The sequence below is a fragment of the Pseudoalteromonas sp. T1lg65 genome, from assembly GCF_051930985.1.
Classification (GTDB): Bacteria; Pseudomonadota; Gammaproteobacteria; order Enterobacterales; family Alteromonadaceae; genus Pseudoalteromonas.
In genome coordinates this window covers 1,326,888-1,442,230 of record NZ_CP196837.1, presented here as the reverse complement: position 1 = coordinate 1,442,230, position 115,343 = coordinate 1,326,888, and the positions used below count along the sequence as shown (strand labels likewise).

Genomic DNA, 115,343 nt, shown 5'->3' with positions numbered 1-115,343 from the left:
CATCGACATGGGAAGCGATGTCTTGCATTTCTACCACCCCCGCTAGTACTTCAGTTTCAGTACTTGCAAGTATATCGGCTAAGGCCTTGGCGGCAGCTTGCTCGTCCATAATGGCGTAGCGAGGCTTATGCTTGAAACACAGTTGCGCCATTTTTTCAACGTTACGCCCTGCTGCTAAAGCGTAAACTTGATATCGAGACGGATTACGTTCAACAACATCTAAGGTCGACAAGCCGATTGAACCGGTCGCGCCAAGTACCACGAGTTGCTGAGCACTCATAACACCACCGTCCATGCGTAACAAAACGCAAAAATGGGTGCTGCGGCAGTCAAACTATCTATTCGATCTAAAATACCACCATGACCGGGCAAACAACGTCCAGAGTCTTTCAGTCCAACTTCACGTTTGAACATACTTTCTAACAGATCTCCGACGGCAGAAAACAACGCAATAATAATGGTCATTGCAGCGTAGATTGGCCACAGGCTTTTCTCCACTTGTGCATAATGACAAAAGATAACAACAAAAATTACAGCTGTGATCACGCCGCCAATTAACCCTTCAATGGTTTTATTCGGGCTTACTTTTGGCATCAGTTTACGTTTACCGAAGTTTTTCCCCGCGAAATAAGCACCAATGTCTGCACTCCATACGATGCCAAGCACCACCATTATGAGGATGGAGCCAATATGCTCGCCTTCGTGGTAACTTGCACTACGCATTACGTTTAAAGCAAGCCAGAGAGGGATCAACGTCAACAAGCCTGCAATTGAGCGCATCATTACGCCTTCACTCCATGCACTAGACATTCGCGGATATTTAAATACCAAAAAGGTAGCTACGAGCCACCATGCAAAAGACAGGGTAAAAACATAATTGGCGTCAGCAACGAGCTTGCCCTGCAGCCACAGGTGCTCAATAGGCCAGTGGCTATTCAACAGCCCAATAATGCCACCCATCACTGCGACAAAACCAAAGCGTTGCATATTGGATTTGAGTCCAGCTAAGGCTGACCATTCCCAAGCACCAAGCAATACAATTAATGCTGCAATTGTACTAAATAGCGCAAGCGGTGTATAAAACACCAAAAGTAAAGCCAGCGGCGCTAACACGACTGACGTTAGAATACGTTGTTTTAACAAATTAGAGCCCTTAACTTGTTGCGTCTTTCTCGGCTAGGAGTTGTTTTATTTGTTCACCCGTACAACCGAACCTTCTCTCTCTTGAGACATAACACGCTATTGCTTCTGAAAAAGCTTGTTCGTCAAAATCAGGCCAGAGTGTTGGTGTAAAATAGAGTTCAGCATAAGCTGCTTGCCATAACAGGAAGTTGCTAATCCGATAATCTCCACCAGTACGAATAAGTAAATCAAGATCCGCTTGTTCTGCCATCGCCATTTGTTCCGACATCAGCTTCTCTGTGATTTCACTTGCTTGTAGTTCTCCACTTGCCACTCGTGCTGCAAGCGTTTGCGCAGCTTGAGTGATATCCCAGCGCCCACCATAGTTCGCAGCTATGTTTAAGTAAAGCCCAGTATTGTCTTTGGTCAATGCTTGGGCTTCATTCACACGTTGTTGCAGGCTATCTGGAAAACGAGAAAGATCACCAATAATAGTTAATTTTACGTTGTTCTTATGTAGTTTTTTGACTTCTTTTGACAGCACGTAGAGAAACAGCTCCATGAGCGTGCTGACTTCATCTTCAGGTCTACGCCAATTTTCACTGCTAAAAGCAAAAAGAGTGAGCGACTCTATGCCCAATTTAGAACAAAACTGGACTGCATTTCGAACTGACTCAACACCTTTTTTATGGCCAAAAGCGCGTGGGCGTTTTCTGGCTTGAGCCCAACGACCGTTACCATCCATAATGATAGCAACATGCTTTGGCAATGATTGCTGTGAAATGACCTCAGCTTCTAAAACCATAATTCCAATTTAAGTGAAAAAAAACGCCGTCCAGTATACCCTAGACGGCGCTTCATACCTAATTAATTTATCTTTGTACCCAACTAGATACGAACTGATTGATTATAAAAAAATCGATATTCGTACATCTACAAATGACATTGGATGATAAATAATCAGTGTTTAAATTTCCATTAACTCTGCTTCTTTCGCGCTTAGTTGTGTATCCATTTCTTTAACGAACTTATCCGTCAACTTTTGGATATCATCTTCCGCCTGACGCGCTTCATCTTCAGATATTTCTTTATCTTTAAGCAGAGACTTAATATCGCCGTTTGCGTCGCGACGAATATTACGCACCGCTACACGGCCTGACTCAACTTCACCACGTACAATCTTGATTAAGTCTTTGCGACGCTCTTCCGTTAACGGAGGAAGTGGAACACGAATCACAGTGCCCGCTGACATTGGGTTCAACCCCAGATCAGATGACATAATCGCTTTTTCTACAGCCTGCGCTAATGATTTATCAAACACACTAATAGCCAGTGTGCGAGAGTCTTCTGTGGTTACATTAGCCACCTGATTTAATGGCGTATCTGCACCATAGTAAGAAACGGTGATGCCATCAAGAAGCGCAGGGTGAGCGCGACCCGTGCGAATTTTAGATAGTTGGCTTGCTAATGCTGCAACACTTTTTTTCATGCGCTCTTGCGCGTCTTTTTTAATATCTTCGATCACAATGCTATCCTAGTCTGTCGTTGTTATGCTTAGTCTGTTTGCGTTGTACTTACTACAATAATAGCAATCAAAACAACGCAACATAATTTACATAATCAGCAAAAATTATTCAGCTACCTGTGAAGAAATCAGAGTACCTTCTTCTTCACCCATGATAACGCGTTTTAGCGCGCCAGGTTTGTTCATGTTAAATACACTAATTGGCATATTATGGTCACGCGCCAAAGTAAATGCCGCTAAGTCCATAACTTTTAATTCTTTTTCAATTACTTCATCATACTTCAAATGACGATACAGTGTTGCATCTGGGTTTTTAACCGGGTCATCACTAAAAACACCGTCAACTTTGGTTGCTTTAATCACTGTGTCTGCTTCAATTTCAATACCGCGTAAGCATGCTGCAGAGTCTGTGGTAAAGAATGGATTACCCGTACCTGCGGCGAAGATAACCACTCTGCCAGATTTCAACAAACTAATCGCTTCAGCCCAATTATACGCGTCACAAACACCATTCAGCGGAATTGCAGACATCAAACGAGCGTTAACAAAAGCACGGTGTAATGCATCACGCATTGCCAAGCCGTTCATCACTGTCGCTAACATTCCCATGTGGTCACCCACTACTCGATTCATACCAGCTTCTGCAAGAGAGCCACCACGTAAGAAGTTACCGCCGCCGATAACTAAACCCACTTCTACGTCGAGTTCTACTAACTCTTTGATTTCTTGCGCCATGCGATCCAACACCTTAGGATCGATACCAAAGCCTTCATCTCCCATTAAAGCTTCACCACTAAGCTTAAGAAGAACGCGTCTAAAAACAGGTTTTCGATTGATAGTCATAATTTCCGGGCCAATTTAAAGTGAGGTAAAAAATAACCGCGCTTATGATTCACATAAATGCGCGGTTATTTTAGAGAATTTTCAGCAGTGACGCAAAAGCAAATATCAGCTTTTGCATCACTAGACGAATCACCTAAGTGATTACTCGCCTTTCGCCGCAGCGATTTGCGCTGCTACTTCAGCTGCAAAGTCTTCTTCTTTCTTCTCGATACCTTCACCTACTTCTAGGCGAACGAATGAAGAAACTGTTGCATTGTTCTCTTTAAGATAGTCACCAACTGACTTCTTAGGCTCCATGATGAACGGTTGACCAGTAAGAGAGATCTCACCAGTGAACTTCTTCATACGACCTACAACCATTTTCTCAGCGATTTCAGCAGGCTTACCTTCGTTCATCGCGATTTCAACTTGTACTGCTTTTTCTTTCTCTACAACTTCAGCAGGTACGTCTTCTGGGTTTAGGTAGTCAGGCTTAGAAGCAGCTACGTGCATAGCTACGTGCTTAAGCGTTTCTTCTTCAGCGTTACCAGCAACAACAACACCGATACGCTCACCGTGACGGTAAGAAACTAGTTTCTCGCCTTGGATGTAAGCAACACGACGGATGTTCATGTTCTCACCAATCTTAGCAACAAGAGCAACACGAGTTTCTTCAAACTTAGCTTGTAATTCTTCGATGCTTAGTTGCTCAGCTACAGCTGCGTCAGCAACTTCGTTAGCAAAACCTAGGAAGCTTCCGTCTTTTGCAACGAAGTCAGTTTGACAGTTAACTTCAACTAGTGCAGCAAAACCTTCGCCTTGCTTGATGATGATAGTACCTTCAGCAGCGATGTTACCTGCTTTTTTCGCAGCTTTAGCAGCACCACTTTTACGCATGTTTTCGATTGCAAGATCGATATCACCGTTAGTTTCAGTTAGTGCTTTTTTACAATCCATCATGCCAGCGCCTGTGCGCTCACGAAGTTCTTTTACTAGGGCAGCAGTTACAGCCATTAGAATATCCTCAAATCTGAATTCAGTTCTTGAAAAACCAACTCGGGGTTGGCTTAGATCCGTTATTTTTCAAGTCGTCCTCGGCAAACAACGGGATAAGCAGTCTATCGCTTATAAAGAATATCAAGTCTTCATCAAAAATTGATGAAGACTTGATGACAGCTAATACCTATCAGGTAATTACTCAGCTTCTACGAAGTCGTCGCTTTCAGCTTGAGCAACGATGTTGCTTTCACGACCTTCAGTGATAGCTGCAGCAACTGCGCCAGTGTAAAGCTGGATAGCGCGGATTGCGTCGTCGTTACCAGGAACGATGAAGTCAACGCCGTCTGGGTTTGAGTTAGTATCAACTACTGATACTACTGGAATACCTAGGTTGTTAGCTTCACGGATAGCGATGTGCTCGTGGTCTGCATCGATAACAAAGATAGCGTCTGGAAGACCGCCCATGTCTTTGATACCGCCAAGGCTTTTCTCAAGCTTTTGCATTTCACGAGTAAGCATTAGTGCTTCTTTCTTAGTAAGCTTCTCAAAAGTACCGTCTTGGCTTTGACTTTCAAGGTCTTTAAGACGCTTGATTGATTGACGAACTGTTTTCCAGTTAGTCAACATACCACCTAACCAACGGTGATTTACGTAGAACTGCTCACTTTGGATAGCCGCTTCTTTAACTGCTTCGCTTGCAGCGCGCTTAGTACCAACGAAAAGGATTTTACCTTTGTTAGAAGCAACGTTCGAAAGGAACTTAAGAGCGTCGTTGAATAAAGGTACTGTCTTTTCTAGGTTGATGATATGAACACGGTTACGAGCGCCGAAGATGTAAGGTTTCATCTTAGGGTTCCAGTAACGAGCTTGGTGACCGAAGTGAACACCAGCTTGAAGCATATCGCGCATTGAAACGTTTGCCATTGTATATTTCCTCTAATAGTTAGGGTTAGGCCTCCACATATCCCATAGCACCAACATGTTGGCGATTATCGCTTTCATGCACCCAAGTGTATGTGTCGATATGTGTGTGTGTTAATATTAATTAAATGTGTGTTGTCCTAAATACAAACATTCCCCACAAGGAAGAATTATTTGTAAAATGACGGCGCGCTTTATACCATATATAAAGAATTAACTCAATCATATGCATAAAAAACGTGCATATTAATTGTTCATCGAAACCGACTTGGAGTCTGAATGAGTGCAGTGATAAAAACCCCTGAAGAAATCGAAAAAATGCGTGTTGCCGGGCGCTTAGCCGCGGAAGTACTAGAAATGATCGAGCCTTATGTGAAGCCAGGGGTCACTACTGACGAATTAAACACGATTTGCCACAATTATATCGTTGATGAGCAAGGAGCGATTCCTGCACCACTGAACTATCACGGCTTTCCTAAATCTATTTGTACTTCGGTAAACCATGTTATTTGTCACGGTATTCCGAATGATAAGCCGCTAAAAGAAGGTGACATCATTAATATTGACGTGACTGTAATTAAAGATGGCTATCACGGCGATACATCCAAGATGTTTTACGTTGGCACGCCAACAATTCAAGGTAAACGCCTAAGTGAAATTACCCAAGAGAGCCTATATCTAGCAATTAAAATGGTAAAACCGGGGGTCCGCTTGGGTGATATCGGCTCAGCCATTCAAAAATTTGCCGAAGGTTTCAATTACTCGATTGTACGCGAATACTGTGGTCACGGTATTGGTAAAGAGTTCCATGAAGAGCCACAAGTGATGCACTACGGTAAGCCGGGCACTGGGGAAGTGTTAAAAGCAGGTATGTGTTTAACTATCGAGCCAATGGTCAACGCAGGTAAGCGTCAATGCAAACTGTTAAAAGACGAATGGACCGTGGTCACTAAAGACAGAAGTTTGTCAGCACAGTGGGAACACACCTTGCTGGTTACTGATAACGGTGTTGAGATCCTTACACTTCGTAGTGATGAAACGATTGATAGAGTGATTGAGCACTAAACACTTCTATCAACTTGAAGTGCCAAACTATTTTGCTTGGCACTTTGAGCAAACTAAAAGTTACTTTCTGTAAGCCAAAATTAACCCCAAGCGTAACAAAGCCAACCTGGGCCAACACCGATATTTTCACAACGGTACGAGGGGTAACGTGATGAACCTGTTTTAGCTTGCCAAGCGGCGATCGCATTTGCCGTGCCATTCGCTTCAGAATACCCATAGGCCTGCACACGTACAACTTCACCGCCACCGTTACTCACTAACGTTCCAGTGCACTGCCAAGGAGCTCCCATAGATAAACGTCTGCAGGTAATTGACACCGCTCTCCCATTAGCCCAGTTTTCCACTGCTTGACGAGCTTCTGCCTCAGTTCCACCATAAGCGCTATAGCCAGTTGCAGCACTTGCTATGGTTGAAAACAACAACGCGCCAGCTAATACAAGTTTACTTTTTATGTTCATTTTTCGTCTCCTTCGTTAAAATCCTGTTTATTATTTGATCACAAAATTTTGTAAGTAAATAAGGGACGGTTGAAAAATATTCAATCGCCTTGGCTTACTGTTCGCTTACTCGTCCTGCTTTAAATTTATTCATTTAAGCCAGTGGTTAGGTCTCGTTACTCGCAATTTTCTCTCACTTCGTGTAAAAATGACCTCTATTGTTTTTGCGCACAAAACAGGAAGCCTAAGTGGCCTTACCCAATAAAGTCAAAACGCTGCTTGATGAAGCATCTGATCTCGCTGAATACAAAGATTGCTTAGCGTACTTTTACAAATGGCTTAAAAATCAATTTACTAAGCAGCCAGTTCGACACTTAATCAATGCGCGTGCTGAATTTATTGATAGGCTGTTAATTAAACTGTTTAATGAAACTGAACTAGCCCTTGATCCAGACCTTGCGCTTATAGCCATTGGCGGATATGGCCGAGGTGAGCTTCACCCCTATTCTGATATTGACTTTTTAGTGCTCACCAAAGAGATCCCTTGCGAGCAAACCACAAAAAACCTAGAACGCTTTGTCACCTTTTTGTGGGACTTAAATTTAGATATTGGACACAGTGTTCAGACTCATGAGCAAGTATTAGAGCAGAAGCAAGATGATGTACATTTCACTACAAGTTTGTTAGAAAGTAGGCTGATCTGTGGTAATCATGTTGGTTATGAGAAACTAAAACACCACATCGTTGAAACCCCAATTTGGCAATCTCGTGACTTTTTCCTCGCCAAAGTGGAGGAGCAACACCAACGGCATAAAAAATGCCATGGCACGGCGTATAACTTAGAGCCAAACGTAAAGGAAAACCCGGGCGGTTTACGTGATATACAGACTATCTTTTGGGTGGCCAAAAAGCACTTTCATGTTGAAACGCTCGAAGAATTAATTAACCATGGTTACCTCACTCACGAAGAGTATCAAGAGTTACTCGAGTGTATCGAAAACCTCTGGAATATTCGATTTGCACTGCATTTAGCTGCGAACCGCAGCGAAAATAGATTATTATTTGACCACCAGCCTCATGCTGCTGAACTTCTTGGTTTTGGGGCCGAAGGCAAAGCCTCTGTCGAACGGATGATGAAGCGGCTATTCAGAATTATGAGCCGGGTGCGTGAAATGAACCAAATGCTGCTTTCATACTTTGAACAAAGTATTGTTCCAGAGCAAAGCGAACAAGAAGCCGTGCCCTTGGATAGAAACTTCGAGCGGATCGGGAAAAAAATTCGCGTAAAAAACCCTTCAGTATTTTTCCGTCGTGAAAATATCTTTGTGTTGTTCGAACATATCGCAGATAACCCTGCAATCACACAGATAGACCCTAGTACTATTCGCAGTATGCGTCAGGTACGTCGTCGCCTGTTAGGTGATTTGCAAGATTATGCTGGCTGTCGAGATGCGTTTCTGCGTCTACTAAAACATCCCAATGGTATGGGCCGTGCTTTCACGTTAATGCACAAACACGGCATCATCGCCGCTTATTTACCACAATGGCGAAATATTTTTGGGCAAATGCAGTTCGATTTATTTCATGCATACACAGTCGATGAACATACCCATAAGCTGATCAATAATATCTACCAGTACTTTAATAAAGAGCGGATCAGTGAGTTCCCTATTTGCTCAGAAATCGTTACTCGCATGGACAAGCCTGAGCTTTTGTATTTAGCCGGGATTTTCCACGACATTGCAAAAGGTCGTGGTGGCGATCACTCAGAACTAGGCGCCGTTGATGCCATGGCATTTACAAAGTTACATGGCTTCACACAGTCCGATGCCAAACTGGTTGCATGGCTGGTACAAAACCATTTGCTCATGTCGGTTACCGCACAACGCAAGGACATTAATGACCCGGACGTGATCGCAGAGTTTGCGCATAAAGTGAAGAACGAACGCCAACTCGACTACTTGTATTGCTTAACTGTGGCTGATATTCGCGCAACCAATGACAACCTTTGGAATGATTGGAAAAACACCCTGCTTCGCGAACTGTATTTGCACACACAAAGAGCATTAAGACTTGGCCTTGAAAACCCAATGGATATGCGTGATCAGATCCGAGATAAAAAGCATCAAGCTAAGCAAAGGCTACTCAATAAAGGTAATGAAGAAAGCTTCATTGACCTTATCTGGTCAAGGTTTAAGGCCAATTACTTTACCGCTTTTAGTGAGCAGCAAATTTCTTGGCACACCGAGCATTTACTAAAATCGGATGACTTAAGTCAGCCAAGTGTTATCGTGTCTGCAAAGCCCATGCATGGTGGCACTCAAGTTTTTGTCTACAGTCCTTATGAAGCCACATTATTTACTAAGTTAGTGAGTGCTATTGGCTCCAAAAAAGCACAAATTCAACATGCGCAAGTCATGACGACAAAAGACGATTACATGGTTTTTAGCTTCGTAATACTTGAAGTAAACGGTGAGCCTCTCAGCACAGGTCGTGCAGGAAGTATTCGCAAAGGACTTGAGTCGATTTTACGAGATCCGAAAAAGAAAATTCGTATCAAGAAAAACCGTTCGCAAAAATTTAAAGATTTTAATATCAAGCCCAAAGTCGTGATCCGTCCACATGCCCGAGACGATAGAAACTTAATTGAAATTCAAGCAATTGATATTCCGGGGTTACTTACTAAGATTGCGGAAGTGTTTCAAGACTATTCACTGCATATTCACGCAGCAAGAATTACAACGGTCGGCGAACGTGCCGAAGACTTTTTCGTGGTATCAGATCAAAATTACAAAGCGCTTGATGAAATGGCCAAAGCCGAGCTTCACCGAGCATTACTTAAAAAATTAAACGCAGAAACAGATTAAGAGGAAAGTATGTCTGATTTAAAAACAATCATTGAAAACGCTTGGGAAAATCGTGATGGGATCAGCCCAAGTTCGGTGTCAGACGAAGTGAAAGGAGCTATCGTACAAGCACTGCATCTGCTAGATACTGGCGCTGCACGTGTAGCAGAAAAACTCAGTGGTGAGTGGGTTGTACATCAGTGGCTTAAAAAGGCCGTATTACTGTCGTTTCGCATCCGTGATAATCAACCAATGAGCGACGGTGTAAACCAGTTCTACGACAAAGTACCACTTAAGTTTTCTGACTATACACCTGAGCAATTTCAGCAACAAGGTATGCGCGTCGTACCTAACGCTGTAGCAAGAAAAGGCAGCTTTGTTGGCAAAAACGTGGTGTTAATGCCCTCTTACGTGAATATTGGCGCCTATGTAGATGAAGGCACTATGGTTGATACATGGGCAACGGTGGGATCATGTGCGCAAATCGGTAAAAATGTACATTTATCTGGCGGTGTTGGCATTGGTGGTGTTTTAGAGCCGTTACAGGCAAATCCAACTATTATCGAGGACAATTGCTTCATTGGTGCGCGCTCAGAAATCGTTGAAGGCGTGATTGTTGAAGAAGGCGCTGTTATCTCAATGGGTGTTTACATTTCACAAAGTACGCGTATCTATGACCGTGAAACTGGTGAAATTCACTACGGACGAGTACCCGCTGGTGCAGTTGTCGTACCAGGATCACTACCAAGTAAAGATGGTTCTCACAGCCTGTACGCAGCCATTATCGTCAAGAAAGTAGATCAGCAAACTCGTGAAAAAGTTGGGATCAATGCCCTACTTCGCTCTTTAGACGACTAGCATCTCGAGCATTAATAAAGTCTATTGACTGTCAGACAAAACGGGTCAAAGCCAATCAAATCTGACAGTCAAATTTTGCCAACGTTTGTATTTACTTGAGTAATATTACGGGACCTTGAGCGTCTGGCTCTATGTGCAAAAAGAGGGGTTGGTCCATCCTAGTCTCTGCCAATAATTTTACTACGCCTTTCCATAAGGATAACATCACGCCAAATACCAGTCATCTTGCCGAGCTTTTCACGAATACCTAATTGACGAAAGCCATTACGACTATGGACTTTAATACTGGCTATATTTTCTGGAAATATAGCAGCTTGTAACATCCAAATATTATTTCGCTCCGACTCTAGTATTAGCTGTGATAATAATTTTTGGCCAATCCTCTTTCCTCGCTCACTAGCTACAACATATACACTCACTTCTGCCACACCAGAATATACGTCGCGGCCTGAGATTGGTGAAATGGCTGCCCACCCCAACACGTTATCATGCTCTACCGCTACCAAACGCGAATGCTCATGCATTGATCCATTCCATTCTTCCCAGCTTTTAGGTGTTAATTGAAATGTAGCGTTTCCTGTATCAATACCTTGCTGATAAATCGCTTTGATAAACGGAAAATCAGTTTGCTCAAAATGTCGAATAAGCACTAGGCTCTCCTTTGGCAAATAACAAATGAAACGAACTTCAACCATCGAAACAGCGCGCTGCAAAACTTTTCTGCTTGACCATTTGTATGTGTTAAACCGATAAACTAGGAGACATCTATTTTCTCGCTATCTTCAAGTTAGTTGCCACACGACTGCTTCTATTTACCGACATAAATAGCTTCTTAGGCTTGCTATCAATAGCAATAACAAATAGACAGAATAAAGTTGTTTTAAACGCTCTTTCCCTGAAATACAAAATTTAAAACGGCGCCGCGTGCGGCACCTAGCTGGACTTGCATCATTTTTTACCGTTGAACTAGACTAAACCAATTTCCTGAATTGTCGACAGCCATAGCTTCGATACCGTAAAGCTGTTCGGTGGGTGGTTGGAAAAACTCCACCCCTTGAGCAACCAGATCTTCATAGGTTTTCTGACAGTTTTCAGTTTCAAAAACCCCTGCGCCAAATGCGCCTTCTGCAATTAAACTACGAATTTTTTCCGCTGAGTCCTTGGTAAACATCGGACCCTCTTTTGGCTCAGCCAATACTAACTGAAGTTGTGGTTTGGATTTTGGATATACAGTTAGCCATCTAAAACCTCCCTCCACTTTCATATCGTCACCGACCTCGAAACCAAGCTTGTTTTTGTAAAAATCAAGCGCTTCGTCTTGATTAAGTACATATATTGTTGCGTGCGCTATAGATGTGATCATTGCTACATTTCCTGTTGTTAACTCATTCTTATTTTATATAAATATTCAAAGTGATATTTCTCCAATATTGCTCACTTGGGTAATTTGCCCAAAAAATGGTAGGCATAACATGCCGGTATTATCTGTGAAGGAAAACGATATGCTTCTGTAGACAAAGCCCACAGCTTACGACGGTATAAAGTTGGAGCCATACCGACTTGCTTTAGAAATAACGACGAAAAGCTACCAAGGCTTGTATAACCGACTTTCTCACAGACTTCTGAAATACTATAATTTTCCGTAATAAGCATTTTTTTCGCTTGCTCGACTCTAAGCCGAATTAAGAACTCGTTGGGTGTTTCTCCGTAAACCTGCTTGAAAACACGCAAAAAGTGATAAGGAGACATATATGAGCTCTTTGCTATATCAGCTAAGCTAAGCGCTGTTTGAAAATTGTCTTTAATATAATCCCTGCTAGCATTCAGTCTTTTAACCTTATAGTTCGTAGCCATAAATCTCCCTTTACCCCCTATAAAACGAATACACATGACTGACTAGTGTGGACTGTTAGCCGTCTTGCCCAAGGGTTATCTCGGCGTTATCGACATGAATACACACCTTCATCATTGAGCTTTAATGTCTTGCTGGCGCTACCTTACTGCATTCTTTACTGTGATTTTTTAAGGAGCAATAAGCTGTCAAACTTTAGCCTAGACAAAACTTTTGGCCAATCAAATTTGAGTGACTGTCAAGTTGTTAGATACTCAGTTAGAGTAGATAGATACTTACTCCGTTAATTCGCGCGACTTGTCGACGTCGCAATGAGTGAGTTGTTACTCGTCAATTCCACAAGTTTGGAATCAATTTCCTTTATTTGATGCTTGTCATTTGTTGACTTTTTAACTTCATTAAGTGCTAATTTATACGCAACATTTAAAGCATGCTCGCGTGAGGCTTCAATATGCGGCTTAACACCAACTGTTTCCCAATTTGTCTTTGTTACTGGATTAATTGACTTGGCTATTGGAATACCAGCTCTAAAATCATTTCCTAATTGATAAAACTGCCAAGGATTTGCACCACCTTTCGTTGTTTCACCCACTAAGGTGGCTCGCTTAAGGTGTTTTAAGTTATAAGCAAATTCTTCTGCCGCTGAAAATGTATCACTGCTCGTTAGTATGTATATGGGTATATCTAACTTGGTTGGAACACTAACATTATCAAAGGTAAGAAATTCACGAGTGGTGTCAGTCGTTCGCCAGTAGATACTATTTAAATGGGTATTAGGTTTTAAAAAATAGCTACTAATGAATTGCACCATTTCAGCACTGCCGCCACCATTTTTACGGAGATCAAATACTAGAGCGTCTGCGTTAGAGACAAATCCCATAACACCTTTTGCTATTTTCTTTGAGCGCTCTGATAATGCATCAAATCCCCAAAAATCGACATAACCTATATTGCCATCAAGTATTTCAATTCGATTAAATCCTGAATTTTTGCGACTTAATTTGGCAAACCAAGGTTCATGATTGGTTTTATTATTTTGACTTTCATGTGGGCTTTGCCATTGCACAGTAAAGTGCTTATCAAACTTTTGTAGTTCTGAGGTTAGTACAGATGCAAATTGTTCTTGTGACTGGCTATTAGTAAATTCAGGACTGGTTTTAAACTTTTCAAGAGCACTTGAGATTTTATCTATCTTGTTTACTTCAACATATCTTTGCTTAATATTGTCTTTAAGAGAGTCCAAAATATTAGTTTTATCAATATCACTGATGTCAGCGTGTACCAATGGGGAAAAAATAACAAAGCCAACAAAAAAAATACCATCCCTAATTTTCATTTTATATCCTCTATTAGCTTGGTAATATCCCACCATATTGGGAGTAATTTTTTAAAATATTATTTCCCAGATTAACTCAAAAACCCTAAGTTTACTATTTACCTTTTGAAGGGTTGCCAGCGTTGAGCCGATACCAATTTTATAGCCTTGCTTCCAAGAATGGCTTTTTCTTTACTCAACTAAAACATGAAAAAAATAAACATAGGTACGTGACTCCGCGCCATGTTCTAAATAGGCTAATAGAAAGAATAAAAGTACAGATAGAAAAACGATTTTTTGACGCTTTATGAATATTTGAGTCTTCCTTACAACATAACGCTTGCCGTAAACGGCAAAAAAAGCGGCTACAATTCGCGACCTAGAAGCACAGACAAACATCCAAATTTGAGTGCCGGTTGGTTAAATTTTGTTTCCTTTAAATTTTTCTTTTTTAATTGTCTGATTAAATGCCTTGTTTAAGCTATATTTCCGCGTACTTGACCGTTGAGTTCTCTTTAAGAAGAAGCAAACAAGTAACCAGATAAAGAGGTACTTGATATATTCACGGCACTCCTATCTTTCAGCCTGCTTACCAAAGTGATCGACTGAAAAACTAAATAGCACCTTAATTAAAAAGAACGCACTAACCATCAGAAACCAGTTTGAAAGCGGCAGGTAGATTAGCAACAATATGCCATAACACATTAAATTCGCAGCAATAAAGCATTGAATCCGAGTCCCTTTCAAAGCATTGACTATAAATGCTGATACTATGGTGAAACCCCAGATAATCATTGCACTATCCAACGGCTCAGATAGCAGCCAAGCTACAGCTAAAATATGCACATGGATAGCAATGAATATAAGACGATTTTTTGGCCGCTGCGAATAGTATTCGTTCGTACCATAGCTGAAATTAGCAATGCACCCTGCCAGTACATCGGCGATGACTAGGAAAGCTAACATTGATTTCCAATTGTCTAGCTCTACGCCAGCAACTAAGTAAATAACCCAACTACCAACTAAGGCAAAAACCAACGTACAACCAACTTCCAATAGTGATTGTTTTTCCCCGAGCACTTCGAAAAGAAACTCAGGAGTTTTAAAATACTTCATTATCTACTCACCATCTACTCACCACTTCCTTGCCCGATAACCTGAGGGATAAATTGCCCCCAAATTCCAGATGAACGCCTTAATAAGTGGCAAATTTTGTTGTACTGTTTTTTGCGAGCGATACGGGTTGGCAAAAAACGGTACGACAAAATTTAACCCATAAATCCATGTGTAAGCTTGTTACAACATACTAATTTTTAGGAGTGAATTCCATTAACCAATTAGTTTCCCAAGTTTCTCCGTTATCTTTGGAAAACGCTTGTTCCCATTTAGGTTTTATGGGGTTAGTTGAATTCCAAAGAAATCTTACTTTAATTGGCGCATCATTGTAGACTTCATCCGCATAGAATTGTCCAATCCCTTCGGAGAATTTACCAACAACTGGTGTATCTAATGCATTCGGGTTTCGACCATCTAGCCACCAGATAGACCACTCTCCAGTTTCAGAATTATACGAACGAATAGCTTTTGCTCTTACTGACAAATCAGGGAAATTAAGTTGGACATCTTCGATATTTCCATAGCCGCCAAGGGTCTTTACGGTTGAAGATAACCCATTAAACTCAATCCATTCTTCACCGCCGTTTAGTATATCTTTTAAGCGACGATGCTTTACATTCCAATCACCAATTATGAAGTCAAAATCTCGTGGCGCATTCGGTTCTAAATCCAGTAACATCTTACTACCTTGTTTATTGTCTTAATTTTAAAACACAATAACACGAAGACTGTGTATTTATACAGCAAAAAAAATCGCTAGTACTTAATCGCTGACACCCACCACTAAATTTGTGACACCCCAAGGTGTCGTCTACTATTTATTTCTGTACTCAAAGGATTGAGGAAATCAAACGATGGCAACTGCTCGCAAAAAGCAAATCAGTTTAACCGACACCAAATACTACCAATGTATCTCTTGCTGTGTAATGCGTGCATTTCTATGCGGCGAAGATAAACTCACTGGAAAATCATACGAACATCGCCGTGATTGGGTTGAAGAAAAGCTCCTGATGATGGAGGCTGTGTTTTGTATCGATGTCTCTGTGCTTATGCTGTGATGAATAATCATACTCACATTTACATAAACTCCAAAGCTGGGCTAAAGCAGAAATAGAAAAAGCTTAGCCCTTTCTATTTCTAACATTTTCTACCATTGGTAATCGACGCTTAATAGCACGTTTCTTGGCTTACCCGGAAAGTATCTATCACCACTAAAACTGGTGTAATCTGCCCTTTCAGCATAGCGCTCATCCAGTAAGTTTTTCACCCTAAAAGTTAGCGCTAACTTCGGATCAAGTTGCCACTTTACATGTGCTGATAACAATGTGTGGCCTGAATATTGGTGTTGATTTTCTGGATCGGTAAAATAGCGACTTAGTGCATGCCAATTAAGCTGGGTTGTAAGTGTACTAGTTGGTTGCCATTTAAGTGCAATGTTCGCGACGTTTCTGGGGGCGGTATCCATGGCATTACCGCGAATATTGATCTGCGATAATACTCGGTCAAAGTCATAGCTATGTTTAGCGTGGCTATAAGCCATCGCGATATGCCAAGCAGCAGTCAATTTATAGTCTAGTTCTAACTCCATCCCTTTGTGTACAGAGCGGCCATCATTAATGTAGAAAAAGTCACTGTCTCTAAGAATAACTTGTTCCTTTTGCATCTGATAAATCGCCCCTTGCAATTGCAGTGAATCGCGTTCGAGCTTAATACCTAATTCAATGTTCTTGGCTTGCTCTTCTTCAAGTTCCGCTTTAGATTGCGCCCTTTGTAACTGGTACAACTCAGAAGTTTGTGGAGCACGATATCCTTGCGAAATATTGCCATAAAAGAGCAAATCTTCATTCCATTGATAGCTAATCGCCACTTTCGGCGAAAAATAGGAGAAACTATCTTTTCCCGACGGTGGACGATGATACCTGCACCCACCCATGCCACAGGCACTACCATCTTCCTTTAAACGACCAGCCAACATCGCGTTGGTATAATCGTACTTCATGGACTCGAAGCGCCCCCCTATTTCTGCATTCCAAGGGCCTGAACGCCAGTTTACAGAAACAAATGGCGCAAGTTGCCAGGCGTTAACTTGATAGTCATAATGTTTACCTTGCGGTATGGTTTGTTGCAAGAATGCTGAGCCTTGGGTCGGGTTAGGCTGATATTGCAGCATTTCACCTTGCGTATATTCACCGTCAAACCCACCACGCACAAGCCAACTGTCAGCAAAGGCATGGCTCATCAGTGACTGAAAGCCCATACCACGTTGGTTATTTTCTTCAATTGGTTGGCCTGGTAAAAAGTGCTTTAAAAAATCCATTTTCTGATATCTAACATACGGTTTTATAAGTACTTTAGTACTATCATCAGCCAACCATGAAACTTCACTCCACGCTCGTAATGAAGTGGCATTGCGATAGGCTTCTGGGTTGTCATTTTGTTTGGCTAAATCGCGGTCTTTATAACTGTCTTTGCCTGTAATATATCCTGCGGTGTGTTGCTCCAAATGGGTAAAGGTTAAACCGTTCGTTATCGTTGCCCATTCATTATCAGCATGATGACGTAGTGATATTTTATGCTGTTTTACGCTCTCATCATTACGATAGCCACGGTCATCTGTGACACTTAATGCTACACCAATCCCGTGAGCTTCACTGCCACTTTGATACTTTGCGCGGCGATATCCGTATGAACCAAGATCGAGTGCTGCCCGCTGTTCATCTGAGATAGTATCAGGGGTGATCACATTTACCACACCATGCACAGCATTAGAGCCATACATTACGCTTCCGGGGCCTTTAAGCACTTCAATTCTCTGCGCAACTTCAAAATGTGACTCGAATAACTCGTTGATATTGCAAAAGCCAGCAGCTCTTAGTGGAATACCATCTTCTGCTGTTAACAGCCCGCCACATGCACCTGCACCTGTTAACACCGGAGAGCGTAACGCTGGTAAGTATTCTTGACCATTTCCATGTTGCACATTAGCGCCTGCAACCAGTCTTAGTGCTTTTTCGATATGTGTGACCCCGATTGCTTCTAGTTGTGCTTCATTCAGCTGGCTAATCGATAAAGGTATCGTTTGATTGGTTTGTGTTATTCGACTCGCTGTGGTTGTGATCACTTCAATCTCTGATTCATTTGCAGACGTGGATAAAGCCACAGGCAAAAACAGCAAAATATAGTTAAGTTTCAAAATAAGATTCCTGATACAAAGAAAGGGCAAATAGCCCTTTTTTTTTACAATAGTTAATTATCCTATCAAGCCTGACGTGCTTCGATCATTAGACGCTTCATATCTCTAACCGCTTTTTCCAAACCATCTATCGCTGCACGGGCAACGATGGCGTGACCGATATTTAGCTCATAGATCTCTGGCATTGCAGCAATTGGCTTAACATTGTGGTAATGCAAACCATGTCCCGCATTGACGATTATTCCTAAGCTGTGGGCATACTTTACACCTTCACGAATGCGCTCAAGTTCTGCTGACATTTCGGCATCATTTTCAGCGTCTGCGTAGGCGCCAGTGTGAATTTCAATGTAAGGGGCACCAGCCTGTTTTGCCGCGTCAATTTGTGCTTTGTCCGCGTCAATAAATAAACTGACCTTTATTCCGGCTGCGGTTAACCTATGCGTGGCAGCCGTAACTTTTTCTAAGTTACCGACTACATCTAACCCACCTTCGGTGGTCAATTCTTCACGTTTTTCTGGCACCAAACAAACGTATTCCGGTTTAACTTCACAAGCGATATCCAACATTTCATCTGTCACTGCAATTTCAAGATTCATACGCGTTTGGATCGTTTTTGCCATCACGTAAACGTCTCTATCTTGAATATGACGTCTATCTTCACGAAGGTGAATGGTAATGCCATCTGCGCCGGCATGTTCAGCAACAGACGCTGCATGGGCCGGATCTGGATAGCTAGTGCCTCGCGCTTGGCGCAAGGTGGCAATATGATCTACGTTTACGCCGAGTAAAATATCTTTCATTGTATATCCCTTGATAAACCGTAACGTAAGTTACTTTTTGGAAATAAATAATTCTCTACTTTTGAGGCCTTGTTTACCAATTAAAGGGCTCATTAGTTTTCTTGTTAATTGTTTCGCAGCTCTTCTCACTGCGATATCCTCATAGACTTGTTGCGCCATGGCAAGCAGCACACTACCATCAAACGTATCAAGCTCCTGTCCAACCGCAACAAAGCCATATTCAGCAATAAATTTATACGCTTTGTTTGGCTTAATCGTTTCACCTTCTGCGTCAAACTCTAGCTCAACACCAAATCCCAGTTCCGTGAGTAGCTGCAGTTCATAACTTCGTAAAATAGGTTCCACATCAATTTCTTTTGCTAAGCGTGCTAGATGATGTCGATACAGTTCATAAACCTGTTCTAGCGGTTCATTAACTGGTACCACTTTCTGAGTAAGTTCATTCAAATACAGACCACAATATAGTTGCGTACCAACTAGATTTACTTGGTCATCGCTCGGTTCAAAACGATTGAGATATTTGAAGTCGTAGCGACCCGCGTATTGTAATAGGAGTTTTGAGAAGGGACGAAGCTGTGCATTGTGTTTTAACGATTGCTTGCCCTTAACTCGGGCAAGCATTTTAATTTGGCCTATTCCTTCAACAAGCACATCCAGTAAAATTTGCGAGTCGCTGTAAGGTCTGCGGTGCAATAGATAGGCTTGTCGAAAGTCGCTATCCAATCAGTCCTCTCCGTATCCTAAGCTACGTAGAGCACGCTCGTCATCGGCCCAGCCAGACTTCACTTTTACCCAACATTCTAGGTAAACCTTATTATCCAGCATATCTTCTAAATCTTTACGCGCTTCGCGGCCAATGACCTTTAGTTTTTCGCCTTTATTTCCAATCACCATGCGTTTTTGTGATTCGCGTTCAACTAAAATGAGCGCATTGATTTGCCAAACGCCATTTTCTTGCCATTTAAACTGTTCGATTTCTACTGTCACTGAATACGGTAACTCATCACCCATAAAGCGCATGAGTTTCTCTCGCACTATTTCAGCGGCTAGAAAACGCATAGAGCGGTCAGTAACGTAATCTTCTGGAAAGTAAAACTCACTTTCAGGAAGGCACTTGCGAACTTCGTCTTTAATAATATCGACGTTTTTACCGCTTTTGGCTGATATAGGCACAATGCCAACAAAGTTACCTTGCTCACTCAACCACTGGATATGTGGCATGATCAGGTCTTTGTCTTTAACTTGGTCAGTTTTGTTCATTACCACTAAAACACGACGACCACTATCTCGCACTTTATTAAGTACCATTTCATCATCTTTGTTCCAGTGTGTACCTTCAACAACGAAAATGACCAGCTCAACATCACCTATCGAACTGGATGCAGCTCTATTCATAAGGCGGTTAATAGCACGTTTTTCTTCAACGTGTAGACCAGGAGTATCAACATAGACAGCTTGATAGTTGTCTTCCGTGTGAATCCCCATGATACGGTGACGCGTTGTTTGCGGTTTACGTGAGGTGATACTCACTTTTTGCTCAACTAATTTATTAAGCAATGTTGATTTACCTACGTTAGGTCTACCAACGATGGCAATCATGCCACAGTGTGTGTTAGGCGTCATTTTTCAACATCTTCAGTGCTTTTTCAGCAGCTTTTTGCTCCGCTTTACGTCGCGAGCTGCCTACTGAAATTATACTTCCCATACCTTCCACAATACATTCTACCGTGAACGTTTGATTATGTGCCTGACCTTTAGTATCGATCACTGTATATCCTGGTAATGGCAACTTACGTGCTTGCAAATATTCTTGCAGCAAGGTTTTAGGGTCTTTTTGATTATGCCCCGGTGATATGGCTGTTAGTCTGCTTTCGTACCAAGACAATACCAAATCTCGACATGTGTCTATATCGGAGTCTAAAAATACAGCACCTATAATCGCTTCAACCGCATCTGCAAGCGTTGATTCTCTGCGAAAACCACCACTTTTAAGCTCACCTGGACCCAATCGCAAATAGTCTCCTAGCGCAAATTCAACACCAAACTCAGCCAATGTCTGGCCTCTTACTAGCGTTGAACGCATGCGGCTTAAATCACCTTCACGCGCTTTCGGAAATTGATGGTACAAAGCATTTGCAATCACAAAGCTTAGAATAGAGTCCCCTAAAAATTCGAGGCGCTCGTTGTGCTGGCCTTTATGACTACGGTGTGTCAAAGCCTGCTCAAGCAGCGCCTTATTGGAGAAGGTATACCCTATTTTACTGTATAGTTCTTCTACGTTTTTTTTCATCTTTACTGAATACTACCTAGGCGTTCAAAACGAACACCAGTTGGAACCCAAGACGGCAAAATGCTATCAGGGCCATTTTCAAAATCGAAGCTCATCCAAATAAATACGGCTTTGCCTACCAAGTTTTCATCAGGAACAAAACCCCACATACGACTATCTTGGCTGTTATTTCTGTTATCACCCATCGCAAAGTAGCTGTTTTCAGGTACTATCCATTCGTCACGACGTGTACCCGGTTGTTGGTAATAACGTTCAGTCAGTTCTAACACTTCTGGGTTAATTAAAATATCATGTTCTACATTTGGTAAATGCTCGGTCAAACGCACTAGCTGCATAGAACCTTGTGTGAATTCATCACGATTAACGATATCCACGTCAATTTTATTATATTCACCACAGGTTAAACCGCCCTGCTCTTTCTCACCCTCTGAGCAGTTTGGCTTAATGTAAAGTTGGCGATTACGGTAAACAATTCTATCGCCAGGCAAACCGACGATGCGTTTTATAAAATCTATACGTTCATCTAGCGGGAATTTAAACACCGCAATATCACCACGCTCTGGACTACCAGTTTCTATGACTTTTGAGCGCACAACAGGGTCTTTAATACCGTAAGCGAACTTTTGCACCAAGATAAAATCACCATCAAGTAACGTCGGCATCATAGAGCCAGATGGGATTTGAAACGGCTCAAAAATAAATGAACGGAAAATGGTAATCGCGGCAATCATCGGGAAGATGGATTTTGCGTTTTCAACAATGGCAGGTTCAGGCGCAATCTGTGCAATCACGTCTTCATCTAAAGGAGCTTGTGAAGCTCCTTGCGCAATTGCCAATCTTTCCTGTCTTTTTGGTGCATATAAAAAGTGATCAATAAGCCAAATAAGACCAGATCCTACTGTTAGCAACACCAATATAATTGAAAAATATCCTGCCATTTGTATTTCCTGTTACTTTCCTACTTTAAGTATTGCTAAGAACGCATCTTGAGGTACCTCTACGTTACCTAATTGCTTCATGCGTTTCTTACCCTCTTTTTGCTTTTGCAGTAGCTTTTTCTTACGACTTACGTCACCACCGTAACACTTGGCGATTACGTTTTTACGCAGCTGCTTCACAGTGCTTCGTGCAATTACATGGTTACCAATTGCAGCTTGAATTGCAATATCAAACATTTGACGTGGAATTAGTTCACGTAATGCTTCGGCTAATTGACGACCGCGGCTTTGTGCGCCATCACGATGCACAATAATCGCTAACGCATCAACTCTGTCGCCATTGATTAGAATATCTACGCGAACCATATCCGAGGCTTCAAAACGTTTGAAGTTATAATCAAGCGAGGCAAAACCACGACTGGTTGACTTCAATTTATCAAAAAAGTCCATAACCACTTCAGACATCGGCAACTCGTAAGTCACCGCAACCTGTTTACCGTGATAATTCATTTTGGTTTGCATACCACGTTTTTCAACGCAAAGTGTGATTACATTACCTAGATATTCTTGTGGCACTAAAATATTTGCTTCAACGATAGGTTCACGGATTTCGATGATATCGTTCACGGGTGGTAAATCTGACGGGTTGTCAATTTTCACTACACCGTGTTTGGTCTCAACTTCATAAACCACTGTCGGAGCAGTAGTGATGAGATCCATGTCATATTCGCGCTCTAGACGTTCTTGGATGATTTCCATGTGTAACATACCCAAGAAGCCACAACGGAAACCAAAGCCCAGTGCTGTCGAGTTCTCAGGTTCGAAGAACAACGATGCATCATTTAGGCTTAGTTTATTCAACGCGTCACGGAAGTTCTCATAATCATCTGAAGAGATTGGGAACATACCTGCATAAACTTGCGGCTTAATCTTTTGGAAACCAGGTAAACGTGCAACAGCAGAACCTTTCGCAAGCGTAATAGTATCACCAACGGGTGCACCATGGATGTCTTTAATGCCGGCGATTACAAACCCTACTTCGCCAGTTCTTAAGATGCCGGTGTCAGTTTGCTTTGGCGTGAAAATACCAACTTTATCGACCTGATGAATTTGCTCAGTCGACATAATTTTAATTTTTTCACCCGCTTTAAGTTCACCATTTTTAATCCTAACCAGTGAAACAACCCCTTGATATGGGTCAAACCATGAATCAATGATCAGAGCTTGCAGCGGCTGTTCAGGTTCACCTTGCGGAGGTGGGATATCTCTGACGATCACTTCCAAGACTTCATCAATACCAACGCCAGTCTTAGCGCTACACTGAACAGCATCTAATGCTTCGATACCAACAATGTCTTCGATTTCTTCGGCGACACGCAAAGGATCAGCCTGTGGTAAGTCAATCTTGTTCAACACTGGAATAACTTCCAGGTCCATTTCTAATGCTGTGTAACAGTTGGCAAGTGTCTGCGCTTCTACCCCTTGGCCCGCGTCTACAACCAGAAGCGCTCCTTCACAAGCGGCTAATGAACGAGAAACTTCATAGGTAAAATCGACGTGCCCTGGGGTATCGATAAAATTAAGTTGGTAGGTTTCACCGTCTTTAGCAGTGTAATTCAAAGTAACACTTTGCGCTTTGATGGTGATACCGCGCTCACGCTCAATATCCATCGAATCCAATACCTGCTGCTGCATTTCGCGGTCAGTCAAACCTCCACAAACTTGGATTAAGCGGTCAGATAACGTCGATTTTCCATGGTCAATGTGGGCGATAATAGAAAAATTACGGATATGCTTCATATACTGGATTCTAAACTTCTGTTAGTCACAAATAGAGATTAAGGTCACGATTTTACAATTTATTTAGTACAATCACCATCTATTTGCGTTATCGATAGGCTAATTGGGTAAATTTTTACCACTTTCACTTGATGTTTCATGGCAGCCCCTTTCATCTTGGCTAAAAAAAAGCCAATTGCAGCTGAGGCAAAAGCAAACAAGATTTGCCACCCTTCCGACAGTTGTAACCACAAAGCAGCGAACATTCCTGCAAAACCAAATAGTAAAGGCAACATATAGATATAAAAGGCATGCTTTACTAAATCTGAGTCGTCCAAAGAAAGCTTTACTTTTTGGCCTACTTGCAGGGGAACTTCAGTTTGTTTAATTGGGAATAGTTTTTTGTGAGTGCCAAAAAGCTTAGCAAAAACTTGTGAGCCGCACTTCCCGTTACAGCCTGCACACGCGGGTTTGGGTTCAGCTTGAAGATATACTGTTGCGCCCTTAACAGACGCAACAGTCAGTGTTTGTTCAATCATAAAGGTCTTTTAACAGACTCTGCTATTGCCTTTGCTGTTGCAGCCGGGATGTTACCAACGACAGAAACGTCATACGCACTAGTGTTGTGAACGTACACTGTCGTCGCCCCAGAAGTTAGCGCTCCACTAGGGCGCTGTCCAGGCAGCGGTCTTTGTACAAAAACAGAAATGTCTACAAGACCATCAGAAAATAAATAGTAGTCTGCTAATTCATTGTTCAAATCTAACTTATGTCTGTCAGATTTTAGCAGTTCAAAGCCTTGAGGTAACCATCCAATTTGCCAATTACTTTGAGCCGACGTTTCACTAGCATTTAAAATCTGTGTGATTGGTTCAGGAAAGTCTCTTTGTAGCAACTCACTTAACTGGCTCACTGGGTTTTCAGAAACCGTTATGTGCGTAAGCTGAAGTTGCTCTAAAAGCTCTCCGTTTTGATTCACATAAGCAGCCTTGAGTAACAACGCCGACTCAGTATCAATCCACAGCCAATAGTTATATTTGTTATCGTCTTTCGCTTCTAACCGAACCAGTTGCGCGGGGCGATTAACAATACGACCTTTACCGCCAAGTACAAAATCATAGTTTGCTTGTAACGATTCGATGTCTTGAAATAACACTTCTGGAATTGGCCCTGATATTGAGGGAGAGTGAATAGTGTATGGTTCTGATTGCGGTTCAAAATAAGTGACTTTATCGTCAACTCTAACGATTTCCAAGCCTGCGCCATTGAGCAAGCTTAGCAACTCCAGTTCTTTGTCGTCTTCAATGCCATGTAACCACCGATATGGTTCCATAGCATTACCTTTCACAACAACAAACGATGCATCAAAATTACGCCGCTCGACCGCACTGGCCATATCTTTAAGTAATTGTTTGGCCGATACGAGTTCATCGGCCCAAACTACAGATGAGAAAAATACACTTAATACGACTAGCAGTGTTCTCATTTACTTAGCTTCGTCCTCTTTGTTTTCACGGTCTTCATCTTTTTGTAGCACAGCTGCCATACGAGATTGGCGCTGATGCTCAAGTACTAATGCACCAATCCTTTGCTGTTGTAGCTCTCGTATGCCTTTGGCCGCAGATTCTAGCGCAGGCTGTTCCGATGAAAAGCTCACCGGAGATACGCCTCCAGCAAAAGGAGTAGACTGAAGTTGAGGAAGCCCGTTTTGCGGCTGCATATTGTTTGACGTTCCTAAGGTGTTTACTCCCATGATTGCGAATAATGACACACTTGCAGCAATCGCCACCTGAGCAAATGGCTTTCGCCAAGCACCAAGCGCAATTACGTTTTGTGCTGGTTTTGCTTCTACATCATCATTTTTAACCATAGTATGTGGTTTTTCGTCGGCTAAAGCCTGCGCAAAACTCGACGTGATATCAATACAAGGGCCCTGCTGTTTCTCGGTACGCATAACATCACCAATCAATGCATATCGAGAGAACTTTTTCTCATCAAACCTGCTTTCTGAGTTTGGGGTCAATGACAAATCATCATCTAAAATACAAGATGTGGTTTGATCTTCTGTCACTTTATACTCAGTTTGTGCCATATTAAGATTCACCTATTAATGGGTTCAAATTGTTATCTATCGCTTCCCTTGCGCGGAAAATTCTTGAGCGAACTGTGCCTACCGGACAGTCCATAATCACAGCGATTTCTTCATAACTCATGCCTTCAACTTCTCTTAGCGTTATCGCTGTTTTTAAGTCATCTGGCAGTTTATCTATGGTATTGAAGATCACTGCTTTTATTTCATCACTCAACAATAAACTTTCTGGAGAAGCATTTGACCTGAGCTGCTCAGCTCCGTCATAAAACTCTGCTTCTTCCGCATCGACATCATTTGCAGGTGGTTTTCTACCTTGCGCCACCAAATAGTTCTTTGAACAGTTAACCGCTATTCTGTACAACCAAGTGTAAAAGGCACTTTCCCCTCTAAAGTTGGGGAGCGCGCGATACGCCTTGATAAAAGTCTCTTGCGCCACATCTGCTACATCACCATGATTTGACACATAACGTGAAATCAGTGCTGCAACCTTATTTTGATATTTGGCAACTAACAGGTTGAAAGCGTTTTTATCTCCCTGCTGAACGCGTTTAACTATATTTAAGTCAAAATCCTGCTCGCTCATTCGAGCCGGTACTCCTCTTTTTATTTTTAATATCGTGCCTTGTTGCCATCATTTACAGCTACTCTGACTGGTCACTAAAGAAAAAGTTCTGTTTTTTTTAATTTTTTTTTAAAATAGCTGAATTAATTAATGCTAGCGTACGTAACTTCAGTTAAATCAGTCATCTTAATATTATTAAAATCACATTTTTGTGATAACGCATCAAGGCACAAGTTTAGATGCTCCCAATGATAGCAGATGTGATATAAATAACAGAGTTCAACGAAAAAAAGTTAAGACTTCCATACCATGAAACAAACAACTCACCATTCAACCGATGTCGTGATAATCGGTAGCGGCGCGGCTGGGCTCTCTTTAGCCCTGTCGCTTGCTAATCATTGCAAAGTGACAGTGATCAGCAAAGGCGCATTGAAAGAAGGTTCAACACTGTACGCGCAAGGTGGGATTGCCGCGGTTTTCGACAAAAAAAATGACAGCATTGAGTCGCATGTCGAAGATACGTTGGCGGCTGGCGCCGGTTTGTGTGATCGCGCAGCCGTGCATTACACGGCTTCAAATGCAAAGGCTTGTCTGAAGTGGCTCATTGAGCAGGGCGTGCCATTTGATATGGAAATTGACAGCAAAGGAAAGGAGCGTTTCCACCTAACTAGAGAAGGCGGACATAGCCATCGTCGTATCCTCCATGCAGCGGATGCAACAGGCAAAGCAGTACAAACAACCCTGATAAGCCAAGTACAAAGCCACAAGAACATTCAACTACTTGAACAGTACAACGCCATCGACCTAATCAAAGGCAAAGACGACTCAGAGCCGCCAATAAAAGGGGTGTATGTCTACAATCGTAAAAATGAGCGTGTCGAGACTATTTCTGCGAAATTTGTCGCACTAGCTACTGGCGGTGCAAGTAAAGTGTACCTTTACACCTCGAACCCTGATGTCTCTTCTGGCGATGGTATCGCGATGGCTTGGCGTGCAGGATGTCGTGTTGCCAATATGGAGTTCAACCAATTTCATCCGACTAGCTTGTATCACCCTGAGTTACAAAACTTTTTAATCACCGAAGCAATGCGTGGTGAAGGTGCACTACTGAAACGCCCTGATGGGACTCGCTTTATGCCTGATTTTGACGAACGAGAAGAATTAGCGCCTCGGGATGTTGTGGCTCGTGCAATTGATTATGAAATGAAGCGTCTAGGTGCGAATTGTGTTTATCTTGATATCTCTCACAAAGAAAAAGAGTTCATTATTGAACACTTCCCTACGATTTACGCCAAATGCTTAAGCGTTGGTTTAGATATTACCAAAGACCCCATTCCTGTCGTACCTGCAGCGCATTACACCTGTGGTGGCGTGATGACCGACTTCAATGGCCGCACTGATATCGACAATTTGTATGCGATTGGAGAAGTCGCCTACACCGGATTACACGGTGCTAACCGTATGGCCAGTAACTCATTGCTTGAATGTATTGTGTTTGCACATGCTGCCGCCAAAGATATCCTGGGTAAGCTGGATGCTATGCCGGCTCCTGGCACGCTACCAGATTGGGACGAAAGCCGTGTCAGTGACTCCGATGAAGAGGTCGTCATCACACATAATTGGCACGAATTGCGACTGTTTATGTGGGACTATGTCGGTATTGTTCGTTCAACCAAACGATTAGAACGTGCCCTTCGTCGCGTTGAATTATTGCAACAAGAAATACATGAGTACTATGCAAACTTTAGAGTCAGCAATAATCTACTTGAGTTAAGAAACCTTGTTCAGGTTGCCGAACTGATTATTCGTAGCGCCTTAGAACGAAAAGAAAGTCGAGGTCTGCATTATACACTTGATTATCCAGAGGCCAGCGACAATCCGACTCCGACAATACTTACACCGATCCGCTAAGTATAAACGTCTATGGTCCATTACTTCGGTAGTGGACCACGCTGTTATTACTGCGTGTTCATTTCTCGTATCAACCTACGCCAATCCGACTCTGTTACGGCATTTTTATTTAACCACATCGCTTGTTTCGTGCGCGACTCGGTTTTTACACGCATCTCGAGTAAACAATTGAACCACAGCGTGCTGTTAATGATTTGCCCACGCAAAACGGTATCACTATGGATCTCGACATAACGATCGCTTAGCACCGCAATGAGTTCGCCTACTATTGGCATTTGTTGATTGATTTTTTTTGTCGTGATATAGCCGCTCAGTGCACACACTAGCAAACTGAACCACCACACTTTTGGGGCTATCAATATGCAAATAAGTAACAATGCAAAAAATAAGACCACAATGGGTTTGTGGTCTAATGTATTGTTTTCAAATCTGATTCTAAACGCGGATACGGCCAAGAATAAACTGCACCATGTTACTCAGCTCTGGGTCCGGGCACTTTTCATGTCCCATAAACCAAGCGAACAAATCTGGATCTTCCACTGTGACTAAACGCTGGAAAACAAACTTATCTTCATCTGACAACGCGTCGTAAGCTTGCTCAACGAAAGGCTCTAAGATCACATCAAGCTCTAACATGCCTCTTCGGCATGCCCATTTAATACGAGCCTTAGGAAGTAGTTCGCGCATAATTTCATATACTCCTGAAAGTTGAATAACAAAATTATATCTTATCTAGACGGTCTTTCGTCAACAGATAAACAGTAAACCGACATTCTGACGACGCTAAGCGATTAATTAAAACGTCTCAGCTGTTGAAGTTACAACGCTATATCCCCATTCAAATATAAGGTAAAATTCAGCAAACTATTTAACAGGGATCATTTTCATGTCGATTGCACGCGCTTTTAAGCTCTCACATCAGGTAGTTAGCCTTACTGGCCAAGAAAAATTAAGTTATTTACACGGCCAAGTAACTCAAGATATTAATCTGATCCACGACGATAATTTCATGTGGAGTGGTCACTGCTCACCTAAGGGAAAACTCTGGAGCGTTGGTCGGATATTCAAATATGCTGACGGCTTTCATCTGTTAGGTAGCAAAAGTGAAATCGAAGCTTCAACCAGAGAGCTAAAGAAATACGGTGTCTTTGCCAAAGTTGAAATTACATTAAGCCAAGCTCAAGTCTTTGGCTTAATTTGTAATGACCTTACAAGCGTCATTGCCGCTTTTGGTGCAAGCCAATCAGAGCCAGGCAATGCCTTTACCTTTAGTGACGGTAAAATATTGGTGCTAGATGACGAACGTGTACTTGCCGTGTTATTCAACGATGTTGCATTACCAGATAGCCTCGCTCTCGAAGTTGACGCCACACCTTTTATCGCAAAGTCCATTTTGGCGGGTGAACCACAGCTAGATGAAAATCATATCGATGAGTTTGTGCCACAAATGGTAAACTTACAGGCGCTTGCTGGTATTAGCTTTAAAAAAGGCTGCTACACAGGCCAAGAAACCGTCGCACGTATGCGCTACTTAGGTAAAAACAAACGCGCGATGTACATCGTGTCAGGCAAAACGACTGAAGCATTAACGGAAACTGATATTGAAGTTCAACTTGGCGATTCTTGGCGAAGATCGGGTAAAGTGATCCATCAAACATTTGATCCCGCTGCGCAAACTTATTACGCTTTAGCAGTAATGCCAAATGACACCGAGCAAGAGGCGAAATTACGCGCCAAAAATTCACCACAGGTAGAGCTCACGTTGGCACCTCTGCCTTATTCTTTAGAAGACAATTAACGGAACCGCATATGATTATTGCTCCAAACTCCGTAGTAAAATTACACTACTCAGTTCAAGACAAAGACAACAACACCATCGACAGCACGTTCGATGAAGCGCCTTTAGAGGTGATCATCGGCACAGGCTATTTAATTCCTGGTCTTGAAAATGCACTGCAAGGCAAAAAAGCGGGTGACACATTTAGCATTACCGTTGAGCCTGAAGAAGGCTACGGAGAGCGTCACGATGAGCTGACTCAAGCTGTTCCAAAGTCTATGTTTGAAGGCATGGAAATTGAGATTGGTATGCAATTTAGAGCGACCACTGACGAAGGCGATCAAGTTGTTGTGATTATCGGTATTGAAGAAGACGACGTGATTGTAGACGGCAACCATCCGCTTTCAGGCATCACTTTGGCATTTGATGTCGAAGTGGTTGACGTGCGTGAGGCAACAGCCGAAGAACTAGCGCATGGACATGTACACAGTGAAGGCGGCTGCGGCCACGATCACTAATAGCTAGGTAGCCAAAAGGCGACCAAAATCGCCTTTTATTTATTTAAGACACGAGCCGTAGAATGCGAATAGCGCAGTGTCTTTCCAATCATAATAAATATGTTTACATCGATATCGACTGTCAGAATCAATATTCTCCCCTATTAACGGTACTCCTACGAAACTAGGTGTTACACTACCAGTTGCACTGTGCACCTTTCCATCATAATTCCATACAACTTTAGGGAAATGTGTATCTAACGCATCATAAAGACACTGCGGTAATTCAGTCACATCAAAATAGCCACCTTGCAAAGTATTTTTTAGAACATTTAAGGGCATACCTGCAATCATTGTCCTAGGCCAACTTGGCTCGACAGCAAGTGCTTGGTCATCGTCAATATAGGCGCCAAAAGCGACAACATTTGTGCCTTCTAGTCCTTCACTTAGTTTAGCTGATGGTGGAAACTCTTTCTGGATCAACATAATGACTGAGTTTAACTTCCAGCCGTTACCAATATCTTCCCAAGCAGCAACACTTGAAGAAGCTCAGTACTTTTTGAGCGGTGATGTACCTTGAATTTTACCGGTTTCTAGAAACTGAGAGAACTTAAGTCGCGCCCAATCCAATTCACTCTTACTTAGAAAGATTTCAAGCACTTCACTCTCAGGAGACTCTGAGCAATTTCTGACACTTTATTGATTTGCAGTGGTTAAAGCAGAATAAAATAGCGTCAAAAATATCAGTATACATACTCTCATAACGCGTAAATTCCTTTTAAGCTGAATAAAAGATTAGACTACCTCACATACCCAAAAATATAAATAATAAGTAAAAACCAATCTCAAAAAAAGGGAAGCTATAACTTCCCTTTTTCATTGTTTTATATGTTGAATTTAGCTACGTGACTTCTTGGTTATTGGTATTTTCACAGACCAGCTTCGAGTCAAGGGCTTCTATCAGCCTTTCCTGATCATTAGTACCAACTCGGTATTTTGTGCCGTCCAGCATCACCACTTCAACGGCTTTAAAACCACCGACGGTATAAACCCAACCATCATGGCTTATGCGCATACCGATACCATGGCGTAATGAATTTTCTACTGGCTGAACATAATCGATATCATCGAATTTTAATTCGACTTTGGCAACGCGAGGACCAAACCACCAGCGTAGTACTTGTTGTTGCGAATCAACCTCTACCGTTAAGCCATAAAAGATAAATCCAACTATCAATAAGATAATCAAAAATGCGATAAACGCACCGTTGCTGCCAATCAATGCAATAGCAAGGCCAGTAAATGAAGCGATAAACGCAAGGAAAATCCAGATAATCCAAGCCAATTGAGTATTTTTATACATAATTCCTCTGTGATACCCGAGAGGGTTAGTTAAAGCTGTAAACTAAGGTTGCACCCAATTCTGTATCCACTTTTTCTTTATCAGCTTCAGGTTTTGAATTGTATCGGTAGGTAAAGCCGAATTTTAGTGCAACACCACCGATGACTTGAGTAACCAATGAAGATTCAGCAAATAACCTCGAGTTGAGTCCTGATAACGAGCGCTCATAACTGACATCTTGATTGAAACGCGTTCGCTTAGAAACGATCCGTTGCCATTGCATTGCAAAACGCACTAATGAACCCGTTTGCGTCCGTTCTTCTCCCTCAGCCAGTACTTCTTCATCATCGATTTTCGATACCGAAAAACCCGGACCGATATCAATGTCTACAGTGTTCTTTCTGCCTTCAAAGACGCGATTTCCATACCCCAATGCGAACGTTGCCGTGTATTCTTTACCATTAAAGCGGTCTTTTTCAAAGTCACCATAAACAAAGAACGACGCTTTTTCGTCACCCAGTTTGTAGTTCGCTTGTCCTGAAGTAAAGTATCTTGCCGCAGAAACGTCCTCGTCGCCGGTGTCGGTATTTTTCTCTCTGCGATAAAGTCCATCAAACTTAAACTGATTTCGCCAATGGGTTAAATCTTGATAGAGATTACTTTTAAGCTTGAACGAGGTGTTTTTAGTATTCCCCTGATGCAGGCTTAAACCAAATTCAACGTCACCGTAAAGTAGCTCACCTTGGTGCTGTTGATGGATTTCATCGTCAGGTAAATCTCCGTATGAGTGAAAATCTTCAAATGGATCGGTTGCGCTGGCTTTGGTTGAAACAGCCGCCGCAGCGCAAAAACAAAAGAGGTTTATATACTGCACAAAAACCACAACTACATTATTGAGTTAAGACTGCTTCCATACGATATGACAAAACGGTGCATCCATATCACGACTTATGAGTATCTTTGCATAGACTTTATCTGTGTCATCAAACTCAAGACCAACAAGCACCTGCACAAAGTGTTCCGGTTCTGCCTCTTGTTCGAATGCGACCAAATCTCCCCAACTCTCGTCAGGTTCGCCTTCTTCAATAAACCCGCGTTCTTCTCGGTGTTCATTAAACACTTCGATGTCATCTTCTGATAAATTATCTGGTGCGAGTTCTAAAAAAATATCGTAGGCCTGATGCGCGGCGTCCTCAATGGAACATAGTCTTGCTGACATGAACCTATACCTTCATTTGCAAATATGCTGGAATGATAACAAACTCTTTGCAAACTTAAATAATACCAATCGACATATCGGCAAAAAAATTCGATTAAGTGCATTAAAATATTGCATTTTAGAGCTAAAACTCTACTCTCATAAACAAAAACAACGGAGTCGTTAGGTAATGATCCAGTTCAAGGTTGAAGATCAAGTCGCTTTTGTGACCCTCAGCAGAAAAGAAAAACAAAACGCCCTGTCGTTCGAAATGTTTGTAGAATTAGACAAAGTGATCAAACGTATTAGTAACGACAAAGCTGTTCGCGCAGTCGTGGTTCGAGGTGATGGTGAACACTTTAGCGCAGGTCTAGATGTAAAAAGCGTTATGGCAAAACCAACTAACATCTTAAAATTGCTGTTTAAATGGCTGCCCGGAAACGCAAATTTAGTCCAACGAGTGGTACTTGGTTGGCAGAAACTCCCAGTTCCAGTGATTGCAGTATTGCAGGGCAATTGCTTGGGTGGCGGATGCCATATCGCGCTTGGAGCCGACTTCAGACTAGCCGATCACACTGCACAATTGGCCATTATGGAAGCCAAATGGGGATTGTGTCCAGATATGGGCGCCAGCTTGTTGCTCCCTGCAACCGTAAATAAAGATCAAGCATTACTTATGAGTTTGCATGCAGAACGCATATCTGCAAAAAAAGCTTTGGAAATCGGCTTAATCACCGAATTATGCGATGATGTCGACACAGCAGTAGCACGCATGCTGAAACAGTTCGAGTCTCGCTCACCCGATGCCATCGCAGCAATCAAGAAAATTTACCGCCGCGCTTACACTCCGCCCTCTCGTCGCCTTTTATGGCTGGAAACATGGGCCCAGATAAAGCTGCTGATGAATAAAAATACCCGTATCGCCATGGCCAATGCCAGTGCTGAAACGAAGAAGCCATTTAATCCTAGAAAGAGATGGTAGTGTTATTGCGCATAAAGTCGCGTAGCGTCTTTTAATCAACACGGTACACTACTTGTTAGTTAAACACACAGTGAACATAATCGGATATGCCACATTCCATAAAACTACTTGGTAGATTTGCATTTGCTTTTTTGCTGATAGTCAGTTGTTTAGCCACGGCAAAGCTTGCTGTTAAGGTATTTTCGCTTACCTTTCCTGCGGCAATTTTAGGCATGTTGTTGCTACTTACGTTACTGACAACTGGGGTTGTAAAACCACACTGGTTAGCCCCCGCTGCTGAACCTATATTAAAGTATATGGCGCTGTTTTTTATCCCGGCAGGTGTTGGCTTAGTAGAACATGTCGAACTATTTTCTAACCATCTAGGTTTGTTTGTATTACTGCTTTTGGGCGTGCCTATTATTGGCCTAGTCATACTGAGCAAATTAGTTGTCAGGGTAAAGTTTCGTGATTGAATGGCTGATAGCGACACCTGTTACTGTGCTGCTATTTATCGCTGCACGCAAGTTATACCAACACTGGCCTATCGCTTTATTAAACCCTGTTTTACTGTGTATTGTGGTCATTTCATCTGCAATTTTACTGTTTGATTTAAAGTACCTAGATTACCAAATGGCGACTATGCCAATTCATTATTTGCTTGAGCCCGCTGTCGTTGCGTTAGCCTACCCGCTGTACACGCAGTTTCATCGTATTAAACCGGTATTTCTCTCATTGTGCTTATGCAGCTGGGTGGGTATCTCTGTTGCAACCCTAAGCGCGTTTTTATTGTGTCGTTGGTTTGCAGCCCCAGAGGCTATCAGTGCTTCAATGGCTGCGCTTTCTGTTACTACGCCAATTACCTTGTTAATAACTGAGTTATTAGGTGGAATACCCGCAGTTGCAGCCATCATGGTCATTTTAATTGGCGTGTTTGGCGGTGTATTTGGCATTGCATTATTATCGCTCTTGGGTGTTAAACAGCCGCAAGCCAAAGGGTCTGCGCTGGGTATTTCTTGCCATGCCATTGGCACTGCAGCGGCATTGGAACATCATCCAATCGCAGGAGCATTTGCCTCTGCGACGATGACCATTAGCACCTTAATAACTGCATTATGGGTGCCTATGTTTTATCATTGGCTCAGCACCATTACCCTATTTTAAGGAACTCATGTGATCAACCAAGAAATTGCACAAATTGAAAAGTACTACACGTTAATTCGTGACTATTTAGTAACCTACAGCTTTCAACTGCTTGCGGCGATTGTCATTTTTTTGTTTGGCCTGTGGTTATCTAAAAAGCTCTCTAACACTACAGAAAAACTGATGCTTAAGCATCGTATCGACCCTGCGCTAACAAACTTTTTTAGCAACTTGGTTAAAGTGCTAGTGATTGCCATGTTTGTGGTTATCGCGCTCGGTAAGGTCGGGATAAGTATCACCCCTTTTGTCGCAGCGATTGGTGCGGCCTCGCTGGGTGCAGGTTTGGCATTGCAGGGCATGCTGTCTAACTATGGTGCGGGGTTGGCAATAATTGCGACTCGGCCCTTTGTCATCGGCGACACCATCAATATAAAAGGAGTGAGTGGTCAAGTAAAAATGATAGAACTTGGTCACACTACATTAATCAACGAAGATAAAGTAGAAATCACCATCCCCAACAAGCATATCATCGGCGAAGTGCTACATAACTCATTTGCAAACTCATTGATCAAAGGTGAAATCGGGATAGCCTATGATGCTGATTATAAGCAGGCCTTGTCGCTGATAGTACAAGTTCTTACTGACCATTCAAAGGTCACCATGGACCCTAAACCTCAAGTGGGAATTGAACAGTTTGCTGACAGTGCCGTCGTGTTGAGCTATCGATATTGGGTACCTACCACGGCCTTGGTTGAAACGAAATTAGAGATCAACCAAGCCGTATTCAGTGCGATTAAAAATGCCGATATTGAAATTCCATTCCCACAGCGTGTGGTTAAGGTTATTCAGTAGGTTTATCAGCAACAAAGCCACTGCGCAAATGGAGATCCCGTTGTGGAAATGGGATCTCAATATGGTGTTTCCTGAAGGCATCATCAATAGCCCACAAGTAATCAGAAACTAGCGCTGTTGGCCTTTTAACCTGTTCAGGTTCGACCCAAACACCCAGCACAAAGTTTAAGCTGCTATCGCCAAAACCGTTCATCCAAACCGTTGGCTCTCTACCCGGAGAATCCAGTGTGTACTGCACATTTTTAGCCGCTTCCAAGGTTGCGATACGGACTTTATCTTTATCGCTGCCATAAGCCACTGAAAAAGGAATACGAAAGCGGCGATATTTGTCTGACATGGTCCAATTGGTGACCATAGTCGAAACCAATTCTGAATTGGGGATCAACAGGTCCACATTGTCATTCGTCCTTATCCAAGTTGCCCGCATATGAATGGCAATCACTTCGCCAACAACACCTTCACTCAATTCTATAAAATCCCCTACTTTGACCGTCTTTTCTAACAGCAATACCAGACCTGAGACGAAATTATTTACCAAACCTTGTAAACCGAGGCCAATGCCCACCCCTAGAGCACTGGCTACCAAAGCCAGCTCGGTCAACTCGATACCCAACGCGGTCAGGGCGACAATCATCCCGATAAATAACACGATGTAGTGAATTATCCGACCAATCACATACGCTGACGTGTGCTCGATAACACCTTGACGAGATGCAAGCCGTTTAAAGGCAATGCGCAGAAACTTAGAGATCAGCAAAGTGACGACGATAACCACACAAAATGACAGGGCTTCACCAACCTGCAAAGAAAACTTGCCAAATGAAAATAGCTCTTGAGCCAGCCAAGGGGTATTCATGTTGTATTCTCCAATATGGATATTATTGTTATTTAAGAGCTTTTTATTACCATTGAACTTCGTCGACTAAAGCGGATGTTCAGCGGCTCTAACTTTGCTCGACATCAGTATTATAAACCAGTCAATGTACACTCAGGTGTCCTTTTTGCTTTTTCGTTCTGTTCAGCGAATTAACGCTATTGTCTTGACCCTTGCTGACCAACGTGAAATAACTGGTTTACCGAAATAATAAACAAAACAACTTATGCTTAAACAATCTCTACTCTGCGTTGCCATGGCCTTTGCCGGCACTGTAAATGCTATAGACTTCACAGCTTTGGATGCACCCACCCTGCAACAAAAAATTATTAATAAGCAGGTTTCAGCCGTTGAACTGACCCAGTTTTATCTCGACCAGATCGCTAAATTGGATGATGCTGGACCCAAACTGAATGCCATTATTGCCATTAACCCTGAAGCCCTTAAGCTGGCAAAAAAGCTAGACGAAGAACTTGCCGCAGGGAAATCTCGCGGGCCTTTACATGGCCTACCTGTGGTTTTAAAAGACAATATTGACACACGAGCCCCACTTGCAACCACTGCAGGAGCAAAGGCGTTGCAATACAACGTAAAAGCAACTGCCGCACCACTCGTACAGCAACTTGAACAAGCCGGAGCCATTATCATAGGCAAAGCTAATTTAAGTGAATGGGCAAACTTTAAGTCAAGCTTTAGCTCCAGCGGTTATAGCACTCTTGGCGGTCAAACCAAAAACCCACATGTGCTTGACCGCAGTCCATGTGGTTCAAGCTCAGGATCAGCCGTCGCGGTTGCTGCAAGTCTGAGCTTATTTGCAGTAGGTACCGAAACTGATGGTTCCATTGTATGTCCTGCTTCTAATAACGGTATTGTCGGGATAAAGCCAACCGTCGGGCTGATTTCCGGCGAAGGTATCGTTCCTATCAGTCATAGCCAGGACACCGCTGGACCGATGGCAAAAACAGTCAAAGGCGCAGCATTGTTGCTTAACAGCCTAGTTACCAAAAGTAGCGACTCTGTTGACTATACAGCAAATCTAAATCAAGCCAGCTTAAAAGGTAAACGTATCGGCGTTACCACGCATGTAGCTCAGTTTCCAGCTGCAGTGCAAAACAAGTTTAATGAGGCTGTGGCGCTGATGAAATCTCAAGGCGCGATTATCGTCGACGGAATCGAACTACCCGAAGCTGAAACGCTAAGAGGTGCTGAGTTCGATATCTTACTTTATGACTTTAAACACGATTTAAATGCATATCTGGCCACGACACCAAAACAAGTGACAGTGAAAAGCATTGAGCAATTGATCGCGTTTAACCAGCAAGACACCGAAAGTCTTAAATATTTTGATCAATTCTTAGTTCAAGAAGCTGCGAATAAAGGCCCTCGAAGTGATAAAAGCTATCTAGACGCACAGGCGACTGTTGAAAAGTATGGACGCAAAGAAGGCATCGACAAGGTCATGCTTGAAAATCAACTTGACGCCTTGATAGCACCAACCAATACGCCTGCATGGAGCATTGATATTGTAAACGGTGATAACTTTTCAGCGGCTTCATCATCGCCAGCTGCCATTGCAGGTTATCCAAGTGTCACTGTGCCAATGGCTTTTCACAAATCGCTGCCATTAGGTATTTCATTTTTTGGGCGTGCTTACTCTGAAGCGAAGCTGATTGAAGTTGCCTATGCATTTGAGCAACTTAGTAATGCGAGAAAAGCCCCCCAATTTATCCCGACTCTTACGCCTCAATAAAAGTCTGTTAGCTTAAAACAAAAACGCCTTCACAAAATGAAGGCGTTTTTAACGGTTGTTTATTGTTGGCTATTACGCTTTCCGCCAAGTAGTTTTTCCAGCGCTATCTTCTAGTACCACACCCAGTGCAGTTAACGCATCTCTTGCTTCATCGGCAGCGGCCCAATCTTTGTTTTGACGAGCTACGCGACGTTTTTCAATTAACGCTTCAATTTCCGCTACTTCGTCGTCGTTTTGCTCGCCCTGTAAGAACGCTTCCGGGTCTTGCTGAGCAATACCCAATACTGAGGCTAATTTCACCAATACATAAGCGTGCTCACCTGCCGCTTGTGTATCATGTTCTTTTAAGCGATTAACTTCTTTTGACAGCTCAAAAATAACAGGTAGTGCTTCTGGGGTATTAAAGTCATCGTTCATGGCTTCTTCAAAACGAGCTACAAATGGGTTACCTGCAAGTTCGACTTCCACCAGCTCAACACCGCGCAACGAAGTGTAAATTCGCTCAAGCGAAGCGCGTGCTTGATCTAAGTTCTCTTGTGAATAGTTTAATTGGCTACGGTAATGACCATTGATCAAGAAGTAACGCACCGTTTCACGATCGTACGTTTTCAATACTTCTTTTACCGTAAAGAAGTTACCCAAAGATTTAGACATTTTTTCTTTATTGACTTGAACCATCCCTGTGTGGATCCAAGTATTCACGTAGCGACCATTGTTAGCGCAGCATGATTGAGCAATTTCATTTTCATGGTGTGGAAATTGTAAATCCGACCCACCACCATGAATATCAAAAAATTCTCCAAGGTGCTTGGAACTCATCGCACTACATTCGATATGCCAACCAGGACGGCCTTCTCCCCAAGGTGATTGCCAAGCTGGCTCACCTGGTTTAGCCTTTTTCCAAAGCACAAAATCCAGTGGATCGTCCTTACCATCAGCAACTTCAACTCGCGCACCTGCTTGTAACATATCCAGGTCTTGTTGCGAAAGCTGACCGTATTGCTCAAAAGTGGACACATCAAATAACACATCGCCATTTTTAGCCACGTATGCATGCTCCTTCGCCACCAATCTTTCGATCATCTCGATGATTTCATCCATGTGGCCGGTCACCGTCGGCTCAATATCTGCTGGTAGCATATTCAATGCATCAAAGTCATCGTGCATTGCTTTGGTCATGCGGACGGTTAACTCATTGATTGACTCGTTATTTTCGGCTGCACGCTTAATAATTTTATCGTCCACATCGGTGATATTGCGAACATATGTCACATCATAACCTAGATAACGCAAATAACGGTTCATCACGTCAAAAGACACATAGGTACGCGCGTGCCCCACATGGCAGAAGTCATAAATGGTGATACCACACACATACATATCAACCTTACCTTCGTTTAACGGTTTAAAAGGGGCTTTTTGGCGAGTTAGTGTGTTGTAAATCTGCAACATGTCGTTTTCTTCCTAAATAACAGTCATTTTCTAAGTAAATTGAAACTTATCATATCACCTGCTCTTTGTGGTCTCTAGCTTTAATGCGCCATCGCAACGGAAAATTAATTTTTTTAAGCACAATCTTCACGAAGACTTTTTACTGCCTTTATTGTGTTATAAACTAATGCCTTACTTATTTTGACACTATGGATACGAACATGGTCGTTTTAGAAACAAATCACGGCGAAATTCGCATTAACTTATTCGCTGACAAAGCTCCAGAAACAGTCGCTAACTTTCTTAACTACGTAAACAGTGGCTTTTACAATGGCACTATTTTTCATCGCGTAATTGATGGCTTTATGGTTCAGGGCGGCGGTTTTGAACCGGGTATGCACCAAAAACCGGTTGAAGCACCGATTAAGAATGAAGCGAACAACGGTGTTGCAAACAAAACCGGTACTCTGGCGATGGCGCGAACACCAGATCCACACTCTGCAACAGCACAATTTTTCATTAACGTGAATGACAATGACTTTTTGAACTTCAGCAGCGAGACTTCACAAGGTTGGGGTTACTGTGTGTTCGGTGAAGTTGCTGATGGCATGGACATCGTTAATAAAATCAAAGGTGTTGCAACTGGTTCTGCTGGTTTCCACCAAGACGTTCCGCTTGAAGATGTGATCATCGAAAAAGCATACGTTGCAGAATAAGCGACTCTGCTGACATTGATTTTGGGCCAGCATTCTGGCCCTTGCTAATTTGAGGTATTATGGGTAAAACCTACTTTATTTCCGACCTGCATCTTGCCGAGCATCGAACTGATATCACCCAAGCTTTCTACACTTTTCTAGAACAACATATGTCCTCGTCGGTCGACGCGCTTTACATATTGGGAGATTTTTTTGAACTCTGGGTCGGTGATGATGAACGTAACCCTCTGGCCATTGAAGTCGCAGCTAAACTCAAAGCCCTCAGCCAATTTAACATTAAAGTATTTTTTATCCACGGCAACCGCGATTTTCTTATCCGCCAGCAATATGCTGACTTATGTGGCATGACACTGTTGCCTGAACAAGCTGTCATTGACCTTTATGGTAAGCCAACGGTAATTATGCACGGTGACGAAATGTGCACTCAGGACCTTGTCTATCAAAAATTCAGAAAAAAGAGTCGTGGATGGTGGTGGCCAAAACTGATGCTCGCTATGCCACTGTGGTATCGCCGACGTGTTGCCGCCAAAGCTCGTCGTAAAAGTAAGGAAAATCAAAAAGGTAAAGCACCTGAGATTTTAGATGTTACAGAGGAAGCCGTGTTAGCGATGTTCGCAAACTATGGCGTGAAAAATATGATCCACGGACATACTCACCGCCCTGATGTGCACCATTATCCTGAAGGTAAGGTCAGAACGGTACTAGGTGATTGGTACAGTCAAAGCTCCTACTTGGTCGTCGACGAAAGTGGCGAACAAAGGTTGTTGTGTCACGACTTTTAAACTCCCGAGCAGGCATGCTTGCCTACTCGGATTAGCTAGTTTGGCGATTCGACCTTAGGTGCACCAGAATGAAACTTAAAGTCACCATCCAATGACTCGATCAGCTCTCGTTCTACCTCTCTAAAGTGTGCAATACGTCCATCTACATCACATCGTTGCCGATCTGTTGCTTGTGCAACCTGATGGGCTAATTCAATGTAATCTTGGTAATGTCTGGCTTCAGAGCGCAGCAACGACACATAAAACCTGGCGATGTCTTCATCTAAGTGGGGTGCCAGCTTGGCAAATCTTTCACAAGAACGCGCCTCAATATATGCACCAATGATCAACTTATCAACCAAGGCTGCGGGCTCATAGGTACGAATATGTTTAATCATTCCTGAGGCATATCGAGATGCTTGCACATATTCAACCTCAATCCTCTTAGCCCGGATGATATCCAATACCTGCTCGAAATGATGCAGCTCTTCTTTGATCAGACGTACCATCTTATCCATGATGTCTTGGTTATAAGCGAACTCTGGCTTGGCTTTTAACTCACCAATTAATTCATTTTTACTGCCTGAGAACAGCCCTTCTCCAATACTACGATAAATAAAATCTTCATAAGGCTTTAACCAACCTAGCAACGCCTGCGCCGACTCATCATCAATTGCGTATTTACGAATAAGAAATGCCGCACTTTGTGCAGCTTTTAGTTCACAATGCATATGATCAATCAACAGCAATGGAAGTCGCTCTGCTCGGGTTGCCTCGGTGATCCAACTTTCTGGCGTTTCGCACGCCAAAAACTGATAGATAGGTGCAAGAAGGTCTGTGTACTTTTCTAACATAATGGGGTTGTATTAAAACGTTTGCGGCATTTTAGCATAACTCTAGGCTAAGAGTTGCTGTTTATCAGCCTGCGAACTTTTGGTTATTTCAATAAAAGAACCAAATTTTGTCTTATTAACTACATTTTCTTGACAAAAATTAACCTATCTCTCATAACTAAAATTGCACTGTGCAAAAATAGTACAGAATTAAAATTGAGGGGCTAATTATGATATTCAATCACCTTTGGGGTTTATACGCACACCCCACAGAAGAGTGGCAAACCATTGATAACCGCCACGAAAGCGCTTTCTACAGTTTGTCACACATAGCGTTAATCGCTCTGATCCCCAGTATTATGGGTTATTATTCTTCAGTTTACCTGGGCTGGAGCATTGGCGTTGGCGAGCCGGTATTCTTAACCCATGAGAGCGCTCTTTTAATTGGCGTAGCCATGTATTGTGCACTCATCTTAGGGGTATTTGCATTGGCTTATTTAGCACATTGGATGGCGGTAACCTTTGGTGCAGCACCAACATACACCCAAACCCTTGAGCTATCTGCATATACAGCGACTCCCATCTTTATGTCAGCGTTTGCGGCTTTTTACCCCGAGCTTTGGTTTGTAGTATCCGTCGGTATAGTCGCTTTGTCTTACTCGGTATACCTACTATATACGGGCGTGCCAATCCTCATGCATATTCCAGAAGAACGAGGCTTTATCTATGCAAGTTCAGTTGTGACTTGCGGTTTGATATTACTGGTAATCATTCTCGCAACAACCGCTATTTTATGGACCAATGGGATAATTAGTCCAACTTTCACTGGCTAATTAAACCGTTTTTTCAATTCCCAACTAAAAAGGAGGCCTAGCCTCCTTTTTCATTTATTTCTGATTGTTGAAATTACCGATTAACGTAACTTACTGTCTAGCTCTTCAATACGAGCTTTCCAAATAGCTGGTCCTTGTGTATGTGCATTAGAACCTTCACTATCAACCGCAACCGTAACCGGCATGTCTTCAACTTCAAACTCATAGATTGCTTCCATACCTAAGTCTTCAAATGCTACAACACGTGCTTTCTTGATAGCTTTGGCAACAAGATAAGCTGCTCCGCCAACGGCCATCAAATAAACCGCTTTGTTTTCTTTGATTGACTCTACTGTAGCTGGACCGCGCTCTGCCTTACCAATCATACCGATCAGCCCAGTCTTCTCGAGCATTAAATCAGTGAACTTGTCCATACGCGTTGATGTTGTAGGACCTGCAGGACCAACTACTTCATCACCAACCGCATCAACCGGACCTACGTAGTAGATAAATTTATTGGTAAAATCAACACCCTCAGGTAGACCTTCACCTGAATTGATCATTTCCTGAAGACGTTTATGCGCAGCATCACGACCAGTCAAAATTTTACCTGATAGCAATACTGTTTCACCCATCTTCCAATCTTGAATATCAGCTTTGGTCAGGTTATCTAAATTTACACGACGTGTGTCTTCGCCAACTTCCCAAGTAACCTCAGGCCAATCCTCTAACTTAGGCGCTTTAAGATCAGCAGGACCTGAGCCATCTAAGGTAAAGTGTACGTGACGTGTTGCAGCGCAGTTAGGGATCATCACAACCGGTTTAGAAGCGGCGTGTGTAGGCGCTGTTTTTACTTTGACATCAACAACCGTAGTCAAACCTCCAAGACCTTGAGCACCGATCCCCAGCTTGTTAGCACGCTCAAAGATTTCCAAGCGAAGCTTTTCTTCGGTAGTTTCTGCACCACGCTCGATCAGCTCATGGATATCAACAGGGTCCATTAGTGACTCTTTCGCAAGTACCGCTGCTTTTTCTGCTGTACCACCGATACCAATACCCAACATGCCCGGTGGACACCAACCTGCGCCCATAGTCGGCAAGGTTTTTTCTACCCATTCTGCGACATCATCAGAAGGGTTTAACATCACCATTTTGGTTTTGTTTTCTGAACCGCCACCTTTTGCAGCGATCATCACTTCAACTTCAGCACCGGGGACCATGTCAATATGAACAACTGAAGGGGTGTTGTCTTTGGTGTTTTTGCGGCTGCCTGCTGGGTCTGCAACAATTGAAGCCCGTAGTGGGTTATCTGGGTTGGTATAAGCACGACGAGTACCCTCATCTACCATTTGCTGTACAGTTAGATCTGTTTTATCCCACTTAACGTCCATGCCTACTTTAACGAAACAGGTCACGATACCTGTATCTTGGCAAAGAGGACGTTTACCTTCAGCTGACATACGAGAGTTTATTAAGATCTGTGCGATTGCATCTTTCGCGGCTTTACTTTGTTCTTTTTCGTAAGCCTTTTCTAGTGCTTGAACAAAATCAAGTGGATGATAAAAAGAGATATATTGCAATGCATCTTCGATGCTATCAATAAAGTCTTGCTGACGAATAGTGCTCATGACGGTTCCTCAATTTCTGCAAATTTCGTTATTTGCTCATGACTATCATTTGACGGTATGTAGTCGTTTTTGTTGAAAGTAGTGCAAATAAATTTACGACTAATCCCAATTCCCTTAATTAACTTATCAACTTTGAGCCAAGTAAAGCGGATTGATAACACCGCTACCGTATCCTGCTAACGCTAAGGTACCTACATCCATGTCGACTAGGCAATAATTTTGCTATTTAGTTGTTCTAAATGAGAAATTATTAACGCTGTTAGCGACGGGTTTTATCTCTCAAATTGATAACGTATTAATGTGAATTGGTATTAACTTGCTTTATACTTTTAACAGCTAAAACGCTCAAACTATGGATTAACAGCTATCTATGATACCCTCCTCGCGGTTTTGGAGCTAGCTTTCGAGTTGAAGTAAATGACAAATGAGCAAATAAATTGTACGAAATTAGAAATTAATAAAAGTAGCCTTGAAGTATTCGAACATTTTGCCAACGAAAAATATGCTGTGTTACTCGATTCCGGCAACAGTCAGCACATAAATAGTCGTTTTGACATCATTTCATTCAACCCTATCCATACACTTGAAGCCATATCTGGCAAAGTTTTGTTGGATGGTAAAGAATGCGATGAAAGCTTTTTCGCGACAATGAAAATTCAGCTACAGTATTTTCATTCTGCTGCCATCGACAAAGAGCTACCGTTTACTGGAGGTTGGCTAGGTTATTTTGGTTATGATTTAGGCCGTTATATCGAAAGCCTACCTGCTATAGCTGAACAAGATATCGCTATTCCTGATGCTTCTATCGGGCTCTACCCTGATGCTTTAATTTACGATAATCAAAAAAGCTGTTGGTACTTTGTTTCGCAACCCGGATATCAACGTTTGTCTGATTACATGGTTAAACTCACATCAGCTTCCCCTAACTACGACACTTTTACCCTCGCTAGTCCATGGCAATCAAACATGACCAGCCAGCAATATAGTGACAAGTTCTCGCAAATACAGCGCTACTTAAGAAGTGGTGATTGTTATCAGATAAACCTTGCGCAGCGTTTTTCAGCGGCATATTCAGGTCACCCATGGTGTGCATATAAACGATTAACAAAAGCTAATAGCGCACCATTTTCGGCCTTTATCAACCTCCAAGAAGACGCTCTGATTTCCGTTTCTCCAGAGCGTTTTATTGAAGTCAATAATGGCAAAGTCGAAACTAAGCCCATAAAAGGCACTTTACCTAGATTGGAAAACAAACTCGCCGACCAACAACAAGCTGGAACACTGAAAAATAGCAGTAAGGACCGCGCCGAAAACGTAATGATTGTTGATTTACTCAGAAATGATCTTGGCAAAGTAGCGCAGCCCGGCAGTGTTTCTGTCCCCAAGCTATTTGATATTGAGAGTTTTCCTTCTGTACATCATTTGGTTAGCACAGTGACCTCAACGCTCGCAGAAGGAAAAACGGCGATTGACCAGTTGGAAGCTGCATTTCCGGGCGGGTCGATTACTGGCGCGCCAAAAATAAGAGCAATGGAGATCATCGAAGAACTTGAACCACACCGTCGTAGTGGCTATTGTGGCTCTATCGGCTATGTCAGTGCTTGTGGAAGAATGGATACGTCTATCACGATCAGAACCTTAGTGTGTCATGAAGGGAAAATCCATTGTTGGGCTGGTGGCGGTATCGTCGCCGACTCGCAAGTCGATCTTGAATATCAAGAGACATTTCACAAAGTGAATAAAATCTTACCCATACTGTCATGAAACTAGACCACTTAATTAGCCAGTTTTTACTCTCAAATGTTTCACAGCCACGTTATGCGGCGACCACTGGTAAGCGGGAAAGTGCCGTTTTATTACCATTAGTAGAAGTCGATGGACACGCTGAGCTGCTTTTTTGTAAGCGTCCTAATTATTTGGCCTCCCACCCAAGTCAAATATGTTTTCCTGGCGGAAAGCTCGAGCCTCATGACTTAAATTTAGCAGCAACGGCATTGCGGGAAAGCCACGAAGAAATTGGTCTTCTTAAAGAAAATGTCAACATGCTTGGCGCACTACCAAGTATCAGCACCCTCACTGGCTTTGTGATCACGCCTTTTGTGGCGGTAATTAAAAACCATCACACGGTTGTGCCACACAGCGATGAAGTGGAGTGTGTCTTTTCTATTCCCTACCATTCCCTTAAAGACAATCAGCGTTGGCAATATTCTGAGTTTACCGCCAGAGGAAGGGCCATTAAAGTTGAGGGTTTTATGACTCAATATGGACTTCTTTGGGGCGCAACAGCGAAGATAGTTAAAAGCTTTATCAAGCTAACATAGCTGACCAGCGCTGCTTTTATCTCGCATAGGGTTACATTATTAACGTTAAGCGTTATGATGGCGCCAATTAGAGGCAATGTGAGAAAATTTTATGATCAGTGCATTCGATATGTTCAGTATCGGTATTGGCCCTTCCTCATCCCATACGGTTGGACCAATGCGCGCATCAAGACTGTTTGTAGCTGACTTACAGACGCAAGGTATCATCGATAAAGTAACGAGCGTAAAAGTAGAGTTGTTTGGCTCATTAGGCCAAACAGGAATTGGGCATGGCTCTGGTAAAGCGGTGATTTTAGGGCTTGCTGGTTACGACCCCGAAACGATTGATGCCGATTTAGTACCAGAAATACTAGAAACCATAGAAAACGAACAAGTTATCTATCTGGATAAAACCCATAAAGCCGCGTTTCCAAAACAAGGCGCGATTGTGTTCCATCGTAGAAAAACCTTGCCAAAACATTCCAATGCAATGGAATTAAAAGCATTCCATAACGATGAGCTTATCCATAGCCAGATTTACTATTCGATTGGTGGTGGCTTTATTGTCACCGATCAGGATTTCGAAAAAGAAAAGCAGGCTGCAATTCAAGTACGCGAAGACAACCCTGCTCCGTTCCTCTTTGATTCAGCAGCAGAGCTTCTTGAGAAATGTAAAGAGTCGGGCCTGAGCGTTTCATCATTAATGATGGCTAACGAAAAAACCTTGCGTACAGAATCTGAAATCAAAGATGAGCTATTTAACATTTGGCAAGTAATGAAGGCCTGTATTGAGCGCGGTATGCGCACAGAAGGCATATTGCCAGGTGGATTAAAAGTTCGCCGCAGAGCACCAAGTCTGTATCTCAAATTGAGTGTTGAAAATCACCAAGATCCACTTCGCGCCATGGATTGGGTCGATTTATTCGCTTTAGCAGTTAATGAAGAAAACGCAGCTGGAGGACGAGTGGTTACCGCGCCAACCAATGGTGCGGCAGGTATCTTACCAGCCGTTCTGATGTATTATAATACCTTCATTAAAGAAGTAGACAGAGACATAGCTACACGGTATTTGCTCACCGCGGCTGCTATTGGCATTCTTTATAAAAAGAATGCGTCTATTTCAGGTGCAGAAGTTGGTTGCCAAGGCGAAGTGGGCGTTGCCTGTTCAATGGCTGCTGGAGCCTTAACCGAAATCATGGGCGGTAATGTCATACACGTAGAAAACGCTGCCGAAATTGGTATGGAACACAATTTAGGACTCACCTGTGACCCTGTTGGTGGTTTGGTTCAAGTGCCTTGTATCGAGCGTAATGCAATGGGTGCGATTAAGGCCATCAATGCTTCTCGGCTGGCACTTCGCGGTACGGGCGACCAAAAAGTCTCGTTGGACAAGGTAATTAAAACCATGCTCGATACTGGTAATGATATGAAAACCAAATACAAAGAAACAGCACGTGGTGGACTTGCCGTAAATATTATTGAATGTTAACAAATATTTTTCTTAACAGCCGGCTTTCTTGGTGTCATGATAGTGACACTGAGAGGGCACTGTGATTAGCCCATGTTAAAAGCTACTTGGAGGTAATATGTCGGGAACAACGATGGTATTTCTTATCGTGCTTATCGTAGTGGGTGGTGGCATTGTATCTGAAATTTATAAAAAACGCTTAGACCTAAAGAAACACTTAGCAAAGAGCTCCAAAGAAGACGAGGCACTCAAAGCCGAATTGAGTGCGTTGAAAAAGCGAATAGAAGTGCTTGAACAACTCGTCACTGACGAAGGCTATCAGCTGAAAAAAGATATCCAAAATCTTTAACACTATTAGGCTAGATTTTTACAATCCCCTGTATGTCTAGCCTAAAATAATTTCATATTATTCAATACTATCTCTTCATCATAGTCATTAATAACCTGTCCAATATGTACCTAAGAGCTCACACATTGATTTCTTAACTATTAATTTTTTTCAAACACAAATTTGCAAAGTGTATATGAAAAAGGTAAATTCATGGCGATTTAGGTACAATGGTAGTTAATATGAATAACAATAAATTTAAGTATTCTTCATTATCTGCTGCAATCGTATTTGCTCTAACAGCATGCGGCGGTGGTAGTAGTAATGATTCGAAATCAACACAACAAGTTGACAAATCTCCAGTTGCAGAAAGCACAACACTTTCAGATATCAAGCATTGGATCCCAGCTCACGGTGAGCTAAACGTCTCTGACCCTGATAACGATCAATTGGCTCTGTCATTTTTCGAAAATGGTGAGCAAGTTACGAGTGAAGATAATGTTTATACCTTTAGCCACGGTTTACTAAAACTTAATGGTATTAAACGCTTCACTTATACCTCACTGACGGGTGAGCCTGCGAATATCGACTATACGGTTACTGCTAATGGTAAGTCTGCTGATGGTCAAATTCGTATCACTAACGTGATTTCAGACCCACTAGCGAACGAACAATGGCATTTGCGTAATACAGGTCAGAGAGCTTACGCTTTAAGCGATCAGATGAAGCAAGGTTTAGTTGACTGGCAAGTTAGAAAATTTGGCGTGGATGAAGAGCTAGCTCAAAACTACTTTGATAAACAATTTGAGCAATTTAGAAAAAGTGAAGTTGTTGCTGGTGAAGATCTCAATGTTTTAGAGGCCTATGCTCAAGGTGTTACCGGTGCTGGTGTTACTGCTGTTGTTGTAGATTCAGGTTTAGAAATTAGGCACGAGGATTTAATAGATAATGTTTTACCTAACCGCTCACTAAATTTGATTGCTACTGCTACAAATAAAGTAGACCCTACAAGTGAAGCCGTTGACGGTGACCATGGAACTAGTGTTGCAGGATTAATTGCTGCTAAAGGTTGGAATGGCCTTGGTGGTAGAGGTGTGGCGCCGGATACAAGCCTAATTGGTATGAACATACTAGGTAATGGTCAAAAGGTTGAGCAAACCGCTTTGTTAACTCATGGATTCCCTGGTTCAGGTATTACTGTAGATGAGCCTATTTCGGTATTTAACAGAAGTTACGGTATCTCTTACCCGGCACACACCACACACTCAGAACTCAACGAAAAAATAGAGTCCTACCCTGTTAAAGTTTTACGTAGTGGTAAAGGTGCGATCAACATAAAATCTAGTGGTAACGACTTTGATAGCTCAGGCCGAGAAGGTGGATTTTGTTCTGATATGGGAACTGTAGACTTGGGTTTAACCTGTTACAATGGCAACTCAGAAGGTAGCCAATCTAACCCTAGCTATTTCACGGTCGGTGCAGTCAACGCGAATGGCCTTCATACTAGCTATTCGACTGCAGGTGCTAACTTGATTGCAGCAAGTCCTGCGGGTGAGTTTGGTCGTTTTGCTCCAGCAATGATCTCTACAGACCCAATGACTTGTCTAAGTGGTCAATCAGGTTATTTCGGAAAAACGATTACTAACTTTACGAATATTTTCGATCTAGAGTTTGCAGTTAGCCAATTTCCTTTTAACTATCCGGGTCACCCAGATAACCCTAGCTGCAACTATATCTCAACGATGAACGGAACTTCCTCAGCTGCACCTAATATGTCAGGCGTTGTTTCTTTAATTCTTTCAGCTAACCCTGAATTAACATGGCGTGATGTAAGACATATCATCGCAAATACCAGTACAAAAGTGGACGCTGAAAGTACGCCAATCGAAGTTAAGATAGGTGACGATAGCTTCATCGCTTTTGACGGCTGGGTAGAAAACGCCGCTGGCTATAGCCACAATAACCTGTATGGATTTGGACGTTTGAATGCTGGTGAAGCAGTTAAAATGGCAAAATCTTACAATGCAAACCTAGGTGAAGAAGTTGTATCTGAATGGGTTGGCGGCGGTACTGTCATGGGCCAAGACCCTCTTCTAAAGGAGATCCCAGACTACAGCCTTGTTGGTACAGAGTATAAGATAAATGTTGAAGATAGTGTAACAATTGAGGCGATGCAATTTAGGTTGGATGTATTCAACCAGGAGCTTGGCTTAGGATTTGAAACAGAACACGGAAATACTCAGACTACTGCTGGCGCAGACCTAGCTGTCGAAGTTATTTCTCCGAGTGGTACTCGAAGTGTACTCTTATCCTCACACCAAGCGCTTATTACTCCTGCTGTTGACTTTAACAAAGGGGTGTATAATTTAGGCTATATTCTGAAAGATGGCTATTTCTTGTCTAATGCTTTCTACGGTGAAGATGCCAAAGGCGAGTGGACGATTAAGCTACTTGACGTTTCAAATAAAAGCTTCCCATCTTCGGATGAGGGTCAAAACGTTGGTGAATTCGTCTACTATCAAAACAACTCAGCTCCTAGTGTGTTAACTGGTGCTGCTGTTCGCGTATTCGGTCACTCAGCAGAGTAAGGGGAAATAACAGTATGAAAAAGTTTAAATTAGCTTCTCTTATCACACTTTCAGTGATCACAATGCATGCAAACGCAGGTGACATAGAAGCCCTTGCTTCAATCAAAGAAGACAAAAAGATCGTTAAAATCGAGCAGCCTGATTTTGGCGCATACAAAATAGTCCATGGTGTTAGTCAGGTTCCAGCTTCATTGGCTAATCCAGAAATGATTATTCAACAGCAGGGTGATATGGCTGTTGTTAAATCGGGCGATACAACTTCAAAACTTACTAAAGGCGTAATTGTAAAAAACCTTTTGACCGGTAAGTTTGCTCCTACTTCAGGAAACATTACAGTGTTACTGAAAAAAGGGAGTTCACCTAAGGCTGTTGCTGAAAGGCTAGGTCTACTCGTTAAATCTAACTTTGCGAATGGAGAAATAGCTGTACTGTCTGTACCAGCAGGACAAGACTTACTGGAGATCTTGAATAAGCTGAAAGCGCAACCCGAGCTGAAAGAAGCGAGAATTGAGGTTTTAGATACTCTATACGAAACTCGTTAACCTAATATTTTTAAGGGGCTCTCAATAGAGCCCTTTTTTACTATACCGCTAAACACTTTTCTGCTTTATCTTTCTGGTAACCACCCACAATAAATTATGTTATCTGTCATATACCCTACCATGTTTCGGCTGAACACTCAGAACTAACTAGACATCAGCTAGCAGCAATAAACCTATATACTCAATCATAATACCAATCCGCTGAGCACATCAGGGGATTAGCAGGAACCAACAAAACTCACAGAACGGCTTGTATATTATTTAGGCACAGTCATGCAATAAAGCTTATTATAATTTCCAGCTTCTTGTCTTTATTGGTACATAGCATTGATTAGATTTATCGATGATAAGACAGAAATATTCAGAATAGTTATAAAAAAGCTCGATAATACCATTATCGAGCTTTAAAACTAAGTCTCAACTAAGATTACAACAACCAATGCGCCATTACTGAAATAACTGGCAAGGTTACTAAGGTACGTAAGATAAAGATGACGAACAACTCCCAGATATTGACTGGGATTTTACTGCCTAGCAGTAATGCGCCGACTTCTGACATGTAAATTAGCTGGGTGACACTCATTGCCGCGATGATAAAACGTGTTGCATCACTCTCTATGCTGCTAGCCGCTAAAATCGAAGGTAAGAACATATCCGCAAAGCCGACCACGATGGTTTGTGCCGCTTTTTCTGCTTCAGCAACATTCAATAGTTCTAAATAAGGCACAAATGGCTTACCTAGGTACTGAAAGACCGGTGTATATTCCGCAATAATTAGTGCTAATGTACCCACCGCCATAACCACAGGCAACACCGCAAACAACATGTCACACGCGTTATGCAACCCTTCTTTTACCGTGCCTTTAACGCCCGGCGCTTTTTCGGCTTTGGTTAATGCAATATCTAGTGCATGTTTAAAAAGACCTTTGCCTTCAGGCACAGTTTCTGAATCTTCATTGTGCTCAGTGCCATCAACATAAATATCTTTTTTAAATCGAAGCGGTGGTAAGCGAGGTACGATAATCGCAGCCACAAAACCTGCTGCACACACTGTGAGGTAGAATGGTGCGAATAGATGCTCTAATCCAACTTGACCAATTACCACCAAGCAAAACGTGATGGAAACCGCTGAGAACGTGGTGCCAATAATAGCAGCTTCTCTTTGTGTATAGTGTTTATCTTCATATTGACGAGAAGTCATTAAGATACCCACACTACCGTCGCCTAGCCATGAGGCAACACAGTTCACAGCACTGCGACCAGGAACTCCGAATAACGGACGCATTACTTTCGTCAACAAAGTACCAACTAGTTCTAAAAGCCCAAAATTAAGCAGCAGTGGCAGCAATAAACCGGCGAGAATAAACACCGAAAATAATACCGGTAATAATTCATGAAACACCAGATTACCCGTATTATCCGAGTGAATAGCAACTGGACCGAGCTTGGTAAACGTCATTACCACAAAGACCATGCCCAGAACGCGAACAATCAACCATAACCAGTTTACTTCAAAGAGGTGAGTTATGGTGGCATGCTTAAGTAAGGATTTAGGCCTCAGTACACTAACGATAATACTCATCACGCCCGTGATACAAATTGTAGCTACCAAAAGGTGTTGAATAATAGGTTTTACCGCTGACTGTAAAGCTTTCGCCATCACCGCAATGGGGATAGTCATCGCTTCGCCAATTGGCACAGGTGTCATAAACAAAAACACACCCAATAGCGAGGGAACGATAAAAGCAAATAACGTTTGCCAATGTGGCCTAGTTAGTGATTTCGTTTCTGTCATTATTTTTACTTCCACAAAAACAAAGAAAAGAGCCGAAGCTCTTTTCCTTCTATATTATTTTCATTCTTAAATGGTTAAGCCTTTCTGTCTTAACAGTTCCAATAGCACTTTGTGTATTTCAGCCATGGTGTCTGTATCTAACACATTGCCATCGCCGTCTTTCCACGTAATCGCCGTGCGCTTATCGTCTGTTTCAGATATTCTAACGTTGTAGTCACCATCTTCAATTGGTAAGACAATGGCTTCATCACCCCAAATAGAGTCCCAAACACTCTCTTCAGGTGCTTTGTAACGAATAAGTATATCTTGCTTCTCGCTGTCGATACGAACCACCGAGAAGTTATTACGCTCTAAGAAGGTAGCGAAGCGGTTCAGTACATTTTGCTGATCTTTTTCTGTCAGTAAAGCCGCATTACCGTCCTTATCGAAACCAAGATCTAACGCCATTATGCCCTGGCGTTTGCGCATTTCGACTTGTAGTAATCGATACTGATAGTCGAACTCTGCAACGACTTGATTAATGGCTCGCACTTCTAAGCGTTGCTTTAATAAATCGTTTAGCTCGACAGAATCACTACGATAATCAACTAGCTCTGCGCGAATAGAAGCCGTACGTTGATGCTCTTTCTGCTCAACGATAAATTTGATTTTTTGCTCAGAAACAACTTTGTCTTCAAACCAAAACCAACCACTTTCACGTGCAACCAGCGTATACCAATCAGAGATTGCTTCACCTTCTGATTTACGTGACTCGGTGTAGCTAATCTCGTTAGCTTGCATCACACCATCAACAGCTTGCCAAATAAAGCTAGGTAAATCGTCAATTCCATCATTCTTATCAAAATAGACGCGCGCTTTTTGTTCGCCCTCTTCTACCCAGCTTCCTTGCGCCAGCGTTAGTATTTGTTGCGGCGCTTGATAGCTTTTTGCTTCAGGTGAGTTGTCATAAGTTGCGACGGGCATCGAAAATTCAGGATCACGATAAGGTTGTTGTAAACCATCAGGTACTTTTACAGGAGCATTTACTCGGTAATTTCTCTCGTGATGCGCGTCATTTGTAAACACGCTACAGCCAGCTAAGCTAACCGCGACTCCAAGAACCAGTGATTTAGGGATCCAATACTGCACTCAATTACTCCTTAGCAAACCCTTTATTATTGATAACTATTCTATGATTAGGGAATGCCGATTTGGTTCAAACAAAGGGCTAAAAACTAATGCTTTTTCTCTTTGCCAATAATGTTGTTCTTATCTAGCTCAGCAACTTTGCATAAAAACTGCTGATAGGCCAAATAATCACAATCAAAAAATTTGCCTTATGTTACTTGTCAAACACCAGAAACACAAGCTAGCCCCGGCGTATCTGACTGTTGCCACTCTTCTGCGAACACAGCTGTTTAAATTATGTACTTTTTAAGGAATTACGGTGGCGCTAATAAACAGATATGCTACTATCTCGCGCTAAATAACAACCATCTGCAGCACACATAAGGATAAAGGTTCATTAATGAGCGCTCATACGAACCATCAACTAGTACTTACCGCTATAGGTGAAGACAGGTCCGGTATTGTCGGCGAGTTAACTCAGTTAGTCAGTGATTGTAACTGTAATATTATTGACAGTAGAATTGCTATCTTGGGCAATGAGTTCACTTTTATTATGTTGTTGGCCGGAGATATGGCCGCAATTAGTCGGGTTGAGCACACGCTTCCATCCAAAGGCATGGAACTCGGCCTGTTAACTATGATGAAACGCACATCAAGCCATCAGCAAAGTGAATTCAGCGCAGGTTACACCTTGCAATATGACGGCCTGGATTCGCCGGGAACGCTTAGTAAAGTCACACGCTTTTTTGCTCAGCAAGGGATCAGTATTTGCTCCCTCAAGTCTGATACCTTTGAACAAGATGAAGAGCTGCATATGCGTTGTGAAATAGAGTTCAACATTCCAGTTGATGTTAATATTGATGATTTTAAAATAAAATTCGAAGATCTATCTCACTCCTTGAACGTAGATTATATATTTAGACGCATTCGCTAAGGATATAATATGAACACGCTACAAGCAGGCGACAAAGCCCCGCTATTTTCTTTACAGAATCAAAACGACGAAACCATTTCTCTTGAAGCCTTATTAAAAGAGCAACAAGTATTGGTGTACTTCTATCCAAAGGCATCTACTCCAGGCTGTACCGTGCAAGCCGAACAGCTACGAGATCACAAAGCAGAGTTAGCCAAGTTGAACACCGTGGTTGTTGGTATCAGCCCAGATCCAATCAAGCGTTTAAAGAATTTTGAAACCAAAAAAGAACTAAACTTTGATTTACTCGCTGATGAGGATCACGCAATTGCAGATGCATTTGGTGTGTGGGGCCTAAAAAAGTTTATGGGCAAAGAGTACGATGGTATTCATCGCATCAGTTTCTTAGTCAGCCAAGATGGGACTATCAAGCACGTATTTGATAAGTTCAAAACCAAAGACCATCACCAAGTTGTGCTCGACTACCTTGCTCAGAACTAATTGATTTTTAGATGTAAAAAACCGGAGTAACACACTCCGGTTTTTTATTACCTTACCTTTGGTTTGAATAAGTGTTTTGCGTCAGCATATCACCTATCCAAAGCTGGGGTAACAGCAAGCGTTAAAGTGACTCTTCAACCTTTTTGAATAACGTCGTTATTCTCTCATGAGGTTCGGCTGTCGCTAAACTCACTGTTACAATGGCCAGTGTCGATACAATGAAACCAGGGACAATCTCATACATCACCGCACTTAAAGGCTCCCCGCCCATCGTGAATGGTCCATAAATCCATACCAATACCGTTATCGCCCCCGATACCATACCTGCTAACGCACCGTAAAAGTTCATCCGAGACCAAAACAGACTAATCAATACGAGAGGACCAAAAGCTGCACCAAATCCAGCCCAAGCATTACTCACCAAACTCAAAATAGAGCTATCTCTATCATAAGCTAGGTAAATAGCAAACAAGGCTACCGCGACCACACTTAAGCGGCCAACTAATACCAATTCAGTCTCTGAGGCATCCCTTCTAAAGAAAATTTTATAAAAGTCTTCTGTTAGAGAGCTTGAACTGACCAGCAGTTGCGAAGAGATAGTACTCATTATCGCCGCAAGGATTGCAGCCAGCAAAAAGCCAGCAATAAGTGGATGGAACAGCAGCTGAGATAAAATCAAGAAAATGGTTTCCGCATCATCTACTTGGATGCCTTTTTCATGTGCATAGGCAGCCCCAAAGAGACCCGTAAATACTGCGCCAAGTGCTGCTACTATCATCCAAGTCATCCCTATTCTGCGTGCTGTAGGCATGTCTTTAACACTACGAACTGACATAAATCGAACGATAATATGTGGTTGACCAAAATAACCAAGCCCCCAAGACATCGCTGAAATAATGCCAATCACGCCTCCGGCACCAACCCATGTCAACATGGTCGGATTCACTTCATTTAAAGTCACAGAAAGTGGATTATCTAACAATGAAAAGGTCACCAACGGTACTAAGATTAACGCCACAAACATAATACAACCTTGCACAAAGTCGGTTAGACTCACCGCCAAGAATCCGCCAAACAAGGTGTATAGCACTACGACGCCAGTAGTGATATATAAACCACTTTCATAACTCATCCCAAATGAGCTTTCAAAGAGTTTGCCTCCGGCTACAACGCCAGAAGAAGTATAAAGCGTAAAGAAGACAATAATCACCAAAGCAGAAACGATCCGAAGTGCGTTACCTCTATCTTCAAATCGGTTAGCAAAATAATCTGGTATGGTAATGGCATCATTTGCGTGTTCCGTATATACCCTAAGTCTAGGCGCCACAAGCAAATAGTTTAACCATGCACCGATAATCAGACCGATCGCAATCCACGTACTACTAAAGCCAGTAAGAAACATCGCGCCAGGCAGCCCCATTAATATCCAGCCGCTCATGTCTGAAGCGCCAGCTGATAAGGCTGCAACGCTTGGTGGAAGGCTACGCCCGCCGAGCATATAGCCAGAAACGTCGCTGGTAGATTTACGATATGCATATAAGCCAATACCCAACATCGCGATAAAATAAATCGCGAGTGAGATTAGTGTACCTGTCTCCAAAGTTACCTCCTATTGTGTTGGGCTTCTCTTCCTAATGTTTATTATCCAGAGCTAACGTTGTTCATGCTCTTTTCTAAAGAACATTGGAAAAAAGCCGTGTTATTTAATCAAGACTATAACATGCCATGTAACTGGACCCAACCAGATGAGACTACTGAAAACAAAAACCAGACAAAGTCCAGAAAACAATACGGTAAGCATTTAATAAAGAACCAATTTAAAATGGGGAATAGTGATAAAATGTAAATTATGCTCTATTTTTAAATTAGACCTGTTTTTAATTGGAGTACGCTTATAAATGTACTTTTACGCGGCTAGACAGCCTATTTTTGATCGCGACTTAACGCTTGTTGGCTATGAGTTACTGTTCAGAGATGGTGCAACTAATGCATTTCCTAAAATAAATGGCGACAAAGCCACTTGCCGCTTAATTGAATACTGTCAATTTACCTGCGAACTTAATGACCTAACGAGCTCAAAAAGAGCTTATATAAACTTCACCTTAGACACCATTATTAAAGGCTATCCTTTAATGTTGAGCCCGGAACAAGTTGTTATTGAGGTGCTAGAAGAAGTACAACCCGGAAAGCGCTTACTGAAATGCATCCAACTGCTCAAGAAAAAGGGTTACACGATTGCGTTAGATAATTATGTTCATCAAACTGTTTGGAAACATTTTTACCCTTATATCGATTATATAAAAATTGATGTTCTTAATACGGACAAAAGCAATATTATCGCTACAAAAGAAGCCATTAAACACTTCCCGGATATAGAGCTAGTCGCAGAAAAAGTTGAGTCCTATGAATCCTTTGAACAAGTCAAAGCGCTTGGCTTCAGCTATTTTCAAGGTTACTTCTTTGCCAAACCTGAAATGGTCAAAACTAAAGCGCTGCAAACCACGCAAATCACGCTCGCTGAGCTACTTTACGAGACTTCCAGCACTGAGCCTGATTTAGAGCGAATTAGTGAAATTTTCAAACATGACGTAAATTTAAGCTACAAGGTGTTGCGTTATGCCAACAGCGCAACATTCAAACGTAGAGCTCAAGTATCGAATATAAAACAGGCTTTAGTTAAACTGGGAATCCAAGAGCTCAAACGCTTTTTATCGTTAATATTTGCGGCACAACTATCAGAAGAAAAGCCCACCGAATTAATGCGTTTATCCTTGTGCCGCGCGCGTTTTATTGAACAAATAGCCAAGCGGCACGGGCAATTACCACACGTCGGTAGTGCCTTTTTAACTGGAATGATGTCACTGATAGATGCAATTGTTGACGAACCGATGCCGGTGGTGATGGAACAACTTCCTATCACTAATGAAATAAAAAGCGCGTTAATACACGGCAAAGGCTTGCTTGCAGTATACCTAAGACTTGTGAAGGCCTTAGAGGTAGGTAATTGGCAAACCATTGAAAGCATTACTGAACGCCTGGGGCTCAATGCCCAACAGGCCTCAAAAATATATCTAGAGTCACTCAGTTGGTGTGATACACAGCTTGAAGCAGTCGCCGACTATCTGTAGTGACAAAACGTATTGCTTAATCTCTTTCCTAACGTTCTTAACACCTGAATAAACCGGTTAATAATTTCGAAGTGTGGCCCATGATAGTGCAAAAGCAGAGTAAGCTTTACCGCCAAGAGCAAAACCTTGTGGGTTATAAAGTGCTGGCATAGCTGAGCACTTTAACCACAAAAAAGGTTGGCAACTGCCAACCTTTTTGTAAGTAACTCACAAATTTTCAAGAAAATCTTCATCAAAATCCACAGGCTCATCCTCAACGGGGGGATTGCCATCATAAAGCTCGTAAAGCTGACGCTGATAATATACGTCTTTCATAAACGTGTATGGATCAAGCGCTTCGTTTAAAAGCTTTTCTTGCGACATCAACTGAGCTCTGGTTTCCACTGCACGTAATGCAAACACCAGCAGTGTTTGTGGTGTTGTCAGTGCAATCTCTGGTAACACAAAGTTGTCTACCAGATCTCCGGTTAGATTCCTCGCCGTTGAGGGGCCCATACCGGGGATCATCAAATAGGCGCCATCTCCCACTCCCCAAACACCGAGTGTTTGACCAAAGTCTTCATCTTTGTGTTCTAGGCCAATATTTTTGGCAACATCAAATAAGCCTAAAATACCGACTGTAGAATTGACGAGAAAACGCGCCACATTTATTGCCATATCATCCGGCTTACCTTGCAACGCCGAGTTTACAGCATCAGTCGGTGCTGCAAGGTTTGTCGTAAAGTTCACAATGGAGCTTCTAACTGGCGCAGGGGTAATTGCGACATATCCTTCTGCAGCTGGACGCAAAATATATGTATCTAGCACGTCCATATTAAAATCATAAATTGGACGGTTCATCGATTGCAGCGGATCTCGAGGATCTTTTCGCTCCTCTGGTACCTGCGCACAACCCACTAAAATCAAGGCTAGTACGCCTGAAAAAATAGCTCTAAACATTTATTTCCCTGTGTTTGTCAAAATTCGACTAATTACTAGCTCAACGTCCGTGTTCACAGCGTCGAGCGAAATCACGCCTGAAATACCTTCTAACTCTCCTGCTGATGGCATCACTGAACCATCATTAGAAACGCGAGCTGTGATCACGACTTCATTGAAATTTGCCAAGGTAAGCTCGGGCATCATCGCCATACTATCAGTTAAAGTTACTGTCATAGGCAAGTTAAAATTTGTAAGCTTTGCTACAGCAAGTGGCATCGCAGGACCATTAGCCGCTTTAGCAAACACAAACAACGTATTATCTTTTGTAAGCCTTTCTTGCAGGTTAGGGTCTATAGATACTGTGACCGTTATTTGTTTTTCAGCAGTTGATACCGCATTGTCTTCACCTGCCAGTTTTTGGTTTATCTCTTGGATCCTTTGGTTGATCATATCGTAGCGCGGATCGTCTTTAGCAAGGTTTGCAAGTAGCACTTCAAAAGCAGCTTTAGATTCCTGCCAATCTTGTCGCTCGTAAGCAATCAAAGCAAGTAAGCTGATCGCATCGACATTGCTCGGGTCGCTTTTTAACACTTGAGAAAGCATGCGTGCAGCTCTATTTACGCTTTGCTCCGAACCTTCGATCAATAAAACCTGACTGTAATTGAGTAGTACATTATGATTTTGCGGTTGCATTTTTAATGCTTTTTCAAAAGCTTGTTTAGCCATCTCAAAATCATTTAGTGACATTGCCACACGACCAAGTAACATCCAAGCCACGGCATCATCACCGCTTGTTGCGAGCTTAGTTCTCAGTCCTAATGCAAACGCCTGTAATTCGTTGGCACTCAATGGCTCACCAGTTTGCATTACCGCACGCTCACCATATTCAGGCAGCTTTTCGATGGCATCATGCCAATTAGCAATTTGCTGATGGCTGCCTGTGTAGTAGTAAAATACGCCGCTTACAACAAGCAGAAAAATCAAACCTGTCGCACCCAATACACGGTTATCACCACGACTCGTCAAAGACTGTTCGGGTGATAACTCATTCAATAAGCGACGTTTTAATTCAATAACTGACTCTTGAAAACTTTGCGTATCGATTCGTTGGTTATCCCGTTCAGTTTGCAACTCAGCCAAACGCTGATGATAAATATCGATACGTTCTGAGTTGGCATCGTGATTAATGGAAGTCTGCGGTTGCTTGAGGATAAAGGGTATAGCAACAAATAGGCCAGCAAATACGGTTAATAAACCAAACAACAGCCACATTTGTGTCAAGTCAGTTGAGAACTCTATCATTATTCAACCTCCCGACGTTGATATTGTGCGATTAGTTTATTCAGAGTTTGCTCGTCTTTTTCGCTCCAATCCTGTTTTGTTGCTGCGCGCTTTTGACGAAAAACAATAAAACCGAATCCTAAAATAATGATCAGCACAGGCATAACCCACAGCATGATTGTTGCGGGTGTGACAGGTGGCTGATAATGAACAAAGTAGCCATAGCGATCAATCATATAATCGATCACGTCTTGCTTTGACTGACCATCGTTTACCAGGGTTAGTACTTTGTCTCTTAAATCTTTGGCAACAATGGCATCGGAATCAGCAATATTTTGATTCTGACATTTCGGACAACGCAGTTCTTGCGTTAGCTCACGAAAGGTCTGTTCACGTTCTTGTGACGCAAATTCGTATTTGTCTTCGGTTGCCGCGACTGAAAAAGTAGCAAAGGCTAACAATAAAATGACTAGGTATTTCACTGACCCAACTCCTGATAAATTGGTGCGAATTTGCTACGCCAAACACGCTCGTTAATATCTCCTGTGTGGTGCAATAAAATTTTACCTTCTTTGTTAACCAAAAAAGTTTCCGGTGCACCAGATACGCCAAGATCCAACGCAAGCGTTCTTTCTAAATCCAGAATATTAAACTGATACGGGTTACCGGCACGGCTTAGCATGTTATCTACTTCTTCTCGTAGCGCTTGAATATCAAACTGATCGCCAAAATCTGGGTCATAAGCTTGTTCATAATACAAACCAATTATCTTGATACCTTGCTCCCTCAGCTTGGTTAAGTAGCCTAACTCTGAGATACACGTCGGGCACCAGGTTCCCCAGACGTTCATTAGGTACACATCCCCTTTTAACGACTCATGGGTCCAAGTTTTATTGCCATCCATAAGATCAGGCAGCGCGAAAGCTGGCATATCTTGTCCTAACCGTCCTGTTTGAATTTCCCTTGGATTACCAAATAGTCCCTGGTACAAAAATACACATAACAGTGCAAAGATTAATAGAGGTACGAAGCCAAGTAATTTACGATTCATACGATTAAACCTCACTTTGTGCCGAAGGTTGACGACGTGAACGATAACGTTTGTCAGCAATAACAAGGAAGCCTGCAAAAGCAATTAGCAAACCGCCTAACCACATCCACCGCACATAAGGCTTGTGATATAAACGTAGTGACCAAGCACCGCCCGATAACTGCTCACCCAATGCCAAGTAAAGATCTCTGAAAAAGCCATCATCGATCGCAGCTTCTGTCATAAATTGCATACCTACATCGTAGAGTCGTTTTTCTGCATGCAACGTGGTGACCACTTCACCGTTTTTAAATACGGTGACTTCACCAGCATGACCACCATAATTGGGTCCACGGATCACGTTTACGCCATCAAAGCGATACTCATATTCATTTAATGTTGCCACATCACCCGGATTCATTCTTACCGAACGCTCAACCGAATATGCAGAAGTCAGTGTCACTGAGGCGATTACGAATGCAATACCGATATGACCTAATACCATCGACCAATAACTCAGGCCTAACTTTTTAACGCCTTCTGCAATGGTGTTTTGGCTAGTCACTTTTTGTAATAGATCAGATGCTGTCGCTACTGTAATCCATACTGCTAACGCCGTCGCAACAAAAGTCAGAGCTGAGACTTGCTCGTAGCTTGAATACAACCAAGTCGCGGTCAGAACTAAGCTCACCACAACCATTAACGACCACTTTTTAATCAGCGGGGATAATTGATTTTGTTTCCAACGCAGCATAGGCGCTAGCCCCATCAATATGGCAAAAGGAACAATCAAGATGGCAAACATTTGGTTAAAAAATGGTACACCGATAGAGATAGAACCTAGTCCTAATTCTTTGTGGATCATGGGCAACAAAGTTCCCAGCAGGACAATAATAGTCGCAACCACTAAGAAAATATTATTTACCCAGAGCGCTACTTCTCTTGACACTAGCTGGTAGCGACCTTCACTTTGTACATGTGATACCCGAGCAGCATAAAGTGCCAAACTCCCTCCGACCACGATAGCTAAAAAGCACAGAATAAATAATCCTCTGTCAGGATCCGTAGCGAATGCATGGACGGACACGATAATCCCTGAACGAACGATAAAGGTTCCGAGTAAACACAGACTAAATCCAGTAATAGCGAGTAATACAGTCCAAGATTTAAACACCCCCCGTTTCTCGGTTACCGCCAGAGAGTGAAGCAGTGCCGTCGCCACAAGCCAAGGCATTAATGAGGCATTTTCAACCGGATCCCAAAACCACCAGCCACCCCAACCAAGCTCAGAGTACGCCCACCAACTTCCAACCGTAATGCCTAAGGTGAGAAACGCCCATGCAGCCATAGTCCAAGGACGTGACCACTTTGCCCAGGTGTTATCTAGTTTCCCAGTTAACAATGCTGCAATCGCGAAAGAAAAAGACACGGATAAACCAACATATCCCATATATTGTAAAGGTGGGTGAATAATCATCCCAGGATCTTGCAACAACGGGTTTAAATCGCGCCCTTCAACAGGGAAGTAAGGCAATAAGCGTTCAAAAGGGCTAGACATCCACAAGGTATAGAGCATGAAGCCTACTCCAAGAAATCCAAGTACTCCCAACACTCGAGCCCTAAGCACCCAAGGCAACGATTTTGACATTACTGCCACCAGCATGGTCCAAACTGACTGCATTACCAACCAGAGCAATATAGCCCCTTCATGACCACCCCATGCAGAAGTGACCTTATAATACCACGGTAAAGTGCTACTCGAATGGTGGGCAACATACGCTACCGTAAAGTCGTCCATCAAAGTGATGTAAATTAGTATCAGAAATGAAAATACAACCAAGATACACTGTCCAACGGCAAGGGATGGCGCCGCTTTCATCAACCGTAAGTTGCCTGTATAAGCGCCCCATAAGGGAAAAATACATAGCAATAGACTCAGTGCCATCGCTAGCACCAAGGCAAAATAACCGATTTCAGGGATCATACTAACCCTCGTTATTTAAATTATATTTGGGTTTTTCGTGCTTGATGCCTTTGACTGCTTCTGCAACCTCTGACGGCATATACTCTTCGTCATGTTTTGCCAGCACTTCAAACGCTTCCACAACATTGGGTTCTACCAAAGTCCCTTGTGCAACAATACCTTGGCCTTCACGAAAAAGGTCGGGCAAGATACCTTCGTAGCGAATGGTCACCATAGGACCTGTATCAATTAACTTGAACTCAACATCTAAAGAAGCTTCATCACGGACAACGGAACCGGGAACTACCATGCCGCCAATTCGCAACTTCTGGCCAATTTGTGGCTTTTCTTTATTCTCCCCTTTTCCAGCGATTAGTTCGCTTGGGGTGTAAAACAAATTAATGTTTTCTTGTAAGGCATACAGCGTTAAGCCAACTGCCGAACCAATACCAAAAATCACAGCCACTACAGTAAATAGACGTTTTTTTCTTCTCGGGTTCATGCCTGTGCCTCCTGTTTTGCCTTTTTAATACGCTCTTCTCTAACTATTTGCGCTTGAACTTGCTGCTTTAGGCGTTTTGAATCCAGCAATGAACCAAACAAAATACCCAATAAAATAAGTGCACAACTGCCAAAGGACAACCAGACGTAAAAGCCATAACCACCCATCGCCAAAAATTCGCTAAACGATTCAAACTGCATGATTAACCTCTACTTACTAGCTGACGTACCCAAGGACGGTGCTGTTCGGTACGAAGTATTTCGTTCTTTAGACGTATAAGCGTGACCATCCCCAAAAATCCTGCAAACGCGGCGATATTGATAAACAGTGGCCATAACATCGATGGATCAATGGCTGAGGTATCAAATTTGGTAATGGTTGAACCTTGGTGCAAGGTATTCCACCACTCTACAGAAAAATGGATTATGGGAAGGTTAACGACCCCAACAATAGCAAGAATACAAGCAGCACGACCTCCGGACTTTTTGTCTTCAAACGCGTGATAGAGGGACAATACGCCAAAATACAAAAATAATAGAATTAATTCAGAGGTAAGTCTGGCATCCCAAACCCACCAAGCGCCCCACATCGGTTTGCCCCACGCGGCACCTGTGATTAGTGCAATGGCCGTCATAGCTGCGCCAACAGGCGCTATAGCAATCACCGCTAGTTCGGCATTTCTGATTTGCCATACTAAGGCAATAATGGCAGCAATAGCCATGGACGAATAAGCACCCATTGACCAAATGGCCGATGGCACATGGATGAAAATAATACGATAACTGTCTTTTTGTTGATAATCGGCAGGTGCATAGGCAAGCCCCCACACCCATCCAACAACCAAACAGGCGATAGTTATCACAGTAAAGTAAGGAAGCAAGGTGTTACACAATTGGTAAGCACGCTCCGCTTTGGCATAGGGATGTAACCACTTCCACATTTTAACTTACACTCACTCTTAAAGCTGACGATATGGCAATTGGCGCAGCAACAATAGCAACAGCTAGCATTGCACCAAGGATCGCGAGTTGTCCGCCATAAGCTAAAGACATGCTACTGGTATCGATGGCGGAAGTTGCGAAAATTAATACTGGAATATATAGCGGTAGCACCAGTAAACTCATTAAAATCCCGCCTTTTTGTAGCGCAACAGTAAGACCTGCTCCTATTGCACCGATAAAACTTAACAAAGGTGTGCCGATAAGTAATGTCAGCACCGTCGCCATTAATGACTGGCTTTCTAAATTCATTAATAGGGCAAATAATGGCGCTAAGATCACCATAGGCAAGCCACTGACTGTCCAGTGGGCGAAAACTTTAGCTAACACCGACAGAGACAGTGGGTACGGGGACACAATCAATTGCTCTAGTGCCCCATCGTTGTAATCATCACGGAATATTTTATCCAACCCTAACATAGTTGATAGCAAAGCTGCGACCCAAATTATACCTGGCGCCATTCTTGTCAGAAGTCCAGGCTCGGGTCCTATAGCTAGTGGGAATAGAGTAATAACAATCAGGAAAAATAATAACGGATTAATGATTTCAGCCCGCTGACGAAACGCCAACGAGACATCTTTGCAATACACGGACTTAAAAGCGAGCCAGTAAGAGTGATTTTTTTGCATTACAATCGATACTCCAAGGCAATTGTTTGCAGCTCGGCGAAATGTGTCGTTAGATCTTGATGGGTGGTAAGCAAAATGGCACCACCGTTGGCTAGATGCGATTGAAACTGAGTCTGCAACATTGCAACGCCCTTTTTATCAAGCGCAGTGAAAGGCTCATCTAGAATCCACAGCTTGGCATGGTTAAGCCATAATCTAACCAACGCTACTCGCCGCTGTTGACCCGCAGATAAGGTCCGAGCCGGCACATCTTCCAAGCCGATTAGCCCTAGTTGGGCGAGCAAATCATAAACTTCATCACGTGTTGCACTGCCACCGTGAACTTGCAACCAATGTTGCACATTCTCATAAGCAGTCAATTGTAGATTCACGCCAGTCTTGTGGCCAATAAATAGTAGTTCCGAGGCAAACGAGTCGTAATCATCTTGAATATCAACTTGTTGATAACGCACTTTACCGTCGTCAGGTCTAGCAAAGCCAGCAATAATCCTTAACAATGACGTTTTTCCGGCACCATTTGGGCCTTCAATTTGCATTATCTGTCCAGAGTGAACTGTAAAGCTTAATGACTCAAACAAGCATCGCTCTTGTTTGATACAAGTGACGGAGTCTATCTCTAGCAAACTTGGGCTACTCTTTACCTAAAATTGGGCGATAGTCTAACATAATGGTATGGTAATACGAATAATCCAATGCGACCGATTAGCGAAAATTTGATTTAAAATAATGAATAAGCCGTCTATTACCTTAAATACATCCAGCGTTTCGATATCGGATCATTCCAAATCAAACGCATCTCAGTCGCTATTCGCTGATAAGACCTTTATTGCTCAAAATATTGTTATTAATCAAGATAAATTAAAAATGGATATTGCCATTGATGGACGTTGGCAAACTGTACACATTGCGCTCAAACATAATACTGGGCAATCACTTAATTTTAACCAAGCACAAATTGTCGTCGATGAAACCGGTAAACACCTTACCATAACATCTGATAAGCAGCAGGCAGATGTCGTATTAGCTAAGCAATTACTCGATATCTTAGCGTCTGCAAAGTCCCTTCCAAAATCGACACAATTGGCTTCTAGTGTCTTATTACAGCTGAATAACTCGATACTGTTGAAAGAGTTGGGTGTCCAAGTAGCTATCCCAAAAGCGGTGACTCAACTACTTGCTACTGAATCCACACTAGTTGCAACGCTTGGGATTGAAAAAGGGCAATTTAGAATCAAAGTATTTAATCAATTTAGTGATTTACTTTTTGATACTCAATTAAAGAAAACGGCAATTTCCGAACTGATAAGCCAACAAATCCCCACAGCTAAATTAAAAACTGACACTAACAGTTTGTTTTTACAAATAAAGGATCAACAGCTCGAGTTATCCGGCGTAAAACATAATTGGGGCCGGCAATTAAGTTGGCAGGATGCCAAGGTCAGTGCCTCTATAAATGGGATTAATCTATTTAAGCCCTCTGTGCAAACTATGTTAGAAACGACCAAACCGGTCGTGAAAATGTTTGAACAAGCAGCACATTCTGTATCTACCTATACGGCGTCGCCCACTCAGCCTTTACAGCTCAGTAGCACGCTGACCTATTCAAAGCCACTTATTGAATTGTCATTTAATGACATAAAGTCGTCAATCATGAAGGTTTTACAGTCACTAACCGCGAGACCTTTTGCTCAGATTACGCCTAGTCTTAGTCCTGCCACTACACCCCCCGCTCACTCTAAAGTCAGTAATATCAGCGCTTCAATGGTTGTTCCAAAACCATTAAGTCCAGCTGCTCACTCCACGGAGCAACCAATTAAAGCATTATTCGACTCGGTGAAAAATATTGTTCCTTTCCATCACACCAAAAAAAAACAGAACGATTCGAGTAACGCATTCAAATTAACCGCCGAAACCAAACTTTCTGCCATCAAACAGTACATTAATCGGCCTAGTTTCGAAACGCCCCCCACAGATTTTGCAGACAAACAAGCTTCGCTGCAAAAACTACTCAACCACTTGAGTGACCAAGGGTCGCGATTGTCCTTAAGTGCGCTCACAGAAGTGATAAAGAAGCTTCAACAGCCGCTTTATATACAAGGCAACAGAGCAAACATCATTGACCAACTCAATTCGTTCTCACAAAGCATCGATGTTAAACAACTCGGCCCTATAAAATCAGACCTGACAACAAACAGCAAAGGTCCAATCGAAGCCCTATTGACAACATTAACGTCGACACCAAACGCCGTACCAAAGAGCAAGTCAACGCCAGCTACGTTACTCAACAATTCAATACTAAAAGTAGATACTCTGAAATCAGAGCTTGGTTCACCTGAATTACAACGCTTAGTTAATCAGGCTTTTGCCAAACTACTGGACGAGAAAAGTATTAACCCAACGACTGTGAAGGCACAGCTCGAGGCGCAACTCATGCCAATCAACTCTGCACCTGCAATAACAAATACGCCTACTTCAGTGGCACCCAGCAGCAACTTTTCTCAAGCATTGGATAGACTTATTGTTACGCTGCTTGGTGCACAAAGTATTGCCAACAGCCAAGCCAGTGCCTCTGCCGAACATAAACTGAACGCATTATTGGATTTGCTAAGTCCTAATATCAAAGCTACTCAACCCCAGCAACTACTTGATGCTGTGCAAAAAGCACAATCAATGGAACTGCTTGATGAGCTAGCTCAGATCAATAAACAACTTCAACCAAGTTCGCTTTCTAGCCCAACTAATGTTGGCAATACAAAACAAGATAGCGAATCTCAGTTACTTATTAATTTACTTTTTCCAACTAAACTGCAGGCCGAAAATCAACAAACACAGTTGCAAGTGGGTAAGTACAAAAAACCAGCTCGTGAAAGCATGCCTGAGAAGATTGTTTGGTTCATCCGCCTCAGTTTTGATTATGGCGATAAAGGTCAACTCCATGCACATGCTGAGCTCATGGACAAAGCTTTAGAATGTGAGTTTGTGGCAACCTCTGAACAAACAATGCAGTTGGCCTCGCCTCATTTACCTACATTGCAGCATAAATTCGCAGCTCATGGGCTTCAGGTAAGTGAAATAAGTCTGCGCCAAGAAGCCAGTTATCAGGACAAGTTCTTTACAGAGCATGCCATCATTAATGTTAGGGTCTAATTATGGAACAAAAATCAGCGATAGGATTATTATATGAAGCAGGTAGTGCACCTACGGTTTCATTTAAGGGTTATGGTGAACTTGCAGAAGAAATAATCGCGCTCGCCAAAGAAAAGGACATTATGCTGCATCAGGACGAAGCTTTAGCCAAAACCCTAAGTCAGCTTGATCTGCACCAAGAAATTCCCCGTGAGCTTTATTACGTTATCGCAGAGCTCATTGCCTTCTCCTACATTCTGCGTGGAAAGTTTCCACCCGGTTGGGAAAGTTTTAGAGGAAAGCTAGATATCAAGGCGTGATGCGGCTAATGAGGAACTGTGAGTATAAATAACCGCAGCTGAAGTTAACTAAAGCGTGATGAAAGGTTACCACACCTAAAGCCGGCAGGAATCGACAAGAAAAAACCGCAGTATCAAGCTGCGGTTTTTTTAATTAAGTTTTGTTGTGAAGTGACATGAGAAGCTCGGCTTCTGCTCTTGGCAACTCACACTCTCGCATGATTTCTTCAATATCTGCCCCAAGCTCAACCATTTTCACAGCTCGGGAATAGATTTTCGCATCCGGATCATCATACTTTTGCTCCGCTTGCTGATTCGCAAGCTCTGCGATTGACTGCTGATTAGATGATACTTTTTTACCTAAATTCATGATTGCAGAACGTAGCTCTGCAAGTTCACTGCGTAAAATAGAAACTTGATGCTCAGATGCTTTCAATGCTTTTGACTGTTGAACTTGCCTGTCATGCTGCTTTTTTAAATTGCTATTTACAATTAAAATAAGCCCCAAACATACTATACCTAATACACTTGAAGCGACTGATATAACGAGTAAAATCAGTTCATTATTAACTACTTCTACCATCTAGATATGGCTCAACTCATCCCACTCTTCATCACTCAGTAATTTATTCAAGTCAACCAAGATCAGGAGCTCGCCTTCTCGATTAGAAACCCCCTGAATAAACTTAGCACTTTCTTCAGTTCCAATATTTGGCGCACTGTCAATTTCAGAGCTACGTAAATACACAACTTCGGCTACACTATCAACCAAAATACCAATTACTTGCTTTTCTGCTTCAATAATTACAATTCGAGAATTATCTGTTACCTCAGCACTGGGAAGACCAAATCTGGCTCTGGTATCAATAACTGTTACTACGTTACCACGTAGATTGATGATACCTAGTACATACATTGGTGCACCTGGAACGGGCGCTATTTCGGTATATCTAAGTACTTCTTGAACCTGCATAACATTGATGCCGTACGTTTCATCTTCAAGCTTATACGTCACCCACTGTAGTACTTCATCATTACTATCAGCATTTTTATCTGCAGAAAGCAGTCTATCTTGGCTCATGATTTTACTCCACAATATACTAGCTACTGCTCTCGACTATCGAGGCCTTTTTCTAGCAAGCGATTTAAATTATCTACATCTATCAAAGCGCACATTTTTTCTTTGATCACTCCAGCTAACCAGGGACGTTTTCCATCCGCTGTGCGCCATTTAATGTCCTCAGGTTTTAACGTCAAGTTATTGACAAGCTTTTCCGCTAGTAAGCCCCAAGGCGTGTTTCCTAAGGTGATAAGATACTGGTAATCCAAGCTTTCTTCTAGCTCTGGGGTGAATTTTTCAGGCATTACCCACCGTGCAGTATCAACCACATTGAGCTTTTCATCTCGATTGAGCATGACACCTTTAAACCACTTAGGTTTACCTATTAGTTGATTCACATCACCTAACTGGTGAATACCACCTAACGCTTTTAAAGGAACCGCTAATGTTAAGCCCGCTACTTCAAAAAATAACGCTTGGAATTCCCCTTCTTCATAAAGGGCCTGAGCAGTCGTCTCAAGTTCACTCTCTTGTTCTTTGATAATAGATGTATTTTCTGTTATCTCAAGATCTTGGACTGATTTTGTCTGCTCGACGGGAACTTCAACAGCAGCTTCAACAACTGGCGATTCAGTGGCCTCATTAACTGGAACTGGTTGCTCTACACGCTCTTCATGTACCTGTTCCAATAATTTAGCTACCGGAGATAGTTCTGCTTCCTCGACTTCTTCCTCTTTTAACAGGGCGCCAAGGTACTGCTTCATTACTTTCTCATTTGCAAAAAGGTGTTTACTCATATTGCATTCTCTAGTCTAACTGCTTTAAATAGTCTAGCAGGGCTCGATAAGCAAAAACACCTCTAGATTTAGGACAAAACTGCACAGGGGTTTGTTGCGCCAAGCTGGCGTCTCGGAATTTAGTATCTACAGGTACAACCCCTGGCCACACCGCTTCTTTATATTGAGAAACTAAAGATTTGTATGCTTCTAACGATGCTTTAGTCCGTTTGTCATACATCGTGGGAATAATCGTATACTGGTACTGCTTGTGTTGAGAGCTTTGCATCAGTTCCATGGTGCGCATCATTCTATCGAGACCTTTTAATGCCAAGAATTCAGTTTGCACCGGAACCAATATTCTTTCACTCGCCGCTAATGCATTAACCATTAAAACCCCAAGCACTGGAGGACAGTCCAAAATTGCGTAATCGTACTGATCCGCTATTTTTTCTAGCGCACGTTTGAGTACTAACCCCATACCGGTTTTACTACCCATGCTTCTATCAAGTGTAGCAATCGCCATGGTCGCAGGAAGAATATCTAAAGACTCAATGGTGGACGGACACAATGCCTGCAATATTTCTTCACTGGTCATGCTCGAACCTCGAGCAAAAATATCATAAACACTGACTTCAAGGTCTTCTGAGTCAATCCCAAAATAATAAGTCAATGAAGCATGCGGATCGGTATCAATCAGCAACACTCTGTGACCTTGCTCAGCTAAAATACCACCAAGACTCACCGTTGTTGTTGTTTTTCCCACTCCACCTTTTTGGTTGGCGACCGTCCAAATCTTCACTTTTATTATTCTTCCTTTGTAACAGAAAACCAGCTCGTTTTAACAACCGATTTCTTTTACTATTCTGTCTGAAAATTCCTGTAAGGGTAAGCTCTCTGCCGCTAAGCCAGCGCTAGCAACCGCTTGAGGCATCCCGTAAACGACACACGTAGCTTCGTCTTGAGCCCAAATTGTAGCTCCTGATTGTTTTAACATTCGCGCACCGTCTCTACCATCAGCCCCCATGCCGGTTAGCACCACAGCTAACACATCTCCACCATATGCTTTTGCCGCACTGGCAAACGTAACATCAACACTGGGTTTGTAAGTGATTCTGGGACTATCGTCCTCAAATACTTTTAAGGTTTTTGAGCCGCCACGACTTTCTACCATCATTTGCTTACCACCGGGCGCCAAATATGCAACACCAGGCATTAATCTATCGCCGTTTTCTGCTTCCTTCACCTTAATTCTACACAGTGAATTTAGCCTAGAAGCAAAAGCTGGTGTAAAGGCTGCTGGCATGTGTTGAATAAGTAATATGGGATGGGGAAAGTTTGCAGGAAACTGAGTCAAAATTGTCTGTAATGCAACTGGACCGCCTGTAGATGTACCAATAGCAACCAATTGATATTTTTTACCCGATGACGTTGCTCTTGAGCTTCTTGTGGTCGTAGTGCTTCTTTGGAAACTTCTGTCTGGTTGTGAGACAGCAGGTTTTTTGGGCTCTGCTACCGGTGCTCTTTCGACCTTTGCTCTAGGTGTGATAAGCGGTCGTGTAAAGCGACTGACACGCCCTCTGCCGATTTCTTTTACCTTGTTTTGTAGAGATTTGATAGCATCTTCGCTATTACGGGCAATGTCTTCGAACTTTTTCGGTAAAAAGTCAACCGCACCCGCATCAAGTGCATCTAATGTGGCACTCGCTCCCTCTCTTGTTAACGAAGAAAACATCAAAATAGGCACAGGTGAGGCCTGCATGATTTTCTTAACCGCACTGATCCCATCAAGCACCGGCATTTCAACATCCATGGTGATGACATCAGGCTTAATTGAAGCGGCTTTTTCGACCGCTTCTTGACCATTTACAGCAAAATCTATCACTTTAATATCTGGGTCTTGTTCAAGGATTTCACTGACACGTCGACGAAAGAAACTCGAATCATCTACGACTAAAACTTTAACAGCCATTGGCGCGCTCTTTTTATTGCTCTACAGCAGAGTAACGAAACCGCTACTCTAGAATTAGGATTATGCGGGCTTACTTACCCGCATAGTGTTTTAACAAATTTGGGACGTCAAGGATTAAGGCAATACCACCATCAGAAGTAATTGTTGCACCAGCCATACCAGGAGTCCCTTGCAGTAGTGCATCGAGAGGTTTAATTACCACTTCTTCCTGACCTATTAGAGAATCAACAACAAAGCCCACTTGCTTAGTGCCGATTTGAGCGATGACTACATGACCTTCGGCCTTCCTCATTGTTTTATTTGCACCCTTAACCAGCCAGTGCTCTAAATAAAATAACGGAATAGCCTTCTCTCTAACAATGATAGTCAGCTGTCCATCCACCACATTGGTTTTAGTTAAATCCAAGTGGAAAATCTCATTAACACCAGCAAGAGGTAAAGCAAATGTCTGCTCTCCCACTATTACCATCAGAGTCGGTAAAATTGCTAACGTGAGTGGGACTTTGATTTCTAAGATAGTGCCAACACCAAGCTCTGATTGAATATTAACTGAACCATTCAGTTGCGTAATCTTGGTTTTCACTACATCCATTCCAACACCACGGCCGGAAATATCGGAAATTTGTTCTTTTGTTGAAAAGCCTGGAGCGAAAATCAAGTTGTATGCTTCAGTATCAGATAATCGACTAGCCTGATCTGAGTCAATAACGCCCTTGCTAATTGCTATCTTTTTAAGCTTCTCAGGGTCCATACCTGCGCCATCATCTCTGATAGTCAGTAAGATATGATCACCTTCTTGTGAGGCTGATAATGTGACAGTACCTGTTCTAGGTTTTCCTGCTGCCTCACGCACATTTGGCATTTCTATGCCATGGTCAACAGAATTTCGAACCAAGTGCACAAGCGGATCAGCCAGTGCTTCTACTAGGTTCTTGTCTAAGTCGGTTTCCTCTCCGACCAAAACCAGATTGATCTCTTTTTTCAAGCTACGAGCCAAGTCTCGTACAACCCTAGGGAAACGGCCAAAAACTTTCTTGATTGGCTGCATCCGGGTTTTCATCACTGCACCTTGCAGATCTGCAGTCACCACATCGAGATTAGAAATGGCTTTACCCATATCTTCACTGTTCGAATTATTGGCCAAGCTGACCAATCGGTTTCTGACCAGTACCAACTCACCAACCATGTTCATGATTTCATCTAGCCGCTTAGTATCAACACGCACTGTCGTCTCAGCTTGAGCTGCTGGTTTTTTGGGTGCTTGAGCTGCGGCTTTGGCCGGTTCTACTTTTGCAGCTGGAGCTTCGACCTTTTCCACAGGTTTTGCGGCTGTCGTTGCTTTTGGCGCAGGCTTTGGTGCCTCTGGCGGCGTAGCTTGTGTTGGTTTTACGTCGCTTCCTGCTGGTGTTTGAACAGGTTTTGGCGCCTCACCTTTGCCATGTAGTTCGTCAAGTAAGGCTTCAAATTCATCATCTGTGATTTCTTCGTCATCCGCAGACGCTGGAACTGCAGGTTTGGTAGTTGGTTTTTCTGCTCCGTCACCATTATTCACTGGTGTACTTGGCGCACCACCAAACTGGCCAACGCCGTGCAACTCGTCTAACAAATTATCGAATTCATCGTCAGTGATGTCTCCACCACTGCCACCTGAGCTACTTGTCGCTGACTCAGTCGATGCGGGTGTTGCTGGGCCCTTACCTGAACCATGCAACTCATCTAATAAGCTTTCAAATTCTTCTTCGGTAATTTCATCGATATTAGAGTCTGAACTAGCACCTGAGCTTTCATCGACATCGATGAAATCACTATCGAAAAACACATCATCCGAAGATGGCTCGACCTCTGATGGCGTTTGTGTGGTTTCCGGCTCAATTTCTTCTGGAGTCGCAGTAGCTTCGTCTTGAGATTGAGGCTGGCTCAGTTTGTGCAATGTGTCGAGAAGTACAGGATCTGCAGGTTCTGGCTGCTCGCGGCTTTGAATGCAGCTAAACATCTCGTTGATTGTATCCAGAGACTGTAAAATGACGTCCATTAATTCAGGCGTCACAGATCGTTGGCCCTGACGTAAAACGTCGAACACGTTTTCAGCACCATGACAAGCATCAACCAACTCTGTCATGCTCAGAAATCCAGCGCCACCTTTCACTGTGTGAAAACCTCTGAATATTGCATTCAATAGGTCTTTGTCTTCAGGGTTGTTTTCTAGTTCGACTAGCTGTTCGGACAACTGCTCCAAAATCTCGCCAGCTTCAACCAGAAAGTCTTGTAAGATATCTTCATCGACTTCAAAGCTCATACTCACACTCTCCTACTAGAAGCCCAAACTAGAAAGCAGGTCATCGACTTCGTCTTGTCCAGAAACCACATCATCTCTCGATTCTGCGTCTATGATTGGACCCTCGGGTCCTGATAATTCATCAGTTGCAGCTTCTGACTTGACTGCTTTATTCTCATTATTATTTGCTTTACTTTGTTCAACCCCTGTGGAGCCAAACACAGTCAACATGTGAATTAAGCTATCTTCAACTTCTCTTACAAGTTCAATAACTCGGCGAATCACTTGTCCCGTCAAATCTTGATAATCTTGCGCCATCAATACGTTGGTCATCAGAGATTGCAGCTCGTCAGTACGCGTTTTTGAAGATTGCATGAAACTATCTAAGTCGTGGCAAAGCGATTTAAATTCACCTAACTGTATGTCCCGACTCATCAACCGATCCCAAGTGGGTTTAATCCCCTCCAGCTCCTCGGCCAAATTTTGTGCTAGAGGTAAACTCGCTTCAACCGCGTCCATGGTTTTGTTCGCTGCATTTTCTGTCATTTCCATGACGTAGTTGAGGCGTTGTTTCGCATCGGGAATAGCATCAGTGGTAAGGTCGGCTAAGCGGGTATCTAACTCAAAGTTTTTCAACGACTCGTGAAGTTGACGAGTAAGCTTACCGACCTCTGCGAAAAGTTCAGACTGCTCTTTGTTCGCAGCTTCCATAACAAGCTGATCAGCTTTTTCCTGTTCACCTTGTTCTAGGTATTCTACCAACAACTTTGCCTGCTCGAGCGTGATCTGAGGCGCAGCAATTACCGACATAAGCCGTCTCCCTCTTAACTGTTAGCCTAATCTCTCGAATACTTTTTCAAGTTTGGTTTTCAATGTACCCGCAGTAAAAGGCTTCACTATATAGCCGTTAACACCCGCTTGAGCAGCTGCTACGATTTGTTCTTTTTTTGCTTCTGCCGTAACCATTAGAACAGGAATATGCTTTAATTTCTCATCTGCGCGAATTGCTCTCAACAGATCAATACCTTGCATGCCCGGCATGTTCCAATCTGTTACTACAAAGTCAAACTCCTGATTCTGTAGCATAGGAAGTGCTGTACTACCATCATCAGCTTCTTGAACATTGGTAAAGCCTAAATCTCTCAGCAGGTTTTTGATTATTCTTCTCATAGTAGAGAAATCATCAACCACGAGAATTTTCATGTTCTTATCCAAAACTTCCTCCAGTGAGGTTCGAACCTATCTAATTATTAACTTTAATTTATCCAGTCATTGATTTTGGCTCTGAGCCTAATCATTGCCTGACCATGAATCTGACTAACTCGAGATTCGCTCACATCCAAAATGGCGCCAATCTCTTTCAAGTTCATCTCGTCGTTGTAATAAAGTGACAGTACCAGTGCATCTCTTTCAGGTAATGACTGTATAGCCTCGAGCAACGACTCGTTAAAACGTTCATTTTTAACGTTATTAAACGGTTTGTCTAGCGCAAAATCGCTGTTCGCTGGAGTGATGACGTCTTCATCGACCCCGAGGTCCTCAATGCCAATCACCTTACTAGCATTTACATCATGTAAAATATGATGGTACTCATCGACTGTAATATCAAGTTTTTCAGCGATTTCAGTATCTTTTGGCTCTCTTCCAAGGTTTGATTCTAACTCTGAAATCGCCTCAGCAACCATTCTGCTATTTTTGTGTACTGAACGAGGAGCCCAATCACCTCTGCGGATTTCATCAAGCATCGCGCCTCGAATTCGAATACCCGCAAAAGTCTCAAAACTAGCCCCTTTGCTCGCATCAAAATTTTTCGCAGCCTCTAAAAGACCGATCATGCCGGATTGTATAAGATCATCGAGTTGGACATTGGCGGGCAGTCGAGCGATAAGGTGACAGGCCACTTTTTTAACTAAAGAGGCATGACTCTCGACCACTTTGTTCAAGTGGTTTTTTGTTTGATATCCTGCCGCCTTATTAACCGGTGATGTCATAATTACCCATTCACTAGCTGTTCAATAAAAAATTCCAAGTGCCCAGAAGGTTGGTTTGGTATCGGCCACTTAACGGCCTTGCTTGCTAGCCCTTTTATTGCAACTGCAGCCGGAGAGCTAGGAAAAAGATCAACAACTGCTCGTTGTCGACGAGACGACTTCCGCATATTTTCATCGAAAGGTATGGTAGCAACCAATTCTAAGGCAACATCCAAAAACCTATCAGTAACTTTGGAAAGTTTGGCAAATAACTCTTGTCCTTCACGCAGACTACGTACCATGTTTGCTACGATTTTAAAGCGATAAACGCCATGCTCTCTACTTAATACTTTAATTAAGGCGTACGCATCTGTAATAGAAGTAGGTTCATCACATACCACTACCATGACATCTTGAGCAGCGCGGGAAAAACTCAATACCATGTCTGAAATACCCGCAGCGGTGTCCACAATTAATACGTCAAATTGTGTATTAAGTTCACTGAAGGCTCTGATCAAACCTGCGTGCTCAGCGGGAGTGAGCTCAACCATGTTTTGTGAGCCGGATGTGGCTGGAACGATTTTAATGCCTGCAGGACCCTCGACCAAAATCTCTTCTAATTCACATTCACCAGAGAGTACATGCGAGAGGTTTCTTTCGACTCTTAGGCCAAGCATTACATCGCAATTGGCTAAGCCTAAATCGGCATCTAGTACCAATACTCTGTGGCCTAGCTGCCCCATCGCAATCGCCGTATTGAGAGAGACATTGGTCTTACCGACTCCGCCTTTGCCTCCGGTTACTGCAATAACCTTTACACCTTGGTTGCTATTTTGACTCATTCTACGCAGGCCACTTGCTTGATCTAAAACTGTGTTAATCATACATTCCTACTGACCCGGACGCTACAGGTACACGTCGCGAGTGTTGTGCTTTTATTCTTTTTAAATACAATTGCTCAGCCTTTTTCACTAGTTTCTGAGCATTTGCTACGCGAATGTCTTCTGGCACCCGCTGACCGTTGGTAAGATACCCTATTGGCAAGCGATTTTGAATCGCTATACTGATTATCTCACCTAAACTTAGACTTTCATCAAGTTTTGTGAAAATACAGCCGCTTAAATTCACTTTCTTAAAATGTCTTACGGTTTCTTGTAAAACATTTATCTGTGCCGTTGCACTCAACACTAGATAGCTGCGAATATCAACTCGGGCACTACGCATAAGTGTATTTAACTGTTCAGTTAAGCGCAAATCTCTCTGACTCATTCCTGCTGTATCTATTAATACTAGACGCTTATTTCGTAAATGATACAACACTTCCGCAAGTTCATTCGCATCTTTAACTTGCTTAACTGGACAGCCAATAATTCGGCCATAAGTGGCCAGCTGCTCATAGGCACCAATTCTATAGGTATCAGTGGTGATTAGTGCAACTTTATCAGCACCAAATTTCTGTGCCCCCAACGCGGCAAGTTTCGCAACAGTCGTTGTTTTACCAACTCCCGTAGGACCAACCATGGCAAAAACACCGCCCTGACGCAGAATGTCATTGTTGGTGGTGTGCATTTGGTTTACTACCATATTCAGCAATGCATTCCACGCTTCTTTTCTCGATACATCGTCTGGAATAAAGCAAGCCATTTGCTCAGCCACTTCTTTATCGATCCCCATGCCCTGTAGTCGTTCAATCAGACAAGCTCTAGTTGGGTCCCTTCTTGCCATTTCTTGCTTCATTAAGCCTGAAACTTGGTGTTCAAGTAATTGACGTATCGCGTTCATTTCTTCACGCATTTCCGACATTTCATCTTTTTTAAAAGATGGCTTTGCTGGCTCATCTCCAAAGCCTGAATCTAAGTCGTCAGACTCATGCCAATGTTGTTGCTGAGCATGCAAATCATCATCAAAGTCGTAAGCATGGTTTTGCTTTTGAGATCTAGCAGGTTGGTTTGGTTGGTAATTAGCATGCTGAGTACGCTGTTCAAGACCTGATAACATCTGCTCTGTGTCAATGCCTGATTGTGAAAACATTGAAGCAAGCTCTGGTGAACGTGGACGAGGGGCTTGACGTTCTAGCAATGCTTCCAAGCTATCTGCAACCTGTGCCTGGGGTTTTGGCTGCGCAGTACGAGGTTGAGGGCGCACAAATGTTGGCGCTGCTTGTGTTTGAGTCGATTTCTCAGGCTGAGGAGCCGGCTTAGCCGCCATTCGATCATTGTCAATTGCAGCTACAATCTCAACACCATCTGCCAATTTTTTGTTGGACATGATCACAGCATCAGCACCCAACTCTTCTTTAACTTCGTTTAAAGCCGTACGCATATCTTTTGCGAAAAAACGTTTAATTTTCATGTTACAGCCCCTCTACCCTCTATTGTCCGACTGAGCTCACTATTTTGATTTGTCTTTCTTCTGGTACTTCTTGATATGACATCACTCGAAGTCCAGGAAGCGTATGTTTCACAAATCTCGATAGCACACTTCTTAACATACCTGAGGTTAATAAAATGGACGGCTCACCTAGCATTTCTTGGTTCTGATGCGCTTCTCTTAACGATTCTTGAAGCCTCTCAGCAAGTCCAGGTTCAATGCCAGCCCCTTCATCACCTGCGTTCTGAAGTGACTGATGCAACATCTGTTCCAACTCAGGCGCCAATGTTATGACAGGTATCTCATCGGCTCCTCCGACAGCGTCTTGAACGATTAATCTGCGCAGTGCAATACGTACTGCAGCGGTTAATACATCAGGGTCCTGACTGCGGGGTCCATATTCAACTAAGGTTTGAATAATAGAGCGCATATCACGAATCGCAACGCCTTCATTAAGTAGGTTCTGAAGTACTTTCACGATAGTCGTTAGTGGTAAAATGTCTGGTACCAAGCCTTCGACTAGCCTTGGGTGGCTTTTCGCCAGCATGTCTAATAAGTTTTGGACTTCTTCGTGACCAAGTAGCAAAGATGCATTGTTAGTTAATAGCTGGCTAATGTGCGTTGCAACAACTGTTGCTGCATCAACAACTGTATAGCCAAGAGAATGCGCTTCGTCTTTTTGCTCAGGCTTGATCCAAATAGCATCTAAACCAAACGCAGGATCTTTTGTTTCAATCCCCTTGATTGGGCCAAACACTTGACCAGGATTGATTGCAAGTTCATCGCCGTGCTTTAACTCACCATCTCCTGAACCCACACCCATCAGTGTAATTTTGTAAGCATTGGGATCTAGCTCCAAATTGTCTCGGATGTGTACCGGTGGGATCAAAAAGCCAAGTTCTTGTGATAGCTTCTTACGAACGCCTTTAATACGACTCAACAGTTCACCGCCTTGCGCCTGATCGACTAATGGAATTAAACGATAGCCGACTTCAAGCCCAATGACGTCAACTGGCTGCACGTCATCCCAGCCGAGCTCTTTGTGGTCTTGTTGTTGAACGCCTTTGCCAGAAGCACCTTGCGCCTCTTGTTCTGCCGCCTCTTGCTCTGCTTGTTTCTTCTGCTGTTGCGTGTAATAAGCGATATAACCCAGTAATACACCTAAGCCTAAAAATGCAACATGAGGCATTCCAGGAACTAATCCCATAGTGATGAGTATTCCAGAAGCAATATACAAGGACTTTTCATTACCCAATTCTTTTTTGAACTGCTCACCCATGTTTTGGGATTCATTTTGTCGTGTTACAACAATGGCGGTACCAATAGAAAGTAATAACGAAGGAAGCTGAGCAACCAAGCCATCACCAATAGTCAACATGGTATAAACTTCCATCGCACGTCCAAAAGAAAGACCATGCTGGATCATACCTACAAACAACCCGCCAATAATGTTGATAGCAAGAATGATGATGCCCGCAATCGCATCACCTTTTACGAACTTACTAGCACCATCCATCGAGCCGTAGAAGTCTGCCTCACGCGTCACTTCTTCACGTCTGGTGCGTGCTTCATCTGCAGAAATAAACCCGGCATTCAAGTCAGCATCAATTGCCATTTGTTTACCAGGCATAGCATCCAAGGTAAAACGTGCAGAAACTTCTGAAATACGGCCGGCACCTTTGGTAATTACCACAAAGTTGATGATGATAAGAATTAGGAAAACCACTAAACCAACGGCATAGTTACCACCAATAACCACGCTACCAAATGCCTCAATTACTTTACCAGCAGCATCTCCGCCGTTGTGACCTTCAAGTAATACGACTCGAGTACTGGCGACATTGAGTGCAAGACGCATGATCGTTGCAATAAGGAGTACCGCAGGGAACATACCAAATTCGAGTGGTTTCAAGGTGTACACTGTCACCAAAAGAACCACTAGCGCCAATGCAATGTTAAACGAAAAAAGGATGTCGAGTAGAAAAGGAGGCAGTGGCAAAATCACCATACCCAAGGCCGCTAACACCATAATCGGTGTGCCTACACCTTTAGCATATTCTTTTTTATCTCGATTGATTTGCTGTAAAACCGCTTTAAAATCCATAAGTTAACAACTGCAAAAAATTGACACCTATGGATATAAGCAATTGTCATTCCAGCTTTAGTTTAATGTTTAATGTCATCAGGGATAGGAAGGTCTTTAGCCAACGCAGTTGGACGTTTTCCTCTTCCTTTTTTGTATCGGTTGAGCTGGAAAACATAAGCTAGTACCTGAGCTACCGCAGTAAACAACTGCTCGGGGATTTGGTCTCCCACTTCGGTCGTGTGGTACAGTGAGCGAGTTAATACTGGGGATTCAAGAATCGGTATTTCGTTACCAATTGCGACTTTCCTGATTTGCATCGCCAGCTCATCAACCCCCTTAGCGATAACAATTGGCGCGCCGGCTTTTTCTGTGTCGTATTTCAAAGCGACCGAATAGTGAGTCGGGTTAGTCACAACCACGTCGGCATCAGGCACAGCTTGAATCATACGACGCTGCGACATCTCTCTTTGAGTACGGCGGATCCGTGCTTTTATTTGTGGGTCACCTTCGGAGTTTTTATACTCATCTTTGACTTCTTGTAGGGTCATTTTGAGCTGTTTATGATGGTTGTAGCTTTGATAAGGCGCATCGATCGCAGAGATAATTATCATCGTGGTACTGAGTGCCAAAAACATCCACGCCAAAATTTCTAGGGCATGTAGAATGCTATTGGGGATTTGCTCAATGCTAAGGTGAAGAATTTCGTCAAAAAAGGAATTGATTAAAAAAATTGCCGCTCCTGCGACCAACGCAAACTTAAGAATTGATTTTACCAACTCAATTAAAGCTTGCGGTCCAAGCATCCTTTTTAAGCCTTTCATTGGAGACATTTTCCCAGGCTTTGGTTTCGCTGCGTCCCAAGAAAAGTTAAATCCCCCCAACAAAGAGTTACCGACAATACCTGCGATACTGATGATTAACACAAACATAGCCAATGGAAAAATAAGCTGTTCTGTCAAGTTTCCCCAGAGCGCAAACATTTTAGTTTTATCGTAGGTTTCAACTCGATTTAGCGTCAACATTCGGCCCATGATTTTGTAGAGCGCTTGACCGATGCTAGGCCCATAGAGTAATAGAGCGATTGCTGAAAATATCAAAACAAACGTTGTCCCAAGCTCTTTAGAGCGAGCTATTTGGCCCTTTTTCCTCGAATCACTAATTTTCTTCGAGGTGGGCTCTTCGGTACGTTCTTGACCTGAATCTTCAGCCATTATCTAACTCTCTACCTAAACGCTACAACCGATTAAATTACACATCAGTTCAGTCATTTTTAACCACTGGTACTCAAATTGCACCAAAAAGTTTCCAAGTGTTGCCCAAATAATGGTTAACCCCGCCACCAATGTAAAGGCAAAACCAACCGAGAATATGTTCATTTGTGGTGCAGCTCGTGTCATGATCCCAAACGAAATATTAATCACTAGCATCGCCGTTAGCGGGGCAAGAGATAGCGCTAATGCAGTGGAAAACATCCATCCCCCCCAATTAACAATCAACCAGAAGTTATCAACGCTCCACCAATTTCCTCCTACCGGAAAGGTTTCGAAGCTGTAGACCACCATATTGATCATCATTAGATGGCCGTGAAAAACAAAAAACAGCAAGGTGGATAAAATCAAATAAAACTGACTCACTGCAGGTACACTCAAACCATTTGCAGGATCAACTACTGACGCAAAGCCAAGTCCAGTCTGCATGGCGAGGATTTGACCCGCAATAATAAAGGTATTGAGCAGTAACAGAGAACCAAAACCAATTGCAATACCAGTCATCATCTCCTGTAAGACAACGAATATCATCGCAAATGAAAACAAGTCGGTAAATGTTGAAGGTGGTAAAGTCGGCACAACAACGAAGGTAATGACGGCAGCCATCGCAAACTTAATTCTGGTAGGAATAGTTTGTGCACCCAAACCAGCCATCACCATAATCATTGAGCTGATCCGAACCAGTGGCAGCAAAAAGTCACTAAGCCATTGAATAATTACGGCAAAAGTAAACTCCATACGCTAACCTGCAATTTCAGGTATACGCATCACTAGGGAGGTAAAAAAGTCCATTAATTCTTGAGTCAACCAGTGACCGCCGGCTATCAGCGCCAAAATAGTGATAATCAAGCGAGGTAAAAAACTCAGAGTCTGTTCATTGATTGAAGTTGCAGCTTGAAATACAGCAACAACCAAACCAACCAACAACCCGGGTAATACGATTGCTGCGACGAGTTTAATAACGACAAATAATGCATCACCCAAGATATCAACAAAGACTTCTGGTTCCATTTTACACCCCTAAACCAAAACTTCGCGCCAGCGTCCCCATGACCAAGCTCCAACCATCAACTAAAACGAACAACATTATCTTAAATGGTAGCGAGACTATCATGGGCGATAACATCATCATACCCATCGCCATTAGTACACTGGCAACCACCAGATCGACTATCAAAAACGGGATAAAGAACATAAAGCCTATAATGAACGCGGTTTGCAGCTCGGAAGTCACAAAAGCAGGGATAATAACAATAAAAGGCGTGTCTTCTGGACTGTCTAATTTGTCATAACCGGCTATCTTTGCAAACGTTTCTAAATCCTTAATGCGGGTTTGAGAAAGCATAAATGCTTTCATTGGTTCTTTTGCTCTCTCCAACGCTTGGATAGACGTGAGCTCTTCTTTGATATAAGGCTGTACAGCCTCCTCATTTATCTGTGCAAATATGGGCGCCATAATAAATAGCGTCAAAAACAGGGTGAGCCCTAGCAATATTTGGCTTGAGGGTGATTGTTGTAAGCCAATCGCCTGCCTGAGGATTGCAAGCACGATAATAATTCGCGTAAATGAAGTCATCATGATGACCGCTGCTGGAATAAAGCTCATCGCGGTCATAATTGCCAGCACTTGTAAGGTCACCGAGTATTCTTGCGTCCCGTCAGGGTTGGTGGTGACTGAAATAGCTTCAATCCCTTCAGCAAATACGCTTCCAGAAGCAAAAATAGCGGCAATAATAAGTAATATTCTAATCATGCTGATGTTTTTTATTTTGTTTGTCGGAATTTACTCGACCTGACAGGAACTTTTGCAATTCGCTGGCAAACGGAGTCACGGGGGTGTTATCGAGCGGTGTTTCTAGTTGATAGAGGTAATTAATACTGCCTGGCGTCACTCCTAATAAGTGCTGCCTGTCGTCGATTTCAACCACTAACAAACGCTCTTTAGGACCTAATGCAAGACTACGGATCACTTTAAAGTCTTTTTGGCTCACAAGATTAGGGTTCATTCTTTTGACTAAATAAGCAAGTCCAAAAATCAATAACACCACCAACCCTAGCGACAAAATCATGGAAACCATGTCTGCATTTAAACCCGGCGCGCCCGATTTAGCACTATCATAGACAACTTTGCCGGTTTCACTTCCAGTCGTGGCAGATGTAGCCAATGAGGTGATACTACATATCACCCCTATGAGACTTGCTAACTTGCTCATTAGCGAAGTTTCTTGATACGTTCAACCTGACTAATTACATCGGTTAAACGGATACCGAACTTGTCGTTGACCACAACAACTTCACCATGCGCGATCAACGTACCATTAACTAACACATCTAATGGTTCACCTGCTACACGGTCCAGTTCAACCACTGAGCCTTGATTAAGCTGAAGTAAGTTACGAATGTTGATTTTCGAGCGCCCAACTTCCATAGAAATCGTGACTGGAATATCTAAAATCGTATCTAGCTTACGTTTTTCATCTGACGATAACGAGGCGCCAGAGTCTTTAAGCTCATCTAGCTCAGCAACTTCAGGTTCATCACCCTGCTCAGCTTCCTCAGCTTCGGCAAGTGCCGCAGCCCATTCATCCATTGTATCTTGATCATCACTCATCGGATTACTACCTGATTATGTGTTTATTACCAGTCTAGATCGACGCCTTCGGAAAGGTGTAGATCTTCCTCTAATTCTGCCAATTCTGCATCTGAGTCGAGTTTTTTACCACCTTTGGTAAAGACATGAAGCTCTGACTTAACCGACTCAGGGCGCTTAATTTTTTCACTGATCTGCAACGCAACATTGTCTCTAGAGCGGCCCATTTTAGCTCTAAATGTGGGCAGCTCTTCAATAAATACGGTGACATGTTCAGGCATTTCTACCGGGATAACATCACCAGCTTTTAACGACATGACCTGATCTAGCGTTAAATCCACTTCCAGTAATTGAGAAGATAGCTCCACTTCTACATCCATGATCTCGTCGCGCAATGCCTTACTCCAACGCAGATCTGTGTCTTCAGTATCGGATTGCACACCTGCATCGAGTAACTCGCGGATAGGTTCCAGCATCGAGTAAGGCAAAGAAATATGAAAATCGCCTCCGCCACCATCTAACTCGATATGAAAAGAGCTAATAACTACAACTTCTGTCGGCGACACGATGTTTGCCATTGCAGGGTTAACTTCCGAATCCAAATATTCGAAAGAAACATCCATAACCGGCGCCCACGCTTCTTTATAATCTTCAAAAATAATTTTCAGTAGCATCTGAACGATACGACGCTCGGTAGGGGTAAACTCCCGCCCTTCAATTTTTGCGTGGTAACGACCATCTCCACCAAAAAAGTTATCAACGAGTATAAATACCAATCTGGCTTCCATGGTAATAAGACCGGTACCCTTGAGAGGTCTAAAGCGAACCATGTTCAAACTTGTTGGCACAAACAATGTGTGAATATATTCACCAAACTTTAGCATTTGTACGCCATTGATCGACACTTCCGCAGTACGCCGCATCATGTTGAAAAGGCTGATCCGCATATGTCGTGCAAATCGTTCGTTAACGATTTCCAGCGTTGGCATTCGACCACGAACAATTCGGTCTTGAGAAGAAAAGTCATACTGCAGGGCCGTGGCGCCTTCACCATCTTCGCCTTCGCCTATTTCTTCTTCTTCGACTTCGTCTACACCGTGGAGTAGCGCGTCGATTTCATCTTGGGATAATAAGTCGCTCACAGCTGCTACCTTATTGCATCACAAAGCCTGTAAATAGAACACGTTCCACAACCTTACTGCCTTCAACGCTTTCCATCGCAGCTTGGACTTTATCAAGTGCGGTAAGCCGAAGTGTTTCCTTACCTGCGCTGGTACTTAATTCGTCAGCGGTTGTTGTTGAAAATACACTTAACAATGTACCTTCAATTAACGGAATATGCTTTTTGGCGACTTCTTCGTTAATATCGCCTCGTACTAAAAGCTGCACTTTAATTTGTACGATCCGGTCGCGACTCGCACCTGGAACATTGAATACAAATGGCCTTGGCATAGCAACATACAATGCGCTACCGACATCAGCCGAACTCCGAGTTTGCGCTACAGCTTCTGAAGCGGTTGTCTCATCTGATAAGGTTTCTACAGGCTCTTCTGAGCCGGAAAAAACAAAAAATAAGATAACAGCCAGAACGACGACACCGACAGCGCCGCCTATGATCACCTTCTTTTTATTCGAGCCACCAGCTTCTTCTATTTCTAAATCGCTTTCTTCAGCCATGACAAGCCCTTATGTTTAGTATTATTTCAATAATAGCAGGTGTTAGGCATAGTAATCTATTGCTGAATCACTATTTCCTGATTGTTTCACTCGGCCGATTTCATCTTGCTGGGCTTGCTCTTCCGATTCATTCCCTCCAGCACCACCCTGACCGGCAAAACGGGTTTCCTGTTCAGCAGCTTCTTGCTGTTGCTGAGAGATCTGGCTGTCACCTAGCTCTATTCCCTGCTCAGCAAGCATTTCTCTCAATCTTGGCATAGATTGCTCTAAAGCCTCCTTTGCTTGCTGGTTTTGCACAACAAAGTTTACTTGAGCTTGTTCAGCATCCGTTTTAATACGAATTTGCATCGCGCCCAGTTCCGGCGGATCTAATCGTATTTCAACTTCTTTATTATTGAGATTCATCATCATACCAACACGCTGCTGCAGCTCTTTCGCAGCATCATTTCGGGCAATATTAATCGCTTGTTGTAGATTGGCAGACTCGTTCCCAGCTTTGCTAGTGGCATTCGCTTGTTGGCTACGAGAGTCGCTGTGTTGCAGTTGCTCAACCTGTTTCATGGTCTCTTTGAATGAGTTTAAATCTGCAGTTTCTGTTTGTGAATTTACCGCATCCACCTTTAAGTTAGCGTTGATCTGACTGAAAATATTATTTGCTTTCTCAGCCTTTGCCGATTCTAAGGCCTTGCTCTCAGTTGGCTGAATCTCCGCTTCTTTACTCACGACTTCTTCTTTCAGCAGCTTTGAATTTGATTCTTTACTATATTTATCTGAATCACTTTTGTTGTCATCAGACTTTAAACGCTCAACATAAGTACTCGACTTTTCTTGCTGATTAATACCGCTGGTCGCTGCATTTTTACTTTGCTTAGGCTCCGCCATAAGCGGCGGCTTTTCTTCGCTGTGTTCAGCACCGGCTTCATCAACAACCTCGTTTGACAGCACTTCTTTGTTCAACTTAGCAGCCTGTAGCACAGCAGCTGGGTTTGTTGCTTGGGATACAACCACAAGTTCACGACTCATCAACTCTGCAAATACTTTTTGTACTTCAGGCGACGCTTTGTAAACATCGATTTCACCTTTCAATACCGACTTCAGTTCTGCAACCTGAGCATTATTTAACTTCTCTGTGATTGTTGTTAGCGCAGACTTACTCTTGCCATCATCTCCTTTCGTACCAAGCAGTGCAGTAAGTTCCGCTGCTTGCGTCTTTGTAGCGCGCAGCTCAGATTCTAGTTTAGTGGCAGCTTGTTCATCTGTTTCAAGTTGTTGATGCAGGCTTGCTTCGACTGCCGACTTGGTGCTTTTTGACTGATTATCAGTCAATTGGCTTGCAGTTAAGGCTGTTTCACGACCCTTTTCATTTGCAGTTAGAGCCGCTTCAACTTGGCCTAATAGTTTAGTGTCTTTAGCATCCAAACCTTCACCTGCTGTAGGTGACATAGATGCTGCATTCGAATAAAGTTTATCAACATTGGTACCCTTACTTTGTGTTACCAACTCACCAACTTTGATATCACTCTCGACCTTTATTTGGCCCTGCTCGGTGTACTCACTAGATTGAGTCTGTTGATTAGCAGAAGTGTGAAGTACTTGCTTTACAGCTTCAGATACACCACTTGGGTGACGAGTTACCGAGGTGTTTTGCTTCTTCGCCGCATTAATTTGTGACAGAAGATCAATCTCTACAGAGTCAGACTCTATGTCTTGAGCCACTTTTCCAGAGGCTTGTGTCGGTAAAGTTTGACCCGCTTCAAGCCGTTGTTCAGTATCAGTTTGTGTTTCCGACTCTTGGACATTGACGTCAGTTACTTTCGCAACTTCCTGGTCTGGTTGTGTGTGCACAGTTTCACTATCGGCGGCTTCTTCGTTAGCTTTCCCTTCCTGAACTTGCTCAGATTGCATCAATGTCGCAAATAGTCCTGAACTGTCGACATCTTCAGCCGAGGACTTGCTGTTTGTACCATCTGCGCCAGCGCTCTTAATTGGTGATGTTGATAATACATTCATCATTCGTTACCTTCAGGTGGGGCAATTAGCTGCCGTAAAGAAACCTAATTTAGTAGAAAACTAACCTGTTGTTTTAAATTAATAAATTAACTTTTCAAAAAGCAGTTTCTAATAAAATCTACCTAACTAACTGAACACATGCATAAAGCAGACCATTGTTGCTTATTTAGAATGCAGGACCTCGCCTGACAAATTGATTGGTCGCAAATTCATCCAGCATTTGCTGTTCCGCTTTGGCCAATTTGGCTTGTTTGACCAATTCTTGTTTTTCTATCAGCTTTTCTATCGCTTTGGTTTTTGCCTGTTGCGCAAGCCATAGCTTTTTTCGCTGCTCTACAACCTGTTTCGCAGTATTTACGGTGGCAGCCTGTTGCACAATCGCTTGCTCAATTTTATTAATGAAATTGTGGTACTGTGTAAAGCCAGCGCTAGATAACCCTTGCTGCGCTTTGGTGTTCAGCTGGTTACTGTACTCAAGACGAAAATCGTTCAGCCCTTTGAGCTTTTGCTGATTCACATTTAAATGCTGTTGCGCTTGCGCAAAGTTAACTCTCAACGATTCTTCTTTGTCCTGCTCAAGTTTAAGCAGTAGATGTAGTTTATTGGCAGCCATTAACCTTGTCCCAGAAGTTGCGCTAAGTTTTGCAAGCATTCATCGTAATTTAAAACGTCTTTCATACCTTGCTGTAAAAATGCGTTGACCGTTGGCATCATATTGATTGCTTGATCAAGCATCGGATCAGTGCCTTTTTGATAAGCGCCCAAGGTGATCATATCTTTGTTTTGTTGATACATGGAATAAACTTGTTTTAACACTCTGGCTTGCTGCATGTGACTTTCTGAAACCACCTGAGGCATTACACGACTGATCGATTTCTCAATATCAATTGCTGGATAGTGACCACTGTCAGCCAGTTCTCGCGACAGGACAATGTGGCCATCAAGAATTGCGCGCGCGGCATCCGCGATGGGATCTTGCATATCATCGCCCTCACTAAGTACAGTAAAGAATGCTGTAATTGAGCCTTGGCCCTCACCACCATTACCTGCACGTTCTACAAGTGCAGGAAGCTTAGCAAACACCGATGGTGGATAACCTTTAGTTGCAGGAGGCTCTCCGACGGCAAGTGCGATTTCACGTTGCGCCATAGCATATCGTGTCACCGAGTCGAGTAAAAGCAGTACATTCATACCTTGATCACGAAAATATTCCGCGATCGTCACTGCACTTTCACAACCCTTTAAGCGCATAAGCGGTGAAGCATCAGCGGGAGCGGCGACCACTACGGAACGTCGGCGTCCCTCAGTGCCTAGAATTTCATCGATAAACTCTTTGACTTCTCGACCACGCTCACCAACCAAGCCAACGACTATCACATCCGCTTCACTGCCTCGTGTCATCATACCCAAAAGTACTGATTTACCGACACCACTTCCGGCAAACAACCCCATCCGCTGACCTTGTCCAACGGTAATAATCGAGTTAATGGCACGGACACCGACATCCATAGGTTCTTTGATTGGCCGTCTAGCTAGCGGGTTAATTGGCGCGGCCGCAAATTTCAAGTGGGTCTCTGCATCAATACTACCAAGACCATCGAGAGGTCGTCCCAAGCCATCCACCACACGGCCAAGTAAATTCATACCTACAGGTAAACCTGAATCACGAACTTTGGGGATAACACGCGCACCAGGCAACACCCCGGTGATATGGTCATTTGGCATTAGGTAGAGCGTGTTTTGATTAAAACCGATGACTTCGGCGTCAACAAAGCCATTTTGTGTTTCGATTTTACACAAGCTACCAACCGATGCATTTAGGCCGGTAGCTTCTAATGTTAAACCCACAACTCGGGTAAGGCTGCCGGCTACTGCAACCCCAAATGGCTTTACGAACTTTTGATATTTTGACAAGCGCTCATTGAGCGCTATAGACGCTTGCATCGTGATTAGTACCTTTTATTCAACACTCTTTTATCATTAGAGTATTAATAACCAAGCAGGTTCTTTCGCTGTTGGCTTTATTCGATACCACTGTCTTGCAAAAATGATTCCAAAACGTCGACTATACGATTCTTTATCGTCATGTCGATTGATGATTGAGTGGTTTTAACTTCACAGCCACCACGCTCAAGAGTAGGCTCAGGGATCAACTGCCAATGCTGAGCAGCAATATGTTCCTCTCCGTACATGTGCTGCACTAGAGTTAAGTCTTCTGGGTGCAAATGGATTCTGACTTCCTGCTGTTTAACTGGTAAAGCATCCATTGCCTTCTTTAGCGCATGAAGAATTAACTCAGGGTTGGTCTTTAGCTCAGCAAACACAACTTGCTCTGCCAATAATTTGACGAGGGTTATCAATTGCTTTTCGCATGCTTCATCCACCTTTTGCAAAGGTATTTGTAAGCCATCTAAAATACTTGAGAGCGCTTTCATACGCTCTTCAATCAATGGCTGAGCTTCTTCTAGACCTTTTTCTTTACCAATTTCAATACCTTCTTTGTAACCTGCTTCTTTTCCTTCTGAAACCCCTTTTTCAAAGCCTTCAATGTATCCTTGTTCATGGCCTTGTTTAATTCCCTCATCAAATGCATCTTGACGAATTTGCTCTAGCTCTTCGATTGTCAGAGTGGGAAATTCTGGCTCTTGAGGTTCTGGTTCAGCTGTTTTTTCCTTATGAATATAGAGTTCTTCCAATGGAGTGCCATACGCTGTTGATCGCCCAACAAACTTTTCAGGGCGTTCCGTTACATCAGGAATAGGCCAGTTTTCCAGTAACTCATCAACCGCTTCTGAACTAACCGGACGCCCTTTGTACAACTTTTTTTCCGCCATGGGTTATAGGAACTCCTCACCACCGCCACCACCGAGCATGATTTCGCCAGAATCAGCTAAACGCCTTGCTGTTGCAAGGATTTCTTTTTGTGCCGCTTCTACTTCACTTATTCGGACAGGCGGCATGGCTTCTAAATCGTCGAGCATCATTTCAGCTGCTCGTTTAGACATATTCTTCATAATCTTATCTTTAAGGCCTTCATCGGCACCTTTAATTGCCTTCATGAGCACGTCTTGTTGTACTTCACGCAGAATAGATTGAATACCACGGTCGTCAACATCCATGAGGTTTTCAAATACAAACATAAGATCCTGAATTTGTTGAGACATTTCTTCATCATGTTCACGAATAGAGTCCATCAACTGACCTTCAATATTGGTATCGAGGTAGTTCATGATATCCGCAGCAGCTTTCAAGCCGCCCATTTTCGCCGCTTGCGCACCCGCTTGACCAGCGAACTGTTTCTCCATGATTTCGTTTAGTTCTTGCAGTGCCGCTGGTTGAACTTCTTCTAGGTTTGCAATACGCATGGTTAAGTCAAGTCGCACTTTCTCAGGGAACTGCGACAAAATTTCGGCGGATTGCTCAGGTTCAAGGTAAGAAAGTACGATTGTTTGGATCTGCGGGTGCTCGTTACGAATAATATTTGCAACCTGCTTGGAATCCATCCATTTCAATGAATCTAAGCCTTTAGCCCCTGAGCCCATCACGATTTGGTCAATTAGACTTGCAGCCTTATCTTCACCAAGCGCGGCTGTCAGCGCTTTCTTGATAAAGTCTTCGGATTGGAAACCAATGGTACTAAAGCTTTGGATCTGTTCGATAAATAAGTTATGAACCGCTGCAATTTTGGCCTGTGACAAATCGTCCATTGAGGCCATTGCCATCCCTACTTTTTGAACTTGTTTTGGTTCTAAGTGTTTAAGGATCTGCGCAGCATCTTCCTCTGTTAAGCTAAGTAATAAGATGGCGGCCTTATCGACGCCATCTAGTTTATTAACGTCAAAGGCCACTGGCAGTTGTTTTTGTTCTTGATCAGTCATCTTCTGTCAACCACGCTTTCACAACTTGTGATGAGAGTTCTGGTTCGTTAGCAACAAGCGCACGTACTGCTTTAAGTAGGTCTTCGTCACCATGTAAGTCTGGCAATTGTAATCTACCGTCAGAAGAGAAGCCAACCGCTGATTCATCAAAGTCATTGTTTAACATATCTAGAGTACTATCACCTAAGTCGACACCGCTGGTTAGTGCATCTTCGTCAAACTCTTCAAGAGTGTCATCAGGGTAGATTAGACGTTTCAGCATGGGTCTTACTACAGCTAAGATTAGCACAATGATAATCAAGGTTCCCGCCGCTAAACGAACCGTTTTTGCAAACCACTCCTGTTCCCAAAGCGGTATTTCTCGCATGTCAGTAATATCTTCTCTAACAAACGGTACTGTCACTACTTCTAACGCATCGCCGCGTTGCATATCAAATCCTACGCCACCTTGTAGTAAACGACGAATATTGTTCAGCTCTTCTTGTGAACGTGGCACCATCGTCGGATTACCTTCAGCGTCGGGCTTAGATACGTAATCCACCGCGACACTTACACTAATGCGACGGATAACACCTGTTTGTTGGCGTTTGTGACTAATAGTGGTGTCTAACTCATAGTTGCGAGTCGCTTCTTTTTGATTACTACTAGGGTTTCTGGCATTACCGTTGCCACCTTGACCAGCAACTTCAGGAATATTCGAGTTTACTGGTGGTTGATTCGTTAATGCACCAGGGATCCCAACAGCTAACCCACCAATGTTGTTTTGTTCGTAGGTGGTTTCACTCCGCACTGCTGGCAAGTCTGGATTAAAGCGTTTTTGCGTTTCTTCAACTGAACTAAAGTCCATCGTCAAGTCTACTTGTGCAGTAAAATTACCAAGACCGACTGTTGGGATAAGAATGCTGTCGATTTTTTCTAAATATTCTTGTTCGCGCTTACGTTCAATTTCATACTCTTTACGTGAACGAGCCGCTAACGAGTCTTGCGATCCAGAATTAAGTAAACGGCCATTTTGATCTGTTACTGTGACACGCGAAGGCTCTAAACCTTGTACTGCAGAAGCTACAATATCAACGATAGAGTCCACTTCTTCACCATCTAAAGTGCGACCACGTTTAAGCGTCAATACCACCGTAGCAGAAGGCTTTTTCTCACGACGTGCAAAGACGTTTTCTTTGGGAATAGCCAGCAAAACTTTAGCACGGTTGATATCTTGTAGTTCTTCTATCGTTCTTGCCAACTGCTGTTCACGACTATGCTTTAAACGCTCACGTTCGAGACGCTGACTCACACCAAATCCCATATCTTGCATCAAAATGTCTGTGCCAGAACTCGGCGCTTGCGAAAAGCCATCGCGTGCCATTCGCAACTTAATGTCTTGGTAATCGGACTCTGCCACCAGAACGGTATTACCGTCCAATTGATACTCAATCTTTTGTTGATCTAAGAAATCGAGAGTCTCAACCAGTTCTTCTGTCGGGTATTTTCCAAGTGGGCGCATATCTGGCTGACGCGCCCAAATGATGATGAATATTGCAATAGCCAAACAAATAGCAAGTGCAATAACCAGAGTAATCTGGCGAAGCATATCAACACCGCTTAACGCACTAAAGTAGCCAGATTTTTGCTCTTGTTGCTCGTGAGAGCCAGTATCGTTATCGATACCGCCATCAGAAAGCGCAAGATCTGTTGATTGATTAGTAGCCACAATTACTCTCCACTTACTCTATTAAACCGGCATGCTCATGATTTCTTTATAAGCTTCAACGAGCTTATTACGCACTTGCACTGTTGCTTCGAATGCCACAGACGACTTTTGCTTTGCAATCATGGCTTCAGCCAAAGACACGCTACGATCACCCATTTCAACGGCGGTCACTTTTTGCTTAGCGTCTTTTTGAAGGCCGTTAACCGTGTTGATTGCATCTGACAACATGTCACCAAACTGGCTGGATGAAGATGCCGCTGTCTTTACAGGCAATGAAGGCTGTTGAGATTGTCTCATTGCCTCTGTAGCCATCGCTTGCATTTCTTGAAATAGCGCTGATGATTGTACTTTCATGATGCTTATCCAAATTAACTTTACTTGAAGTGGATAAAGCAGGATATATGCCAACTATTTAAGCCTTTAAATTCAAAAGGTTACAGTGTTTTTGGTACGTCATATTTTTGGCAAGTGAGATAAATGAAGATTAGGAGCCTAGAATAAGCTCCTAATCTGTAGAGAGTTGATGTCACGTTATGCAAGAAAGTGTCATATCACGCGGGTAGTGCAATGCCCAGATCTCTCATTCTCGCGAGTTTATAACGCAGTGTTCTTGGACTGATACCGAGCACTTCAGCTACTTCTTTACGCTTTCCGTTAAACTTCTGTAGTGTATCCAAAATTATTTGATGCTCTTTGTCTTGTAACTCTTCTTTGTAGTTAACCATGTCGTCGTCTGAGTTACTTTCAACACCTGAGTTAACGAAGATCTGCACATTTTGTTCAGTTTCAGTCACAGGAATATGTACTTCTGTCGGCACAAAGTTTTCAATAAAGATATCCTGTTCGTTAATTTCATCACCTTGAAATAGGATAAGTGCACGTTGGATCACATTATCTAGTTCTCGTACATTACCAGGCCAAGAATGAGACTGAAGTTTTTGCTTCGCTGCTGCACTCAACTTTGGCGTAAGTTTGTTTGCTTTTTGCGTATGACGAACCAACAGATGCTCAGCTAGTACAGTAATGTCTCCTGGTCGCTCTTTAAGTGGCAACCACTCAAGCGGAAATACATTCAAACGATAATATAAGTCTTCTCTAAAGATGCCATCTTCCACCGCTTCTTTTAAATCACGGTTACTCGTCGCCAAAACTCTGACATCAAGTGCAATTGTTTTTCGACTACCTAGTCGCTCAACTTCTCTTTCTTGCAATACTCTGAGCAGTTTTGCTTGTAGCCCCAAATCCATCTCGGTGATCTCATCTAGTAATATTGTCCCTTTTTGAGCTTGCTCGAACTTGCCAGGACAGGCTTGAATAGCGCCAGTAAACGCACCTTTCTCATAACCAAATAGTGTGGCTTCAAGCATATTTTCTGGAATAGCCGCACAATTTATCGCCACAAAAGGTTCATTTGCACGTTCGGATTTATCATGGATATAGCGTGCGAGTACTTCTTTACCGGAGCCGCTAGGGCCCAATACCATAACGCTGGCTTCCGATTTAGCCACTTTGGCTGCGAGTTCGAGTAACCGTAAGCTTTTTTCATCCGCAACAACCGGACCGTCAGTTTCGCGTTCTTGCTCAGGCAAGTAACGACTGACCATATTCAGTAGTACCTCTGGTGCAAACGGCTTAGCCATGTAGTCAATTGCGCCCAAACGCATTGCCTCTACAGCATCGTCGATGGTCGCGTAAGCTGTCATCATCAAAACTGGCAACTCGGGATAATTCAATTTGATGGTCTTGAGTAAATCAAGTCCACTCATTGCCCCCATTTGTACATCGCTGACCACTAGAGAAAAGTCCTCTTGCTTAAGCATCAGAACGGCTTGTTCAGCACTGTTGGCCTCTTCACATTCGATGTTGGCAAGCTGGAGTGTATCGATTAACGCTTCTCGTAAACCTGCATCATCTTCAACTACTAGTACCTTATTACTCATAAATCCTCCGCTTCAACAACTGGCAAAACTAGGCTAAAACATGCTCCTTTACCCTCAACATTGTGGGCTTGAGCATACCCCTTGTGAGCATTAGCAACAGAACTAACGACTGCCAAACCTAAGCCCGTGCCTTGCGCTTTTGTGGTGTAGAATGGCTCAAACAACTTTTCTACTTCGTCAACGTTTATTCCAGGTCCGTTGTCCGTCACTGAAATTCTGACATACCCTTCTTTAATATCTCGGTGGGCGCTAATCTCTATTCGAGCACCAGCACCAATTATTTGCACACTATTGTGGATTAAGTTTTGAATGGCGCTTGCTAAGGCTGTTTTATTACCAAGAATTTCGATATCTGGCTCAGGCAACTCCGCAACTAACTCCGCCTTATGTAATTCAATCATGGCATCAGCACCAGCTTTTACTTCACTTAATAACTGCTGCATCGATACTTGTTCCACGACTTGCTGCTCACCGCTTTTGGCAAATAGCAGCATGTCATTAACTTGACTCTCAAGATCTTTTAACCGTGACATTAACTTGGTATGAAACTTTTCTCGTGACTCTGCTGGTAGACTATCCGAACCCAAATGCGCGCTATATAGCATAGCCGCTGAAAGCGGAGTTCTCACTTGATGTGCCAGCGATGCGACCATTTTACCAAGCGCACTTAAACGCTGCATGTGTGCGACGCGCTTTTGTAGCTTCCGCGTTTCAGTCAAATCAGTCATTAAGATTAACTGGCCCGGTTCAGGAGTTAATGCTGTGATCTCTAACTTGATCAAGCGGCCATTTTTTAACGACACTTCATGCCCATCATCGTGCTGAGGGCGGAAAGAACGCTGGATTATATTGAACCATTTTTCGCCTTCAAGTGGCTCTCCAAGCATATCCATCGCAATTTGATTTGCCTTCGCTATCATACCTTGACCGTCTAGAACGACTACGCCAGCTGGCATTGTGTCAACTAAATGACCCAACCAGCTCGCTTGCTGTCTTAGGTCGCTCAGTTCACCAACATAAGCTTCTTGTAATAAGCCCGGCCCAAATGGACCAGAGGCTGGCACAAATTGTGGATTAATAACATGTGCTAATGCCATCTTTCCGCTCTCTATAAATTCATAACACAGTTAGTAAAGCAAAAAGCGATCCAACTTTAAAACGATTAATTATCAATAATTTAGAGTGCGACAATACGAGACAAACAATTGACACTGTTTTTTTATACAGCGTTATGCTAGCGTAATATCCGTAGCCGAACTTTATTAAAGGAGAAGAAGGTGACACGATGCTACTGGGTTGATGAAACAAAACCAGATTACGTGCAATATCACGATGAGGAATGGGGAAGACCTGTACTTGATGATCAACGTCTATTTGAATTTATAACTCTTGAGTCAGCGCAAGCGGGATTAAGTTGGTACACCATTTTAAAAAAAAGAGCCGGATACCGAGAAGCATTTAAACAATTTGATGTACAGCAAGTCAGTCAAATGACTGAAGAGGATATTGAACGCTTACTCTCTTTTGATGGCATCGTCAAAAACAGAGCTAAAATTGCGGCCACAATAAATAACGCGCAAAAATTTATCGAGATCCAAAATGAGTTTGGTAGCTTCGCAAGATACCAGTGGCAATTTGTAAATTTTCATCCCATCGTGAACTTGGTTGAGACACCTACTGATGTTCCTGCTACCACCCAACTAAGTCAGGTATTTGCCAAAGATCTCAAAAAACGTGGCTTTAAGTTCTTAGGACCAACAACGGTTTATGCTCACATGCAAGCGTGTGGCATGGTTAATGATCACCAGCAAAATTGTATCTGTAGGCAAGTGATTATCGATTCGTATAAGGATATCGACTTCGCGGGGTTAAGGAATGGCTGACGATTACGACCATACTGAAGTGGTTCTGCAGTTAGTCATTCAATGAATATATCGAGCTAACCCTAAAGTTAGCTCTCTAAAACGCTGACGATAGTAATCGGTGTCAGCCCATTGTCATCTTAAGGTTTAGAAAGGCAAATAGCCTAATCCCTATTCAGGTTATACTTTTTCATTTTTTCAACTAGTGTTGTTCGACGCACACCTAGTATTTCTGCCGCACGCGCTACGACATAATCGTATCTGTTCAATGCTTGACTAATTAGGCTGATCTCAAGTTCGGCCAAGTATTCCTTCAATTCAATGCCTTCCTCAGGCAATAAACCAGGATCTGGCTGAGTTGCTATCATATCTTCTTGATAACTTTCATCGTCTTCACTAAAACCTTCACTAAACAACTCGTTAAATGCATCTTTCTCTAGCAATTCTTCAGGGTATTCTGGCTCGTATGCATCCACTTCGATATAACGATATTTATTAGGTAAGTCGGTTACATCAACGACTTTGTCTGGGAACATGATCACCATGCGTTCAACGAGATTAGCCAATTCACGAATATTGCCCGGCCACTGATGCGACTTTAAACTTTCAACGGCTCGGTCCGTAAACTGTACCGTGTTACCGGTTTGCTCGCTGACTCTGCGTGTAAGCTCTTTAAGTAATAAACCGATGTCATCTGCACGTTCAGCAAGAGAAGGGTTTTCAATAGGGAATACATTCAAACGATAAAAAAGATCTTCCCTAAACTTACCCTCCTCAATCATATTCTCAAGATTGCGATGGGTAGCTGCAATAACCCGCACATTTGCCTGAATAGGTTTAGTCCCACCTACTCGCTCGTATGTACGTTCTTGTAAAACACGAAGCAGCTTAACTTGCATTTGTAACGGCATATCCCCTATTTCATCTAGAAATAATGTGCCATCTTGCGCTAATTCAAAGCGCCCTTTGCGCGCTGAAATTGCCCCAGTAAATGCGCCCTTTTCATGACCAAATAATTCACTCTCAAGTAGTTCACCAGGAATCGCACCGCAGTTAACAGGAACAAACGGTCCCTGTGCGCGTTTTGAGAGTAAATGAACGTTACGAGCCACTACTTCTTTACCCGTGCCGGATTCGCCTAATATCAAAACATTTGCATCAGTTTTAGCCACTTGTGAAATCAAAAAGCGCACATTTTTAACAGCTTCCGTCTCTCCGACCAAGCCATCAAATACTTTACTTTTGACTTTCTGGTCTTTATTAGGAAGCATCCGCAAGTATTGTTGACAGTCATGTAGTAACTGCATTGTTACATCTTGACTAAAAGGCTCAGTAATAAGGCCGATTACGTTGGGCAAGGTAAGCAATGAACGCAGCGTTTCCCCAACTAGCAAAAAAGGCACTGCAGGAAGAGATTTAATTAGATCTTCATGGGAGTTATCATTTAACGCGCCAAGTACCATTATCGGTTCTTGATACTTAGTAATTTTGTCCAGCGTAAAGTCAGCTTCGTGTTGTAACTCGTTAGCTTGTCCAACAAAGCTCAACGATGCGCTAAAGCCAATCGCTCTGTTATTATTGTTATCTAAGATCAAGACCATTACTTGGTGTCCAATCTACTTTCGTTAAGATCAATAGTTAGATTGTAAGAGAGATAGGGAGGGATGCAATACCTAAGTGGCAACTTTTTGACATTTGCGCCAAAAAATTGCCACTCGGTATGTTTTAAATCAATACTTTGGTATTAATTTATAACAGATTCAGAACGGCCGATGCCGATTGGTTTGCTTGTCCACGAAGCGCAATTGACGCTTGTGACAAAATATCGTTCGATACCTGATTGGTTACAGCTTGAGCATAATCAGTGTCTTGCATGCGACTCTGACTTGCAGCAATGTTTTCTCTTTGGTTGCTCGACGAGCGAATTGTACTAGATAAAGTATTTTCAAACGCACCAAGTTCTGCTCTTTGACTATTAAGCTCTTCAGCAACTGTATCAGCAACATCAATAGCCGCTTGTGCACCTGCCTGTGTTGAAATATCAACTGTTAGGATGTCATTTGCAAAACTGCCATCAGACTGAGCTAACGTCTTGGTGGTATTTGCATCAGGGCCGATTTGAAAACTTGTAGATTCACCATTAAACAACGGCGCACCGCCAAACGTGGTGTTTTCGAAAGTTTCCGTGATTTGCGTTTGTAGCTGAGCAACTTCGTCCTGCAGCGCTTGACGGTCACTGTCTGTTAATGCCCCGTTGCCTGACTGAATTGAAAGTTCCCTGATACGAGAAACCGCATCATTAACCCCCGATAAAGCTGACTCGGCCGTTTGCGAATAGGAAATACCATCGTAAGCATTGCGAATACCTTGGCTGTAACCGTTCTGCTGAGAGGTCAATCGATCGATAATCTGCAGTGCAGCTGCATCATCTGCGGCTGAATTCACTCTTTTACCAGAAGACAGCTGCTGATTGAGTTTGTTACTAGTCTGCTCAATACGATTAAAGATACTGGTACTTTGTGATTGGATTTTCATATAGCCTCCCATCAACTATTACTAGACTTAACCCTACTCCAATTTGGCTAAAAAGTCACCTTATAACGTAAAATTGACAGTGACACTGGCATAATTACTGCAAAAATAGTCGAACTGATATAAAGTATTGAGTAGTAGTTACTTTATTCGAAAAATAAGTATGTACAGCGGGTTTTATGCTTTGCATACTGTAAAGAATTGATTGCACCTCTAGGTGGATACCCTATGTTTGATAACAAAACAATATTGATTACGGGTGGGACTGGCTCGTTTGGTAAGAAGTACGTAAAGACTTTGCTTGAGCGTTATAAACCCAAAAAGATAATCGTCTTTTCACGAGACGAGTTAAAGCAATTTGAGATGCAACAAGTGTTTAATCAGCCTTGCATGCGTTATTTCATAGGAGATGTCCGCGACAAAAGCCGGTTGCGCAGAGCAATGCAAGGCGTCGACTATGTGATCCACGCGGCAGCTTTAAAACAAGTCCCAGCCGCAGAATACAATCCGATGGAGTGTATCAAAACCAATATTAATGGGGCTGAAAACGTCATTGAGGCAGCGTTGGATAACAATGTAGAAAAAGTAATAGCACTTTCCACCGACAAAGCAGCCAACCCCATCAATTTATACGGTGCCACCAAGCTCGCTTCTGATAAGCTGTTTGTTGCAGCAAACAATATTGCCGGTGGGCATAAAACCATGTTTTCAGTAGTACGTTACGGAAACGTAGTGTGCTCTCGAGGTTCAGTGGTCCCAATCTTCCAAAAGTTTATTGATGAAGGCAAAGACCACATTCCGATCACCCATGCCGATATGACGCGTTTTTGGATTAGCCTTCAACAAGGTGTGGACTTTGTTTTAAATAACTTTGAAAGAATGCTCGGCGGAGAAATTTTCGTTCCAAAAATACCCTCAATTAGAATTACCGATCTGGCGACAGCGATGGCACCAAATTTACCACAAAAAATCATTGGTATTAGGCCCGGTGAAAAACTACATGAAGTGATGTGTCCCGAAGATTTATGTTTTGATACCTTTGAATTCGATGACCACTATGTTATTGCGCCAGGTATCAAATTCAGTAGTAGAAGTAACAGTTTTGATATCAATGCGTTAGGGGAAAAAGGTAAAGCCGTCCAACCGGGATTTGAATATAATTCTTTGAGCAACCCACATTACCTCTCTGTAGAGGAGATCCAGGCCTTCAACGCCAAGGCTCTGCCATGATCCCATACGGTAGACAGGATATTAGCCAGCAAGATATTGACGCTGTTTTAGAGGTGTTGAAATCTGACTGGCTCACCCAAGGTCCAAAAGTACCTGAATTTGAGCACGCAATAGCGAATTATTGTCAGGCAACATACGCCTGCGCAACTAACAGCGCAACTTCAGCGCTTCATGTTGCCTGTTTGGCTCTGGGTGTAGGTCCAGGTGATTATGTTTGGACTTCTCCAATTTCGTTTGTAGCCTCTGCCAACTGCGCATTATATTGCGGTGCACAAATCGATTTTGTGGATATTGATCTGGACACCGGCAACATGTCTACTGAGGCGCTGGCGATCAAGTTAGAACAAGCTGCTCAGCAAGACTGTCTTCCCAAGGTTATTATTCCCGTGCACTTGGCTGGGCAATCTTGTGATATGGAAACAATTTACAATTTGGCGCAGCGTTATAACATCAGGATCATAGAAGACGCATCTCACGCGATTGGCGCTAAATACAAGAACAAACCCGTTGGTTGCTGTGAGTTCTCAGACATCACTGTATTTAGTTTTCATCCGGTTAAAATTATCACTTCTGCTGAAGGTGGAATGGCAACCTGTAACGACGCTGCACTTTTGAAAAGTCTGCAGCGCCTCAGAAGCCATGGCATTACAAACAAACAAGAAGAAATGACTGAACCAAGCCATGGGCCTTGGTATTATCAGCAGTTAGAACTTGGCTACAACTATCGTATGACCGAGCTGCAAGCTGCTTTGGGCTTAAGCCAACTGCAAAGATTAGATGAATTTGTCGCGCGCAGAAACCAACTCGCCGCAATCTATTATACAAGGTTGAGTGAGTTTCCAATTGAGCATCTTCAACAAAGTGAAGACTGTCTATCTAGCTATCACCTGTATATCGTGAAACTGCAAGAAAATTTCAAAGTGGGTCATAACCAACTGATATGTTTACTTAGAGAGCATGGTATTACCAGCCACTTGCACTATATTCCGATTCATTTGCAGCCTTTTTATCAAAGCATGGGATTCAAAGCTGGGGATTTCCCCAACGCTGAAGCTTACTATCAGCAGGCCATTACCATCCCGCTCTATCCCACTATGACATCAGAAGAACAAAACAAAGTCATCGCGGAACTCGGTAAGGCACTATGCGATTAGCGTTAGGCACAGTTCAGTTTGGTTTAGATTATGGCGTTAGCAATCAAAATGGACGTCCTACTCAAGCCGAAGTTGAACGCATATTAACCCTCGCTCATGACGCCGGCATAGCTACGATAGACACCGCGCTCGGTTATGGAGACAGTCATAAAGTATTGGCAAAACACCAAAACTTACACCGCCACTTTAATATCGTGTCTAAGCTGCCACCGCTGACGGAATCGCAGTTTGAAGAAAACGACGCAGAAAGATATCAACAGTTCATAGATCGATGCTTTTCTGAACTTAAAGCGCCAGCTTTGCAAGCAATACTATTCCACCAAGCCAGTGACCTTTTTAAATCGGGTGTTGAGCCGATTATGCAACGTTTGGTACAAATGAAAGAAAGTAAGCTGATTGATAAGGTTGGCATATCGGTATATTCAGGTTGCGAAATTGAGCCTATTTTGCGTCACGGCCACATAAACCTGGTACAAATACCTTTCAATGTTTTTGATACCTATTTTAAACAGTGCAATGCCCTGCAAAATTTTCAAAATAACAACATAGAAATTCACGCCCGTTCGGCATTTTTGCAAGGGCTTTTGTTGATGCCAATTGATAAGTTGGCTAGCTACTTTTCTCCTTGGAAGCCCTACATTAAACAATTTCATGACACCGCTAAACACCTGAATGCTTCTTTACTTTCGTTATGTTTAGCATACGTTTTGAAAGAACAGGAAATTGCAAAAGTGATTATTGGCGTAAACAGTTATGCCGAACTAAGTGAAATTCTCGAGGCATACGAACGAATCGATACGATTAACCTTTCTGAGCTACCTGATTTATCTATCAACGATAGTCGACTTACTAATCCAGCGCTTTGGAAGCTATAAATATTTAGACCTTGATGCCGATAACAACAAGAACACCGAAAGAAGGCCCAATTAATGACAACGACAAATAACGTAAAACTTAAGATTGCTTTCATTGGCGGAGGCAACAACTCCGCAGTAGGTTACGTGCATTTTGCAGCCACTCAACTTGATAATAAATTTGAGGTCGTTGCAGGCGCTTTTTCTAGAGATCAAACCGAAAATATCGCGACAGGCCAGCGCTGGGGAGTACCGGTTGAGAATGTCTTTGAAACTTGGCAGGCTTTAATTCGCGAAGGCCGAGAACTATTTGATGCCGTCGTCGTTCTTACGCCAACACCGCACCATATTGAAGTCCTTGAAACACTATTAGAAAGTAATATCCCTATCATTTGTGAAAAGGCGCTAGTTACTGGCCCAAGTGAAATCAAGCGTCTTGAAAAGCTCTACGACAGCAATCAACATTTCCTTGCGGTCACCTATAACTACAGTGGCTATGCTATGGTCAGGGAATTAAAACACTTGGTCAACCAAGGGGCGCTCGGCACAATTCAAAAAATTCATTTAGAAATGCCGCAAGAAGGGTTCAGACGTCCACCCGATATTGCAGGTAAACCGTCTATGCCACAAGCATGGCGTTTAAAAGATTGTGAAGTTCCGACTATTTGCTTAGATTTAGGTGTTCACCTTCATCACTTATCTAGCTATCTGCTTGAGCTGGAACCGACACACACCATCGCGCAATTTGCCAACCATTCTCAGTACCCTGATCTCGTTGATGATGCTTTCTTGTTATTAAAATACCCGAACGACATAAAAGGCAGCATGTGGATGTCAAAGACCGCTATTGGTCATCGAAATGGCTTACAGGTTAGAATATATGGCGATAAAGGCAGTGCGCGTTGGATACAGCTAAACCCGGATGAACTGGAGCTCAATTATAACGATGGCAGAAGAGAGATCTTAGACCGTGCGGGTCAGTGTGAATATGCCAATCAGTTAAGGTATAACCGAATGAAACCCGGACATCCAACAGGGTTTGTCGAAGCCTTCTCTAACCTTTATACCGATATTCACACTGAGTTGACGCAATATTTGTCTAATTCGCCAGAAAAGAGCAGCTATGTTTTTGGCCTGCAGCAAGCTAAAAGTGGCATGAACTTATTTAGTGCTGCCAAAGCTTCTGTTGAATCAGAGCTGTGGGAAAAAGTATCTAACTAATTACTAAAGCAAACTCGGTTAACAGGAGTAAAAATGCTAGATTACAAACATGTAGCTATTTATGGCGCTGGTGGAAACGGACAAAAAGTCTATAAAGCCCTTACCGAAAATGGTGTGAAAATCGCTTTTTTTGTTGATTTATATTGCCAAGAAACCGAGTTTGAAGGATGTCCAATTTATCGTCCCGATACCATTCCTGACAAGTCAGTCCCCCTGCTGGTGTCTGTGTCATGCATCAGTGAAAAAATAAAACAAGAGCTGTTACACAGTGGTGTTGAATCTTGCTTAAATATGAACGAAATCATTAAGCAATATCCTTATGTACTAGATTACTTTTTCAGCACCAACTATAAAGACAAACTCAAACACAGTGTTATTAGTGATGCTACAGAACTCGCATGGCTTAGAGAAAGCCTTGAGGATGAGCAAAGCAAAGCTTGTTTAGATACCATCATCGAGTTTAGACGTTATGTCGATGGCAAGCACTATGTTGAAAATGACTTTTTGGTGCAGTATTTTCCACCTTGGTTGCTTGAACTCCCGATGTGGCAAAACGGCATTAATTTCGTAGACTGCGGTGCATATATTGGCGATACCATAGATAGCGCGGTTGAAACGCTAAGCCAAGCCGGCTTAAACCTGAATTCAATGATCTGTTTTGAGCCCGATCCGGCTAATTACGGGGCGTTGCAGAAAAAGGCCGCTGCACTCGTCGAGCAGCCGTTTAATACCTATTTATTCCCGTGTGGCGTTTGGCATTCGAATACAATTTTGAATTTTGATGCCTGCCAGTCTCAAGGGAAGTTTGATGATACTAATACTAATCTTGAACTGGGCAGTTCTTTACCCGTTGTAGCGCTTGATCAAGCCTGCATAGGTTCCAAAGTGAATTTTATCAAAATGGATATTGAAGGGACTGAACCCCAAGCACTTGAAGGCGCTAAGCAAATTATTCAAGGCTCAACACCACTGCTTGCGATCTCGGTTTATCACGAACCGGAACACTTATGGCAAATTGCACAGCAAATTATAGCGCTCAACCCAAACTACAAATTTAGACTCCATTGCCACGGTGATTTTGGTATAGAGATTATTCTATACGCCATTCCTGCTGGTAATTAACGCTTAGACCGCAAATAGCACAGTTTCACTGTAACCCTGAGTATAATGCTTTAAATAAAACTTATACTCAGGACAAAGGGCTCTTAATAAGATGGGAACCTGAGTTAAATGCTCAACACGGTGGTAAACACTTACTGCCAACTTAGGTTTGTGTGATTTAATCAGCTGCTCCATACCTTTAATTACGTCTAACTCTACGCCCTCTACATCCATTTTTATCAAATCAGGCGTTATTGCATTGTGCTTACAAAAGCTATCAAGGCAAATCTGCTGTACTGAAACAGTATCTGGCTCGCCTTCACTGTCTACCACTTTTGATGAAGTACCAGACACATTAAAGTAAACCGTTTTATCACCACTCCCCACTGCTGCGGAAATGACATTGACGGCTCTAGAGTGTTGATATTTTTTTTCTAGCATCGCGACTTGGTCAGGTATTGGCTCGAACAAGTAGGCGCTGCCATTGTTCACGTACCTAAGAAAGCGCTCCGAGTCTGTGCCATCATACGCCCCTAAATCAAAAAAAATGGCGCTGTCTTTTAATGGCATCACATAAAGTTCTAGATACATATTGGTGATGTCGAACTCAAAATCTTCCATATACGTTAAGTCATAATTATTTCTAAAATTCACGATTGCATCAAAAGTGCGTCTCGACTCATCATCTTCTAGCCAACTTTTTACTGTTTCGTAATCGTGTTTATGGGATTCCCAATGCTTTACAGCCCCATCCCAAAAGTCGATTTTGGGACAATTGAACCCTGAGTTTCGATAAAAATAAAAGTAGTCACAATAATTAAACCCTTGCTTTTCTAGCAGGTGATTGACGTCAACCGGACGGCTGTTGGTTACGGCGGAGACAATACATGCATTTTTCGGCGTATCGACAAGCTTTATACATGGAACACCATGAAATACCTCTGAGGGGTGAAAATTATCGATAACCGCGGTTATCTGAATGTTTTCTTGGTTGAATATGTCGATGAGTGCCTGAGCTTCAGTGGTGGTGCCAAAAATATAACGCTGTGCTCCTTGCGCTAAAAACCTATCGATAAAAGACTCACCCATATTTGCTCCAACCTACACTTAATTTATTGTTAACTAAGTATAAACATTAAAATCAAAAAGCCTATACTCGATGAGAAAATATATTAAACTGATGTAAAAAGCGTCTACCACAGAGCAAATAGCAACCAGGAAAAATTTACATCACGATACATTGTTTCGGTTTTAGAAATAAAAGAATTTAGTTTTGTAGTAATAAAATTTGTTTTTACTTGGGTGGATTTGGAAATGTGTCGCTGTCAGCCATCTAATATAAGCGGTTTGGTGATAGAAGTGGTCGCTTAACTACTTTTATTGGTCACTATTTGAGCGAGTTTTTTGGCTTACCGAATTGCGTTTAACAGAGCATTAGATTACCCATCATACCGTTATATCTGAGTAGGTCGAATAACGAAGCGACGCCATCCGACACTATGTAAAAACCTTTGTGAGTGACGGTATTTCAAGGTACGACCGTCTCAACTGGCAACATGCAAAGCCTGACCATTAATTATTCATTAAGACACTATTCTTGTGGTTATAGTTAAGTTAAAGTCGGCCAGTTTTAACACCGCATTCGGGTTATATCCGTTGACATGCCAACGCTGCCAAGTTGACTTGTCTGTTGGTGATAAACATTCCACCAGCTTAATATCGGCAATATGATGTAAAAACTCATGCAATGTTGCGGCTAGTAGCGCGGTGTGCGGAACCACAATAAGTGTTGCTGTATCGCTAATTTGTGTATCGATAAACTGCTTGAGTGACGTTTCACTGTCGAAGTCAGAACTGCACAAGCACTGAACCGTGTCCAGGCTACCTTTTCTGATAAGCGTGATAAACTCCGCGTAATAGGTCTCGGTTTGGATCTCAATGTCGATTAAGTCGTCGCTTGTTTCTAACAGCCTACCCATAAGCCACCAATCTCTTTCGATATAAGGCGGAAAGCGCTGACTTTCTACACTATGGTCACTTAATTGCTGAGCGCTGATTTGGCCTTGAACAGAGGTGCTGTAATCTCCCACCAGATTGATGTCATCACTCAGTAATTGCTCATTGTGCATTGCACTAAAGGCACGCACATGCCACCCTTCAGGCACCACATGATCAAAGTGGTTTTGCCCCGTTTCAAAACGGATTTGCTGATATCGAGGAAACTGCTGTGCGAATTTCGCTAATAGCAGGTTGTTTCGCTCTGTACATTGATAGCTAAAATGTTGTGCGGAATCTATAGCACAACGCTCACGTTCAATTGCTAATACATCACCACGAGGGCCTTTCGCCATTAACCATTGATCTTGATTAAGGTGTTCCATCACAAAATTGAAGTACGCATCGTAGCTACAAGCATAAATTCTACCGCGCCCTAAATCCGAATAGCTCCAAATACCATGTTCAAACGCCAATTTACCGATAGGATGGGCGTTGGCAGTCGCATTGTCACTCAGCAAAGGTACGCTGTACAACCACTGTTTAGGTTCGGTTTCACCGGAAAAATACCCCGTAAATAGCTTATCGTAACGAAATGGTACGGCAGCAATGTAATCCGCATAATGAATAAACGGCGTCCAATTGGGTCCTAGACCGAGGTTTAAGCACTTCACCTTTTTGCCAAGTAACTTGGCAAAAATGCCGTTATACCCGTATGAACTATTGCCTATCTTTGTAAACAGGCTGGACAATGGCCCCTTGATAGCGACCGACATAAATGGGTCAGGGCTTCTATCAACATCTTGCTGTTGTAAAAAAAAATTTGGAAATGGGCCGATTTCAGCAGGTGTGGTGCGAGTGTCGTACACTGCTGGCGCACTATATCTGTGCCTGCCAAAGGTATAAGAATAAGTTGGGACAATGATCGAACCACGCTCACCTACCGCATTACACAGGGCTTGAAAAAAAGCTTGATTGATATCATCCTGAGATGTTGCGCCATCAAGAAAGCCAAACATCCCCAAGGAGGTAGTCACAAACACATTATCGCCGCTTTTGATACCAGCCAGAGCCAAGCTTGTTGCGATATCTTCGCTTGAGTAGGTTTTTGCCACTATTGACTCTGTTTCTGCTTAATAATTTCAGCGATGCCACCTAAGCTACGAAACTCTTCCGATTGCGTATCTTCAGGGTCTAGCTCAATTTCAAACTCTTCTTCAATAGACATCAGAAACTGCATCAATCCAAATGAATCGATGATCCCCGTGTCCAGAGGACGGTACTGTGCAAGCTGTGATTCGCTCATGGTGCTAAAGTCAGCGCGATCTGCTAACAGATCACTTAAACGTCTAAGTATCTCTTTCATGGCTTTACTTTTGGTACTGCGTAAAAAATAGTCTCAAGCCCCCAATGTCCTTCTTGTCGCATAAAAAAGTCATATTTTCCGGGAGCAATCTCGTTGATTAACAAAGGCATACGCCAGATGTCTGCGGGGTCATGATATACCGATAACGCCAAGGTTGGTAGTGTGTTTTTGATTACTGGGGCTAATTCCTGTAATGCTTTAAAATCCGCTCCCTCAATATCCATTTTGATAATGTTGAATTGATATTCACGACATAGTTTTTTAAGGTCAATGACTTCAATTAAGGTATCCGTAGTTTTAATGCTGTCTTTATCGACCACACAAACACTGGTACCTGAACTATTTCCCTGCAACACCAAGCTTTGGCCTTCCGGCACTCCCACGGCTCCTTGGATAACCAAAGCATTTTCTAAATCAAGTTGCGCTAAACGGTGCTCTAGGTTTTTAATATTATCAGGCGACACTTCAATACCTACGTAGTTTGAAATTTTTTCAGGCCACCTCTCATAAAATGAGGCTAATGAGTCACCATCAAACGCCCCAATATCCAAAATCTGCAAAGACTCATAGTCATAGAGCTGAGCAAGCTCCGGTGGGAAATACATTTCATGTGTGTCTGGCCATGGGTAGGTGTTCGCACAGGGCCGTTTCCTAAATGCAATTAATCCATCAAATACGATTCGAGACTTTTCATCACTGAATAACGGCATCAGCTTACTTACTGCTTCGTCATCCCACTGACATTGTTGAGGTGATTTTCGCCACAAGACACCGTCAGTATTGAGTGCCTGTAATGAGTTTGGGAATAAGTCAAAAACTTCATGGGTTGGGATTACGGTGTTAAAGCCCTTCTCATACAACGACTCTTCAACTCCTGGATAACCTAGAATGGAAATTACAATAGCAGGCTCAAATGGGCCACTGAAGTCTGCTAATTTGTAAATAGGTACGCCGCGATAGAAATTCGATTGTGGGTCTCTTTCTATAATCCCCAACAACCTTTCGCTTTTATCTGATTTGATAACACTATCGACTATCGCTTTACCATATATTCCCGCACCATAAATATAATATTCCTCTCCTATTGCACCCACTAAACACTTCTCCAAACGGTATTCATGTAAATAAGCGTAGAACTAAAAACCTAAAGATCAAAAAAATCAGTAAGTTCCATTCCAAACATAACACATGAAACGTTTTATTAAAAAGTATTTAACAAATCAAGTTTTTTTGCTAATCGTTGTAGTGGTTCAACATAAGTCACGCCACATTGCCTGCGTTGTATTTTTCCTAAACTGGTTTTGGGAAGTTCTGTAACTATTTGAATTATAGGTGGTACCTGATATGAGTTAAGTCGTTGGTTACACCACTTCCTAATTTCTGAGACTTTAATCTCTTCTGTCAACACAATACAGGCTGCAACGTATTCACCCAAATACTGAGATTCCACAGCAAAAACAGCGCTTTCTTTAATAGCGCTATGGGCATTTAGCACAGCTTCAACATCTTCAGGGTAAATATTAATGCCACCGGAAATAATGATATCTTTAGCGCGGCCTTTAAAATATAAAAAGCCGTCATCATCTAAATAGCCCAAATCACCGGTGTAAAAGAAGCCATCACGAACAGCTTTTTCGGTTAATTCTGGTTGCTCAAAGTAGCCTGCAAAGGCGGTGTGTGATCTCACCGTAATTTCTCCACAAGTCCCAGCGCTAAGCTCATTTCCTTCTTTATCTCTGATGGCAATAACCACACCGGGCACTGCGCTGCCAACACTGCCTATTTTTTCTGGGTGTGAGCTGGTATTAATGTCGCTCACCGTGCCAACTTCCGAAGCCCCATAGCATTCGTGTAACTCACAATTGAGGTTTTCTTTAAGCTGTTTTTTGTCTACATCGGTAAGTAGTGCAGAGCTAGAAACAATTTTTTTCAGCGATTGAAGCTGGTCTTTTTGCTCTTTTAGCAATGAGCTCAATGCAGCCAATTGTGAGGAAACTGCGATCGTAAATGTAACAGAGTACTTTTCTACCTCATCAATCCATGCAGCTGGTTTGAAGCTATCAAGGATCACACAAGTCGCGCCGAGCATCAGTGGCATCAATGTCAGGCGTTGCGCAAGTGAGTGATGTTGTGGAGTGCCACATAAAACCACGTCATCTTGGCTTAGTTGATAAAGGCCAACTGCCGATTGTGCTCGGTTAATTTTAGTTTGCTGGTTAAATACAATGGGCTTTGGCGCTCCCGTCGAGCCAGATGTCATCGTCAAGATATAAGGAATATCAGTGGTACTCGCGGGTTGATATGGCTGTGCTTCAACCTTTGTCAATTGCGCTATGGTGTACTGTTTAGCTTCCGTTTCTACTGCTAGCGCTTTTTCCGTCAACAGTGCAATGGCGCCTGTTTTTTCCACTGCGGTTTTGATTTGTGCGATCGGACTGTCTGAGCTTAGAGGCACAATCACCGCACCAATCTCAGCCAGTGCAAGCATTACTATCGAATTTTCAATACCATTAGGGAGCAACGTGATAACGCGACAACCGGCTCCGATGTTTAAAGCTGCAAGCCGCCCAGCCGTTAACTCGAATTGCTGTACTAGATGCTTATAGGTCAAGCATTGATCTTTAAAAATAATCGCGTGCTTATCTGGTGTTGATGTCGCGTTCAGCTTGATCTGCTGAGTTATGGTTTCACTCACCAAACATCTCCTTAACTTGCTGCCGCAATATCTTGCCAAGGCTACTTTTTGGTAACGCTGAAACCTGTTGAATCGTTCGTGGTTGTTGATAATCAGTGAGTTCTTGAAGACAGGCTTTTCTTAAATCTAACTCAGAAGCGCTGTTATCTGAGCTGGTATAAACCACCTTCACGACTTCACCAAGTTGCGCTTCTGGTACAGAAAAGGCCACACAGTCATCTACCCCAGGCACAGCTTTGATAACGTCTTCGATGTCTTGCGGATAAACATTGATGCCACCCGATGAAATCACATCTTTATTTCTACCAACGTAATACAAGTAGCCATCTTTATCGAGATAACCTAAATCCCCTGTCGCAAAGAAGCCTTCATGGTCATACACTTCTTCGCTGAGCTTGGGTAATTTCAAATACCCTGAAAACGCGGTGATGGTTTTACAACGAATTTCTCCCACGTCGTTGGCGGCTACTTTATTACCTTCTTTATCAACCACTTTTAGCTCAACGAAGGGAAGCGCTTTGCCAACGCTGCCGTTGTGCTCGGCATCTATAGATACACAAAAGTCAGTCACAACGCCGACTTCCGAGGCCCCGTAGCACTCATGTAGTCGGCAGGTTAATGCGGCAACCAACGCCGTTTTCGTCGCGGCGGGTAACACCGCAGAAGAACTAACAATAGTCTTCAAACTGCTCAAGTCATGGGCTTTAGATAGTTCAGGTAAGATCATTTCTAGCTGACTGGATACCGCGAATAGAAAACTCACTTTATGACTTGTAATGGCGTCGAGCCATTTTGCTACATTGAATTTGGGAAGAATGACTGTGGTTGCACCAATTAACAATGGCATCAATAAACCGCGCTGCGCAAGCGAGTGATAGAGAGGCGTTGAAACCAGTACAACATCTGAACTATCGAGCCGATAATAACTAACCGTTGCTTCTAACGCACGATTAAGTTTACAACGTTGGCTTAACGTTATCGGTTTCGGATTGCCGGTAGAGCCGGATGTCATGGTTAAAATAAACGGTGAGTCTAGATAATCAACCGAGTCTGGTATAGCCTTACTGTGCGCCATCGCATCAGGCCAAGTCCATTCATTACCAACCTGTTTGTTGATTGACACTATCGAACGCTCGTCCAATACGCCCGATTCTAAAAGCTGCTTGGTTACACTTGACCAGCTAATCGCCAATGCCACAGGCGTACTTTTTAGCGCGCTAGCCAGTGCCGCACCTTTTAAGGTAATAGGCAAGGGAACCACAGCAACACCCAAAGCAGCGGAGGCCAACATCACTACCGCATATTCAATCCCATT

At 42.8% G+C, this 115,343-nt stretch carries 116 protein-coding genes and 1 pseudogene (2 of these 117 cut by a window edge); 32 read left to right on the top strand and 85 right to left on the bottom strand.

The window, feature by feature from the left end; all coding sequences use genetic code 11:
• The 7 genes from ispC to rpsB all read right to left on the bottom strand — a co-directional run.
• Positions 1–280 carry the 5' end (the start) of a 1-deoxy-D-xylulose-5-phosphate reductoisomerase gene (gene ispC / locus ACSLBF_RS06220; protein WP_440055738.1) on the bottom strand. The gene continues 911 nt to the left of window position 1, outside the view, so only the first 280 of its 1,191 coding nucleotides appear in the window; it begins with the start codon at positions 278–280; its stop codon lies off the left edge, out of view.
• Positions 277–1,143, bottom strand: a complete 867-nt coding sequence (locus ACSLBF_RS06215) for a phosphatidate cytidylyltransferase (protein WP_440055737.1) — start codon at positions 1,141–1,143, stop codon at positions 277–279. Before ACSLBF_RS06215 ends, ispC begins: the two co-directional genes overlap by 4 nt.
• A 10-nt stretch (positions 1,144–1,153) precedes the next feature.
• Positions 1,154–1,927, bottom strand: a complete 774-nt coding sequence (locus ACSLBF_RS06210) for an isoprenyl transferase (RefSeq protein ID WP_440055736.1) — start codon at positions 1,925–1,927, stop codon at positions 1,154–1,156.
• Between the two features lie 162 nt (positions 1,928–2,089).
• Positions 2,090–2,647 (bottom strand): ribosome recycling factor, encoded by a 558-nt coding sequence (frr, locus tag ACSLBF_RS06205; RefSeq protein WP_440055735.1) that lies wholly within the window; start codon positions 2,645–2,647, stop codon positions 2,090–2,092.
• A gap of 105 nt (positions 2,648–2,752) precedes the next feature.
• A complete protein-coding gene (gene pyrH / locus ACSLBF_RS06200) occupies positions 2,753–3,490 on the bottom strand; it encodes a UMP kinase (protein WP_440055734.1) in 738 nt (245 codons plus the stop codon).
• A 141-nt stretch (positions 3,491–3,631) separates the two neighbouring features.
• Positions 3,632–4,483 carry a translation elongation factor Ts gene (gene tsf, locus ACSLBF_RS06195; protein WP_440055733.1) on the bottom strand — a complete coding sequence of 284 codons (852 nt, stop codon included), beginning with the start codon at positions 4,481–4,483 and terminating at the stop codon, positions 3,632–3,634.
• 180 nt (positions 4,484–4,663) lie between these two features.
• Positions 4,664–5,392, bottom strand: coding sequence for a 30S ribosomal protein S2 (gene rpsB, locus ACSLBF_RS06190; RefSeq protein ID WP_440055732.1), 729 nt, complete (start codon positions 5,390–5,392; stop codon positions 4,664–4,666).
• Between the two features lie 276 nt (positions 5,393–5,668).
• On the opposite strand from rpsB, the gene map reads away from it, so the two are divergent.
• The gene (gene map / locus ACSLBF_RS06185; protein ID WP_440055731.1) at positions 5,669–6,454 is read left to right on the top strand and encodes a type I methionyl aminopeptidase; all 786 of its coding nucleotides are present in this window, start codon (positions 5,669–5,671) and stop codon (positions 6,452–6,454) included.
• 80 nt (positions 6,455–6,534) lie between these two features.
• Here map and ACSLBF_RS06180 read toward each other — a convergent pair whose 3' ends face one another.
• Positions 6,535–6,912, bottom strand: a complete 378-nt coding sequence (locus ACSLBF_RS06180; RefSeq protein ID WP_440055730.1) for a hypothetical protein — start codon at positions 6,910–6,912, stop codon at positions 6,535–6,537.
• A gap of 227 nt (positions 6,913–7,139) precedes the next feature.
• On the opposite strand from ACSLBF_RS06180, the gene glnD reads away from it, so the two are divergent.
• Both glnD and dapD read left to right on the top strand, forming a co-directional pair.
• Positions 7,140–9,758, top strand: a complete 2,619-nt coding sequence (gene glnD, locus ACSLBF_RS06175; RefSeq protein WP_440055729.1) for a [protein-PII] uridylyltransferase — start codon at positions 7,140–7,142, stop codon at positions 9,756–9,758.
• Between the two features lie 9 nt (positions 9,759–9,767).
• Positions 9,768–10,595: a 2,3,4,5-tetrahydropyridine-2,6-dicarboxylate N-succinyltransferase gene (gene dapD, locus ACSLBF_RS06170; protein WP_440055728.1), complete on the top strand. Its 828-nt coding sequence runs from the start codon at positions 9,768–9,770 to the stop codon at positions 10,593–10,595.
• 158 nt (positions 10,596–10,753) lie between these two features.
• Here dapD and ACSLBF_RS06165 read toward each other — a convergent pair whose 3' ends face one another.
• The 6 genes from ACSLBF_RS06165 to ACSLBF_RS06140 form a co-directional block, all read right to left on the bottom strand.
• Positions 10,754–11,245, bottom strand: a complete 492-nt coding sequence (locus ACSLBF_RS06165; RefSeq protein WP_440055727.1) for an N-acetyltransferase family protein — start codon at positions 11,243–11,245, stop codon at positions 10,754–10,756.
• A gap of 305 nt (positions 11,246–11,550) precedes the next feature.
• Positions 11,551–11,958, bottom strand: coding sequence for a VOC family protein (locus ACSLBF_RS06160; RefSeq protein ID WP_440055726.1), 408 nt, complete (start codon positions 11,956–11,958; stop codon positions 11,551–11,553).
• Between the two features lie 71 nt (positions 11,959–12,029).
• The gene (locus ACSLBF_RS06155; protein ID WP_440055725.1) at positions 12,030–12,449 is read right to left on the bottom strand and encodes a helix-turn-helix domain-containing protein; all 420 of its coding nucleotides are present in this window, start codon (positions 12,447–12,449) and stop codon (positions 12,030–12,032) included.
• A 281-nt stretch (positions 12,450–12,730) separates the two neighbouring features.
• The gene (locus ACSLBF_RS06150) at positions 12,731–13,819 is read right to left on the bottom strand and encodes a S41 family peptidase (protein WP_440055724.1); all 1,089 of its coding nucleotides are present in this window, start codon (positions 13,817–13,819) and stop codon (positions 12,731–12,733) included.
• A gap of 516 nt (positions 13,820–14,335) precedes the next feature.
• Positions 14,336–14,878, bottom strand: coding sequence for a hypothetical protein (locus ACSLBF_RS06145; protein ID WP_440055723.1), 543 nt, complete (start codon positions 14,876–14,878; stop codon positions 14,336–14,338).
• A gap of 190 nt (positions 14,879–15,068) precedes the next feature.
• A complete protein-coding gene (locus tag ACSLBF_RS06140; protein ID WP_440055722.1) occupies positions 15,069–15,557 on the bottom strand; it encodes a DUF1579 domain-containing protein in 489 nt (162 codons plus the stop codon).
• A gap of 175 nt (positions 15,558–15,732) precedes the next feature.
• On the opposite strand from ACSLBF_RS06140, the pseudogene ACSLBF_RS06135 reads away from it, so the two are divergent.
• Positions 15,733–15,971: pseudogene (locus ACSLBF_RS06135) on the top strand (transposase); the annotation flags it as partial.
• Between the two features lie 54 nt (positions 15,972–16,025).
• Here ACSLBF_RS06135 and ACSLBF_RS06130 read toward each other — a convergent pair.
• From ACSLBF_RS06130 to rpoE, 11 genes are all read right to left on the bottom strand, one after another.
• On the bottom strand, positions 16,026–18,071 hold the full coding sequence (locus tag ACSLBF_RS06130) for a TonB-dependent receptor (RefSeq protein ID WP_440055721.1): 2,046 nt from the start codon (positions 18,069–18,071) through the stop codon (positions 16,026–16,028).
• A 65-nt stretch (positions 18,072–18,136) separates the two neighbouring features.
• Positions 18,137–18,871, bottom strand: coding sequence for a pyridoxine 5'-phosphate synthase (pdxJ, locus tag ACSLBF_RS06125; RefSeq protein WP_440055720.1), 735 nt, complete (start codon positions 18,869–18,871; stop codon positions 18,137–18,139).
• Positions 18,872–18,901: 30 nt separating this feature from the next.
• Positions 18,902–19,594: a DNA repair protein RecO gene (gene recO / locus ACSLBF_RS06120; RefSeq protein ID WP_440055719.1), complete on the bottom strand. Its 693-nt coding sequence runs from the start codon at positions 19,592–19,594 to the stop codon at positions 18,902–18,904.
• Positions 19,595–20,494 (bottom strand): GTPase Era, encoded by a 900-nt coding sequence (era, locus tag ACSLBF_RS06115; RefSeq protein ID WP_440055718.1) that lies wholly within the window; start codon positions 20,492–20,494, stop codon positions 19,595–19,597.
• The gene (gene rnc, locus ACSLBF_RS06110) at positions 20,484–21,161 is read right to left on the bottom strand and encodes a ribonuclease III (protein ID WP_440055717.1); all 678 of its coding nucleotides are present in this window, start codon (positions 21,159–21,161) and stop codon (positions 20,484–20,486) included. Before rnc ends, era begins: the two co-directional genes overlap by 11 nt.
• Before the next feature lie 2 nt (positions 21,162–21,163).
• Positions 21,164–22,099: a signal peptidase I gene (lepB, locus tag ACSLBF_RS06105; protein ID WP_440055716.1), complete on the bottom strand. Its 936-nt coding sequence runs from the start codon at positions 22,097–22,099 to the stop codon at positions 21,164–21,166.
• Between the two features lie 12 nt (positions 22,100–22,111).
• Positions 22,112–23,899 (bottom strand): translation elongation factor 4, encoded by a 1,788-nt coding sequence (lepA, locus tag ACSLBF_RS06100; protein WP_440055715.1) that lies wholly within the window; start codon positions 23,897–23,899, stop codon positions 22,112–22,114.
• 59 nt (positions 23,900–23,958) lie between these two features.
• Positions 23,959–24,417: a SoxR reducing system RseC family protein gene (locus ACSLBF_RS06095; RefSeq protein ID WP_440055714.1), complete on the bottom strand. Its 459-nt coding sequence runs from the start codon at positions 24,415–24,417 to the stop codon at positions 23,959–23,961.
• Positions 24,414–25,364, bottom strand: a complete 951-nt coding sequence (locus tag ACSLBF_RS06090; protein ID WP_440055713.1) for a MucB/RseB C-terminal domain-containing protein — start codon at positions 25,362–25,364, stop codon at positions 24,414–24,416. Before ACSLBF_RS06090 ends, ACSLBF_RS06095 begins: the two co-directional genes overlap by 4 nt.
• Positions 25,365–25,970: a sigma-E factor negative regulatory protein gene (locus tag ACSLBF_RS06085; protein WP_440055712.1), complete on the bottom strand. Its 606-nt coding sequence runs from the start codon at positions 25,968–25,970 to the stop codon at positions 25,365–25,367.
• A 1-nt stretch (position 25,971) separates the two neighbouring features.
• On the bottom strand, positions 25,972–26,553 hold the full coding sequence (gene rpoE, locus ACSLBF_RS06080; protein WP_440055711.1) for an RNA polymerase sigma factor RpoE: 582 nt from the start codon (positions 26,551–26,553) through the stop codon (positions 25,972–25,974).
• A 288-nt stretch (positions 26,554–26,841) separates the two neighbouring features.
• Between rpoE and nadB the strand changes: the two genes are divergently transcribed.
• Positions 26,842–28,443 carry an L-aspartate oxidase gene (gene nadB, locus ACSLBF_RS06075; RefSeq protein WP_440055710.1) on the top strand — a complete coding sequence of 534 codons (1,602 nt, stop codon included), beginning with the start codon at positions 26,842–26,844 and terminating at the stop codon, positions 28,441–28,443.
• A gap of 47 nt (positions 28,444–28,490) precedes the next feature.
• Here nadB and ACSLBF_RS06070 read toward each other — a convergent pair whose 3' ends face one another.
• Together ACSLBF_RS06070 and ACSLBF_RS06065 are read right to left on the bottom strand one after the other, a co-directional pair.
• The gene (locus ACSLBF_RS06070; protein ID WP_440056199.1) at positions 28,491–28,787 is read right to left on the bottom strand and encodes a hypothetical protein; all 297 of its coding nucleotides are present in this window, start codon (positions 28,785–28,787) and stop codon (positions 28,491–28,493) included.
• A 91-nt stretch (positions 28,788–28,878) separates the two neighbouring features.
• Positions 28,879–29,130, bottom strand: coding sequence for a succinate dehydrogenase assembly factor 2 (locus ACSLBF_RS06065; protein ID WP_440055709.1), 252 nt, complete (start codon positions 29,128–29,130; stop codon positions 28,879–28,881).
• Positions 29,131–29,329: 199 nt separating this feature from the next.
• Here ACSLBF_RS06065 and ygfZ point away from each other — a divergent pair, with 199 nt between their 5' ends.
• Positions 29,330–30,241, top strand: a complete 912-nt coding sequence (gene ygfZ, locus ACSLBF_RS06060) for a CAF17-like 4Fe-4S cluster assembly/insertion protein YgfZ (protein WP_440055708.1) — start codon at positions 29,330–29,332, stop codon at positions 30,239–30,241.
• A gap of 11 nt (positions 30,242–30,252) precedes the next feature.
• A complete protein-coding gene (locus ACSLBF_RS06055) occupies positions 30,253–30,738 on the top strand; it encodes an FKBP-type peptidyl-prolyl cis-trans isomerase (RefSeq protein ID WP_440055707.1) in 486 nt (161 codons plus the stop codon).
• A gap of 39 nt (positions 30,739–30,777) precedes the next feature.
• Here the strand turns inward: ACSLBF_RS06055 and ACSLBF_RS06050 are convergent, their stop codons facing one another.
• The 4 genes from ACSLBF_RS06050 to ACSLBF_RS06035 all read right to left on the bottom strand — a co-directional run bounded on the left by ACSLBF_RS06050 (position 30,778) and on the right by ACSLBF_RS06035 (position 33,278).
• Positions 30,778–31,203 (bottom strand): hypothetical protein, encoded by a 426-nt coding sequence (locus tag ACSLBF_RS06050; protein ID WP_440055706.1) that lies wholly within the window; start codon positions 31,201–31,203, stop codon positions 30,778–30,780.
• 415 nt (positions 31,204–31,618) lie between these two features.
• Positions 31,619–32,080: a hypothetical protein gene (locus ACSLBF_RS06045; RefSeq protein WP_440055705.1), complete on the bottom strand. Its 462-nt coding sequence runs from the start codon at positions 32,078–32,080 to the stop codon at positions 31,619–31,621.
• Between the two features lie 25 nt (positions 32,081–32,105).
• Complete coding sequence (locus tag ACSLBF_RS06040) at positions 32,106–32,933, bottom strand: DUF481 domain-containing protein (RefSeq protein WP_440055704.1); 828 nt, start codon at positions 32,931–32,933, stop codon at positions 32,106–32,108.
• A 24-nt stretch (positions 32,934–32,957) separates the two neighbouring features.
• Positions 32,958–33,278: a DUF440 family protein gene (locus ACSLBF_RS06035; protein WP_440055703.1), complete on the bottom strand. Its 321-nt coding sequence runs from the start codon at positions 33,276–33,278 to the stop codon at positions 32,958–32,960.
• 169 nt (positions 33,279–33,447) lie between these two features.
• Here ACSLBF_RS06035 and ACSLBF_RS06030 point away from each other — a divergent pair, with 169 nt between their 5' ends.
• The 4 genes from ACSLBF_RS06030 to ACSLBF_RS06015 all read left to right on the top strand — a co-directional run bounded on the left by ACSLBF_RS06030 (position 33,448) and on the right by ACSLBF_RS06015 (position 36,213).
• Positions 33,448–34,239: a crotonase/enoyl-CoA hydratase family protein gene (locus ACSLBF_RS06030; RefSeq protein WP_440055702.1), complete on the top strand. Its 792-nt coding sequence runs from the start codon at positions 33,448–33,450 to the stop codon at positions 34,237–34,239.
• Positions 34,240–34,325: 86 nt separating this feature from the next.
• Positions 34,326–34,694 (top strand): CidA/LrgA family protein, encoded by a 369-nt coding sequence (locus ACSLBF_RS06025; RefSeq protein ID WP_440055701.1) that lies wholly within the window; start codon positions 34,326–34,328, stop codon positions 34,692–34,694.
• Positions 34,687–35,382, top strand: coding sequence for an LrgB family protein (locus ACSLBF_RS06020; RefSeq protein WP_440055700.1), 696 nt, complete (start codon positions 34,687–34,689; stop codon positions 35,380–35,382). Before ACSLBF_RS06025 ends, ACSLBF_RS06020 begins: the two co-directional genes overlap by 8 nt.
• Positions 35,383–35,391: 9 nt before the next feature.
• Positions 35,392–36,213 carry a mechanosensitive ion channel family protein gene (locus ACSLBF_RS06015; RefSeq protein WP_440055699.1) on the top strand — a complete coding sequence of 274 codons (822 nt, stop codon included), beginning with the start codon at positions 35,392–35,394 and terminating at the stop codon, positions 36,211–36,213.
• Here the strand turns inward: ACSLBF_RS06015 and ACSLBF_RS06010 are convergent.
• A complete protein-coding gene (locus ACSLBF_RS06010) occupies positions 36,203–37,069 on the bottom strand; it encodes a mechanosensitive ion channel family protein (RefSeq protein ID WP_440055698.1) in 867 nt (288 codons plus the stop codon). The genes ACSLBF_RS06015 and ACSLBF_RS06010 overlap by 11 nt on opposite strands.
• A 244-nt stretch (positions 37,070–37,313) precedes the next feature.
• On the opposite strand from ACSLBF_RS06010, the gene ACSLBF_RS06005 reads away from it, so the two are divergent.
• Positions 37,314–38,837: an amidase gene (locus ACSLBF_RS06005; protein WP_440055697.1), complete on the top strand. Its 1,524-nt coding sequence runs from the start codon at positions 37,314–37,316 to the stop codon at positions 38,835–38,837.
• Between the two features lie 72 nt (positions 38,838–38,909).
• Here ACSLBF_RS06005 and cysS read toward each other — a convergent pair whose 3' ends face one another.
• Positions 38,910–40,289 carry a cysteine--tRNA ligase gene (cysS, locus tag ACSLBF_RS06000; protein WP_440055696.1) on the bottom strand — a complete coding sequence of 460 codons (1,380 nt, stop codon included), beginning with the start codon at positions 40,287–40,289 and terminating at the stop codon, positions 38,910–38,912.
• Positions 40,290–40,489: 200 nt separating this feature from the next.
• On the opposite strand from cysS, the gene ACSLBF_RS05995 reads away from it, so the two are divergent.
• Positions 40,490–40,984, top strand: coding sequence for a peptidylprolyl isomerase (locus tag ACSLBF_RS05995; RefSeq protein ID WP_440055695.1), 495 nt, complete (start codon positions 40,490–40,492; stop codon positions 40,982–40,984).
• Positions 40,985–41,043: 59 nt separating this feature from the next.
• Positions 41,044–41,766, top strand: a complete 723-nt coding sequence (locus ACSLBF_RS05990) for a UDP-2,3-diacylglucosamine diphosphatase (protein WP_440055694.1) — start codon at positions 41,044–41,046, stop codon at positions 41,764–41,766.
• 35 nt (positions 41,767–41,801) lie between these two features.
• Here ACSLBF_RS05990 and miaE read toward each other — a convergent pair whose 3' ends face one another.
• Positions 41,802–42,599 (bottom strand): tRNA isopentenyl-2-thiomethyl-A-37 hydroxylase MiaE, encoded by a 798-nt coding sequence (miaE, locus tag ACSLBF_RS05985; RefSeq protein WP_440055693.1) that lies wholly within the window; start codon positions 42,597–42,599, stop codon positions 41,802–41,804.
• 209 nt (positions 42,600–42,808) lie between these two features.
• On the opposite strand from miaE, the gene ACSLBF_RS05980 reads away from it, so the two are divergent.
• The gene (locus ACSLBF_RS05980) at positions 42,809–43,411 is read left to right on the top strand and encodes a Yip1 family protein (protein WP_440055692.1); all 603 of its coding nucleotides are present in this window, start codon (positions 42,809–42,811) and stop codon (positions 43,409–43,411) included.
• Positions 43,412–43,491: 80 nt separating this feature from the next.
• On the opposite strand, the gene ACSLBF_RS05975 is transcribed toward ACSLBF_RS05980, so the two are convergent.
• On the bottom strand, positions 43,492–45,018 hold the full coding sequence (locus ACSLBF_RS05975; RefSeq protein WP_440055691.1) for a fumarate hydratase: 1,527 nt from the start codon (positions 45,016–45,018) through the stop codon (positions 43,492–43,494).
• Between the two features lie 417 nt (positions 45,019–45,435).
• Here ACSLBF_RS05975 and pabB point away from each other — a divergent pair, with 417 nt between their 5' ends.
• The 6 genes from pabB to ACSLBF_RS05945 all read left to right on the top strand — a co-directional run bounded on the left by pabB (position 45,436) and on the right by ACSLBF_RS05945 (position 52,244).
• The gene (gene pabB / locus ACSLBF_RS05970) at positions 45,436–46,782 is read left to right on the top strand and encodes an aminodeoxychorismate synthase component I (RefSeq protein WP_440055690.1); all 1,347 of its coding nucleotides are present in this window, start codon (positions 45,436–45,438) and stop codon (positions 46,780–46,782) included.
• A complete protein-coding gene (locus ACSLBF_RS05965; protein WP_440055689.1) occupies positions 46,779–47,339 on the top strand; it encodes an NUDIX hydrolase in 561 nt (186 codons plus the stop codon). Before pabB ends, ACSLBF_RS05965 begins: the two co-directional genes overlap by 4 nt.
• 91 nt (positions 47,340–47,430) lie before the next feature.
• Complete coding sequence (locus ACSLBF_RS05960) at positions 47,431–48,807, top strand: L-serine ammonia-lyase (protein WP_440055688.1); 1,377 nt, start codon at positions 47,431–47,433, stop codon at positions 48,805–48,807.
• Between the two features lie 97 nt (positions 48,808–48,904).
• Entirely contained in the window at positions 48,905–49,135 is a 231-nt protein-coding gene (locus tag ACSLBF_RS05955; protein WP_440055687.1) for a hypothetical protein, read from the top strand.
• A 221-nt stretch (positions 49,136–49,356) separates the two neighbouring features.
• Complete coding sequence (locus tag ACSLBF_RS05950; RefSeq protein WP_440055686.1) at positions 49,357–51,702, top strand: S8 family serine peptidase; 2,346 nt, start codon at positions 49,357–49,359, stop codon at positions 51,700–51,702.
• Positions 51,703–51,716: 14 nt separating this feature from the next.
• Positions 51,717–52,244, top strand: coding sequence for a S8 family serine peptidase (locus tag ACSLBF_RS05945; protein ID WP_440055685.1), 528 nt, complete (start codon positions 51,717–51,719; stop codon positions 52,242–52,244).
• A 427-nt stretch (positions 52,245–52,671) separates the two neighbouring features.
• Here ACSLBF_RS05945 and ACSLBF_RS05940 read toward each other — a convergent pair whose 3' ends face one another.
• Both ACSLBF_RS05940 and bamC read right to left on the bottom strand, forming a co-directional pair.
• Positions 52,672–54,039, bottom strand: a complete 1,368-nt coding sequence (locus tag ACSLBF_RS05940; protein WP_440055684.1) for a YjiH family protein — start codon at positions 54,037–54,039, stop codon at positions 52,672–52,674.
• Positions 54,040–54,105: 66 nt separating this feature from the next.
• The gene (bamC, locus tag ACSLBF_RS05935) at positions 54,106–55,167 is read right to left on the bottom strand and encodes an outer membrane protein assembly factor BamC (protein ID WP_440055683.1); all 1,062 of its coding nucleotides are present in this window, start codon (positions 55,165–55,167) and stop codon (positions 54,106–54,108) included.
• 379 nt (positions 55,168–55,546) lie between these two features.
• Between bamC and ACSLBF_RS05930 the strand changes: the two genes are divergently transcribed.
• Together ACSLBF_RS05930 and bcp are read left to right on the top strand one after the other, a co-directional pair.
• On the top strand, positions 55,547–56,080 hold the full coding sequence (locus tag ACSLBF_RS05930) for a glycine cleavage system protein R (RefSeq protein ID WP_440055682.1): 534 nt from the start codon (positions 55,547–55,549) through the stop codon (positions 56,078–56,080).
• 9 nt (positions 56,081–56,089) lie between these two features.
• The gene (bcp, locus tag ACSLBF_RS05925) at positions 56,090–56,560 is read left to right on the top strand and encodes a thioredoxin-dependent thiol peroxidase (protein WP_440055681.1); all 471 of its coding nucleotides are present in this window, start codon (positions 56,090–56,092) and stop codon (positions 56,558–56,560) included.
• Positions 56,561–56,681: 121 nt separating this feature from the next.
• Here bcp and putP read toward each other — a convergent pair whose 3' ends face one another.
• A complete protein-coding gene (putP, locus tag ACSLBF_RS05920) occupies positions 56,682–58,160 on the bottom strand; it encodes a sodium/proline symporter PutP (protein WP_440055680.1) in 1,479 nt (492 codons plus the stop codon).
• 298 nt (positions 58,161–58,458) lie between these two features.
• Here putP and ACSLBF_RS05915 point away from each other — a divergent pair, with 298 nt between their 5' ends.
• On the top strand, positions 58,459–59,688 hold the full coding sequence (locus ACSLBF_RS05915) for an EAL and HDOD domain-containing protein (protein WP_440055679.1): 1,230 nt from the start codon (positions 58,459–58,461) through the stop codon (positions 59,686–59,688).
• A gap of 207 nt (positions 59,689–59,895) precedes the next feature.
• On the opposite strand, the gene ACSLBF_RS05910 is transcribed toward ACSLBF_RS05915, so the two are convergent.
• From ACSLBF_RS05910 to ccmA, 10 genes are read right to left on the bottom strand one after another with little or no spacing between them, the layout of a single operon-like run.
• The gene (locus ACSLBF_RS05910) at positions 59,896–60,627 is read right to left on the bottom strand and encodes an MlaA family lipoprotein (protein ID WP_440055678.1); all 732 of its coding nucleotides are present in this window, start codon (positions 60,625–60,627) and stop codon (positions 59,896–59,898) included.
• Positions 60,628–61,911, bottom strand: coding sequence for a c-type cytochrome biogenesis protein CcmI (gene ccmI / locus ACSLBF_RS05905; RefSeq protein ID WP_440055677.1), 1,284 nt, complete (start codon positions 61,909–61,911; stop codon positions 60,628–60,630).
• On the bottom strand, positions 61,911–62,372 hold the full coding sequence (locus ACSLBF_RS05900; protein WP_440055676.1) for a cytochrome c-type biogenesis protein: 462 nt from the start codon (positions 62,370–62,372) through the stop codon (positions 61,911–61,913). The genes ccmI and ACSLBF_RS05900 overlap by 1 nt, the downstream gene beginning before the upstream one ends.
• A complete protein-coding gene (locus ACSLBF_RS05895) occupies positions 62,369–62,941 on the bottom strand; it encodes a redoxin family protein (RefSeq protein ID WP_440055675.1) in 573 nt (190 codons plus the stop codon). Before ACSLBF_RS05895 ends, ACSLBF_RS05900 begins: the two co-directional genes overlap by 4 nt.
• Positions 62,942–62,945: 4 nt before the next feature.
• The gene (locus ACSLBF_RS05890) at positions 62,946–64,904 is read right to left on the bottom strand and encodes a heme lyase CcmF/NrfE family subunit (protein WP_440055674.1); all 1,959 of its coding nucleotides are present in this window, start codon (positions 64,902–64,904) and stop codon (positions 62,946–62,948) included.
• 1 nt (position 64,905) lies between these two features.
• Complete coding sequence (gene ccmE / locus ACSLBF_RS05885; protein ID WP_440055673.1) at positions 64,906–65,385, bottom strand: cytochrome c maturation protein CcmE; 480 nt, start codon at positions 65,383–65,385, stop codon at positions 64,906–64,908.
• Positions 65,382–65,585, bottom strand: a complete 204-nt coding sequence (gene ccmD / locus ACSLBF_RS05880; RefSeq protein ID WP_440055672.1) for a heme exporter protein CcmD — start codon at positions 65,583–65,585, stop codon at positions 65,382–65,384. The genes ccmE and ccmD overlap by 4 nt, the downstream gene beginning before the upstream one ends.
• Positions 65,586–65,587: 2 nt before the next feature.
• Complete coding sequence (locus ACSLBF_RS05875) at positions 65,588–66,325, bottom strand: heme ABC transporter permease (RefSeq protein WP_440055671.1); 738 nt, start codon at positions 66,323–66,325, stop codon at positions 65,588–65,590.
• A gap of 1 nt (position 66,326) precedes the next feature.
• Positions 66,327–67,013: a heme exporter protein CcmB gene (ccmB, locus tag ACSLBF_RS05870; RefSeq protein WP_440055670.1), complete on the bottom strand. Its 687-nt coding sequence runs from the start codon at positions 67,011–67,013 to the stop codon at positions 66,327–66,329.
• Positions 67,013–67,636, bottom strand: coding sequence for a cytochrome c biogenesis heme-transporting ATPase CcmA (gene ccmA / locus ACSLBF_RS05865; RefSeq protein ID WP_440055669.1), 624 nt, complete (start codon positions 67,634–67,636; stop codon positions 67,013–67,015). Before ccmA ends, ccmB begins: the two co-directional genes overlap by 1 nt.
• Before the next feature lie 103 nt (positions 67,637–67,739).
• Here ccmA and ACSLBF_RS05860 point away from each other — a divergent pair, with 103 nt between their 5' ends.
• Positions 67,740–70,160 carry a flagellar hook-length control protein FliK gene (locus ACSLBF_RS05860; protein WP_440055668.1) on the top strand — a complete coding sequence of 807 codons (2,421 nt, stop codon included), beginning with the start codon at positions 67,740–67,742 and terminating at the stop codon, positions 70,158–70,160.
• Between the two features lie 2 nt (positions 70,161–70,162).
• Positions 70,163–70,459, top strand: a complete 297-nt coding sequence (locus ACSLBF_RS05855; protein ID WP_440055667.1) for an EscU/YscU/HrcU family type III secretion system export apparatus switch protein — start codon at positions 70,163–70,165, stop codon at positions 70,457–70,459.
• Positions 70,460–70,592: 133 nt separating this feature from the next.
• On the opposite strand, the gene ACSLBF_RS05850 is transcribed toward ACSLBF_RS05855, so the two are convergent.
• From ACSLBF_RS05850 to ACSLBF_RS05710, 29 genes are all read right to left on the bottom strand, one after another.
• The gene (locus ACSLBF_RS05850) at positions 70,593–71,021 is read right to left on the bottom strand and encodes a DUF2802 domain-containing protein (RefSeq protein ID WP_440055666.1); all 429 of its coding nucleotides are present in this window, start codon (positions 71,019–71,021) and stop codon (positions 70,593–70,595) included.
• The gene (locus ACSLBF_RS05845; protein ID WP_440055665.1) at positions 71,022–71,519 is read right to left on the bottom strand and encodes a chemotaxis protein CheW; all 498 of its coding nucleotides are present in this window, start codon (positions 71,517–71,519) and stop codon (positions 71,022–71,024) included.
• Positions 71,520–71,542: 23 nt separating this feature from the next.
• Positions 71,543–72,295 (bottom strand): chemotaxis protein CheW, encoded by a 753-nt coding sequence (locus ACSLBF_RS05840; protein ID WP_440055664.1) that lies wholly within the window; start codon positions 72,293–72,295, stop codon positions 71,543–71,545.
• 10 nt (positions 72,296–72,305) lie between these two features.
• Complete coding sequence (locus tag ACSLBF_RS05835) at positions 72,306–73,076, bottom strand: ParA family protein (protein WP_440055663.1); 771 nt, start codon at positions 73,074–73,076, stop codon at positions 72,306–72,308.
• 39 nt (positions 73,077–73,115) lie between these two features.
• The gene (locus ACSLBF_RS05830; protein WP_440055662.1) at positions 73,116–74,246 is read right to left on the bottom strand and encodes a protein-glutamate methylesterase/protein-glutamine glutaminase; all 1,131 of its coding nucleotides are present in this window, start codon (positions 74,244–74,246) and stop codon (positions 73,116–73,118) included.
• A gap of 70 nt (positions 74,247–74,316) precedes the next feature.
• Positions 74,317–76,542 (bottom strand): chemotaxis protein CheA, encoded by a 2,226-nt coding sequence (locus ACSLBF_RS05825; RefSeq protein ID WP_440055661.1) that lies wholly within the window; start codon positions 76,540–76,542, stop codon positions 74,317–74,319.
• Between the two features lie 15 nt (positions 76,543–76,557).
• Positions 76,558–77,331: a protein phosphatase CheZ gene (locus tag ACSLBF_RS05820; protein WP_440055660.1), complete on the bottom strand. Its 774-nt coding sequence runs from the start codon at positions 77,329–77,331 to the stop codon at positions 76,558–76,560.
• A gap of 21 nt (positions 77,332–77,352) precedes the next feature.
• Entirely contained in the window at positions 77,353–77,736 is a 384-nt protein-coding gene (gene cheY, locus ACSLBF_RS05815; protein ID WP_010369104.1) for a chemotaxis response regulator CheY, read from the bottom strand.
• A gap of 41 nt (positions 77,737–77,777) precedes the next feature.
• Positions 77,778–78,512: an RNA polymerase sigma factor FliA gene (locus tag ACSLBF_RS05810; RefSeq protein ID WP_440055659.1), complete on the bottom strand. Its 735-nt coding sequence runs from the start codon at positions 78,510–78,512 to the stop codon at positions 77,778–77,780.
• Between the two features lie 2 nt (positions 78,513–78,514).
• Positions 78,515–79,375, bottom strand: a complete 861-nt coding sequence (locus ACSLBF_RS05805) for a MinD/ParA family protein (protein ID WP_440055658.1) — start codon at positions 79,373–79,375, stop codon at positions 78,515–78,517.
• A complete protein-coding gene (flhF, locus tag ACSLBF_RS05800; protein WP_440055657.1) occupies positions 79,368–80,843 on the bottom strand; it encodes a flagellar biosynthesis protein FlhF in 1,476 nt (491 codons plus the stop codon). The genes ACSLBF_RS05805 and flhF overlap by 8 nt, the downstream gene beginning before the upstream one ends.
• A 19-nt stretch (positions 80,844–80,862) precedes the next feature.
• Positions 80,863–82,965 (bottom strand): flagellar biosynthesis protein FlhA, encoded by a 2,103-nt coding sequence (gene flhA / locus ACSLBF_RS05795; protein WP_440055656.1) that lies wholly within the window; start codon positions 82,963–82,965, stop codon positions 80,863–80,865.
• A 62-nt stretch (positions 82,966–83,027) separates the two neighbouring features.
• A complete protein-coding gene (gene flhB, locus ACSLBF_RS05790; protein ID WP_440055655.1) occupies positions 83,028–84,158 on the bottom strand; it encodes a flagellar biosynthesis protein FlhB in 1,131 nt (376 codons plus the stop codon).
• A 15-nt stretch (positions 84,159–84,173) separates the two neighbouring features.
• The gene (gene fliR / locus ACSLBF_RS05785; RefSeq protein WP_440055654.1) at positions 84,174–84,953 is read right to left on the bottom strand and encodes a flagellar biosynthetic protein FliR; all 780 of its coding nucleotides are present in this window, start codon (positions 84,951–84,953) and stop codon (positions 84,174–84,176) included.
• A 3-nt stretch (positions 84,954–84,956) separates the two neighbouring features.
• Positions 84,957–85,226 (bottom strand): flagellar biosynthesis protein FliQ, encoded by a 270-nt coding sequence (fliQ, locus tag ACSLBF_RS05780; protein WP_440055653.1) that lies wholly within the window; start codon positions 85,224–85,226, stop codon positions 84,957–84,959.
• Position 85,227: 1 nt separating this feature from the next.
• The gene (gene fliP / locus ACSLBF_RS05775; RefSeq protein ID WP_440055652.1) at positions 85,228–85,968 is read right to left on the bottom strand and encodes a flagellar type III secretion system pore protein FliP; all 741 of its coding nucleotides are present in this window, start codon (positions 85,966–85,968) and stop codon (positions 85,228–85,230) included.
• Positions 85,961–86,293: a flagellar biosynthetic protein FliO gene (fliO, locus tag ACSLBF_RS05770; RefSeq protein ID WP_440056198.1), complete on the bottom strand. Its 333-nt coding sequence runs from the start codon at positions 86,291–86,293 to the stop codon at positions 85,961–85,963. Before fliO ends, fliP begins: the two co-directional genes overlap by 8 nt.
• A gap of 134 nt (positions 86,294–86,427) precedes the next feature.
• A complete protein-coding gene (fliN, locus tag ACSLBF_RS05765) occupies positions 86,428–86,826 on the bottom strand; it encodes a flagellar motor switch protein FliN (protein WP_440055651.1) in 399 nt (132 codons plus the stop codon).
• A 26-nt stretch (positions 86,827–86,852) separates the two neighbouring features.
• The gene (gene fliM / locus ACSLBF_RS05760; protein WP_440055650.1) at positions 86,853–87,947 is read right to left on the bottom strand and encodes a flagellar motor switch protein FliM; all 1,095 of its coding nucleotides are present in this window, start codon (positions 87,945–87,947) and stop codon (positions 86,853–86,855) included.
• A 10-nt stretch (positions 87,948–87,957) separates the two neighbouring features.
• Entirely contained in the window at positions 87,958–88,482 is a 525-nt protein-coding gene (gene fliL, locus ACSLBF_RS05755; protein ID WP_440055649.1) for a flagellar basal body-associated protein FliL, read from the bottom strand.
• 42 nt (positions 88,483–88,524) lie between these two features.
• A complete protein-coding gene (locus tag ACSLBF_RS05750) occupies positions 88,525–90,495 on the bottom strand; it encodes a flagellar hook-length control protein FliK (RefSeq protein ID WP_440055648.1) in 1,971 nt (656 codons plus the stop codon).
• Between the two features lie 163 nt (positions 90,496–90,658).
• Positions 90,659–91,105 carry a flagellar export protein FliJ gene (gene fliJ / locus ACSLBF_RS05745; RefSeq protein WP_440055647.1) on the bottom strand — a complete coding sequence of 149 codons (447 nt, stop codon included), beginning with the start codon at positions 91,103–91,105 and terminating at the stop codon, positions 90,659–90,661.
• Entirely contained in the window at positions 91,105–92,436 is a 1,332-nt protein-coding gene (gene fliI, locus ACSLBF_RS05740; RefSeq protein ID WP_440055646.1) for a flagellar protein export ATPase FliI, read from the bottom strand. Before fliI ends, fliJ begins: the two co-directional genes overlap by 1 nt.
• 77 nt (positions 92,437–92,513) lie before the next feature.
• Complete coding sequence (fliH, locus tag ACSLBF_RS05735) at positions 92,514–93,326, bottom strand: flagellar assembly protein FliH (protein ID WP_440055645.1); 813 nt, start codon at positions 93,324–93,326, stop codon at positions 92,514–92,516.
• 3 nt (positions 93,327–93,329) lie between these two features.
• Positions 93,330–94,370 (bottom strand): flagellar motor switch protein FliG, encoded by a 1,041-nt coding sequence (fliG, locus tag ACSLBF_RS05730; protein WP_440055644.1) that lies wholly within the window; start codon positions 94,368–94,370, stop codon positions 93,330–93,332.
• Positions 94,363–96,081, bottom strand: a complete 1,719-nt coding sequence (gene fliF, locus ACSLBF_RS05725) for a flagellar basal-body MS-ring/collar protein FliF (RefSeq protein WP_440056197.1) — start codon at positions 96,079–96,081, stop codon at positions 94,363–94,365. The genes fliG and fliF overlap by 8 nt, the downstream gene beginning before the upstream one ends.
• An 18-nt stretch (positions 96,082–96,099) precedes the next feature.
• The gene (fliE, locus tag ACSLBF_RS05720; RefSeq protein WP_440055643.1) at positions 96,100–96,432 is read right to left on the bottom strand and encodes a flagellar hook-basal body complex protein FliE; all 333 of its coding nucleotides are present in this window, start codon (positions 96,430–96,432) and stop codon (positions 96,100–96,102) included.
• 197 nt (positions 96,433–96,629) lie between these two features.
• Positions 96,630–98,018, bottom strand: coding sequence for a sigma-54-dependent transcriptional regulator (locus tag ACSLBF_RS05715; RefSeq protein ID WP_440055642.1), 1,389 nt, complete (start codon positions 98,016–98,018; stop codon positions 96,630–96,632).
• Positions 98,015–99,115, bottom strand: coding sequence for a sensor histidine kinase (locus ACSLBF_RS05710; protein WP_440055641.1), 1,101 nt, complete (start codon positions 99,113–99,115; stop codon positions 98,015–98,017). The genes ACSLBF_RS05715 and ACSLBF_RS05710 overlap by 4 nt, the downstream gene beginning before the upstream one ends.
• A 180-nt stretch (positions 99,116–99,295) precedes the next feature.
• Between ACSLBF_RS05710 and ACSLBF_RS05705 the strand changes: the two genes are divergently transcribed.
• Complete coding sequence (locus ACSLBF_RS05705) at positions 99,296–99,901, top strand: DNA-3-methyladenine glycosylase I (protein ID WP_440055640.1); 606 nt, start codon at positions 99,296–99,298, stop codon at positions 99,899–99,901.
• 143 nt (positions 99,902–100,044) lie between these two features.
• Here the strand turns inward: ACSLBF_RS05705 and ACSLBF_RS05700 are convergent, their stop codons facing one another.
• Complete coding sequence (locus ACSLBF_RS05700; RefSeq protein ID WP_440055639.1) at positions 100,045–101,481, bottom strand: sigma-54 dependent transcriptional regulator; 1,437 nt, start codon at positions 101,479–101,481, stop codon at positions 100,045–100,047.
• Positions 101,482–101,629: 148 nt separating this feature from the next.
• A complete protein-coding gene (locus ACSLBF_RS05695; RefSeq protein WP_440055638.1) occupies positions 101,630–102,415 on the bottom strand; it encodes a flagellin N-terminal helical domain-containing protein in 786 nt (261 codons plus the stop codon).
• Between the two features lie 225 nt (positions 102,416–102,640).
• Between ACSLBF_RS05695 and pseB the strand changes: the two genes are divergently transcribed.
• From pseB to ACSLBF_RS05670, 5 genes are read left to right on the top strand one after another with little or no spacing between them, the layout of a single operon-like run.
• Positions 102,641–103,642, top strand: coding sequence for a UDP-N-acetylglucosamine 4,6-dehydratase (inverting) (pseB, locus tag ACSLBF_RS05690; protein ID WP_440055637.1), 1,002 nt, complete (start codon positions 102,641–102,643; stop codon positions 103,640–103,642).
• Entirely contained in the window at positions 103,639–104,796 is a 1,158-nt protein-coding gene (gene pseC, locus ACSLBF_RS05685) for a UDP-4-amino-4,6-dideoxy-N-acetyl-beta-L-altrosamine transaminase (RefSeq protein ID WP_440055636.1), read from the top strand. The genes pseB and pseC overlap by 4 nt, the downstream gene beginning before the upstream one ends.
• Entirely contained in the window at positions 104,787–105,671 is an 885-nt protein-coding gene (locus tag ACSLBF_RS05680) for an aldo/keto reductase (protein WP_440055635.1), read from the top strand. Before pseC ends, ACSLBF_RS05680 begins: the two co-directional genes overlap by 10 nt.
• Positions 105,672–105,725: 54 nt before the next feature.
• On the top strand, positions 105,726–106,871 hold the full coding sequence (locus tag ACSLBF_RS05675) for a Gfo/Idh/MocA family protein (RefSeq protein ID WP_440055634.1): 1,146 nt from the start codon (positions 105,726–105,728) through the stop codon (positions 106,869–106,871).
• A 33-nt stretch (positions 106,872–106,904) separates the two neighbouring features.
• Positions 106,905–107,993: an FkbM family methyltransferase gene (locus tag ACSLBF_RS05670; protein ID WP_440055633.1), complete on the top strand. Its 1,089-nt coding sequence runs from the start codon at positions 106,905–106,907 to the stop codon at positions 107,991–107,993.
• A gap of 3 nt (positions 107,994–107,996) precedes the next feature.
• Here ACSLBF_RS05670 and ACSLBF_RS05665 read toward each other — a convergent pair whose 3' ends face one another.
• From ACSLBF_RS05665 to ACSLBF_RS05640, 6 genes are all read right to left on the bottom strand, one after another.
• Complete coding sequence (locus ACSLBF_RS05665; RefSeq protein WP_440055632.1) at positions 107,997–109,061, bottom strand: FkbM family methyltransferase; 1,065 nt, start codon at positions 109,059–109,061, stop codon at positions 107,997–107,999.
• Between the two features lie 494 nt (positions 109,062–109,555).
• Complete coding sequence (locus tag ACSLBF_RS05660; protein ID WP_440055631.1) at positions 109,556–111,082, bottom strand: AAC(3) family N-acetyltransferase; 1,527 nt, start codon at positions 111,080–111,082, stop codon at positions 109,556–109,558.
• The gene (locus ACSLBF_RS05655; protein ID WP_440055630.1) at positions 111,082–111,333 is read right to left on the bottom strand and encodes an acyl carrier protein; all 252 of its coding nucleotides are present in this window, start codon (positions 111,331–111,333) and stop codon (positions 111,082–111,084) included. Before ACSLBF_RS05655 ends, ACSLBF_RS05660 begins: the two co-directional genes overlap by 1 nt.
• Positions 111,330–112,427 carry an FkbM family methyltransferase gene (locus ACSLBF_RS05650; protein ID WP_440055629.1) on the bottom strand — a complete coding sequence of 366 codons (1,098 nt, stop codon included), beginning with the start codon at positions 112,425–112,427 and terminating at the stop codon, positions 111,330–111,332. The genes ACSLBF_RS05655 and ACSLBF_RS05650 overlap by 4 nt, the downstream gene beginning before the upstream one ends.
• Positions 112,428–112,534: 107 nt before the next feature.
• The gene (locus ACSLBF_RS05645) at positions 112,535–114,028 is read right to left on the bottom strand and encodes a class I adenylate-forming enzyme family protein (protein ID WP_440055628.1); all 1,494 of its coding nucleotides are present in this window, start codon (positions 114,026–114,028) and stop codon (positions 112,535–112,537) included.
• Positions 114,021–115,343 carry the 3' portion of a class I adenylate-forming enzyme family protein gene (locus tag ACSLBF_RS05640; protein WP_440055627.1) on the bottom strand. It continues 180 nt past the right edge of the window, so only the last 1,323 of its 1,503 coding nucleotides appear in the window; its start codon lies off the right edge, out of view — the gene reads right to left on this strand; its stop codon occupies positions 114,021–114,023. The genes ACSLBF_RS05645 and ACSLBF_RS05640 overlap by 8 nt, the downstream gene beginning before the upstream one ends.

What these genes read in the sequence shown, in the direction of transcription:
- ACSLBF_RS06210 (WP_440055736.1), bottom strand. Translation starts at nt 1,927, where the DNA reads ATGGTTTTAGAAGCTGAGGTCATTTCACAGCAATCATTGCCAAAGCAT.
- pyrH (WP_440055734.1), bottom strand. Translation starts at nt 3,490, where the DNA reads ATGACTATCAATCGAAAACCTGTTTTTAGACGCGTTCTTCTTAAGCTT.
- tsf (WP_440055733.1), bottom strand. Translation starts at nt 4,483, where the DNA reads ATGGCTGTAACTGCTGCCCTAGTAAAAGAACTTCGTGAGCGCACAGGC.
- rpsB (WP_440055732.1), bottom strand. Translation starts at nt 5,392, where the DNA reads ATGGCAAACGTTTCAATGCGCGATATGCTTCAAGCTGGTGTTCACTTC.
- map (WP_440055731.1), top strand. Translation starts at nt 5,669, where the DNA reads ATGAGTGCAGTGATAAAAACCCCTGAAGAAATCGAAAAAATGCGTGTT.
- ACSLBF_RS06180 (WP_440055730.1), bottom strand. Translation starts at nt 6,912, where the DNA reads ATGAACATAAAAAGTAAACTTGTATTAGCTGGCGCGTTGTTGTTTTCA.
- dapD (WP_440055728.1), top strand. Translation starts at nt 9,768, where the DNA reads ATGTCTGATTTAAAAACAATCATTGAAAACGCTTGGGAAAATCGTGAT.
- ACSLBF_RS06160 (WP_440055726.1), bottom strand. Translation starts at nt 11,958, where the DNA reads ATGATCACATCTATAGCGCACGCAACAATATATGTACTTAATCAAGAC.
- ACSLBF_RS06155 (WP_440055725.1), bottom strand. Translation starts at nt 12,449, where the DNA reads ATGGCTACGAACTATAAGGTTAAAAGACTGAATGCTAGCAGGGATTAT.
- ACSLBF_RS06150 (WP_440055724.1), bottom strand. Translation starts at nt 13,819, where the DNA reads ATGGTGGGATATTACCAAGCTAATAGAGGATATAAAATGAAAATTAGG.
- ACSLBF_RS06145 (WP_440055723.1), bottom strand. Translation starts at nt 14,878, where the DNA reads ATGAAGTATTTTAAAACTCCTGAGTTTCTTTTCGAAGTGCTCGGGGAA.
- ACSLBF_RS06140 (WP_440055722.1), bottom strand. Translation starts at nt 15,557, where the DNA reads ATGTTACTGGATTTAGAACCGAATGCGCCACGAGATTTTGACTTCATA.
- pdxJ (WP_440055720.1), bottom strand. Translation starts at nt 18,871, where the DNA reads ATGAAAGATATTTTACTCGGCGTAAACGTAGATCATATTGCCACCTTG.
- era (WP_440055718.1), bottom strand. Translation starts at nt 20,494, where the DNA reads ATGACGCCTAACACACACTGTGGCATGATTGCCATCGTTGGTAGACCT.
- rnc (WP_440055717.1), bottom strand. Translation starts at nt 21,161, where the DNA reads ATGAAAAAAAACGTAGAAGAACTATACAGTAAAATAGGGTATACCTTC.
- lepB (WP_440055716.1), bottom strand. Translation starts at nt 22,099, where the DNA reads ATGGCAGGATATTTTTCAATTATATTGGTGTTGCTAACAGTAGGATCT.
- lepA (WP_440055715.1), bottom strand. Translation starts at nt 23,899, where the DNA reads ATGAAGCATATCCGTAATTTTTCTATTATCGCCCACATTGACCATGGA.
- ACSLBF_RS06095 (WP_440055714.1), bottom strand. Translation starts at nt 24,417, where the DNA reads ATGATTGAACAAACACTGACTGTTGCGTCTGTTAAGGGCGCAACAGTA.
- ACSLBF_RS06090 (WP_440055713.1), bottom strand. Translation starts at nt 25,364, where the DNA reads ATGAGAACACTGCTAGTCGTATTAAGTGTATTTTTCTCATCTGTAGTT.
- ACSLBF_RS06085 (WP_440055712.1), bottom strand. Translation starts at nt 25,970, where the DNA reads ATGGCACAAACTGAGTATAAAGTGACAGAAGATCAAACCACATCTTGT.
- rpoE (WP_440055711.1), bottom strand. Translation starts at nt 26,553, where the DNA reads ATGAGCGAGCAGGATTTTGACTTAAATATAGTTAAACGCGTTCAGCAG.
- nadB (WP_440055710.1), top strand. Translation starts at nt 26,842, where the DNA reads ATGAAACAAACAACTCACCATTCAACCGATGTCGTGATAATCGGTAGC.
- ACSLBF_RS06065 (WP_440055709.1), bottom strand. Translation starts at nt 29,130, where the DNA reads ATGCGCGAACTACTTCCTAAGGCTCGTATTAAATGGGCATGCCGAAGA.
- ygfZ (WP_440055708.1), top strand. Translation starts at nt 29,330, where the DNA reads ATGTCGATTGCACGCGCTTTTAAGCTCTCACATCAGGTAGTTAGCCTT.
- ACSLBF_RS06055 (WP_440055707.1), top strand. Translation starts at nt 30,253, where the DNA reads ATGATTATTGCTCCAAACTCCGTAGTAAAATTACACTACTCAGTTCAA.
- ACSLBF_RS06050 (WP_440055706.1), bottom strand. Translation starts at nt 31,203, where the DNA reads ATGTTGATCCAGAAAGAGTTTCCACCATCAGCTAAACTAAGTGAAGGA.
- ACSLBF_RS06045 (WP_440055705.1), bottom strand. Translation starts at nt 32,080, where the DNA reads ATGTATAAAAATACTCAATTGGCTTGGATTATCTGGATTTTCCTTGCG.
- ACSLBF_RS06035 (WP_440055703.1), bottom strand. Translation starts at nt 33,278, where the DNA reads ATGTCAGCAAGACTATGTTCCATTGAGGACGCCGCGCATCAGGCCTAC.
- ACSLBF_RS06030 (WP_440055702.1), top strand. Translation starts at nt 33,448, where the DNA reads ATGATCCAGTTCAAGGTTGAAGATCAAGTCGCTTTTGTGACCCTCAGC.
- ACSLBF_RS06025 (WP_440055701.1), top strand. Translation starts at nt 34,326, where the DNA reads ATGCCACATTCCATAAAACTACTTGGTAGATTTGCATTTGCTTTTTTG.
- ACSLBF_RS06010 (WP_440055698.1), bottom strand. Translation starts at nt 37,069, where the DNA reads ATGAATACCCCTTGGCTGGCTCAAGAGCTATTTTCATTTGGCAAGTTT.
- ACSLBF_RS06005 (WP_440055697.1), top strand. Translation starts at nt 37,314, where the DNA reads ATGCTTAAACAATCTCTACTCTGCGTTGCCATGGCCTTTGCCGGCACT.
- cysS (WP_440055696.1), bottom strand. Translation starts at nt 40,289, where the DNA reads ATGTTGCAGATTTACAACACACTAACTCGCCAAAAAGCCCCTTTTAAA.
- ACSLBF_RS05995 (WP_440055695.1), top strand. Translation starts at nt 40,490, where the DNA reads ATGGTCGTTTTAGAAACAAATCACGGCGAAATTCGCATTAACTTATTC.
- ACSLBF_RS05990 (WP_440055694.1), top strand. Translation starts at nt 41,044, where the DNA reads ATGGGTAAAACCTACTTTATTTCCGACCTGCATCTTGCCGAGCATCGA.
- miaE (WP_440055693.1), bottom strand. Translation starts at nt 42,599, where the DNA reads ATGTTAGAAAAGTACACAGACCTTCTTGCACCTATCTATCAGTTTTTG.
- ACSLBF_RS05980 (WP_440055692.1), top strand. Translation starts at nt 42,809, where the DNA reads ATGATATTCAATCACCTTTGGGGTTTATACGCACACCCCACAGAAGAG.
- ACSLBF_RS05975 (WP_440055691.1), bottom strand. Translation starts at nt 45,018, where the DNA reads ATGAGCACTATTCGTCAGCAAGACTTTATTGATAGCATCGAAGATGCA.
- pabB (WP_440055690.1), top strand. Translation starts at nt 45,436, where the DNA reads ATGACAAATGAGCAAATAAATTGTACGAAATTAGAAATTAATAAAAGT.
- ACSLBF_RS05965 (WP_440055689.1), top strand. Translation starts at nt 46,779, where the DNA reads ATGAAACTAGACCACTTAATTAGCCAGTTTTTACTCTCAAATGTTTCA.
- ACSLBF_RS05960 (WP_440055688.1), top strand. Translation starts at nt 47,431, where the DNA reads ATGATCAGTGCATTCGATATGTTCAGTATCGGTATTGGCCCTTCCTCA.
- ACSLBF_RS05955 (WP_440055687.1), top strand. Translation starts at nt 48,905, where the DNA reads ATGTCGGGAACAACGATGGTATTTCTTATCGTGCTTATCGTAGTGGGT.
- ACSLBF_RS05950 (WP_440055686.1), top strand. Translation starts at nt 49,357, where the DNA reads ATGAATAACAATAAATTTAAGTATTCTTCATTATCTGCTGCAATCGTA.
- ACSLBF_RS05945 (WP_440055685.1), top strand. Translation starts at nt 51,717, where the DNA reads ATGAAAAAGTTTAAATTAGCTTCTCTTATCACACTTTCAGTGATCACA.
- ACSLBF_RS05940 (WP_440055684.1), bottom strand. Translation starts at nt 54,039, where the DNA reads ATGACAGAAACGAAATCACTAACTAGGCCACATTGGCAAACGTTATTT.
- ACSLBF_RS05930 (WP_440055682.1), top strand. Translation starts at nt 55,547, where the DNA reads ATGAGCGCTCATACGAACCATCAACTAGTACTTACCGCTATAGGTGAA.
- bcp (WP_440055681.1), top strand. Translation starts at nt 56,090, where the DNA reads ATGAACACGCTACAAGCAGGCGACAAAGCCCCGCTATTTTCTTTACAG.
- ACSLBF_RS05915 (WP_440055679.1), top strand. Translation starts at nt 58,459, where the DNA reads ATGTACTTTTACGCGGCTAGACAGCCTATTTTTGATCGCGACTTAACG.
- ACSLBF_RS05910 (WP_440055678.1), bottom strand. Translation starts at nt 60,627, where the DNA reads ATGTTTAGAGCTATTTTTTCAGGCGTACTAGCCTTGATTTTAGTGGGT.
- ccmI (WP_440055677.1), bottom strand. Translation starts at nt 61,911, where the DNA reads ATGATAGAGTTCTCAACTGACTTGACACAAATGTGGCTGTTGTTTGGT.
- ACSLBF_RS05895 (WP_440055675.1), bottom strand. Translation starts at nt 62,941, where the DNA reads ATGAATCGTAAATTACTTGGCTTCGTACCTCTATTAATCTTTGCACTG.
- ACSLBF_RS05890 (WP_440055674.1), bottom strand. Translation starts at nt 64,904, where the DNA reads ATGATCCCTGAAATCGGTTATTTTGCCTTGGTGCTAGCGATGGCACTG.
- ccmE (WP_440055673.1), bottom strand. Translation starts at nt 65,385, where the DNA reads ATGAACCCGAGAAGAAAAAAACGTCTATTTACTGTAGTGGCTGTGATT.
- ccmD (WP_440055672.1), bottom strand. Translation starts at nt 65,585, where the DNA reads ATGCAGTTTGAATCGTTTAGCGAATTTTTGGCGATGGGTGGTTATGGC.
- ACSLBF_RS05875 (WP_440055671.1), bottom strand. Translation starts at nt 66,325, where the DNA reads ATGTGGAAGTGGTTACATCCCTATGCCAAAGCGGAGCGTGCTTACCAA.
- ccmB (WP_440055670.1), bottom strand. Translation starts at nt 67,013, where the DNA reads ATGCAAAAAAATCACTCTTACTGGCTCGCTTTTAAGTCCGTGTATTGC.
- ACSLBF_RS05860 (WP_440055668.1), top strand. Translation starts at nt 67,740, where the DNA reads ATGAATAAGCCGTCTATTACCTTAAATACATCCAGCGTTTCGATATCG.
- ACSLBF_RS05855 (WP_440055667.1), top strand. Translation starts at nt 70,163, where the DNA reads ATGGAACAAAAATCAGCGATAGGATTATTATATGAAGCAGGTAGTGCA.
- ACSLBF_RS05850 (WP_440055666.1), bottom strand. Translation starts at nt 71,021, where the DNA reads ATGGTAGAAGTAGTTAATAATGAACTGATTTTACTCGTTATATCAGTC.
- ACSLBF_RS05845 (WP_440055665.1), bottom strand. Translation starts at nt 71,519, where the DNA reads ATGAGCCAAGATAGACTGCTTTCTGCAGATAAAAATGCTGATAGTAAT.
- ACSLBF_RS05840 (WP_440055664.1), bottom strand. Translation starts at nt 72,295, where the DNA reads ATGAGTAAACACCTTTTTGCAAATGAGAAAGTAATGAAGCAGTACCTT.
- ACSLBF_RS05830 (WP_440055662.1), bottom strand. Translation starts at nt 74,246, where the DNA reads ATGGCTGTTAAAGTTTTAGTCGTAGATGATTCGAGTTTCTTTCGTCGA.
- ACSLBF_RS05825 (WP_440055661.1), bottom strand. Translation starts at nt 76,542, where the DNA reads ATGAGCTTTGAAGTCGATGAAGATATCTTACAAGACTTTCTGGTTGAA.
- ACSLBF_RS05820 (WP_440055660.1), bottom strand. Translation starts at nt 77,331, where the DNA reads ATGTCGGTAATTGCTGCGCCTCAGATCACGCTCGAGCAGGCAAAGTTG.
- ACSLBF_RS05810 (WP_440055659.1), bottom strand. Translation starts at nt 78,512, where the DNA reads ATGACATCACCGGTTAATAAGGCGGCAGGATATCAAACAAAAAACCAC.
- ACSLBF_RS05805 (WP_440055658.1), bottom strand. Translation starts at nt 79,375, where the DNA reads ATGATTAACACAGTTTTAGATCAAGCAAGTGGCCTGCGTAGAATGAGT.
- flhF (WP_440055657.1), bottom strand. Translation starts at nt 80,843, where the DNA reads ATGAAAATTAAACGTTTTTTCGCAAAAGATATGCGTACGGCTTTAAAC.
- flhA (WP_440055656.1), bottom strand. Translation starts at nt 82,965, where the DNA reads ATGGATTTTAAAGCGGTTTTACAGCAAATCAATCGAGATAAAAAAGAA.
- flhB (WP_440055655.1), bottom strand. Translation starts at nt 84,158, where the DNA reads ATGGCTGAAGATTCAGGTCAAGAACGTACCGAAGAGCCCACCTCGAAG.
- fliR (WP_440055654.1), bottom strand. Translation starts at nt 84,953, where the DNA reads ATGGAGTTTACTTTTGCCGTAATTATTCAATGGCTTAGTGACTTTTTG.
- fliQ (WP_440055653.1), bottom strand. Translation starts at nt 85,226, where the DNA reads ATGGAACCAGAAGTCTTTGTTGATATCTTGGGTGATGCATTATTTGTC.
- fliP (WP_440055652.1), bottom strand. Translation starts at nt 85,968, where the DNA reads ATGATTAGAATATTACTTATTATTGCCGCTATTTTTGCTTCTGGAAGC.
- fliO (WP_440056198.1), bottom strand. Translation starts at nt 86,293, where the DNA reads ATGGTTTCCATGATTTTGTCGCTAGGGTTGGTGGTGTTATTGATTTTT.
- fliN (WP_440055651.1), bottom strand. Translation starts at nt 86,826, where the DNA reads ATGAGTGATGATCAAGATACAATGGATGAATGGGCTGCGGCACTTGCC.
- fliL (WP_440055649.1), bottom strand. Translation starts at nt 88,482, where the DNA reads ATGGCTGAAGAAAGCGATTTAGAAATAGAAGAAGCTGGTGGCTCGAAT.
- ACSLBF_RS05750 (WP_440055648.1), bottom strand. Translation starts at nt 90,495, where the DNA reads ATGATGAATGTATTATCAACATCACCAATTAAGAGCGCTGGCGCAGAT.
- fliJ (WP_440055647.1), bottom strand. Translation starts at nt 91,105, where the DNA reads ATGGCTGCCAATAAACTACATCTACTGCTTAAACTTGAGCAGGACAAA.
- fliI (WP_440055646.1), bottom strand. Translation starts at nt 92,436, where the DNA reads ATGCAAGCGTCTATAGCGCTCAATGAGCGCTTGTCAAAATATCAAAAG.
- fliH (WP_440055645.1), bottom strand. Translation starts at nt 93,326, where the DNA reads ATGGCGGAAAAAAAGTTGTACAAAGGGCGTCCGGTTAGTTCAGAAGCG.
- fliG (WP_440055644.1), bottom strand. Translation starts at nt 94,370, where the DNA reads ATGACTGATCAAGAACAAAAACAACTGCCAGTGGCCTTTGACGTTAAT.
- fliE (WP_440055643.1), bottom strand. Translation starts at nt 96,432, where the DNA reads ATGAAAGTACAATCATCAGCGCTATTTCAAGAAATGCAAGCGATGGCT.
- ACSLBF_RS05715 (WP_440055642.1), bottom strand. Translation starts at nt 98,018, where the DNA reads ATGAGTAATAAGGTACTAGTAGTTGAAGATGATGCAGGTTTACGAGAA.
- ACSLBF_RS05710 (WP_440055641.1), bottom strand. Translation starts at nt 99,115, where the DNA reads ATGGCATTAGCACATGTTATTAATCCACAATTTGTGCCAGCCTCTGGT.
- ACSLBF_RS05700 (WP_440055639.1), bottom strand. Translation starts at nt 101,481, where the DNA reads ATGGTCTTGATCTTAGATAACAATAATAACAGAGCGATTGGCTTTAGC.
- ACSLBF_RS05695 (WP_440055638.1), bottom strand. Translation starts at nt 102,415, where the DNA reads ATGAAAATCCAATCACAAAGTACCAGTATCTTTAATCGTATTGAGCAG.
- pseB (WP_440055637.1), top strand. Translation starts at nt 102,641, where the DNA reads ATGTTTGATAACAAAACAATATTGATTACGGGTGGGACTGGCTCGTTT.
- pseC (WP_440055636.1), top strand. Translation starts at nt 103,639, where the DNA reads ATGATCCCATACGGTAGACAGGATATTAGCCAGCAAGATATTGACGCT.
- ACSLBF_RS05680 (WP_440055635.1), top strand. Translation starts at nt 104,787, where the DNA reads ATGCGATTAGCGTTAGGCACAGTTCAGTTTGGTTTAGATTATGGCGTT.
- ACSLBF_RS05675 (WP_440055634.1), top strand. Translation starts at nt 105,726, where the DNA reads ATGACAACGACAAATAACGTAAAACTTAAGATTGCTTTCATTGGCGGA.
- ACSLBF_RS05670 (WP_440055633.1), top strand. Translation starts at nt 106,905, where the DNA reads ATGCTAGATTACAAACATGTAGCTATTTATGGCGCTGGTGGAAACGGA.
- ACSLBF_RS05665 (WP_440055632.1), bottom strand. Translation starts at nt 109,061, where the DNA reads ATGGGTGAGTCTTTTATCGATAGGTTTTTAGCGCAAGGAGCACAGCGT.
- ACSLBF_RS05655 (WP_440055630.1), bottom strand. Translation starts at nt 111,333, where the DNA reads ATGAAAGAGATACTTAGACGTTTAAGTGATCTGTTAGCAGATCGCGCT.